General features: G+C 58.4%; 123 protein-coding genes, 1 tRNA gene and 1 pseudogene (2 of these 125 only partly in view). 57 read left to right on the top strand and 68 right to left on the bottom strand.

Annotated features, from left to right (window positions below; all coding sequences use genetic code 11):
* From K3754_RS13970 to K3754_RS13900, 15 genes are all read right to left on the bottom strand, one after another.
* Window positions 1-135 carry the beginning of a ligase-associated DNA damage response DEXH box helicase gene (locus K3754_RS13970; RefSeq protein ID WP_259938085.1) on the bottom strand. 2,319 nt of this gene lie to the left of the window's left edge, so 135 of the gene's 2,454 nt are visible here — the first part of the coding sequence; it begins with the start codon at window positions 133-135; the stop codon falls past the left edge of the window.
* 61 nt (window positions 136-196) lie between these two features.
* Window positions 197-982: an NAD(P)-dependent oxidoreductase gene (locus tag K3754_RS13965; protein ID WP_259938083.1), complete on the bottom strand. Its 786-nt coding sequence runs from the start codon at window positions 980-982 to the stop codon at window positions 197-199.
* Window positions 979-2,286 carry an ATPase gene (locus tag K3754_RS13960; RefSeq protein WP_259938081.1) on the bottom strand — a complete coding sequence of 436 codons (1,308 nt, stop codon included), beginning with the start codon at window positions 2,284-2,286 and terminating at the stop codon, window positions 979-981. The genes K3754_RS13965 and K3754_RS13960 overlap by 4 nt, the downstream gene beginning before the upstream one ends.
* Before the next feature lie 69 nt (window positions 2,287-2,355).
* Complete coding sequence (locus tag K3754_RS13955; protein WP_259938079.1) at window positions 2,356-2,850, bottom strand: prepilin peptidase; 495 nt, start codon at window positions 2,848-2,850, stop codon at window positions 2,356-2,358.
* A 4-nt stretch (window positions 2,851-2,854) separates the two neighbouring features.
* The gene (locus tag K3754_RS13950) at window positions 2,855-3,706 is read right to left on the bottom strand and encodes a lipopolysaccharide assembly protein LapB (RefSeq protein ID WP_203210519.1); all 852 of its coding nucleotides are present in this window, start codon (window positions 3,704-3,706) and stop codon (window positions 2,855-2,857) included.
* A 42-nt stretch (window positions 3,707-3,748) separates the two neighbouring features.
* Entirely contained in the window at window positions 3,749-4,327 is a 579-nt protein-coding gene (locus K3754_RS13945) for a tetratricopeptide repeat protein (protein WP_259938078.1), read from the bottom strand.
* Window positions 4,327-5,301: a type II secretion system F family protein gene (locus K3754_RS13940; RefSeq protein WP_259938077.1), complete on the bottom strand. Its 975-nt coding sequence runs from the start codon at window positions 5,299-5,301 to the stop codon at window positions 4,327-4,329. Before K3754_RS13940 ends, K3754_RS13945 begins: the two co-directional genes overlap by 1 nt.
* Window positions 5,302-5,312: 11 nt before the next feature.
* Window positions 5,313-6,275 carry a type II secretion system F family protein gene (locus K3754_RS13935; protein ID WP_259938076.1) on the bottom strand — a complete coding sequence of 321 codons (963 nt, stop codon included), beginning with the start codon at window positions 6,273-6,275 and terminating at the stop codon, window positions 5,313-5,315.
* Window positions 6,276-6,286: 11 nt separating this feature from the next.
* Window positions 6,287-7,732, bottom strand: a complete 1,446-nt coding sequence (locus K3754_RS13930) for a CpaF family protein (RefSeq protein WP_259938075.1) — start codon at window positions 7,730-7,732, stop codon at window positions 6,287-6,289.
* A gap of 22 nt (window positions 7,733-7,754) precedes the next feature.
* On the bottom strand, window positions 7,755-8,993 hold the full coding sequence (locus K3754_RS13925; RefSeq protein WP_203210524.1) for an AAA family ATPase: 1,239 nt from the start codon (window positions 8,991-8,993) through the stop codon (window positions 7,755-7,757).
* 280 nt (window positions 8,994-9,273) lie between these two features.
* Entirely contained in the window at window positions 9,274-9,969 is a 696-nt protein-coding gene (locus K3754_RS13920; RefSeq protein ID WP_259938074.1) for an OmpA family protein, read from the bottom strand.
* Complete coding sequence (locus tag K3754_RS13915) at window positions 9,956-11,392, bottom strand: type II and III secretion system protein family protein (RefSeq protein ID WP_259938073.1); 1,437 nt, start codon at window positions 11,390-11,392, stop codon at window positions 9,956-9,958. Before K3754_RS13915 ends, K3754_RS13920 begins: the two co-directional genes overlap by 14 nt.
* Window positions 11,393-11,598: 206 nt before the next feature.
* Window positions 11,599-12,456: a Flp pilus assembly protein CpaB gene (cpaB, locus tag K3754_RS13910; protein WP_259938066.1), complete on the bottom strand. Its 858-nt coding sequence runs from the start codon at window positions 12,454-12,456 to the stop codon at window positions 11,599-11,601.
* Between the two features lie 195 nt (window positions 12,457-12,651).
* Window positions 12,652-12,837 carry a hypothetical protein gene (locus K3754_RS13905; RefSeq protein ID WP_203210528.1) on the bottom strand — a complete coding sequence of 62 codons (186 nt, stop codon included), beginning with the start codon at window positions 12,835-12,837 and terminating at the stop codon, window positions 12,652-12,654.
* Between the two features lie 114 nt (window positions 12,838-12,951).
* Window positions 12,952-13,137: a hypothetical protein gene (locus K3754_RS13900; RefSeq protein ID WP_203210529.1), complete on the bottom strand. Its 186-nt coding sequence runs from the start codon at window positions 13,135-13,137 to the stop codon at window positions 12,952-12,954.
* Window positions 13,138-13,505: 368 nt separating this feature from the next.
* Between K3754_RS13900 and K3754_RS13895 the strand changes: the two genes are divergently transcribed.
* On the top strand, window positions 13,506-14,309 hold the full coding sequence (locus tag K3754_RS13895) for a lytic transglycosylase domain-containing protein (RefSeq protein ID WP_259938065.1): 804 nt from the start codon (window positions 13,506-13,508) through the stop codon (window positions 14,307-14,309).
* Between the two features lie 143 nt (window positions 14,310-14,452).
* On the opposite strand, the gene K3754_RS13890 is transcribed toward K3754_RS13895, so the two are convergent.
* From K3754_RS13890 to tldD, 6 genes are all read right to left on the bottom strand, one after another.
* Window positions 14,453-15,076 (bottom strand): 3-oxoacid CoA-transferase subunit B, encoded by a 624-nt coding sequence (locus tag K3754_RS13890; RefSeq protein WP_203210531.1) that lies wholly within the window; start codon window positions 15,074-15,076, stop codon window positions 14,453-14,455.
* A 3-nt stretch (window positions 15,077-15,079) separates the two neighbouring features.
* The gene (locus tag K3754_RS13885) at window positions 15,080-15,775 is read right to left on the bottom strand and encodes a CoA transferase subunit A (RefSeq protein WP_037910123.1); all 696 of its coding nucleotides are present in this window, start codon (window positions 15,773-15,775) and stop codon (window positions 15,080-15,082) included.
* Window positions 15,776-15,873: 98 nt separating this feature from the next.
* Window positions 15,874-16,437, bottom strand: coding sequence for a L,D-transpeptidase (locus tag K3754_RS13880; protein WP_203210532.1), 564 nt, complete (start codon window positions 16,435-16,437; stop codon window positions 15,874-15,876).
* Between the two features lie 117 nt (window positions 16,438-16,554).
* A complete protein-coding gene (topA, locus tag K3754_RS13875; protein WP_259938062.1) occupies window positions 16,555-19,176 on the bottom strand; it encodes a type I DNA topoisomerase in 2,622 nt (873 codons plus the stop codon).
* Between the two features lie 228 nt (window positions 19,177-19,404).
* Complete coding sequence (gene dprA / locus K3754_RS13870) at window positions 19,405-20,589, bottom strand: DNA-processing protein DprA (protein WP_259938060.1); 1,185 nt, start codon at window positions 20,587-20,589, stop codon at window positions 19,405-19,407.
* Window positions 20,590-20,693: 104 nt separating this feature from the next.
* On the bottom strand, window positions 20,694-22,115 hold the full coding sequence (gene tldD / locus K3754_RS13865) for a metalloprotease TldD (RefSeq protein ID WP_259938058.1): 1,422 nt from the start codon (window positions 22,113-22,115) through the stop codon (window positions 20,694-20,696).
* Between the two features lie 179 nt (window positions 22,116-22,294).
* Here tldD and coxB point away from each other — a divergent pair, with 179 nt between their 5' ends.
* The 10 genes from coxB to K3754_RS13815 all read left to right on the top strand — a co-directional run bounded on the left by coxB (window position 22,295) and on the right by K3754_RS13815 (window position 31,388).
* A complete protein-coding gene (coxB, locus tag K3754_RS13860; protein WP_259938057.1) occupies window positions 22,295-23,218 on the top strand; it encodes a cytochrome c oxidase subunit II in 924 nt (307 codons plus the stop codon).
* 134 nt (window positions 23,219-23,352) lie between these two features.
* Complete coding sequence (gene cyoE, locus K3754_RS13855; RefSeq protein ID WP_203210537.1) at window positions 23,353-24,288, top strand: heme o synthase; 936 nt, start codon at window positions 23,353-23,355, stop codon at window positions 24,286-24,288.
* Window positions 24,288-24,467 (top strand): cytochrome C oxidase assembly protein, encoded by a 180-nt coding sequence (locus K3754_RS13850; RefSeq protein WP_259938055.1) that lies wholly within the window; start codon window positions 24,288-24,290, stop codon window positions 24,465-24,467. Before cyoE ends, K3754_RS13850 begins: the two co-directional genes overlap by 1 nt.
* On the top strand, window positions 24,467-25,042 hold the full coding sequence (locus K3754_RS13845; protein WP_259938054.1) for a cytochrome c oxidase assembly protein: 576 nt from the start codon (window positions 24,467-24,469) through the stop codon (window positions 25,040-25,042). The genes K3754_RS13850 and K3754_RS13845 overlap by 1 nt, the downstream gene beginning before the upstream one ends.
* Window positions 25,043-25,067: 25 nt before the next feature.
* Window positions 25,068-25,877 (top strand): cytochrome c oxidase subunit 3, encoded by an 810-nt coding sequence (locus K3754_RS13840; RefSeq protein ID WP_203210539.1) that lies wholly within the window; start codon window positions 25,068-25,070, stop codon window positions 25,875-25,877.
* A 102-nt stretch (window positions 25,878-25,979) separates the two neighbouring features.
* Window positions 25,980-26,657, top strand: coding sequence for an SURF1 family protein (locus tag K3754_RS13835; protein ID WP_203210540.1), 678 nt, complete (start codon window positions 25,980-25,982; stop codon window positions 26,655-26,657).
* A gap of 3 nt (window positions 26,658-26,660) precedes the next feature.
* The gene (gene thrC, locus K3754_RS13830; RefSeq protein ID WP_259938051.1) at window positions 26,661-28,049 is read left to right on the top strand and encodes a threonine synthase; all 1,389 of its coding nucleotides are present in this window, start codon (window positions 26,661-26,663) and stop codon (window positions 28,047-28,049) included.
* A complete protein-coding gene (locus K3754_RS13825) occupies window positions 28,046-29,308 on the top strand; it encodes a pitrilysin family protein (protein WP_259938050.1) in 1,263 nt (420 codons plus the stop codon). The genes thrC and K3754_RS13825 overlap by 4 nt, the downstream gene beginning before the upstream one ends.
* Window positions 29,308-29,892 carry a GNAT family N-acetyltransferase gene (locus K3754_RS13820; protein WP_203210543.1) on the top strand — a complete coding sequence of 195 codons (585 nt, stop codon included), beginning with the start codon at window positions 29,308-29,310 and terminating at the stop codon, window positions 29,890-29,892. Before K3754_RS13825 ends, K3754_RS13820 begins: the two co-directional genes overlap by 1 nt.
* A 68-nt stretch (window positions 29,893-29,960) precedes the next feature.
* Window positions 29,961-31,388 carry an FAD-binding oxidoreductase gene (locus K3754_RS13815; RefSeq protein ID WP_259938049.1) on the top strand — a complete coding sequence of 476 codons (1,428 nt, stop codon included), beginning with the start codon at window positions 29,961-29,963 and terminating at the stop codon, window positions 31,386-31,388.
* Here K3754_RS13815 and K3754_RS13810 read toward each other — a convergent pair whose 3' ends face one another.
* From K3754_RS13810 to K3754_RS13800, 3 genes are read right to left on the bottom strand one after another with little or no spacing between them, the layout of a single operon-like run.
* Window positions 31,389-31,919, bottom strand: a complete 531-nt coding sequence (locus K3754_RS13810; RefSeq protein WP_203210545.1) for an adenine phosphoribosyltransferase — start codon at window positions 31,917-31,919, stop codon at window positions 31,389-31,391.
* Window positions 31,916-32,545, bottom strand: coding sequence for a LysE family translocator (locus K3754_RS13805; protein ID WP_259938048.1), 630 nt, complete (start codon window positions 32,543-32,545; stop codon window positions 31,916-31,918). Before K3754_RS13805 ends, K3754_RS13810 begins: the two co-directional genes overlap by 4 nt.
* 42 nt (window positions 32,546-32,587) lie before the next feature.
* Complete coding sequence (locus K3754_RS13800) at window positions 32,588-33,460, bottom strand: S-methyl-5'-thioadenosine phosphorylase (RefSeq protein WP_203210547.1); 873 nt, start codon at window positions 33,458-33,460, stop codon at window positions 32,588-32,590.
* Window positions 33,461-33,713: 253 nt separating this feature from the next.
* On the opposite strand from K3754_RS13800, the gene K3754_RS13795 reads away from it, so the two are divergent.
* Window positions 33,714-35,384 (top strand): SulP family inorganic anion transporter, encoded by a 1,671-nt coding sequence (locus tag K3754_RS13795; RefSeq protein WP_259938046.1) that lies wholly within the window; start codon window positions 33,714-33,716, stop codon window positions 35,382-35,384.
* Window positions 35,385-35,418: 34 nt separating this feature from the next.
* On the opposite strand, the gene K3754_RS13790 is transcribed toward K3754_RS13795, so the two are convergent.
* A complete protein-coding gene (locus K3754_RS13790) occupies window positions 35,419-36,024 on the bottom strand; it encodes a flavin reductase family protein (protein ID WP_203210549.1) in 606 nt (201 codons plus the stop codon).
* Window positions 36,025-36,109: 85 nt separating this feature from the next.
* On the opposite strand from K3754_RS13790, the gene K3754_RS13785 reads away from it, so the two are divergent.
* Together K3754_RS13785 and K3754_RS13780 are read left to right on the top strand one after the other, a co-directional pair.
* Window positions 36,110-36,598 (top strand): GNAT family N-acetyltransferase, encoded by a 489-nt coding sequence (locus tag K3754_RS13785; protein WP_231024099.1) that lies wholly within the window; start codon window positions 36,110-36,112, stop codon window positions 36,596-36,598.
* 48 nt (window positions 36,599-36,646) lie between these two features.
* A complete protein-coding gene (locus K3754_RS13780; protein ID WP_259938045.1) occupies window positions 36,647-37,414 on the top strand; it encodes an EcsC family protein in 768 nt (255 codons plus the stop codon).
* Between the two features lie 193 nt (window positions 37,415-37,607).
* Here the strand turns inward: K3754_RS13780 and modC are convergent, their stop codons facing one another.
* From modC to modA, 3 genes are read right to left on the bottom strand one after another with little or no spacing between them, the layout of a single operon-like run.
* Window positions 37,608-38,696 (bottom strand): molybdenum ABC transporter ATP-binding protein, encoded by a 1,089-nt coding sequence (gene modC, locus K3754_RS13775; protein WP_259938044.1) that lies wholly within the window; start codon window positions 38,694-38,696, stop codon window positions 37,608-37,610.
* On the bottom strand, window positions 38,693-39,382 hold the full coding sequence (modB, locus tag K3754_RS13770) for a molybdate ABC transporter permease subunit (protein ID WP_259938043.1): 690 nt from the start codon (window positions 39,380-39,382) through the stop codon (window positions 38,693-38,695). The genes modC and modB overlap by 4 nt, the downstream gene beginning before the upstream one ends.
* Entirely contained in the window at window positions 39,379-40,110 is a 732-nt protein-coding gene (gene modA, locus K3754_RS13765; RefSeq protein ID WP_259938042.1) for a molybdate ABC transporter substrate-binding protein, read from the bottom strand. The genes modB and modA overlap by 4 nt, the downstream gene beginning before the upstream one ends.
* Before the next feature lie 118 nt (window positions 40,111-40,228).
* Between modA and K3754_RS13760 the strand changes: the two genes are divergently transcribed.
* From K3754_RS13760 to ptsP, 5 genes are all read left to right on the top strand, one after another.
* Window positions 40,229-40,699: an NUDIX hydrolase gene (locus K3754_RS13760; protein ID WP_203210555.1), complete on the top strand. Its 471-nt coding sequence runs from the start codon at window positions 40,229-40,231 to the stop codon at window positions 40,697-40,699.
* Between the two features lie 59 nt (window positions 40,700-40,758).
* Entirely contained in the window at window positions 40,759-41,205 is a 447-nt protein-coding gene (locus K3754_RS13755; protein WP_203210556.1) for a DUF1178 family protein, read from the top strand.
* Between the two features lie 19 nt (window positions 41,206-41,224).
* A complete protein-coding gene (locus K3754_RS13750) occupies window positions 41,225-41,869 on the top strand; it encodes an SDR family NAD(P)-dependent oxidoreductase (RefSeq protein ID WP_259938041.1) in 645 nt (214 codons plus the stop codon).
* A 191-nt stretch (window positions 41,870-42,060) separates the two neighbouring features.
* A complete protein-coding gene (locus K3754_RS13745) occupies window positions 42,061-43,299 on the top strand; it encodes an aspartate kinase (protein WP_203210558.1) in 1,239 nt (412 codons plus the stop codon).
* A 227-nt stretch (window positions 43,300-43,526) separates the two neighbouring features.
* A complete protein-coding gene (ptsP, locus tag K3754_RS13740; RefSeq protein ID WP_259938040.1) occupies window positions 43,527-45,773 on the top strand; it encodes a phosphoenolpyruvate--protein phosphotransferase in 2,247 nt (748 codons plus the stop codon).
* Here the strand turns inward: ptsP and K3754_RS13735 are convergent, their stop codons facing one another.
* Together K3754_RS13735 and K3754_RS13730 are read right to left on the bottom strand one after the other, a co-directional pair.
* Complete coding sequence (locus tag K3754_RS13735) at window positions 45,774-46,418, bottom strand: GntR family transcriptional regulator (RefSeq protein ID WP_203210560.1); 645 nt, start codon at window positions 46,416-46,418, stop codon at window positions 45,774-45,776.
* On the bottom strand, window positions 46,415-47,764 hold the full coding sequence (locus tag K3754_RS13730; RefSeq protein ID WP_259938039.1) for a formimidoylglutamate deiminase: 1,350 nt from the start codon (window positions 47,762-47,764) through the stop codon (window positions 46,415-46,417). Before K3754_RS13730 ends, K3754_RS13735 begins: the two co-directional genes overlap by 4 nt.
* A 91-nt stretch (window positions 47,765-47,855) precedes the next feature.
* On the opposite strand from K3754_RS13730, the gene hutI reads away from it, so the two are divergent.
* From hutI to K3754_RS13705, 5 genes are all read left to right on the top strand, one after another.
* Window positions 47,856-49,043 (top strand): imidazolonepropionase, encoded by a 1,188-nt coding sequence (gene hutI, locus K3754_RS13725; RefSeq protein ID WP_259943359.1) that lies wholly within the window; start codon window positions 47,856-47,858, stop codon window positions 49,041-49,043.
* Window positions 49,040-50,545 carry a histidine ammonia-lyase gene (gene hutH, locus K3754_RS13720; protein ID WP_203210562.1) on the top strand — a complete coding sequence of 502 codons (1,506 nt, stop codon included), beginning with the start codon at window positions 49,040-49,042 and terminating at the stop codon, window positions 50,543-50,545. The genes hutI and hutH overlap by 4 nt, the downstream gene beginning before the upstream one ends.
* Window positions 50,542-51,336, top strand: a complete 795-nt coding sequence (gene hutG, locus K3754_RS13715; protein WP_203210563.1) for an N-formylglutamate deformylase — start codon at window positions 50,542-50,544, stop codon at window positions 51,334-51,336. The genes hutH and hutG overlap by 4 nt, the downstream gene beginning before the upstream one ends.
* Window positions 51,333-53,003, top strand: coding sequence for a urocanate hydratase (gene hutU / locus K3754_RS13710; RefSeq protein ID WP_259938037.1), 1,671 nt, complete (start codon window positions 51,333-51,335; stop codon window positions 53,001-53,003). Before hutG ends, hutU begins: the two co-directional genes overlap by 4 nt.
* Window positions 53,004-53,194: 191 nt before the next feature.
* Window positions 53,195-54,232, top strand: coding sequence for an aromatic ring-hydroxylating dioxygenase subunit alpha (locus tag K3754_RS13705; protein ID WP_259938035.1), 1,038 nt, complete (start codon window positions 53,195-53,197; stop codon window positions 54,230-54,232).
* A gap of 3 nt (window positions 54,233-54,235) precedes the next feature.
* Here K3754_RS13705 and K3754_RS13700 read toward each other — a convergent pair whose 3' ends face one another.
* Window positions 54,236-54,817 (bottom strand): hypothetical protein, encoded by a 582-nt coding sequence (locus K3754_RS13700; RefSeq protein WP_259938033.1) that lies wholly within the window; start codon window positions 54,815-54,817, stop codon window positions 54,236-54,238.
* A gap of 450 nt (window positions 54,818-55,267) precedes the next feature.
* Here K3754_RS13700 and K3754_RS13695 point away from each other — a divergent pair, with 450 nt between their 5' ends.
* Genes K3754_RS13695 through K3754_RS13680 form a run of 4 tightly spaced genes read left to right on the top strand, consistent with a single transcriptional unit; the run spans window position 55,268 to window position 57,355 of the window.
* Window positions 55,268-56,131 carry a hypothetical protein gene (locus K3754_RS13695; RefSeq protein ID WP_259938032.1) on the top strand — a complete coding sequence of 288 codons (864 nt, stop codon included), beginning with the start codon at window positions 55,268-55,270 and terminating at the stop codon, window positions 56,129-56,131.
* Window positions 56,128-56,304, top strand: coding sequence for a hypothetical protein (locus K3754_RS13690; protein ID WP_259938031.1), 177 nt, complete (start codon window positions 56,128-56,130; stop codon window positions 56,302-56,304). The genes K3754_RS13695 and K3754_RS13690 overlap by 4 nt, the downstream gene beginning before the upstream one ends.
* 14 nt (window positions 56,305-56,318) lie before the next feature.
* Window positions 56,319-56,783, top strand: a complete 465-nt coding sequence (locus K3754_RS13685) for a helix-turn-helix domain-containing protein (RefSeq protein ID WP_231024101.1) — start codon at window positions 56,319-56,321, stop codon at window positions 56,781-56,783.
* Window positions 56,780-57,355 (top strand): PIN domain-containing protein, encoded by a 576-nt coding sequence (locus tag K3754_RS13680; RefSeq protein WP_259938030.1) that lies wholly within the window; start codon window positions 56,780-56,782, stop codon window positions 57,353-57,355. Before K3754_RS13685 ends, K3754_RS13680 begins: the two co-directional genes overlap by 4 nt.
* Window positions 57,356-57,409: 54 nt before the next feature.
* Here the strand turns inward: K3754_RS13680 and K3754_RS13675 are convergent, their stop codons facing one another.
* Complete coding sequence (locus K3754_RS13675) at window positions 57,410-58,006, bottom strand: DUF6088 family protein (protein ID WP_259938029.1); 597 nt, start codon at window positions 58,004-58,006, stop codon at window positions 57,410-57,412.
* Window positions 58,007-58,752: 746 nt separating this feature from the next.
* Between K3754_RS13675 and K3754_RS13670 the strand changes: the two genes are divergently transcribed.
* The 8 genes and pseudogenes from K3754_RS13670 to K3754_RS13635 all read left to right on the top strand — a co-directional run bounded on the left by K3754_RS13670 (window position 58,753) and on the right by K3754_RS13635 (window position 65,694).
* On the top strand, window positions 58,753-59,631 hold the full coding sequence (locus tag K3754_RS13670; protein WP_259938027.1) for an ArdC family protein: 879 nt from the start codon (window positions 58,753-58,755) through the stop codon (window positions 59,629-59,631).
* Between the two features lie 623 nt (window positions 59,632-60,254).
* Window positions 60,255-60,563: a hypothetical protein gene (locus K3754_RS13665; protein ID WP_259938025.1), complete on the top strand. Its 309-nt coding sequence runs from the start codon at window positions 60,255-60,257 to the stop codon at window positions 60,561-60,563.
* On the top strand, window positions 60,560-60,763 hold the full coding sequence (locus tag K3754_RS13660; RefSeq protein ID WP_259938023.1) for a hypothetical protein: 204 nt from the start codon (window positions 60,560-60,562) through the stop codon (window positions 60,761-60,763). The genes K3754_RS13665 and K3754_RS13660 overlap by 4 nt, the downstream gene beginning before the upstream one ends.
* Window positions 60,760-60,963 (top strand): annotated as a pseudogene (locus tag K3754_RS13655) (hypothetical protein); the annotation flags it as partial. The gene K3754_RS13660 and the pseudogene K3754_RS13655, both read left to right, overlap by 4 nt.
* Before the next feature lie 7 nt (window positions 60,964-60,970).
* On the top strand, window positions 60,971-61,252 hold the full coding sequence (locus tag K3754_RS13650) for a hypothetical protein (protein WP_259938021.1): 282 nt from the start codon (window positions 60,971-60,973) through the stop codon (window positions 61,250-61,252).
* Between the two features lie 174 nt (window positions 61,253-61,426).
* Window positions 61,427-62,017 carry a hypothetical protein gene (locus K3754_RS13645; protein WP_259938019.1) on the top strand — a complete coding sequence of 197 codons (591 nt, stop codon included), beginning with the start codon at window positions 61,427-61,429 and terminating at the stop codon, window positions 62,015-62,017.
* Complete coding sequence (locus K3754_RS13640) at window positions 62,004-63,812, top strand: relaxase/mobilization nuclease domain-containing protein (protein ID WP_259938017.1); 1,809 nt, start codon at window positions 62,004-62,006, stop codon at window positions 63,810-63,812. The genes K3754_RS13645 and K3754_RS13640 overlap by 14 nt, the downstream gene beginning before the upstream one ends.
* On the top strand, window positions 63,805-65,694 hold the full coding sequence (locus K3754_RS13635) for a type IV secretory system conjugative DNA transfer family protein (RefSeq protein WP_259938015.1): 1,890 nt from the start codon (window positions 63,805-63,807) through the stop codon (window positions 65,692-65,694). The genes K3754_RS13640 and K3754_RS13635 overlap by 8 nt, the downstream gene beginning before the upstream one ends.
* 123 nt (window positions 65,695-65,817) lie before the next feature.
* Here K3754_RS13635 and K3754_RS13630 read toward each other — a convergent pair whose 3' ends face one another.
* Both K3754_RS13630 and K3754_RS13625 read right to left on the bottom strand, forming a co-directional pair.
* Window positions 65,818-66,705: an ImmA/IrrE family metallo-endopeptidase gene (locus K3754_RS13630; protein WP_259938014.1), complete on the bottom strand. Its 888-nt coding sequence runs from the start codon at window positions 66,703-66,705 to the stop codon at window positions 65,818-65,820.
* The gene (locus K3754_RS13625; RefSeq protein WP_259938013.1) at window positions 66,702-67,037 is read right to left on the bottom strand and encodes a helix-turn-helix domain-containing protein; all 336 of its coding nucleotides are present in this window, start codon (window positions 67,035-67,037) and stop codon (window positions 66,702-66,704) included. Before K3754_RS13625 ends, K3754_RS13630 begins: the two co-directional genes overlap by 4 nt.
* 145 nt (window positions 67,038-67,182) lie before the next feature.
* On the opposite strand from K3754_RS13625, the gene K3754_RS13620 reads away from it, so the two are divergent.
* Genes K3754_RS13620 through K3754_RS13610 form a run of 3 tightly spaced genes read left to right on the top strand, consistent with a single transcriptional unit; the run spans window position 67,183 to window position 70,052 of the window.
* Entirely contained in the window at window positions 67,183-68,514 is a 1,332-nt protein-coding gene (locus K3754_RS13620) for a nucleotidyltransferase (protein WP_259938012.1), read from the top strand.
* Complete coding sequence (locus tag K3754_RS13615; RefSeq protein WP_259938011.1) at window positions 68,498-69,043, top strand: hypothetical protein; 546 nt, start codon at window positions 68,498-68,500, stop codon at window positions 69,041-69,043. The genes K3754_RS13620 and K3754_RS13615 overlap by 17 nt, the downstream gene beginning before the upstream one ends.
* Window positions 68,991-70,052 (top strand): CBASS cGAMP-activated phospholipase, encoded by a 1,062-nt coding sequence (locus K3754_RS13610; RefSeq protein WP_259938010.1) that lies wholly within the window; start codon window positions 68,991-68,993, stop codon window positions 70,050-70,052. Before K3754_RS13615 ends, K3754_RS13610 begins: the two co-directional genes overlap by 53 nt.
* 114 nt (window positions 70,053-70,166) lie before the next feature.
* On the opposite strand, the gene K3754_RS13605 is transcribed toward K3754_RS13610, so the two are convergent.
* From K3754_RS13605 to K3754_RS13535, 15 genes are all read right to left on the bottom strand, one after another.
* Window positions 70,167-71,165: a type IV secretion system protein gene (locus K3754_RS13605; RefSeq protein WP_259938009.1), complete on the bottom strand. Its 999-nt coding sequence runs from the start codon at window positions 71,163-71,165 to the stop codon at window positions 70,167-70,169.
* A 21-nt stretch (window positions 71,166-71,186) separates the two neighbouring features.
* The gene (locus K3754_RS13600; protein WP_259938008.1) at window positions 71,187-71,363 is read right to left on the bottom strand and encodes a DUF4177 domain-containing protein; all 177 of its coding nucleotides are present in this window, start codon (window positions 71,361-71,363) and stop codon (window positions 71,187-71,189) included.
* The gene (locus tag K3754_RS13595; protein WP_259938007.1) at window positions 71,356-72,351 is read right to left on the bottom strand and encodes an ATPase, T2SS/T4P/T4SS family; all 996 of its coding nucleotides are present in this window, start codon (window positions 72,349-72,351) and stop codon (window positions 71,356-71,358) included. The genes K3754_RS13600 and K3754_RS13595 overlap by 8 nt, the downstream gene beginning before the upstream one ends.
* Before the next feature lie 2 nt (window positions 72,352-72,353).
* Entirely contained in the window at window positions 72,354-73,667 is a 1,314-nt protein-coding gene (locus tag K3754_RS13590) for a TrbI/VirB10 family protein (RefSeq protein WP_259938004.1), read from the bottom strand.
* Window positions 73,660-74,355 carry a TrbG/VirB9 family P-type conjugative transfer protein gene (locus K3754_RS13585; protein ID WP_259938002.1) on the bottom strand — a complete coding sequence of 232 codons (696 nt, stop codon included), beginning with the start codon at window positions 74,353-74,355 and terminating at the stop codon, window positions 73,660-73,662. Before K3754_RS13585 ends, K3754_RS13590 begins: the two co-directional genes overlap by 8 nt.
* Window positions 74,356-74,358: 3 nt before the next feature.
* Window positions 74,359-75,009, bottom strand: coding sequence for a virB8 family protein (locus K3754_RS13580; protein ID WP_259938000.1), 651 nt, complete (start codon window positions 75,007-75,009; stop codon window positions 74,359-74,361).
* Between the two features lie 4 nt (window positions 75,010-75,013).
* Window positions 75,014-75,793 carry a type IV secretion system protein gene (locus K3754_RS13575; protein ID WP_259937998.1) on the bottom strand — a complete coding sequence of 260 codons (780 nt, stop codon included), beginning with the start codon at window positions 75,791-75,793 and terminating at the stop codon, window positions 75,014-75,016.
* Complete coding sequence (locus tag K3754_RS13570; RefSeq protein ID WP_259937997.1) at window positions 75,790-76,938, bottom strand: lytic transglycosylase domain-containing protein; 1,149 nt, start codon at window positions 76,936-76,938, stop codon at window positions 75,790-75,792. Before K3754_RS13570 ends, K3754_RS13575 begins: the two co-directional genes overlap by 4 nt.
* Window positions 76,931-77,089 (bottom strand): hypothetical protein, encoded by a 159-nt coding sequence (locus tag K3754_RS13565; protein WP_165821375.1) that lies wholly within the window; start codon window positions 77,087-77,089, stop codon window positions 76,931-76,933. Before K3754_RS13565 ends, K3754_RS13570 begins: the two co-directional genes overlap by 8 nt.
* Window positions 77,082-79,448, bottom strand: a complete 2,367-nt coding sequence (locus tag K3754_RS13560) for a type IV secretion system protein B4 (protein ID WP_259937996.1) — start codon at window positions 79,446-79,448, stop codon at window positions 77,082-77,084. Before K3754_RS13560 ends, K3754_RS13565 begins: the two co-directional genes overlap by 8 nt.
* Complete coding sequence (locus tag K3754_RS13555) at window positions 79,438-79,716, bottom strand: type IV secretion system protein VirB3 (protein WP_024096577.1); 279 nt, start codon at window positions 79,714-79,716, stop codon at window positions 79,438-79,440. The genes K3754_RS13560 and K3754_RS13555 overlap by 11 nt, the downstream gene beginning before the upstream one ends.
* A 7-nt stretch (window positions 79,717-79,723) precedes the next feature.
* Window positions 79,724-80,014 carry a TrbC/VirB2 family protein gene (locus K3754_RS13550; protein ID WP_025060020.1) on the bottom strand — a complete coding sequence of 97 codons (291 nt, stop codon included), beginning with the start codon at window positions 80,012-80,014 and terminating at the stop codon, window positions 79,724-79,726.
* On the bottom strand, window positions 80,014-80,592 hold the full coding sequence (locus K3754_RS13545) for a lytic transglycosylase domain-containing protein (RefSeq protein ID WP_259937995.1): 579 nt from the start codon (window positions 80,590-80,592) through the stop codon (window positions 80,014-80,016). Before K3754_RS13545 ends, K3754_RS13550 begins: the two co-directional genes overlap by 1 nt.
* 64 nt (window positions 80,593-80,656) lie before the next feature.
* On the bottom strand, window positions 80,657-80,983 hold the full coding sequence (locus K3754_RS13540; RefSeq protein WP_050673810.1) for a hypothetical protein: 327 nt from the start codon (window positions 80,981-80,983) through the stop codon (window positions 80,657-80,659).
* 489 nt (window positions 80,984-81,472) lie between these two features.
* Window positions 81,473-82,000 (bottom strand): hypothetical protein, encoded by a 528-nt coding sequence (locus K3754_RS13535; protein WP_259937994.1) that lies wholly within the window; start codon window positions 81,998-82,000, stop codon window positions 81,473-81,475.
* A 98-nt stretch (window positions 82,001-82,098) separates the two neighbouring features.
* On the opposite strand from K3754_RS13535, the gene K3754_RS13530 reads away from it, so the two are divergent.
* A complete protein-coding gene (locus K3754_RS13530; protein ID WP_259937993.1) occupies window positions 82,099-82,647 on the top strand; it encodes a Crp/Fnr family transcriptional regulator in 549 nt (182 codons plus the stop codon).
* 30 nt (window positions 82,648-82,677) lie between these two features.
* Here the strand turns inward: K3754_RS13530 and K3754_RS13525 are convergent, their stop codons facing one another.
* From K3754_RS13525 to K3754_RS13495, 7 genes are all read right to left on the bottom strand, one after another.
* Entirely contained in the window at window positions 82,678-83,133 is a 456-nt protein-coding gene (locus tag K3754_RS13525) for a YHS domain-containing (seleno)protein (RefSeq protein WP_259937992.1), read from the bottom strand.
* A gap of 102 nt (window positions 83,134-83,235) precedes the next feature.
* Entirely contained in the window at window positions 83,236-83,667 is a 432-nt protein-coding gene (locus K3754_RS13520; RefSeq protein WP_259937990.1) for a c-type cytochrome, read from the bottom strand.
* Entirely contained in the window at window positions 83,664-84,959 is a 1,296-nt protein-coding gene (locus K3754_RS13515) for a multicopper oxidase family protein (protein ID WP_259937989.1), read from the bottom strand. Before K3754_RS13515 ends, K3754_RS13520 begins: the two co-directional genes overlap by 4 nt.
* Window positions 84,960-84,967: 8 nt before the next feature.
* Complete coding sequence (locus K3754_RS13510) at window positions 84,968-85,846, bottom strand: copper resistance D family protein (protein ID WP_259943357.1); 879 nt, start codon at window positions 85,844-85,846, stop codon at window positions 84,968-84,970.
* Window positions 85,847-85,848: 2 nt separating this feature from the next.
* A complete protein-coding gene (locus K3754_RS13505; protein ID WP_259937987.1) occupies window positions 85,849-86,190 on the bottom strand; it encodes a copper resistance CopC family protein in 342 nt (113 codons plus the stop codon).
* Window positions 86,191-86,201: 11 nt separating this feature from the next.
* Window positions 86,202-86,669: a cytochrome c gene (locus K3754_RS13500; protein WP_259937985.1), complete on the bottom strand. Its 468-nt coding sequence runs from the start codon at window positions 86,667-86,669 to the stop codon at window positions 86,202-86,204.
* A gap of 495 nt (window positions 86,670-87,164) precedes the next feature.
* Window positions 87,165-87,914, bottom strand: coding sequence for a MauE/DoxX family redox-associated membrane protein (locus tag K3754_RS13495; RefSeq protein WP_259937983.1), 750 nt, complete (start codon window positions 87,912-87,914; stop codon window positions 87,165-87,167).
* Between the two features lie 96 nt (window positions 87,915-88,010).
* Here K3754_RS13495 and cueR point away from each other — a divergent pair, with 96 nt between their 5' ends.
* Complete coding sequence (gene cueR, locus K3754_RS13490) at window positions 88,011-88,394, top strand: Cu(I)-responsive transcriptional regulator (protein ID WP_259937981.1); 384 nt, start codon at window positions 88,011-88,013, stop codon at window positions 88,392-88,394.
* Between the two features lie 86 nt (window positions 88,395-88,480).
* On the opposite strand, the gene K3754_RS13485 is transcribed toward cueR, so the two are convergent.
* On the bottom strand, window positions 88,481-88,912 hold the full coding sequence (locus tag K3754_RS13485) for a helix-turn-helix domain-containing protein (protein ID WP_259937980.1): 432 nt from the start codon (window positions 88,910-88,912) through the stop codon (window positions 88,481-88,483).
* A 72-nt stretch (window positions 88,913-88,984) separates the two neighbouring features.
* Here K3754_RS13485 and K3754_RS13480 point away from each other — a divergent pair, with 72 nt between their 5' ends.
* Genes K3754_RS13480 through K3754_RS13470 form a run of 3 tightly spaced genes read left to right on the top strand, consistent with a single transcriptional unit; the run spans window position 88,985 to window position 90,938 of the window.
* The gene (locus K3754_RS13480) at window positions 88,985-89,755 is read left to right on the top strand and encodes a transglutaminase family protein (RefSeq protein ID WP_259937978.1); all 771 of its coding nucleotides are present in this window, start codon (window positions 88,985-88,987) and stop codon (window positions 89,753-89,755) included.
* Window positions 89,755-90,390 (top strand): cation transporter, encoded by a 636-nt coding sequence (locus K3754_RS13475; protein ID WP_259937976.1) that lies wholly within the window; start codon window positions 89,755-89,757, stop codon window positions 90,388-90,390. Before K3754_RS13480 ends, K3754_RS13475 begins: the two co-directional genes overlap by 1 nt.
* Window positions 90,387-90,938: an isoprenylcysteine carboxylmethyltransferase family protein gene (locus tag K3754_RS13470; protein WP_259937975.1), complete on the top strand. Its 552-nt coding sequence runs from the start codon at window positions 90,387-90,389 to the stop codon at window positions 90,936-90,938. The genes K3754_RS13475 and K3754_RS13470 overlap by 4 nt, the downstream gene beginning before the upstream one ends.
* A gap of 56 nt (window positions 90,939-90,994) precedes the next feature.
* Here the strand turns inward: K3754_RS13470 and K3754_RS13465 are convergent, their stop codons facing one another.
* Complete coding sequence (locus K3754_RS13465) at window positions 90,995-91,195, bottom strand: hypothetical protein (RefSeq protein WP_259937974.1); 201 nt, start codon at window positions 91,193-91,195, stop codon at window positions 90,995-90,997.
* 2 nt (window positions 91,196-91,197) lie between these two features.
* Window positions 91,198-91,410: a helix-turn-helix domain-containing protein gene (locus tag K3754_RS13460; protein ID WP_259937972.1), complete on the bottom strand. Its 213-nt coding sequence runs from the start codon at window positions 91,408-91,410 to the stop codon at window positions 91,198-91,200.
* Window positions 91,411-91,567: 157 nt separating this feature from the next.
* Here K3754_RS13460 and K3754_RS13455 point away from each other — a divergent pair, with 157 nt between their 5' ends.
* Window positions 91,568-92,209 carry a hypothetical protein gene (locus tag K3754_RS13455; RefSeq protein ID WP_259937970.1) on the top strand — a complete coding sequence of 214 codons (642 nt, stop codon included), beginning with the start codon at window positions 91,568-91,570 and terminating at the stop codon, window positions 92,207-92,209.
* A gap of 2 nt (window positions 92,210-92,211) precedes the next feature.
* On the opposite strand, the gene K3754_RS13450 is transcribed toward K3754_RS13455, so the two are convergent.
* Entirely contained in the window at window positions 92,212-92,526 is a 315-nt protein-coding gene (locus K3754_RS13450; protein ID WP_259937969.1) for an Arc family DNA-binding protein, read from the bottom strand.
* A gap of 84 nt (window positions 92,527-92,610) precedes the next feature.
* On the opposite strand from K3754_RS13450, the gene K3754_RS19885 reads away from it, so the two are divergent.
* From K3754_RS19885 to xerC, 3 genes are read left to right on the top strand one after another with little or no spacing between them, the layout of a single operon-like run.
* The gene (locus K3754_RS19885) at window positions 92,611-92,805 is read left to right on the top strand and encodes an Arc family DNA-binding protein (protein ID WP_409202356.1); all 195 of its coding nucleotides are present in this window, start codon (window positions 92,611-92,613) and stop codon (window positions 92,803-92,805) included.
* A 23-nt stretch (window positions 92,806-92,828) separates the two neighbouring features.
* Window positions 92,829-93,020 (top strand): hypothetical protein, encoded by a 192-nt coding sequence (locus K3754_RS13445; RefSeq protein ID WP_259937967.1) that lies wholly within the window; start codon window positions 92,829-92,831, stop codon window positions 93,018-93,020.
* On the top strand, window positions 93,017-94,048 hold the full coding sequence (gene xerC / locus K3754_RS13440; protein ID WP_259937965.1) for a tyrosine recombinase XerC: 1,032 nt from the start codon (window positions 93,017-93,019) through the stop codon (window positions 94,046-94,048). Before K3754_RS13445 ends, xerC begins: the two co-directional genes overlap by 4 nt.
* Before the next feature lie 68 nt (window positions 94,049-94,116).
* Here xerC and K3754_RS13435 read toward each other — a convergent pair.
* A tRNA-Cys gene (locus K3754_RS13435) sits at window positions 94,117-94,190 on the bottom strand.
* A gap of 141 nt (window positions 94,191-94,331) precedes the next feature.
* Between K3754_RS13435 and K3754_RS13430 the strand changes: the two genes are divergently transcribed.
* From K3754_RS13430 to K3754_RS13420, 3 genes are all read left to right on the top strand, one after another.
* The gene (locus K3754_RS13430; protein ID WP_203210604.1) at window positions 94,332-94,985 is read left to right on the top strand and encodes a protein-L-isoaspartate O-methyltransferase; all 654 of its coding nucleotides are present in this window, start codon (window positions 94,332-94,334) and stop codon (window positions 94,983-94,985) included.
* Window positions 94,986-95,039: 54 nt separating this feature from the next.
* Entirely contained in the window at window positions 95,040-96,464 is a 1,425-nt protein-coding gene (locus K3754_RS13425) for a TolC family outer membrane protein (protein WP_259937958.1), read from the top strand.
* 73 nt (window positions 96,465-96,537) lie between these two features.
* The gene (locus tag K3754_RS13420; RefSeq protein WP_259937956.1) at window positions 96,538-97,632 is read left to right on the top strand and encodes a hypothetical protein; all 1,095 of its coding nucleotides are present in this window, start codon (window positions 96,538-96,540) and stop codon (window positions 97,630-97,632) included.
* Between the two features lie 6 nt (window positions 97,633-97,638).
* On the opposite strand, the gene K3754_RS13415 is transcribed toward K3754_RS13420, so the two are convergent.
* Window positions 97,639-99,102 (bottom strand): cobyric acid synthase, encoded by a 1,464-nt coding sequence (locus tag K3754_RS13415; RefSeq protein ID WP_259937954.1) that lies wholly within the window; start codon window positions 99,100-99,102, stop codon window positions 97,639-97,641.
* A 28-nt stretch (window positions 99,103-99,130) separates the two neighbouring features.
* On the opposite strand from K3754_RS13415, the gene K3754_RS13410 reads away from it, so the two are divergent.
* The gene (locus K3754_RS13410) at window positions 99,131-99,274 is read left to right on the top strand and encodes a hypothetical protein (protein WP_203210608.1); all 144 of its coding nucleotides are present in this window, start codon (window positions 99,131-99,133) and stop codon (window positions 99,272-99,274) included.
* Here the strand turns inward: K3754_RS13410 and K3754_RS13405 are convergent.
* A complete protein-coding gene (locus K3754_RS13405) occupies window positions 99,271-99,591 on the bottom strand; it encodes a DUF6280 family protein (RefSeq protein WP_011567985.1) in 321 nt (106 codons plus the stop codon). The genes K3754_RS13410 and K3754_RS13405 overlap by 4 nt on opposite strands.
* 219 nt (window positions 99,592-99,810) lie before the next feature.
* Here K3754_RS13405 and efp point away from each other — a divergent pair, with 219 nt between their 5' ends.
* Window positions 99,811-100,374, top strand: a complete 564-nt coding sequence (gene efp / locus K3754_RS13400) for an elongation factor P (RefSeq protein WP_025046677.1) — start codon at window positions 99,811-99,813, stop codon at window positions 100,372-100,374.
* A 74-nt stretch (window positions 100,375-100,448) separates the two neighbouring features.
* On the opposite strand, the gene K3754_RS13395 is transcribed toward efp, so the two are convergent.
* The gene (locus K3754_RS13395; protein WP_259937945.1) at window positions 100,449-101,198 is read right to left on the bottom strand and encodes a folate-binding protein YgfZ; all 750 of its coding nucleotides are present in this window, start codon (window positions 101,196-101,198) and stop codon (window positions 100,449-100,451) included.
* A 64-nt stretch (window positions 101,199-101,262) separates the two neighbouring features.
* Between K3754_RS13395 and K3754_RS13390 the strand changes: the two genes are divergently transcribed.
* Entirely contained in the window at window positions 101,263-101,940 is a 678-nt protein-coding gene (locus K3754_RS13390; RefSeq protein WP_259937944.1) for a TIGR04283 family arsenosugar biosynthesis glycosyltransferase, read from the top strand.
* Between the two features lie 4 nt (window positions 101,941-101,944).
* On the opposite strand, the gene K3754_RS13385 is transcribed toward K3754_RS13390, so the two are convergent.
* Entirely contained in the window at window positions 101,945-103,807 is a 1,863-nt protein-coding gene (locus tag K3754_RS13385) for an ABC transporter ATP-binding protein (RefSeq protein ID WP_259937943.1), read from the bottom strand.
* A gap of 134 nt (window positions 103,808-103,941) precedes the next feature.
* Here K3754_RS13385 and K3754_RS13380 point away from each other — a divergent pair, with 134 nt between their 5' ends.
* Window positions 103,942-105,153, top strand: coding sequence for an alanine--glyoxylate aminotransferase family protein (locus K3754_RS13380; protein WP_259937942.1), 1,212 nt, complete (start codon window positions 103,942-103,944; stop codon window positions 105,151-105,153).
* Between the two features lie 12 nt (window positions 105,154-105,165).
* Here K3754_RS13380 and K3754_RS13375 read toward each other — a convergent pair whose 3' ends face one another.
* Window positions 105,166-105,348 carry a hypothetical protein gene (locus tag K3754_RS13375; protein ID WP_259937941.1) on the bottom strand — a complete coding sequence of 61 codons (183 nt, stop codon included), beginning with the start codon at window positions 105,346-105,348 and terminating at the stop codon, window positions 105,166-105,168.
* A gap of 51 nt (window positions 105,349-105,399) precedes the next feature.
* The gene (locus tag K3754_RS13370; protein WP_259937940.1) at window positions 105,400-106,503 is read right to left on the bottom strand and encodes a pyridoxal phosphate-dependent aminotransferase; all 1,104 of its coding nucleotides are present in this window, start codon (window positions 106,501-106,503) and stop codon (window positions 105,400-105,402) included.
* Window positions 106,504-106,595: 92 nt separating this feature from the next.
* Between K3754_RS13370 and K3754_RS13365 the strand changes: the two genes are divergently transcribed.
* Entirely contained in the window at window positions 106,596-106,760 is a 165-nt protein-coding gene (locus tag K3754_RS13365; RefSeq protein WP_259937939.1) for a Tat pathway signal protein, read from the top strand.
* Window positions 106,761-106,840: 80 nt separating this feature from the next.
* A complete protein-coding gene (locus tag K3754_RS13360) occupies window positions 106,841-107,629 on the top strand; it encodes a crotonase/enoyl-CoA hydratase family protein (protein ID WP_259937938.1) in 789 nt (262 codons plus the stop codon).
* A 239-nt stretch (window positions 107,630-107,868) separates the two neighbouring features.
* On the opposite strand, the gene K3754_RS13355 is transcribed toward K3754_RS13360, so the two are convergent.
* Window positions 107,869-109,711: the 3' portion of a valine--tRNA ligase gene (locus tag K3754_RS13355; RefSeq protein ID WP_259937937.1), read on the bottom strand. 1,235 nt of this gene lie beyond the right edge of the window; the window shows 1,843 of its 3,078 coding nt (coding positions 1,236-3,078); the start codon falls outside the window, past its right edge; the stop codon is at window positions 107,869-107,871.

Below are 109,711 nucleotides of genomic sequence, written 5' to 3'. Positions count from 1 at the left end.
TTTCCCGCCCCCGGTGGGTGCAATCAACAACAGCGCGGGTGCATCGGCGCGGTCCAGCATCTGTTGTTGATGCGGGTGGATCGACCAGCCTTTGCTGGCGAACCATTGGTCAAATTTGGGGGGCAGGGCGTTCATGCCGGTTAAGGTAGCACCGCTGGCATGGTGGACCAGCGAGATCGGCGCAAGGCTGTGATTTTCACTTGCGCGGCGTCAGTTGCCCGATCTGGGTTTGCACCATTTGTGGCAATGACAGATCAGCACCTTCCGGCGCGGCGTCGAGCGCACTTTGCACGTCCTTGACCAGAATGCCGATGGTGTTGTCCGCCGCCAGGCCGTCGCGGGCAAATTCGATACTGTCAAAGTCGGAGGCAAACCAGTTTTGCCCTGATGATGTGTGAATGAGATTCAAAAGCTTGCGTTCGTCGAGGCCCGCAGCATCCGCCCAATCCAAGACCAGACGGGTCATCGCGGTGTTGGAAGCGGCCAAAAGGTTGTTCAGCACTTTGGCCTGCATCCCGCTGCCAAAATTCCCCATCCTGTGGAAATGCGCACCCATCGCATCAAACAGCGGTTGCGCGGCATCCAGATCGGCTTTCGCCCCGCCCAACATAAAGCTGAGACGCGCCTCCTGCGCGGCGATCTGTGCGCCGGACATGGGTGCGTCAATCAACGTGATGTGAGGCGGCACCCTGTCCCGCAAGGCCCGCACATAGCGCGGTGACAATGTGGAGCTGATGATGATCGTCTTGAGGCACGGGGCGGAGGTAAAGCACTGATCGTCAAATAGAACAGCATCGGTTTCCGTGATGTCACGCACAACTGTGATCAGAATTTCCGTTTCATCGTAAAGGCTTGCCAGATCATCTGTCACGCCTGCCTGATCCACCGGGCGCACATCAAACCCGTTGGCATCAAACCCAGCAACGCGCAGCGCAGCGAGCATTGGCCCGCCCATGCGCCCGCAACCCGCAACCGTGATCATTTGACGATATGCTCGTCCTTGACGAACATATTGGCCCATGCGCGATCAATCAGGTCGGGGGACATCTGATAGGGGATGCCCTCAAACTCGCAGATCGAAATCATCTGATCGATCAGGAAAATTGGCTGATAGTTGGCATAGACATTGTCGATGGTCGGGTATTTGACCTTCAGCAAATGCACCAAAGTCGCCTCGTCCAGCGGCATACCGCGTTTCTTGGCGACCATGGCAAAAATCTTGAGAAAGTTCTGCTGGTTCGGTCCGTCAATCTTGATCTTGAAAAAGATCCGGCGCAGGGCCGCTTGGTCAAAGATCTCATTCGGGTGGAAGTTGGTGGAGAAGATCACCAGCGTGTCAAAGGGCACCTCGAACTTTTCGCCCGATTGCAGCGCCAGAATGTCCTTGCTTTCTTCCAGCGGAACAATCCAGCGGTTGACGATGCTTTGCGGTGGCTCTTTCTGGCGGCCAAGGTCATCCACGATAAAGATACCGCCGGTCGATTTGAGTTGCAGCGGCGCCTGGTAGGTCCGCGCGGTGGGGTTATAGACCAGATCCAGCATGTCGAGCGACAGTTCACCGCCCGTGATCACCGTGGGCCGTTCACAGCAGACATAGCGCGTGTCGAACCGTGTCACCCGGCGCAGCGAGGTCGGATCTTGCACGTCCGCTTCGGCTTGGGAATGCACGATTGGGTCATAGACCGTGATCACCTGACCTGCATATTCGATGGCATAGGGCACATAAACCTTGTCGCCCAATGCATCCCGTATCCCGTTGGAAATGGAGGATTTACCGTTGCCCGGAGGGCCATACATCAAGATAGAGCGCCCGGCCGAGACCGCAGGCCCAAGGTGGTCAAGCAAGCTGTCGGGCAGGACAAGATGCCCCATCGCGCCGGTCAATTGTTCGCGGGTGATCTGCAGATTGCGCACTGATTGGCGTTTGACCTGTTCACGATAAACATCTAGCGGCACCGGCATCGGGCCGAAATATTCGGATTGGGCCAGAGCATCCAGCGCACGCGCCTTGCCCGCATCGGTCAGCTGATAACCCATCTCATTGCCATTGTTGGCATTCAATGTGCCGGTTGCCTCGATCAGGCGTTGATCGCGCCCCATGTCGATCAGTTCTTGCGTCACCGGTATCGGTAGGCAAACCGCTTTTGCCAGTTCACTGACCATATCGATGCTCTTGCGGAACATCGTTTTCAGCAGGATATCCCGCATCATCGTGGTGGGCAGCAGCATTTCCTCAATCCGCTTGGGCGGAGGAGGGGCCATAACATTGGTGGCTTGCATGTTCATGACATGGTTCCTTGCGTGATCAGACCGGTCTTTCTCACCATGCAGGCTAAGACCTGAATATGGCGTTTATCAGGCACCGTAGATGGCCCCGAGAATGAGATAGATGGCCAAAGCCGGGCCAAGCGCGAGGCCCATGGGGAATTTCTTGTTCTGGGTCCAGCTTTCCCAATGGGGGGCCAGCCGGCGTAAAGGTGTGTACTTGGCGCTGCGATGGGTCACTGCCGCCGCCAGAAGGGTGGTCATAAAGATCATCGTCAACATACCGAGATCACCCAAGGCTACGTAAGGTGCTGCGGCGGCTGCAAATTTTGCGTCGCCCGCCCCCAAGGCACCTGCGGCGTTCAGCACCATGCCAACCACCAGAACGATGCCCAATGCCGCGAGCCGCCAGAGGTAGGCGTCAAAGGGCATCAGGAAAAAACCGAGCACCACAAAAACCAGCGCCAAAACCAGCACGGATGGGTTGGTGATGCGCATTTCGGCCATATCCGTAAATGCCACATAAAGGCAGATCGGCAGAACAAACGGTAAGAACCACCAGGCATGTGCGGCGACGATGGCCATCCGCTTAGCCGTTTTCTAGGGCACGCAAGGACCGCACAGCCGCTTCGAAGTGCTGTGGATGTGTGTCAATCGCTTCGCGTAGCAGGTTCTTGCCAATTTCGACGTCGCCGCGTTTGATCGCCGAAAGAGCCATCGTATGCAGCAGTTGCGCACGTTCTGTCTGGTCCATCGGAATAACGGGCAGGGTGTAATCGCGCTGCGCCGCACGGGCAATCACGAGGTTGTTCTTGGCGGTGAACAGCGTGTCATCCTGACGAATTGCATCCGAGAACAGGCGCTCAGCCTTGGCATATTCGCCGCGGGTCAGCTTGGAATAGCCCCAATTGTTCATGACGGACGCAGGGGTGGTGGTCAGGCCCACAGCAATTTCATAGAAGCTGTCGGCTTTTTTCCATTCTTTCTGGCTGTCTGCCACCAAGGCCTCAAGCCGGTACCGCTTGAAGGTTTCATGGGTGGGCGGCACGTCGTCCAGCACCTTTTCCGCTTTGGTCCAGTTGCCGGCGCGGATCAAGGCATCGGCCAGGTTCACGCCGTCTTCGGATGTGGCCCCTTCCATCTTGGTGACTTTCTCCCATGCGATCACACCTTCGGTGATGCGCTTGGCCCGGACCAAGGATGAGGCAAGCCCGCGCTGGTGGTCAATGCGGGTGGGGTCTTCTTTGATGGAGCGGGCAAAGTAATTTACGGCCTCATTCGGGTCCGCAACTGTCAGCATCACATCGGAAAGGTTGCTTTCATCGACAACGTTCACGTCCTTAAAGGCCCGTTCAACGGTGGCGTTCGCGTCTTTTTCACCGCAGCCTGCAACAGCGGTAACGCCTGCAAGGCAGGCGGCCAAAACGATAGGGTGGCGCATTTTGTGCGTCCTTTTACTGCTCAATTCAGACGTTTGGCGTCATCACAGCGAAGAACTGATCAAGTAGTCCCCTCCGCCCCGACGCACCAACTTATAATTATTGTCGTCAAGCTCAGATATACCAGAATTTTCGGATTTTGCGAGTGCTAAGCGCAGATTGTCACGGATTGCGTCACTTTCGCCATTGTCGAGCGCATAGGCCTTGCGAAAGATCTGTTCCGCCTCGGTGGTTTTGCCCCGTTCCATCAACACAACGCCGAGATTGTTCCATGCCTCAGGCAATGCATCGGAGCGTTTGACCGCCCGTCGCAGCAGGGTTTCGGCCTGTCCCAAACGCCCCAATCCAAGGTTCGCCGTGCCCAGACCAGAAAGGATTTCACTATCAACCCCCTGTTCCAATGCGGCGCGGTTGAATGATTTGATCGCCAGTTCGTATTGTCCGGCGGCAATCAAGCGGTGGCCAACTTCGATGCCGTCCACAGCATCGGCGCGTTTGTCCACGCCGGGGGCAAAGGGGCTGTCGCCCTGCGCAGAAAAGCCGCCCGTTGAACAGGCGGCCAATCCGAATGAAGCTGTAAGAAGCAGGGCGTGGAGAGATCCGCGCCGAAATGCTTTTGTCATTATTGCCCAGGTCCGCTGATCTTGCCCAATTCAGTGATGCCATGGACCGAAGGACCAACCAGAATGATCAGCAACGGCGGCACCGTCAGCATCATTGTGGCAAGGGTCATCTTTGTTGGCAACTTGTTTGCGGCCTCTTCGGCGCGCATCACCCGTTTATCTCGCATCTCGCCAGCATAAACCCGCAGGGCGTCTGCGATGGACGTACCGAACGCGGCAGATTGAACCAGAACCGTTACGAAAGACGACACGTCCTGCACACCGCAGCGTTCGCCCATGTCGTTCAGCACGGTGATCTTGTCTTTACCGGCCTTCATCTCATAGGCCACCACTTCAAACTCTTCGGACAAGGCCTGATAGGATGCCCGCAATTCCTTGGCCACACGAACGATACATTGATCCAGCGATTGACCAGCCTCAACACAGACAAGCATCATATCAAGCGCATCTGGAAAACCACGGGTGATTTCCTCTTTGCGGGCCTCGACCCGGCGGGTGACCCAGTATTTCGGCAGGTAATACCCGATCGCACCGGGGCCGATGGTCCACATCATGGTCTTTTGCGTGCTCAGCCCTTCGCCGCCACCCAGAAAGTTTGTGTAAACCACGCCGCCAAGCAGGCCGATGAGACCAAGCGCCATCTGTGCAAAATAGAACATCCGCACCGCATCACGCGACTGGTAGCCAGCCTGACGCAGCATCAATTGTTTGGCGCTCAGTTCGGCCACATCTTCAGGCTCAAGAAACTTGGCAAACTTCTGCAATTGCTCATTGCCCTCGGACTGACGCAGGCGTTTGCCCTTGTCCTGTCCTGAGGGGCTTGCCGAGGTCCGCTTGAGCTTGTTCAGTGGATCTTCGGGTTGCCGCAAGATCATGACCACCATGGTCACGATCATCAGGAACCCGATCACACCGGCGCCAATCACAAGGCCAAGTCCGCCCAGTTGCGCATCTAATTCTTGAAGAAATTCCATCTCAAGGGTCCTTAAACTTTAATGTCGGTCAGCACGCGCATCACGAACAGATTGACCGAAAGGAAAATGCCAACGAGGAAACATGCGGGAATAAACATCGCGTGGTCCTTCACATCGTCATAATAATGCGGGTCGCTTACGTTGATGACGATCAGTGCCACAATCGGGAAGGCAGACAGGAATTTGCCAGACCATTTGGCCTCCGCCGTGATCGCCTTGACCCGGCGGAACAGACGGAAACGGGCGCGGATCACTTTGGCCAGACCGGCCAGGATCTCGGCGAGGTTACCACCCGACTGCTGCTGGATGGTCACGGCGACGGCAAGGAACCGCAAATCCTGCATGTCCAGACGTTCTGCCATGTCTTTGAGCGCCTCGCCCACGTCACGGCCATAGGCGCTTTCGTCTGCGATCACGCCAAATTCAGAGGCCAAGGGATCTTGGATTTCTTTGGATACGATGGAGATTGCGTTGGAGAACGGATGGCCCACCCGCAAGGATCGCACCATAAGTTCGATGGCGTCAGGCAGCTGTTCCTCGATCATCCCCATGCGTTTGCCAGCCTTGGACGACACCCAGAAGTAGATTGCACCGATGCCAATGCCGACAGAGATCAGCGCACGCACAGGCGGTTCTGTTTCGGTGCCGACCGTCAGGCCGAGAAATGCGAGCACGGCAACGCCGCCCATCAGCATGATCAGCTGCTTGGGGGTAAAGGCGATCGCGGCCTTTTGCGCCTTTTCCGACAACAATGAATACAGCGGAATGGTCTTGCTATCCATGTGCTGCTGCATTTCCTTGCGCAGCTGGTCCAGCACCTCTTCACGGCGCGACCCTTTCTCCAGCATCTCAAGGCGGCGGTTCACGCGGCTGTTGAGACTGATGGATTTACCAAAAGCCACCAGATAAATGCCTTCGACCAGCACCAGCACGCCGATGAAGATCAGGCCATAGATAATTGGTTCGGCACTCATGACATCAATCCTTACTGAGCTGCGACAGGTTCGTAGATGGAAGACGGCAGATCATAACCCCACATGCGGAAGCGTTCAGCAAAGTGGCTGCGCACGCCGGTGGCCGTGAAATGGCCGATAATCTTGTTGTCCGGTGTCAGGCCAACCCGCTGATAGCGGAAGATTTCCTGCATCGAGATCACGTCCCCTTCCATCCCGGTAATTTCGGTGATGGAGGTCATGCGGCGCGAGCCATCTTGCAGGCGCGAGGCCTGCACGATCAGGTTCACAGCCGAGGAAATTTGGCTCCGCACCGCTTTGAGCGGCATTTCGATACCGGCCATCGCGATCATATTTTCCAAACGGGACACGCCATCACGGGCAGAGTTGGCGTGGATCGTGGTCATGGAACCGTCGTGGCCGGTGTTCATGGCCTGCAACATGTCGATAACCTCTTCGCCGCGGGTCTCGCCCACGATGATCCGGTCCGGACGCATACGCAGGGCGTTTTTCAGACAATCGCGCGGGGACACTTCACCTTTGCCTTCAACGTTCGGCGGGCGGCTTTCCATCCGGCCAACGTGGGTCTGCTGAAGCTGAAGTTCCGCGGTATCCTCAATCGTCAGGATACGTTCGGCGTTGTCGATAAAGGATGACAAGGCGTTCAAGGTTGTTGTCTTACCGGAACCTGTACCGCCAGAGACGATCACATTGAGGCGCGTGGCAACAGCAGCCTGCAAATAAGCAGCCATCTCTTCGGTAAAGGCACCAAAGTTCACCAGGTCATCAATGCCCAGTTTGTCCTTTTTAAACTTACGAATGGAAACAAGACTGCCATCAACAGCAACCGGTGGCACCATTGCGTTGAAACGCGATCCGTCTTTCAAACGGGCATCCACATATGGGTTGCTCTCGTCCACACGGCGGCCCACGGCGGAAACGATCTTGTCGATAATCCGCAGCAGGTGACGTTCGTCTTTGAATGTAACGTCGGTCAGTTCCAGTTTGCCGGCGCGTTCTACAAAAATCTGTTGCGGGCCGTTCACCAGAATATCGTTGACCGTTTCATCCTTGAGCAGGGTCTCAAGCGGGCCAAGGCCCGTGACCTCATCAAAGAGCTCCGAATTGAGCGTCATTCGGTCCTCGCGGTTCAGAACGATGCTTTTCTCAGCGAGAATCTCGGAGGAAATCGCGTTGATTTCCTGGCGAAGCTCTTGCTCGGTCGCGTGTTCAAGAGCGGCGAGATTGAGGTTGTCCAGCAATGATCGGTGCAGCTCCAGCTTGATGTCACTCATCCGTTGCTTGCGCTTAACGTCCCGATCAACAGGGGCCGCAGCGGCGGGCTGGGCCGCTTTGCGCGTCACTGTCGCGATTGGAGCTGGCGCCTTTGCGGCGTCCTTGATCGGTGTGACGTTGGCCGGAGCCTTTGCCTTTTCCGGTGCGGAGGCCGCGGATGGTTTTTTATACTTCGAAAACATCGGAGTGCCTTTCGGTCAGGGTTCAGGCGGCTTGGGCCTGATCGCCCTTGAGGTCATGAATGGAATTCGCCAGCTTTGCGATTTCGCGGCGCAGCGGGCTTTTGGGTGCGGAATTGGCCAGTGGCAAACCGTGGTCATTGGCTTGGGTCACCGGCTTGCCGCCATCAGGCATTTGCAAATCAATGGAAATATCCAGCGATTCTGCCATCCGTTTGACCCGGCTCTTGGCGTTCAGATCCGTAAACTTGGGCGCGCGGTTCAGAACATAGCGCAACTTTTCCACGGGCAGCTCTTCGGATTGAAGGGCCCGTTTAAAGCGCAGTGCGTTCTGTGCGCAGCGCATATCCAGTTCGATCATCGTAAAGTACACATGGGCGTTGGACAGCACAGTTTCCGACCATTGCACCAGCGTCGAAGGCATATCGACCACAACATAGTCAAACTGGTTGCGGGCCATGTCCAGAATACGACCCACGTCTTCGGAAGTGATCAGATCCAGCGGCAGCATCTCAGCCGGGGCTGTCAGAACTTGAAGCCGATCCTCGAATGTAACCAGGGATTGGCCAAAGATCTCCTCGTCCATGTTCTCGGTATCGGACAGCATCTCGTAAACGGCCTCACGGCGCGGCAGATCCAGGAAAGTCGCAACCGAGCCATACTGTAGATCGAGATCCAGCAGACAGACCGATGGTGGATTTTTCTTGTCGACGTTGGCCAGCTCCCATGCGAGGTTCACCGCCATCGTGGTAGATCCGGTGCCGCCAGCCAAACCGTGGACAACCAACAAGGCGCCGTCCTTTTTTGTACCGGCCTTAAGTTGCGGTGCAGCGGGTTCGGGCTCTGCCTCGACGGTTTCACCTGCGCGAACCCGTGATATGGCCTGGATCAACTCCCCTTCGGGAAGCGGGTAGGGGACAAACTCATCCGCGCCTTGACGCAAAAGCGAATGTAAGGCGGCAGGGGTCACATCCTCAGCGATCAGGATCACCTTGATGTCCCGCGCTTTGGCTTGCGTAATAATCTCTGTCATCAGAACGAGGTTCTCCTCATCTGATTCGTCCAAGGCCAACGCGATGAACTCCATCGCTTCGGCCTCCGGTTGGCTAAAGAAGGCAAGGGCCTCGGCAAATCCGAGATCCCCCCAGCTTTCACCAAGCGCATCTTCCATATCCTCGATCAACAGATCGAAGTTCTGCACGTCGCGGCTGACGGTGCAGGCGACGATAGCTGCTGTTTCGGGTTGCGGCATACTGCTGCTCATAGCCATATTCCTTTACTCGCAAGGGCTGGGCAAAGGGTTAAGCTGCGCCAATTAGGCTTGCCTGTCTTTGCACTGACCCATGTCTGGCATTTTGCGCAGACACATTTGTTCTCACACAGTGGTATCGCAGCCAAGTTGGGCGAGATTGGGGCCAAAAAACCTCCATTGTTGGGTATGTTGAAACGATCACCCGTCAAAGTGGTGATTGATCAAAAGCAAAAAGCCGGCGAAAGCGCCGGCTCTTATTGTTGAAATCAATCCAACTATCTGATTTTTATCGCTATTCTGCGACATTCCCAAGCGCGGTTCCGGTCAATTCAGTCGGAGGCACGGCGCTGGCGATGTAATCGCGGTAAATGATCTGTGCATACTTTCCATCCAGCACGGTTGGGTGCCGTTTCACAAAGCCGCTGACCTCGGTCACGGTGCGCCGGTTCTTGCGTTCGCGGCCCTGTGTGACGATCAATGGCTGTGTCTCGCCAAAGGAGGCAACCGCTTCGAGTCTGCGGCGGCTGATGCCTTGCGCTGTCAAATAAGCCACGGCCGCATTTGCACGGCGCAGGCCCAAGCTACGGTTGTAGCGGTTGGACCCGACCGCATCGGTATGTCCATAGACACGGAAGCGGATCTCAGGGAACTGCCGGATCCAGCTGGCCTGCTGGCGCAGGATGGCCTGTGCCTGTGCGTCCAATTTCGATGAATTGAATGCAAAATTCACCGTCGAATCGACTTCGGCGGCAAAACGGTTGGCCAAATCGATGGTATATTGCCGTTCACCCGTCATCACCAAGCGGTTGTTGAGGTTCGCGTCACCAAAAGAACCCGTGTCGGCAAGGGCACCTGCCTCACGGTAGAACTGCGTGTAAACCGGATCGGAGCTAGGCGCACAGCCCAGCAAGGCCGCGGCACTTACGGCCAGACCTGTTATCTTGAGTCGTTTGGTCATCACGCTTTTCATCGGTTCAATCCAATACATAGCCGTATGAGCCGCCAAAATCCTGCTTGGCAACTTCGCCTGCGGCACCTTTCTTGGGTGCGCGGGTGCCATCAGCAGTACGGCCATAAAGGAACAGGTCTTTCTCGGTTGGCGGTCTGATCCGGTCTGTCGGCAGGGCCAAAGCTTCGCCGCGTGTCGGCGTGACCAGATGAGCGGTAACAATAATCACCAGTTCCGTTTGATTCCGCTGGTAGTCCGCAGATCGGAAGAGGGCGCCCAGAACCGGAACATCACCCAGCCACGGCAATTGCGTTGCATTGTCCGTGAAATCATCTTTCAGCAGACCGGCGATAGCAAAGCTTTCACCATCGCGCAGTTCAACAGTGGTGGAGGTCTCGCGCCGGGTAAATGCGGCGATCTCGATGCCGTTGCCCAATTGCAAGCTGGTTGTTGGGTCAATTGCCGAAACCGCAGCCTTAAGCTCAAGGTTCACGAGGTCTTTGTCGACCACGCGCGGGATGAAGGACAATTCTACACCGAAGGGTTTGAATTCAACGGAAATCCGGTTCTCAGACTGGGCTACCGGGACAGGATATTCGCCGCCAGCAAGGAATTTTGCCTCCTGACCGGAGAGCGCAACAAGGTTTGGCTCGGCCAAGAAGCGAACAACGCCCTTTTGCTCAAGCGCCTCAAGCAGAATGCCAACCTGTGTGGAACCGGCATTAAACCCGAACAGCACTGCACCAGCGTTCTGATTGAGGTTGGGGATATTGCCGCCCAATGAGGTGGCGACGCTGCTGGAAGTATTGGTTGTTCCGGTGCCGCCATTGAGGCCCGTGCCACCAATCGCCCCGTTCAATGACAAGGATGCGCCCAGCGATTTGGACACGTTGCGCTGCATCTCGGCAAAGCGCACTTTCAGCATGACCTGCTGAATGCCGCCCACGCTCATGAGATTTGAGACACGTTCCGGCGCATAGCGTTCCGCAAGATCAAGGGCACGTTGCAAACGCTGGGTCGAAGAGACCACGCCTGACAGGACAATCCCGTCATTGGCGGTGCGCACTTCGATCTTTTCACCCGGAAGGATCTGCCGAAGACGTTCTTTGAACTCCGAAACCTCTGCCGCGACGCGGACATCAACGTTTGTGATCAACTGCCCGCTTGCATCAAGCAGGGTCAACGTTGTCAGACCAGGTGATTTGCCCAGAACGTAAATTGTACGGTCAGACAGCGAAGAAATATCCGCAATGTTCGGGTTGGCGATGCTCAGCTCCGCAAAGGGGATGTCACTTTCGACAACCACCGCGCGGTTCATGGGAACGTTGAGCTTGGTGTTCACGCCCTTTTTGACAACACGCAAAGTATCCGCCATCGCCGGAGAGGGCGCGGACAAAGCCAATGGCATTGCGCCAATCGTCAGCCCAACGAGGGCTGCTCTTAGAAATCTATCGATTTTCATGTGACCTGCCTTTTTGATCACGCCTCAATGATGGGTCTTTTCGCCCGTCGTTGGCGTTACTGTGCGTCAGATTATGTTTCATTGCAAGAATCATTGACTGGATAGCGTTGCCCCATGTGGGCAATTGGCAACATAGTTCAAATGCAAACAACGCCGCACAGGGATGCGGCGCTGTTCAGGATATGGGGTAAACTTGCGGATTTGGTTCAGTTTGTGCAGGGGATCGGCAGTTCGACCACCTCTGCGCCGCGGCGTGTGCGGATGGTGCAAACCTTTTCCTTTTCCACTTCGACCGCAGCTTCCTGCGCTTCAAAACCCAGCAAGGATCGCTGATCGACATTGATCGCCTCGGCGATTGTGTCGTCTTCAGCACCCACAAGCGACAGGCTCAGCTTGCCGGTTGATTGAGCCTGGGCCAAGGCTGCCACCTGTTGTGGGCTGATGGCGACCGTCACAGTGCGGGCAATGGTTGCCTCGTTCACTTCGCCACCGGCGCTTTGGTCAATCGCAATCAGCTTCACGCCTGCTTCGATCAGCTTGGTGATCTCGCCTTTGGAGTCGTTGCGACCAAAATCGGCGCGACCGGTCCAGTAAACATCCACGCGATCGCCGGGGCGCAAAAAACCGGAAACACCGCTGGAAACGTCTACTTTGATCGTAAAGGCGCGTTTGCCGCGCTCAAGACGGGAGGTCAGACCGGTGTCTTCACCCGGTTCGGTGACTTTCACAGCCATGATCGCTTCGTCTTTTTCGATGGCACGCAGAACCACGCGCAATTCGTCTGTATTTTCAGGGAACAAAACGGTTTCTTCGACAAACGCGCCTTCCGGGATGGCATTTTCGGGCCAATCAACGGCGCGCACATCCTCTTTGGTCAGTCGTTGACCATATTTCAGGGCATCCTGGGCCACATAGACTGTGACTGTCGGAACAACTTTGGCCAAGGCTTCCTGAGCGCGCGCGTTCGCTACTTGATATTGCGCGATCCGATCCTTGGCGAGATATACAGCCCCACCGGCAAGCGCGATGCCCACCAAAAGGACCAGTCCAAATACCATCCGCATTTCATTCACCTCATGTTTGTCGCAGCCAGGTTGATCCCGGTGCAATCGTCTCTGCTCTGATCTTTAGCGCATGAATGTGGCGATACTTTGGTCTGTCCAAGGTGCGAAAAGGACTATTACTTTGCTTGATCAGGGGTCATGCGCCCGATCTGAATGTTCAAAAGGGCCGCCAAAGCAGCCCTGATAGGTCTTTTATCAGAAGTTGCCAGCGTCTCTGCTGGACATGTAGTCTCCGGTGCCTTCGCCCAGGTTGTCCGAACTGCCCTGAATGGAAAGCATCGCAGCTCCCGCAAGGGCAACAACCGCGGCAGTGAGTACCACCCAGTCAACTGTGACGGCACCGTCATCAGATTTGAAAAATTTCTTGATCGCATTAACCATAGCTTCACCTGTGGATCGCTGGGAGCGGCTTCTGCCTGCTTATTCAAAAAATGGGGCCGCGTCCTGTCATGCAGAACGCGACCCCCTTGATTTGTCTAGGTCGTCGTGTCCAACTTAAGGAGTGTTAGGGTTACGACCGTCCAGGTATGTAGATGTGTTACCGGTCAGTGTGGTTGCACCGGTGGAGATGGATGTGTAGGCGGCAACGGCCAGGCCAACAACGGCGGCGGTCAGCACAACCCAGTCAACAGTCACAGCACCGTTTTCGTCTTTGCGGAAGTTTTTGATAAAGTTCATCATGGTATGTCCCTCCAAGGATCATCTGGTTTAAAGTTGTAACCCTGCCGTCCGTCTGTGGCGCCGTTTCTCTCAGTTGGCTGCCTGTCCGACTTGGTATGACGCTATATAGCCGGGTGAATGGGGCATGAATTTGGCGGCAAATGTGACTTTTTCATTTACTGGTTAAGAAATTTGAGGAAATTCTTTAACCGACTGTTTCTGATGGATAAATTAACCCAAAAAATTTGAAAGTTGAGTTTGGGAGCCGCAAAGCAGCGGCAAATGGGGCAAAATCGCCACGTTCTTCGCCACGATTGGCTGGTTTGAAAGGGCATTTCATGGGATATTTCCGCCCAATCGAGCCCATAAGCACAAAAAAGCAGGCAGGCATGTACCGATTTTTTGGATATTCGCTCCTTTTGGCGAGTCTGGCAGCCCCCGTGGCCTATGCAGACGGGCCGAAACCCTTCCCCCAGTTCGAATCCAAACGGATCAAAGCCCCCAAGGCTGGTAAAACCGGGCGCATCACCGTTCAGATCGAAGATACGCCCGCTGCGGTCGTCACACCCGAGGCCGTGGCAACCCCATCTGGCGCCATCGCGGCCAAGGCACCAGGCCGCTATGACTGGTTCTGGGACAAGATATCGCCTGATGCGGCCAGATCCGGCCCCGGACGTTTGCAGCCCGCGTTGGATACATTGGCCGGGGGTAAGGTGCCCGCGCCACGGTTGCAGCAGATGCAAGACATTGCCAGGATCAACGGAATCGACATCCTGCGGGCCACGATCGGGACACAGGTGTCTCCGGCATTGGTTTTGGCGGTGATCACTGTCGAATCCGCGGGCAAGGCAGACGCGATCAGCGGGGCGGGGGCCGAGGGCCTGATGCAGCTCATGCCGGATACAGCCGCGCGGTTCGGGGTCTCTAACAGCTTTGATGCCGATCAGAACATTCAAGGTGGCGTGAAATACCTCGATTGGCTGATGGGAGAGTTTGAACACGACCCGATATTGGTTCTGGCCGGATATAATGCCGGTGAAGGATCAGTGCGCAAACATGCCGGCGTGCCGCCCTTTGCCGAGACCCGTGACTATGTACCCAAAGTGCTGGCTGCCTTTCAGGTGGCGCGGGGCCTATGCAAAAGCCCGCCGGAGCTGATCAGCGATGGCTGTGTGTTCGCGGCGATGAAGTAAACGCATCAACGACAGGGCGCGTTTGCATCTGCGGATGTTCTTGAGTTTTTCTTGCCAAATGAAGAGGGGCCGCGGCCGAGCCCCACAAAAAAAGCACCGCCCGAGGCAGGCGGTGCTTTCCATTCCAGGAATGAATAACACGCTTAGACGATTGTCGCCTGTGTGGCGGCGCGCAACTCGTCTTCGGTGACGCCATCGGCGGTTTCAACAATACGCAACCCGCCTTCAACCACATCCAGCACACCCAGATTGGTGATGATCCGGTCTACGACCTTTTGACCGGTCAGCGGCAGGGTGCATTCTTTCAGCACCTTGCTGTCGCCGTGCTTGTTGGTGTGATCCATCACAACCACCACACGGCCCACACCGGCAACCAGATCCATCGCGCCGCCCATGCCTTTGACCAGCTTGCCGGGAATCATCCAGTTTGCCAGATCGCCGTTCTCGGCCACTTCCATTGCGCCGAGAATCGCCATGGCGATCTTGCCACCGCGGATCATGCCAAAAGACTGTGCGCTGTCGAAATAGGCGGTCTGAGGCAGTTCGGTGATGGTTTGCTTGCCCGCGTTGATCAGATCTGCGTCGATCTCATCTTCGGTCGGGAAAGGGCCCATGCCCAGCATTCCGTTCTCCGATTGCAGCGTCACTTCGATCCCTTCGGGGATATAGTTGGACACCAATGTCGGAATGCCGATCCCAAGGTTCACATACCAGCCATCTTGCAGCTCTTGTGCGGCGCGTGCCGCCATTTGATCACGATCCCACATGGTTTAACCCTTCCGCACTGTACGTTGTTCAATCCGCTTTTCGTGTTCGCCCTGCACGATGCGATGCACGTAGATGCCCGGCAGATGGATCGTATCGGGGTCAAGAGACCCTGTTGGCACGATCTCTTCGACCTCGGCGATACAAACCTTGCCGCACATCGCGGCGGGCGGGTTGAAATTGCGCGCGGTCTTGCGGAACACAAGGTTGCCTGTCGCATCCGCTTTCCACGCCTTGACGATGGACAGATCGGCAAAGATGCCTTCTTCCATGATGTAGGTCTCACCGTTGAAGTCTTTGTGATCCTTACCCTCGGCGATCACGGTGCCAACACCTGTCTTGGTGTAGAACCCCGGAATGCCGCAGCCACCGGCGCGCATCCGTTCGGCCAAGGTGCCCTGCGGGTTGAATTCAAGCTCCAACTCACCGCTGAGGTACTGGCGCATGAATTCCGCGTTTTCACCCACGTAAGAGCTGATCATCTTTTTGACCTGCTTGGTCTGCAACAGGATGCCGATGCCAAAATCATCCACGCCCGCGTTGTTGGACGCAAAGGTAAGGTTCTTGGTGCCGGCCTCTTTGATGGCCTGCAACAAAAGCTCGGGAATGCCGCAAAGCCCGAAACCGCCCGAGGCGATCAGCATGCCGTCCGACAGCACACCCTCCAATGCTTCGGCCGCTGAGCCGTAGACTTTCTTCATGGCAAACACTCCCCTTTGGCTGTCCAGAATACTCTGGCATACCTTTTGACGCCGCAGCGCGGCGAAGTCAAATTATTCAGCCGGAAAAGGCGTGCCGGTCAGATGATCCGCACCTGTGTGCCGACGGGCGCAATCTGGTATAGCGCCTCGATCATGTGATTATAAAGCCCGATACAGCCGTCCGAAGACTGTCGCCCGATCTTGCGGGTGTCATGGGTGCCGTGGATCAAATAGGCGGGCCAGCTTAGATACATCGCATGGGTGCCCAGCGGATTGTCCGGGCCGGGCGGCATGTATTTCAGTTCCGGATTGCGCTCCATCATTGACGGGGTCGGGGTCCAGTCGGGGCCGACACGCTTGCGCACAATCTTGGTATATCCGCGCTTGGTCAGCTCATCACTGCGCGGCACCGAGGTAGGATAGACAATGTAGGTCTCGCCATCGCCGCTCCAGAAATGCAGGGCGCGGGAGGTCGTATCGGCGACAATCGCCGCCTTGCCAAGAGTGTCGAAGTGGTCCTGCCATTGCTGCATCGTGAAACTGGTGGCGTTGCGGCGCACCGGGGGCAGGGCGCTGGGCTCTGCCCGCAACAGGGCAGGCGTGAACAGTGCCGCGCCGCTGGCCGCGATCATTCCGCGGCGGGTAAGAATTTTGCCTGACATGTCTTTGCCTCTCTTGGGGTCTGTTTCCCCGGTGATCGGAAAACAGCCGTGGAAAGGCAAATCACATATTCATGATCTGCGATCTGTGGTCGCAGAAGTGGCGGCAAACCGCAGCGGTCAGTCCTTTGTTGCGGGCTTCTTCGCGGGCGCTTTTTTCTTGGCGGCTGGCTTTTTCGCTGCGGTTTTCTTGGCCGGAGCTTTCTTTTTGGTTGCCGCTTTGCGTTTGGCCGGGGATTTGGCGAGCTTCTCCTCGATCAACTCTACCGCGCGTTCCATGGTCAGATCTGCCGGTTCGATCTCTTTGGGGATCGTCGCGTTGACCTTTTCCCACTTCACGTAAGGCCCGTATTTGCCTTCCATGACATTGACGTCACCGCCCAGATCAGGGTGCTCGCCCATCTCGCGGATCGGTTTGGCTGCTTTGCCGCGACCACCGCGGCTGGCGACTTTCTCTGCCAGCAATTGCACCGCGCGGTTCATGCCAACGGTAAAGACCTCATCAAGGCTTTCCAGGTTGGCATTGGTGCCGCCGCGATCCGATGTGCTTTCGGCATGTTTCAAATAGGGGCCGTAGCGCCCAATGTTGGACCAAACCATGATCCCGTCTTCGGGGTGCGGTCCGATCTGGCGCGGCAGCGACAGCAGCATCAAGGCGCGGTCCAATTCCAACTCTTCGGCGGGCCAGTCTTTTGGCACCGATTGCCGTGGCGGTTTTTTGTTTTCTTCGGTCACCGGACCGCGCTGCACATAGGGTCCGAAGCGGCCTTTGAACACCCGGATCTCGTCGCCATTGTCGGTGCCAAGCAGCTTGCCATCAGGCGGGATCGCCGATTTTTCTGCCTCTGGGTCTGGCGGGCCAAAGGGACGTGTGTATCGGCATTCGGGATAGTTCGAGCACCCGATGAACGCGCCGCCCGACCGGGCCGTGCGCATGCTGAGCCGGCCTGCGCCGCAATGCGGGCAGAGGCGCGGATCGCTGCCATCTTCGGTGGGCGGGAAGAGATGCGGCTCAAGAACCTCGTTGATCTTTTCCAGGACCTCGGTGATGCGCAGCTCGGATGTTTCGGCAATCGCAGCCGAGAAATCGCGCCAGAACCGGTGCAACACTTCTTTATAGTCGGCGTCGGCTGCGCTGACCTGATCGAGCTGGTTTTCCAGATCGGCGGTGAAATCATAACCGATGTAGCGCCGGAAATAATTCTCAAGGAAGGCCGTCACCAACCGGCCCTTATCCTCGGGGATCAGACGATTGCCGTCCTTGCGGACATATTCGCGATCCTGAATTGTGGTGACGATGCTGGCGTATGTGGACGGGCGCCCAATGCCGAGCTCCTCCATACGTTTGACCAGTGTCGCCTCGGTGTAACGAGGGGGCGGTTGGGTGAAATGCTGTTCGGGCGTGACGGCGCGTTTGTCCATCTTGTCGCCTTCGGAGATTTGCGGCAGGCGCTTGTCATCCTCATCGACGACATCATCGCGGCCCTCTTCATAGACCCGCAGGAACCCGTCAAACAGAACCACCTGCCCATTGGCCCGCAGGCCGACCTGTTCATCCTTGCTGCCGATCTCAACCGTGGTGCGTTCCATCCGGGCCGAGGCCATCTGGCACGCCAGGGTCCGTTTCCAGATCAGATCATAGAGCTTGCGTTGGTCCGCTTCGAGGTTGAGCGATCCGGCGTCTTTGGTCATATCCGTCGGGCGGATACATTCGTGTGCCTCTTGGGCGTTCTTGGCCTTGTTCTTGTAAATGCGCGGCTCGCCCGGCACATAATCCGCACCATAGCGATCCTTGATCGCGTCACGGGCCATCGTCACCGCCTCGGGTGCCATGTCGATACCGTCGGTCCGCATATAGGTAATATGGCCCGCTTCATACAGACGCTGCGCCGTGCTCATTGTCTGGCGCGCGCCCATGCCGAACTTGCGGCTGGCCTCCTGCTGCAGGGTGGAGGTCATGAAGGGGGCAGAGGGGTTGCGGCTGGCGGGCTTGGCCTCGACCGAGATCACGCTCAGATCGCGGCTGGTGATCGCCTGGACGGCCATTTCGGCCTGGGTCGCATCGCCAAGATCAAACTTGTCCAGCTTCTTGCCCGCCAGGGTGGTCAGGCGCGCTTCAAACTCCTGACCGCGCGGGGTGGCCAGCAAGGCTTTGACGCTCCAGTATTCGCGGGCGCGGAAGGCCTCGATCTCCATCTCGCGTTCCACGATCAGGCGCAGTGTTACCGATTGCACGCGTCCTGCCGATTTTGCGCCGGGCAGTTTGCGCCACAAGACAGGCGACAGGTTGAAGCCCACCAGATAGTCCAGCGCCCGGCGGGCCAGATAAGCCTCGACCAAGGGCATATCGACCTGGCGGGGGTTCTGCATTGCCTCGGTCACGGCCTTTTTGGTGATCTGGTTGAACACCACGCGGCTGACAGGCGTGTCTTTCTTGATGGATTTGCGTTTTGTGAGCGCCTCTTGCAAATGCCAGCTGATCGCCTCGCCCTCGCGGTCGGGGTCAGTCGCGAGGATCAATGCGTTGTCATCTTTGAGGGCGTCGGCAATCGCTTTGACGTGTTTCTTGCTGTCGCTGGCCACTTCCCACTTCATCTCGAAGTCGGCGTCGGTGTCGACAGAGCCATCCTTTGGCGGAAGATCGCGGACGTGACCGTAGGAGGCCAGAACGGTGTAATTATCGCCCAGATATTTGTTGATCGTTTTGGCCTTGGCAGGAGATTCGACAACAACTACGGGCATAAAATAAGGCACCTTACATCAATTTTGGGTGGGCGGTTGCGCTGTCTCATGTGGGATGGGAGGGGGGATTGTCAATGCAGTGTTGCGCCAGCGCTCACGATTTTCTTGCAGGTGTGCAAGGCGGCTTTGGCATAATGGCGCCGCTCAGGAACGCCTTCTAGCGGCGTTAAGAGTTCTCGCTATGGTGGAGGAATTGACCCGGTCGCGGCGCCGCTTCGTTCTGGTCCTTCACACCGCTTTGGCCACCAATCCGCCGGGGCGTCTGGTGATCTGTCCATCCATCTCAAGATCGACCAACGCGGGGCCGACCTGGCCTGCGGGCGCCTTCAGATCCCGGATCAATTGATCTTCGGCCACGGGGGAGGGGCCAAGCCGCGATAGGATTTGCAGATGCAGGGATGCAGTTTCGCGCAAGCTGCGTTTGGCCTTGCCGGGTTGTGGGGTCGGGGCTGTTTTGCTTTGGGCGGCAGCTGCGTCAGGTGCGGGCAACGGCAGCTCCGGCGCGGCGGCCAGTGTCGGCGCCAAGGCCTCAAGCACATCGGCGGCAGAGCGGACCAGCACCGCACCATCGCGGATCAACATGTTGCAACCCGATGCACGTGCGTCAAAGGGATGGCCCGGCACCGCCAGCACCTCGCGGCCCTGATCCAATGCATCGCGGGCGGTGATCAGGCTGCCGGACTTTCCCGCCGCCTCGACCACAACAGTGGCCCGCGATAGGCCAGAGATGATCCGGTTGCGGGCGGGAAAATGCCGCGCCATCGGTTGCAGGCCCATGGGTTGTTCGGACAGGCGCAGGCCGTTTTGCGGGATCAATCCGGCCAATTCGGTGTTTTCTGCCGGATACATTACATCAATACCGCCGGCCTGAACGGCAATCGTGCCGGTTTCCAGCGCGGCGTGGTGCGCAGCAGCATCAATGCCCCGGGCCAGACCTGAGACAACGACATATCCTGCCTTCGCCAGATCCTTTGCCAGCGCCTTGGCCATGCGCGTGCCCAGCGAGGAGGCATTGCGCGCCCCGACCAGCGAGATCATCGGGCGGCTCAGAACACCCGTTTGACCGATCATCCAGAGGAAAGGCGGCGCATCGTCCAGTTCCGCCAGTGCCGCAGGGTAGGGAGAAGACCCGAGGATCAGCAACCGTGCCCCAGCCGCGCGGCCCGCCCGCAATTCGGCGCGCACCACATCTTCGGGGCAGATCTCGTATCCTGAAACGCCCGCGGCACGCGCCACCTCAGGCAGCGCGGCCAACGCGTTCTGCGCCGTGCCGTGTTCAGCCAGCAGACGTTTATACGTCGAAATGCCGACCCGGCGCGAGCGCAACAGACGAAGTCGGGCAAACTGTTCGTCTTCCGGGGTGGGTGGGAGTGGGGGGTGAGTGGAAGAAGGATGTAGGTCCTTGTCAGTCATCCCGTTGTCTCCGTCCGTTGCAGAATCAGGTATAGGTTCGCACGGTTAACAACGGATGAATCAAGTAGGGCCGATTAGCGCTAAACCGGCCCCTTGAATTTAAGCTATGCCGCAGACCCGCCAACGGTCAGGCCACCGATCATCAAGGTTGGCTGGCCCACGCCCACCGGCACCCATTGGCCCTGCTTGCCGCAGTTGCCCATACCCGGATCAAGCGCGGGATCATTGCCGATGGCGCGAATCTGTTGCAGCGCGGTTGCACCGTCCCCGATCAGCGTCGCGCCTTTCACGGGTGCGCCCACTTTGCCATTTTCCACGCGGTAGGCTTCGGTGCAGGAAAAGACGAACTTGCCATTGGTGATATCCACCTGACCGCCGCCAAAGCCAACGGCATAGATGCCATCCTTGAGATCCGATACGATATCGCCCGGCGCAGTGTCTCCGCCCAACATATAGGTGTTGGTCATGCGCGGCATCGGGATATGGGCATAGGATTGCCGCCGCCCGTTCCCGGTAGACTGAACGCCCATCAAACGCGCGTTCTGGCGATCCTGCATATAGCCGACCAGCTTGCCATCCTCGATCAGAACATTCTTGGCCGACGGCGTGCCCTCATCATCGACAGAGATCGATCCGCGCCGGTCCGGGATCGTGCCATCATCCAGAACCGTGACCCCTTTTGCCGCAATCTGTTGACCCATCAACCCGGCAAAGGCGCTAGACCCTTTGCGGTTAAAATCCCCCTCGAGGCCGTGGCCGATTGCCTCGTGCAGCAAGATACCCGGCCAGCCGGGGCCAAGTACGACATCCATCACACCCGCAGGTGCAGGCACTGCATCAAGGTTGACCACAGCAATGCGCAAGGCCTCGCGGGTTTTCGCCTGCCAGTCGGCAGGATCGAGCAAACCGTCAAGGCCAACGCGCCCGCCGCCGCCCGCGCTGCCGCTTTCGCGGCGGCCCTCTTGTTCGACAATCACCGATACATTGACCCGCGTCATCGGGCGAATATCCCGGACCGATGTGCCTTCGGGGCGCAAAATCTCGATCTCCTGAATGCTGGCGGCAATTGTTGCGCTGACTTGCACCACCCTTGCATCGAGATCGCGGGCAAAGGCATCAATTTCGCGCAAAGTCTCAACCTTGACAGGAAAAGCCGCCCCGGCAATCGGATCATCATCTGTATACAGCTTCTTGTTGGTCCCCTCGGGCGCATCCGCCCAGGTGCCGCCGCCCTCACCAACCGCAAGCCGCGCAGTTTCGCTGGCGCGGCGCAGGGCCGCTTCGCTGATTTCGGTGGAATGGGCGTATCCGGCCACCTCTCCGCGCACCGCGCGCAGGCCGAATCCCTCGGACGCATCATAGCTCGCGGTCTTGAGCCGCCCGTCATCAAACACCAATGCCTCCGACCGCCGACGTTCCAGAAACAGCTCCCCGTCATCTGCGCCTGCGACGGCACTGCGCAGGATGGAAAGGGCGGTATCGCGGTCTAAATCAGCTTCAAAAGGAAGAAAGGCACTGCTGCTCATGGAGATATATCCTGTATTCCAGCCACAAAAACGAATTTAGCGTCTGTTTGACGCAATCGAATGGCTTTATCTTGAGCTTAGAATATGATTGTAAGCATCAAGATTACAACGGGCGGCTGTCAAACGGGCTCCGCTTGGTTGAACCCGTAGAACAAATGGTCACAAGATCAGGACGACTTATGAAAAAACTTCTCTCTGCAAGCGCGCTTCTGGCCAGCTTCTCCGCCCTTCCAGCATTGGCACAGGACAATCTGCGCATCGACGGTCTGGAAGTGATCGGTACACCGGTTGATGGTGAAATGGGGTTCCAGCCCGCCGTGACCCGTCTGGCCCGTGACATTCACGATCTGGACTATCTGATTCTGGTGATCATCACCTTGATCACTGTCTTTGTGACCGCGCTGATCCTTTGGGTGATCATCCGCTACAACAAAAAGCGCAATCCGGAGCCTGCGTCGTTCACCCACCACACCCCGGTTGAAGTGGCATGGACCATCGGGCCTATACTGATTCTGGTGCTGATCGGCGCATATTCCTTGCCGATCTTGTTCCGCCAGCAGGAAATCCCTGAGGCCGACGTGACCATCAAGGCCATCGGCAACCAGTGGTATTGGTCTTACGAATACGTCGATGATGGCTTTGGCTTTGACAGCTACATGATCGGTGCGCCGGCGACTCTGACCTCCGAAGAAGAGGCCGCGGGCGTCATCGCCAACCGTCTGGACGACGTGATGATCGCCAAGCTTGAAGCGGCAGGCTATTCACGCGATGAATGGCTGCTGGCCACGGACACTGCTGTTGTGGTGCCTGTCGGCAAGACCATCGTGATGCAGGTGACGGCATCCGACGTGATCCACGCATGGACCATCCCGGCCTTTGGCGTAAAGCAGGACGGCGTTCCGGGGCGTTTGGCTGAACTGTGGTTCAACGCCGAGAAAGAAGGCGTTTATTTTGGTCAGTGTTCAGAACTCTGCGGTCAGGCGCACGCCTATATGCCGATCACGGTCAAGGTTGTCTCCGAAGCCGCCTATCAGGAGTGGCTGGGCCGCGCGAAAGAGGAATACGCAGGTATCCCTCAGCCGCTGACTGTTGCGTCCAACTGAATCGAAACCAGGGTGCGGCGAAACCGCACCCTGTTGGTACTGAGACTTGAAAAGGGTGGGCTGCGGTCCACCCTTCCGATCATCAGCAATCTGGCAGATCCCCCGCAGGGATCTCTTTTCGGCAAAGGCATGGGATGACTGACATCACCAACACTCCTGCAGCGGAACACGAGGCACAGCTGGGCGATTATTTTGCCCTCTTCAAACCCCGCGTCATGCAACTTGTCGTGTTCACCGCATTGGTGGGCATGCTGGCGGCACCTGTGTCTGTTCATCCCGTTGTCGGCTTTGCCGCGATCTTGTTTGTTGCCATCGGGGCAGGCGCCTCTGGCGCGCTGAACATGTGGTGGGACGCTGACATTGACCGGATCATGCGCCGCACCCAAAGCCGCCCGATCCCGGCTGGCAAGGTGCAACCGGGCGAGGCTTTGGCGCTGGGCGTGGCCCTGTCGGGCATGTCGGTGATGATGCTGGGGCTGGCGGCCAATCTGCTGGCGGCAGGAATGCTGCTGTTTACAATCCTGTTCTACGCAGTCTTCTACACCATGTGGCTCAAGCGCCGCACGCCGCAGAACATCGTGATCGGTGGCGCGGCGGGGGCTTTCCCGCCGGTGATCGGCTGGATCATCGCCACGGGCAGCTTTTCCATCGAGGCATGGCTGATGTTCGCGCTTATCTTCATGTGGACGCCGCCGCATTTCTGGGCCTTGGCGCTGTTCATGCGCTCTGACTATGACGATGCCGATGTGCCAATGCTGACGGTGACCCACGGCCGCCCGGCAACACGCCGTCACATTCTGGCCTATACTGTTGTTCTGGCGGTTCTGGCTGTCGGCACCGGCTTCACCGCGATCGGCGGCTGGATCTACCTGAGCTTTTCGCTGGTGCTGAACGCGCTGTTCCTGCTGGGCGCCTACCGGATCTGGCAGCGCGACGAAGACGCATCCGAGGCCGACAACTACAAGGTGGAACGCAAATTCTTCCGCCTGTCGCTGTTTTACCTCTTCCTGCACTTTGGTGCGATACTGGTCGAAGCGACGCTGCGGCCATGGGGCCTTGGGGGCTGGTGATGAACATGCGGACCGAACATGAAATCCACAACCGCCGCCGCGGGCGCAATGTGGGTGTGGGCCTGATGCTGGGCGCTTTTGTCATATTGGTGATGGTTCTGACTTTCGTCAAAATCACCCAAACCGATTTCACCAAGGCGATGGGCGCACCTGCGGCCCAAACTCAGGAGAGCAATTGATGGCGATGACCGGACCACAAAAAACCGTTGCACAAACAGTGTCGCTGGTCGTGGTCATGGGCGCATTGGCCTGGGCATCCGTGCCGTTTTACGACTGGTTCTGCCGGGTCACCGGCTTTGGCGGGGTGCCGGGGCAGGTAGAAACGGCATCCGACGAGATTCTCGACCAGACAATCAAGGTTCGCTTTGACGCTTCACTCAACAGCGGCATGGCGTGGGAGTTCACGCCGGTCGTACGCGAGATGGAGATTCGCATCGGCGAGACCGGTTTGGCCTTTTATGAGGCCTATAATCCCACATCGCAGCCCATCGCAGGGCAGGCGAGTTACAACGTGACTCCCTACACTGCAGGTGCGTTTTTTGAAAAAATCGACTGTTTCTGCTTTGAAGAACAGGTTTTGGCCCCCGGTGAACGGGTGCAAATGCCGGTCAGCTTCTTTGTGGACCCGGAAATCGTCAAAGACCGCGATGGGAAGTTTGTACATACCATCACTCTGTCTTATACATTCTATGAAATTGACCTGCCCGAAGGCTATGCCGCCTTGGACCAGGACAGCACAACAGACCTGAACTAAAGAAAAGCTGAGGGACGCCCGCGATATGGCACATGCTAAGAACCACGATTACCACATCCTAAGCCCGTCAAGCTGGCCCCTTCTGGGCGCTCTTGCTGGATTTGTGATGCTTTTTGGCGCTGTGCTTTGGATGCACGATGTCACACCGTTTCTGTTCCTCGGTGGCTTTGTCGCCGTGCTATACGTGATGTTCGGCTGGTGGCGTGAAGTCGTCATCGAAAGCCATGTGGGCGATCACACCGGTGTTGTCCGCCTTGGCCTGCGCTATGGCTTTATCCTGTTCATCATGTCCGAAGTGATGTTCTTTGTGGCGTGGTTCTGGACCTTCTTCAAACAGGCCATGTACCCGATGAACGAATATGTCGGGTCCGAATATGTGCCGCCGGTGTTTGATCCGGTAAACGCCTTCCACCTGCCGCTGATCAACACGTTGATCCTGCTGCTTTCGGGCTGTGCCGTGACTTGGGCGCACCACGCGATTGTGCATGAAAACAACCGCAAAGACCTGATCAACGGTCTGGCAATCTCGGTCATTCTGGGCGTCGCGTTCACCGCGCTTCAGGCTTACGAATATGCCGAACTGATCCTGCACCACGACTGGGTGTTCGGCGGCGACGCGTTCTTTTCCGCGTTCTTCATGGCCACAGGCTTTCACGGGTTTCACGTTGTGATCGGCACGATCTTCCTGCTGGTCTGCTTGATCCGGGCGATGCGCGGCGACTTCACCCCCGAACAACACGTCGGGTTTGAGGCGGCCGCATGGTACTGGCACTTTGTTGATGTGGTCTGGCTGTTCCTGTTCTTCGCCGTCTACATCTGGGGCGTTCCTGCGTAAGAACGTGCAGACGGGGTTGCATCTGCGGCCTCGATCCCCGAAAACCCAAGGCGCGCGAAGGGGACTTCGCGCGCCTTGTCTTTGACGCAGAGAATGTCGCCCATGAGCCGCGTGCTTTTTCTTATTATTGTTGGACTAGGCGGCGCCGCGATCCTGCTGTCGCTGGGCGTTTGGCAGTTGCAGCGCCTCGCGTGGAAAGAGGCGCTGATTGCGGATATCAACGCCCGCATCCTTGCCGATCCCGTAACCTTGCCTGCACAGCCTGATCCGCAGACCGATGCCTTTTTGCCGGTCACGGTCACAGGCACATTTGAAGGGGACACCCTGCGTGTTCTGGTTTCCCAAAAGGAAGTGGGGGCGGGGTACCGTCTGATCACGGCACTGGAAACCGTCAATGACCGCATCCTCGTGGACCGCGGCTTTGTCTCGGTGGACGACAAGTCCGTGCCGACGCCCGAAGGATTGGTCACTGTCACCGGAAACCTGCACTGGCCGCAGGAGACCGATCGTTTCACCCCCGAGGCGGATTTTGACCTGAATATCTGGTTTGCCCGTGATGTGGATGATCTCGCAGCGGCCTTGGCAGCGGAACCAATCCTTGTGGTGGCCCGGGATCTGTCGGTGCCAGACAGCGTCGTGACGCCATTGCCCGTAGACACCAGCCGGATTCCCAACGATCACCTGAATTACGCCATTACATGGTTTTCGCTGGCTGCCATCTGGTTGGCCATGTCCATTCTATTTATGCGCCGTCGTCGCGGCGCCAAACTCGAAAGCTGACCCATGCGCTATATTTCCACCCGTGGCACGGCCCCTGTTCTGAGCTTCGAAGAAGCCATGCTGACCGGACTGGCCCGCGATGGCGGACTATATGTTCCCGAATCCATACCGACGCTGACCAAAGATCAGATCGCCGCGATGGCAGGGCAGTCCTATGAAGAGGTCGCCTTTACCGTGATGCGCCCCTTCATCGGTGACACCTTTACCGACGACGAATTCCGCGAGCTGATCGCCAAGGCCTATGGCAGTTTTGGCCATGTCGCCCGTGCGCCGATGGTGCAGCTTGCGCCAAATCATTTCCTGCTTGAGCTGTTTCACGGCCCGACTTTGGCGTTCAAAGATTTTGCGATGCAGCTGATTGGCCAGATGTTCCAAAAGGCTTTGGGCCGCAAGGGCAAGCGTGTGACGATTGTTGGCGCGACCTCGGGCGACACAGGCTCTGCCGCGATCGAGGCCTTCCGCGGCCTCGACAATGTCGATGTGTTTATCCTTTATCCACATGGCCGCGTTTCCGAAGTGCAGCGCCGCCAGATGACCACGCCAACGGAATCCAACGTGCATGCCCTGGCGGTGGATGGTGACTTTGACGATTGTCAGGCCCGCCTGAAGGATATGTTCAACGACTTTGACTTCCGCGACAGCGTGAAACTGGCCGGTGTCAATTCGATCAACTGGGGCCGGGTACTGGCGCAGGTGGTTTACTACTTCTCCTCCGCCGTGTCCCTGGGCGCGCCGGACCGCAAAGTCAGCTTTACCGTGCCAACCGGCAACTTTGGCGACATCTTTGCCGGCTATATTGCCCGCCAGATGGGCCTGCCCATCGAAGATCTGGTCGTTGCCACCAACCAGAACGATATTCTGGACCGGTGCCTCAAGGGCCAAGGCTATCACAAGGGCGGCGTACATGCCTCCATCAGCCCGTCGATGGATATTCAGGTCTCGTCCAACTTTGAGCGGGCGCTTTTTGATGCCTATGGCCGCGACGGCGCGGCGATCAAACAATTGATGGATGAACTGGGGCAGGGCGGTTTTGATGTGTCACAAGGCGCATTGCAGGCCTTGCAAGAGATCTACCGCTCCGGCCGCGCCTCCGAAGAAGAAACATCGGCCACAATCGCAGACACGCTGAAAACCTCGGCTGAGCTGCTGTGCCCGCATTCCGCCATTGGTGTGAAAGTGGCCAATGAAAAGCGCGATCCGGCAATCCCGATGATCACACTGGCCACCGCGCATCCGGCCAAGTTCCCCGATGCGGTTGAGGCGGCTACAGGTGTGCGTCCCGGCCTGCCGCCGCGCATGGCGGATCTGTTTGACCGCGACGAACGCCTGACCCGTGTGGACAATGATCTTGACGCGTTGAAGACGCTCATCAAAGGGAAACTCAACGCGTGAGCCTGAACCAGCACCGCCTGCCAAACGGATTCCGCATCGTCACCGAAAATATGCCGGGGCTTGCCTCGGCCTCAATCGGGATCTGGGTGTCGGCAGGCGGGCGCCATGAGACACCAAATCAGAACGGCATCGCCCATTTCCTTGAGCATATGGCGTTCAAGGGCACCGAACGGCGCACGTCTTTGCAGATCGCCGAGGCGATTGAGGATGTGGGCGGTTATATCAACGCCTACACCTCGCGCGAAGTGACCGCCTATTACGTGCGGGTGCTGGAAAACGATGTGGCGCTGGGGCTGGATGTGATTGCCGATATCCTGCGCAATCCTGTACTCGACCCCAAAGAGATCGAGGTGGAGCGCGGGGTGATCCTGCAAGAGATCGGTCAGGCGCTGGACACCCCCGATGACGTGATCTTTGACTGGCTGCAAGAAGAGGCCTATCCAGATCAGCCGCTTGGCCGCACGATCCTTGGCCCGGCGGAACGGGTGTCGGCCTTTGGGCAGGCAGATTTGCGATCCTTCATTGACGATCACTATGGCCCCGAACAGATGATCCTTGCCGCCGCTGGTGCGGTGGACCACGACGAGATTGTCAAACTGGCCGAGACGTTGTTTGGCGATATGCCGACCAAGCCGCTGTTCCAGACGGTGCCAGCGCAGTTCAAAGGGGGCGAGACCCGCCAGCTCAAACCGCTGGAACAGGCACATTTTGCCCTAGGATTTGAATCACCCGGCTACCGCGCTGACGATATCTATGTGGCGCAGATCTATGCCTCTGCGCTGGGGGGCGGCATGTCATCGCGTTTGTTCCAGGAGATTCGAGAGAACCGCGGCCTATGCTATAGTATCTTTGCCCAAGCCGGGGCCTATGCCGATACCGGCATGATGACGGTCTATGCAGGCACCTCTGCCGAACAACTGCCGGAACTGGCAGGCATCACCATCGATGAGATGAAACGCGCCGCTGCGGATATGTCTCCCGCCGAGGTGGCCCGCGCCCGTGCGCAGATGAAGGCAGGATTGCTGATGGGGCTGGAAAGCCCGTCGAACCGCGCCGAACGTCTGGCGCGGCTGATCCAGATCTGGGACCGCATTCCGCCGCTTGAGGAAACCATCGAAAAGATCGATGCCGTGACCACCGGCGATGTGCGCGACATGGCAGAGCGGATCGCGGCGCAGGCACCCGCCGCGCTTGCGCTTTACGGTCCGGTTGATGACGCGCCAACTTTGCAGCAGCTAGAGGAGCGCCGCGCGGCCTGATGTTGCTGATCAAACGCAAGCTGAAGATCGAAACAGAGCGTTTGACGCTGCGCACCCCCGTGCATGCAGATTTCCGGCCATGGACAGCGCTGCGGGTCAAAAGCGAAAGCTACCTCAAACAATGGGAACCGGCCTGGGCTGATGATCACCTGACCCGGAAGGCTTTTTCCAATCGGGTCTATTGGGCCTCAAGATCAATCAGCTCTGGCACGGCGATGCCGCTGTTCCTGATCCGGCGCGAGGATCAAACCCTGATCGGTGCCATCACCCTCGACAATATCCGCCGCGGTCCTGCACAGGCAGGCACGCTGGGCTATTGGACAGGCGCCCCTTTTGCACGCCAAGGCTATATGCGTGAGGCGATTGAGGCGGTGGTGCATCAGGCCTTCACCCGACTGGACCTCAGCCGGATCGAGGCGGCCTGTTTGCCGGAAAACAAACCCTCGCGTGGTTTGTTGGAAAAGTCGGGCTTCAAATATGAAGGTGTCGCGCAAAGCTATCTTCAGATTGCCGGACGCTGGCGGACCCATGTGCTTTATGCGTGCCTGCGCGGCGACCGGCGCGGGCGCACCGAGGTGGGATAGGCCTGCATCCCGCCGGCGCGGTGCAATACCCTCTTGCATCCTCATTCGCCAATGCCGATTGATGGGGCATGACGTCAAAACCGCTCAACCCCGCCGATGCTTCTTTTCTGTCCTCGCTTGAGGCAGCCTTGCCCGCAGGCACCCTGCGTCCGGCAGATGCCCGATACCTCGAAGAGCCGCGCGGCATTTACGCCGGTCAGCCCACCGCCGTGGCCCTGCCGCGCAGCGCCAAGGAGGTGGCGACGCTGATCCGTCACGCCAATGCGGCCCGCGTCGGCGTGGTGCCCTATGGCGGAGGCACAGGTCTGGTAGGCGGGCAGGTGGCACAGGACGGCGCAGTGCCATTGCTCCTGTCCATGGAACGGTTGAATCAGATCCGCGCGGTTCATGCCGACGAAAACGTTCTGGTCGCTGATGGCGGCGCGATTTTGGTCGATATTCAGATCGCGGCAGATGCGCAGGACCGTGTGTTCCCGCTGTCGCTGGCCTCCGAAGGATCGGCGCGGATCGGCGGCAATCTGGCCACGAATGCGGGCGGCACCGGCGTGCTGCGCTATGGCAATGCCCGCGATCTATGTCTGGGGCTAGAGGCCGTGCTGCCGGATGGTCAGATCTGGAACGGTCTGACCCGCCTGCGCAAAAACAACACCGGCTATGACCTGCGGCACCTGTTGATCGGGGCCGAGGGGACATTGGGGGTGATCACGGGCGCGGCGCTGAAACTGTTTCCAAAGCCTGCACAAACCGGCAGCGCGATGTTGGTCGTGCCAAGCCCCGCATCCGCGCTGAAACTGCTGTCACTGGCCCGCGACCACTTGGGCGAGATGGTCAGCGCCTTTGAACTGATCCACGGGCAGGGCATGCACTTTCTGGCCGAAGCCGACCTTGATGTGCGCCTGCCCTTTGATGACGTGCCGGAATGGACCGTGCTGATCGATGTCGGCCTCAGCGGTGGGTTGATCCCCGCCGATGCACTTGAGGCACTTTTTGTCGGTGCCTATGAGGCGGGGCTGGTATCGGACGGTGTGATTGCACAGAATCAGCAACAATCAGATGATTTCTGGCGGATCCGCGAAATGATCCCGGAGGCGAATCGCAGGATCGGCTCTGTCTCCAGCCACGATATCTCTGTTCCGCTCAGCGCGATCGCTGACTTCATCGCCCAAGGCACCGCGAAAATCGCCGAAATTGGCGCGTTTCGGATCAATTGCTTTGGCCATGTGGGCGATGGAAATCTGCATTTCAACGTTTTTCCCATGCCGGGCAAATCTCGCGCCGATCACCAGAACCAGCGCGAAGAGATAAAATGCCTGATCCATGATCTTGTGGATCAGATGGGCGGATCGGTCAGCGCCGAACACGGCATCGGGCGGCTCAAGGTCGGCGATCTGGAACGTTATGGCGATCCGGCCAAACTGTCGGCGATGCGTGCCATCAAGGCGGCGCTGGACCCAAACGGGATCATGAATCCCGGTGCGGTGCTGCGTCAGACCTGATCAGAGACCGTCAAATGCGCAGAGGGCATGCACATCCATGCCCATATTCTCAAGCTTTTTGCGGCCGCCCAGCTCGGGCAGATCAATGATAAAGGCGCATGAGACAATTTCGCCGCCCAGACGGTGGATCAGTTTGATCCCCGCCTCGGCGGTGCCGCCGGTGGCCAGCAGATCATCCACCACCAGAACCTTTTCGCCCTCTTTGATGGCGTCATCGTGGACCTCTACAATTGCCTCGCCATACTCCAGCTTGTAGTCTTGGCTGATGGTGGTGCCGGGCAGCTTGCCTTTCTTGCGGATCGGGACAAACCCAACGCTCAGCTGATGTGCGATCGCGCCGCCAAGGATAAAGCCGCGTGCCTCTAGCCCCACAACCTTGTCGATGTTGATGCCCGCATAGGGGTGCAGCATCTGGTCAATCGCCATGCGAAAGCCGCGCGGATCGGCAAACAAAGTGGTCACATCGCGGAACATGATCCCCTCGTGTGGGAAATCGACGATGGTGCGGATATAATCCTGTACGTTCTTCATGGCATGCTCCGGCGCAATGTGGCGGTCAATACACCCATGGTGATCAACGCGGCACCGCCCGCCCGTGTGATCCAGGTAATGATGGATGGTCGCGCAATGATCTGGCGCAACCGGTCTGCCAAAAGCGCATACGCCAAAGCGTTGAGCGCCGCCAGTGTCACGAAGGTCGCAATGAGGATTGCAAACTGCGGCAACAAAGGCGCGGCAGGGGTCAGGAACTGCGGCACAAAGGCGATGAAAAAGGCGATGGACTTGGGGTTCAGCGCCGTCACCGCTGCGGTGTGGCCAAACACCCGGCTCGCTGTGATGTTGTCTGCTGTGGGTACCGAGAGCCCCTCACTTGGTGCGGAGCGGATCAATTTGAACCCCAGCCAGACCAGATAGGCCGCGCCCACCCATTTCAGCGCCGTGAACAGCGTGGCAGAGGCCAGAACCAGCGCGCCCAATCCCGCCAGCGAGGCGCTCATCGCGACGAGATCACCCAAGGCCACCCCAGCCGCCGAGGCCACCGCAACAGAGCGACCTTTGCTGAGTGCATAGCTCAGCACCAACAGGACCGTCGGGCCGGGGATCAACAGCAGGGCAAAGGATGCTGCCACGAAGGTCAGCCAGATTTCGAATGTCATTATGTGTTTTCCTGTCCTCAGCCCACAGGGGCCGTTGCATCATCAAATCACGCGGCCTGCCACTGCGTCCAGCTTGGCCATCACTTCGGGGTCGCGTGCCTCTGGCTGTGTCAGAATCGCGAATTCCAAAGCCCGATCACACCCATGCGGGCAGGGCGCCCGGTCAGCGCCCAGCAGTTGCGGCAAACGGGCCACCAAGGCGCGGCCTTTGTCGGCGTTGCCCATCAGCGTGGCAATGATCGCAGTCACATCCACCTCGCCATGGTCAGGGTGCCAGCTGTCATAATCGGTGATCATCGCGACAGAGGCATAACAAAGCTCCGCCTCGCGGGCGAGTTTGGCCTCGGGCATATTGGTCATCCCGATCACGTCCGCGCCCCAGCTTTCGCGGTACATCTTGGATTCCGCCAGTGTCGAAAACTGCGGGCCTTCCATGGCCAGATAAGTGCCGCCGCGATGCACATTGATGCCGGCGTCTCTGGCCGCGGTCTCGCAAGCGTCCCCAAGGCGCGGGCAGGTTGGATGCGCCACGCTGACATGGGCCACACAGCCGGAGCCAAAGAACGATTTGGGCCGCGCAAAGGTGCGGTCAATGAATTGATCTACAATGACAAAATCGCCCGGTGCCATTTCCTCGCGGAAGGAGCCGCAGGCCGACACAGAGATCACATCGGTGCAGCCAAGCCGCTTGAGCGCGTCAATGTTGGCACGATAAGGCACATCACTGGGCGCATGCACATGGCCGCGCCCATGGCGGGGCAGAAACACCATCTCGACACCGTCCAGACTGCCGGTCAGAAGCTGGTCGGACGGATCGCCCCAGGGGGTTTCCACCTGCACCCAATCGGCGTTCTGAAGGCCGTCAATCTCGTAAATGCCTGATCCGCCGATCACGGCAATCTTGGTCTGTGTCATAGCGGCCCCTTCTCGCATCTTTGCCTCTGCAATGTGCAGGAAGGCAGAGCGCCGGGCTGATTTCAACCCCGGAAAGGGGCGATGAGGATGACAGATGGGTGAGCATTTGGCGGCACTGAGCGGCGCTATGGCCATGGGGGGCAGCCCTGCAAGGCCGAAAGGGTTTTCATTTGGGTGGTTCTGGTCTAGGCAGCGGCCAACGCCTTGCGACGCAACAAGGCTCCCTCCGATCCCTCTCGACAAAGGATGCCCCATGGCGCGCGCCTCACTTCTGCATAGTTTTACGAAAAATCTGGAAGTCACCGACCTGCGCTGGATGCCCGAAGACGGGTTTTCCATTGGCCGGTTGCGTATCGAACTGCTGTCGGGTTTGACGGTCGCGCTGGCGCTGGTGCCCGAAGCGGTGGCCTTTGCCTTTGTTGCCGGTGTGCACCCGCTGGTCGGGCTTTATGCGGCGTTTCTGGTCGGCCTGATCACCGCATTGATCGGCGGTCGCCCCGGCATGATCTCCGGCGCGACAGGTGCCTTGGCGGTTGTAATGGTGGCGCTGGTTGCGCAGCACGGGGTTGAATATCTCTTTGCCACTGTGGTGTTGATGGGATTGATCCAGATCTTCGCCGGCGTGATGCAATGGGGCAAGTTTATCCGTCTGGTCCCGCATCCGGTGATGCTTGGCTTCGTGAACGGGTTGGCGATTGTGATTTTCCTCGCCCAGATGAGCCAGTTCAAGGTGCCCGGCACCATGGTGGACACCGGGCATGGCATGGGCGGCGGTGAATGGCTCTCGGGCACGCCGCTTTATCTGATGCTGGCGCTTGTGGGGGCCACGATGGCGATCATCTGGGTCATGCCGCGCATCACCAAGTTTATCCCCGCACCGCTGGCTGGCATTGGCATTGTTGCAGCCGTGGTGATCTTTACCGGAATGGACGTGCCGCGCGTGGGCGATCTGGCCTCTATCGAAGGAGGGTTGCCGATGCTGCACATCCCCTTTGGTGAAGGCATTGGCCTTTATGGCACTGCCCTGGCGCCCTTCACCCTCGAAACCCTTTATATCATTGCGCCCTACGCGGTGATCCTCGCGGCGATCGGCCTGATTGAATCGCTGCTGACCCTTAATCTGGTCAGTGACATGACCGGCACCCGCGGCGGTGCGAGCCAGGAGTGTATTGCCCAGGGCGTCGCCAATACCGTGACCGGCTTTTTCGCGGGTATGGGCGGTTGCGCGATGATTGGTCAGTCGATGATCAACGTCAAATCCGGCGGCCGCACCCGCGTGGCCGGGATCGCAGCGGCGGTGTTTTTGCTGCTCTTCATCCTTGTCGGCTCTCCGCTGATTGAACAGATCCCGCTGGCCGCGCTGGTCGGTGTGATGTTCATGGTGGTGATCGGCACCTTTGCGTGGAATTCCCTTACGATCCTGCGCAAGGTGCCGCTGACAGACGCCTTTGTGATCCTGCTGGTGACGGGTGTGACGGTCTATAAAGATCTGGCGGTTGCAGTCGTGGTTGGTGTGATCGTCTCGGCGCTGGCCTATGCCTGGAACAACGCCCGGCGCATCCACGCGACGACGCGCGAATCCCATTCCGAAGAAGGCGCCAAGGTCTATGAAATCCACGGACCGTTGTTCTTTGGTTCCTCCGATGGTTTTGCGGAGCTGTTCGACGTGCCCGGCGATCCGGACCGCGTGATCATTGATTTTGCCGACAGCCGCGTTGTGGACCAATCCGCCCTGCAGGCGATCGAGGCGATTGCGGGGAAATACGAGGCCGCGGGCAAACATGTAGCCCTGCGCCACCTCAGCCGCGATTGCCACAAACTGCTGACCAAAGCGGGCCACCTGATGATCGACAGTGACGATGATCCTGATTACGAGCTGGCGGTCGACTATTCCGTGCGCACAGGGGTCCTGGGCGGTCACTGAATGGCGTTTTGGCAGATTTTCATCCGCCCCGTGATCAGTCGTCGGGGCGGATAATCTCAAACACTTCGCGCACGCGGGTATAATCGCGATAGCCCAGCCGCGACAGCGGCTCGTACCGGGTCACGTCAAAACGGCCATCGACCACACAATCATCGCGCAGATGCACGCCAACAACCTCGCCAAACACCACAAAGTTGGCGTCGCCCTCGATTCTGACAATCTGGGTCATGCGGCATTCAAGGCTCGCCGGGGCATTGGCCACGCGGGCGCAATCAATCACATCACAAGCGGCCTTTTCAACCTGTGCATGGGCAAACTCATCGGCGTCATGGGGCAGGGTGGCAGAGCTGAGGTTCATGGCCTCCCGCGCGGCATATTCCACGATGTTCACACAAAAGACGCCGGTTTCACGGATATTGGCAACCGAATCCTTGGTGCCGTCCACATCGTCTTTCACTCCGGTCGAGGCAAACATCACCTGCGGCGGCACATAGGCCACGCCGTTGAAAAACGAATAGGGCGCAAGATTGTCGCGCCCGTCCGCGTCACGGCTGGAAATCCAGCCGATGGGGCGGGGGGTGACAATGGCGTTGAACGGGTTATGCGGCAGGCCGTGGCCATTTTCCGGACGATAGAACATTGTGGCGCTCTCCTTGGTCAATTGCACCTATGGCTAACGTCATGTTAGGGGCATGGCCACCGCAATTCGGGGCAGGAACCGCACCTTGTACCAGCTCATCCCAGAAACCCCTGATGATTATTGGGAGGTCGAGGCGCTTTATGACACCTGCTTTGCGCCGGGGCGCAAGGCGCTTTCGTCATACCGCCTGCGCGACGGGGTGCCTTCGGTGGCGGGCCTCAGCCATGTGGCGCGGGACGCAGATGGCATTCTGGCAGGGGCAATCCGTTATTGGCCGGTGCATATTGGTGCGCATGACGCGCTGCTGCTGGGGCCAGTGGCGGTGCACCCAACCCGCCAGGGCGAGGGACTGGGCCGCGCACTGATCGAGGAAAGCCTGAATGCGGCCAAGCCCTTTGGCTGGCACCGGGTGATGCTGGTTGGGGATGCGCCCTATTACAACCGCTTTGGCTTTGACCGGCTGGAGGATGTGATCATGCCGCCACCCACAAATCCCGAACGGGTGCTGGGCCGCGCCCTGTCAAAAGACGCCTGGCACGGGGTCAAAGGACATGTGCGGCGCTGGAACGATTGAAATCCGGCCGGTTCCGCCCCACATCAGAGGGCAAAGAGAAGGACCAACATGGACATTTCCAGCAATCTGCCCGCCCCGATCGACGTTGACGCAAGGCTTGATGAAATCGCACTGCGTTACAAGCAGGCGGGCGGATTGGGGATCAATGTCCTGAACCTCATTGGCGGCAGCGCGGAAAACCTGCTCGACCGGTTGCCCGCAGGCGTGCGCAGCAACCTCGAAGCGGCCACCATCAAGGCGCTGAACCACGCGATGAAGGCCGCTCACAGCAGCCGGTCGGTTGTGCCGGATCAGAAAAGTTGGCTCAACCAGACCGTGACCGCCGCCATGGGCGCGGCAGGCGGAGCGGGCGGTCTGCCCACGGCGCTGGCCGAATTGCCAGTGACAACCACCCTGCTGCTGCGGGTGATCCAGGGGGTTGCCGTGGAACACGGGTTCGATCCGGAGGCGGAGAACGTCCAATTTGACTGCGTCCATGTTTTTGCTGCCGCTGGCCCCCTGTCGGGAGATGACGGCGCGGATCTGGGCTTTCTGTCGGCGCGGATGGCATTGACGGGCCGTGCGATGCAGGCCGTGATTGCCAGGATCGCGCCGAAACTGGCCGTGGTCATGGGACAGAAACTCGCGGCGCAAGCAGTGCCGGTGCTGGGCGCTGTGGCGGGGGCGGCGACAAATTACGCTTATACCAGCTACTACGAAGATATGGCCCATGTGCACTTTGGCCTGCGCAAGCTGGCGATCGACGGCGATGTGCCGCATGACGAACTGGTCGCATCGCTGGCCCAAAGGATGGGGAAAATCCCTGCAAAGGTATAGTTTGACGCAGACACCCGGGGCTTTGCCCCGGACCCCAGAGGTTTAAGGGCCAAATGAAGAAGTGTGCCCTTCTTTTCTTTTGGCCGGAAAAAACTCCCTGGGAATCGCCGCGCAGCGGCGGTGGGGGCTGGGCCCCTTGGCGGTGAAGATGGCTCAAGCGGTTTGGCCTGAGGTGTTTGGAAGATAGGCTGCGTCAGCGCCCGATGCTTCCCGGTGCCACGGTGGTGGCTTTGAGAATGGCGTAACAGTCGAGCCCCGGCGCAAGCTGCAGCTCGGCAACCGCCCGCGCTGTGACCCGCGCCAGCACCCGGTCTTTGCCGGCCCGCAGTCCAATCGCCGCGCCGGGCCCACCGCCGGGATGTACGGTTTCGACCCGAACCGGCAAAACATTCACCGAAGAAAGGCCCTCAGGGCGCGAAAGGGACAAGATTACGTCCTGCGCCAGAACCCGCAGGCGGACGCGAGCGCCCACATCGGCTTGCACGCCCGGCAATTCAAGTGTTCCGGCACTGATGCGCAGCGTCGACAATCCGTCGTCCGCATGGGCGATAACCTCCGCCTCGAGCACCGCGCCCGCCTCGCGCACGCCAAGCAGCGGCACGGCGGCTGGGTCCGCCATCACATCATAGAGCGGTCCCTGCGCCTGAACCATGCCGTCTTGTAACAGAACCAGCTGATCCGCCAGTCGCGCCACCTCATCCACCGCGTGGCTGACATAAAGGATCGGCAGGTTCAGTGGTCCGTCGCGCAGCCGTTCCAGATAGGGCAGGATTTCTTGTTTGCGCGGGGCGTCGAGACTGGCCAGCGGTTCATCCATCAGAAGCATCCGCGGGTGGCTGAGCAGGGCGCGGCCAATGGCGACCCGCTGCTTCTCCCCGCCCGAAAGGGTGCCGGGCCGCCGCACCATAAGCGGCGCAAGGCCCAGAAGGGCCACCACATCGTCAAGACTGGCACCGGGCGCATCTGCCGGAGCATAGCGTGCGCCAAAGGTCAGGTTTTCCTTCACCGTGAGATGCGGAAACAGCCGCGCGTCCTGAAACACATAGCCCAGTCTGCGTTTGGCGGGCGGCACGAACCGGCGCGAAGCTGTATCCACAAACACATGCGCGCCAAGGCTGACCCGCCCTACATCGGGGCGCAGCAGTCCCGCAACGGCGTTGATCACGGTGGTTTTGCCGGTGCCGGAACGGCCGAAAATTGCGGTGATCCCGCCCGCCGCCTCAAACCCCACATCAAGGGACAGCCCACCAAGGCGGTGCTGAATGTCCACTTGCAATGTCATTTGGCCGCAATCCGTGCCGAGACCCGCCGCGCCAGAACCTCGGACAGAAGCACGGCGGCCACAGCAACAATGCTGGCCATCATGACCATCATGACCGCTTGCCCCTCACCGCCGGGGATCTGCAACGCGGCCCAGATCGCGCCGGGCAGGGTTTGGGTCTGGCCGGGAATATTGGCGACAAAGGTGATCGTCGCGCCAAATTCGCCCATGGCCTTGGCGAATCCCATGACAGCCCCGGCCAGAATGCCCGGCCCGATCAGGGGCAACGTTACGCGGGCAAAGACTGAAATACGGCCCGCGCCAAGGGTCTCGGCGGCTTCTTCCAGCTTGGGATCGACCGCCTCGATGGCCAGCCGCATGGCCCGCACCATCAAGGGAAAGCCCATCACGATGGCGGCCAGCACCGCGCCGGTCCAGTGAAACGCCAGCTGCAGACCCATCGCGCTGAGCATCCGGCCCAGCGGCGCATTGGGGCTGAAACTGATCAGCAGCAGGTATCCCGTGACCACGGGCGGCAGAACCAGAGGCAGATGCACAGCGGCATTCAGCAGGGATTTCCCCCAAAAGGATTTCCGCGCCAGAATCCAAGCCACCCAAAGCGCCAGCGGGACAGCCAGCGCCGTGGCCCAGCAAGCCACCCATAGCGACAGGCGCAGGGCCTCCCAGGCGGCGCTGTCGGCGGTCATTCGGGCACCTCGTCAAAGCCATGTGCCGTGAAAATGCCACGGGCTGTTGGACTGGCCAGAAACGCAAGAAATGCCTGCCCACCTGTGCTGAGCGCGGCGGCAGGATAGAGGATTGGATCATGGTGGCTTGCGGGCACGTCATAGACCTTATGCACACGCGTCTCGGCCATCGCATCGGTGGCATAAACGATGCCAAAGGGCGCGGCGCCGCGTGCGACAAGGGCGAGAGCGGCCCGCACGTTGTCGGTCTCGGCCAGCTGCGGCTCCAGCGTGTTCCACAGATCTATCGATTGCAGCCATTGCCGCGCATAGGCGCCGGCGGGCACCGCATCGCGGTGGCCCATGGCCAGCCGGCCCGCAGCAAGTTTTTCGGGTAAGGCACTGATATCATCCAAGGGATTTCCCGCCTGGTGGCTGATCACGACAAGACGGTTGCTTGCAATCGACCGGATCGGTGCGGCAAAGGATATCTCTTGATCTGCCAGCCAATCCATCCATGCAGGGTTGGCCAGAACCACCAGATCAGCCGGGGCACCTGCGGCCACTTGCCGTGCAAGGGTGCCTGATCCGGCATAGGACACTGTGACCTGCCCGCCGTATTGTCCAGCAATCTCATCCAAGGCGCCGCGCAGGCTGGCAGCCGCAAAGACCGTCACCGGCGGCATTTGCGCAGCGGCCAAAATCGGCAGGACCAAAAGCCAGATCAAAAGGGCAAGGACGCGTTTCATCAGCCGCACTATCCGCGATGCACAAAGACGGCACAAGCGCATTGCTGATCGCTGGTCATTGCAGGCAAGAGCTTTTATATTTCGGCCAAAACGGGCAGGCGCTGAGTATGGGACATTTATGATCAAACAACTTCCCATTTCGCTGCATGGGGCGCGCAAAGGTGATGTGCGCAGCCAATTTGCCGCGCTTTGCTACCGGATCAAACGGGGCAAGGTGCAGGTGCTGTTGGTCACATCACGCAGGTCCAAGCGGTGGATCGTGCCCAAGGGCTGGCCCATGGAGGGCAAAACCCCTGCGGCCTCGGCCAAGCAGGAGGCCTGGGAAGAGGCGGGCGTCTATGGACGGTCGGTCGGCAGTTGTCTGGGCGTCTATTCCTACGCCAAGGACGTCGGGGAGCCGGATGATTTGCCTTGTCTTGCGCTGCTTTATCCCGTGGCGGTCAAGTCCTTGGCCAAGAAGTTTCCCGAACGCGGCCAACGCCGCCGCCGCTGGGTGTCGCGCAAAAAGGCGGCGCGGCTGGTGTCGGAACCGGAGCTGGCCCGGATGATACTGGATTTTGATCCCCGTCGCGGCATGGCAAAAGCTTGACCAACGCTGGATTGCGCCCCATCTGTGAAGGGTAAGATTTAAAAGGACGTCATAGCTGAATGATTCATTATGCGCTCAAATGCGAGGCCGGCCACCAGTTTGAAAGCTGGTTCCAATCGGCGTCTGCCTTTGATGCCCTGTCCAAGGCCGGGCATTTGAGTTGTTCAATCTGCGGATCGCCCGAGGTGAGCAAGGCGATCATGGCACCGCGTGTGGCAACCAAGGCCAAGCCAGAGCAGCCGGGCGCGGAAGCTGCCAGTGTTCCGGCGCTGCACAATCCGCCCTCCGAAGTTGAAAAGGCGCTGCAGGAGTTGCGCCGCAAGGTCGAGGAAAACTCCGATTATGTGGGCGAGAATTTCGCTTCGGAGGCCCGCGCCATGCATCTGGGCGACGCGCCGGAGCGGGCAATCTATGGCGAGGCGCGGCTGGATCAGGCCAAAGAGTTGATCGAGGATGGCGTGCCTTTGATGCCGCTGCCGTTCCGGCCCAAGCAAAAACTCACCTGATCTTCAGAAGGAATACCTTATGACCGTAGTGATTACAGGTGCAAGCCGCGGCATTGGCGCGGGGCTGGCGGCGCATTATCAAGCCACAGGGCAAGAGGTGTTTGGCACGGGCCGGTCCGCCGCCGCGCAATTGCAGCTGGACGTGAACCAACCCGCAAGCCACCGCGCAATGGCTCAGGCGCTGGGCGATCGGGCTGTGGATCTGTTGGTGTGCAATGCCGGGGTCTATCTGGACAAGGGGCATGAACTGGACAGCGGCTATGGCGCGGATCTTTGGGCGCAAAGCTTTGCCACCAATGTGACAGGCGTTTTTCTGAGTATTCAGGCGCTTATGCCGCATCTGCGCCGCGCCAAGGCCGGTAAGATCGCAATCATTTCCTCTCAGATGGCCTCGGACAACCGTGCGCCGGGTGGCAGTTATATTTACCGGTCCTCCAAGGCGGCGGCGCTGAATCTGGGGTTGAACCTTGCAAAGGATCTGAAGCCCGAAGGCATTGCCGTTGGGATTTACCATCCCGGTTGGGTACAGACCGATATGGGCGGGGAAGCCGCAGATATCACCACGGATGAGGCGGTGAACGGTCTGGCGGCGCGGTTTGACGCGCTGAGCCTAGAGACAACGGGGTGTTTCGAGACATGGGATGGCCGCACGCATCCCTTTTGAAGAGGCGGCGGCGGGCAGGCCCGCCATGCGATGCTGGCAATTGGGCCAGCCCAATTGCGTGAATGGGGGCTTTGCCCCCAAACCCCCAGAGTATTTATTGCCAAAAAGGGAGCAAAAAGGGACAGCATGCCTCCTTGCGCATGGGCGGACATGGGGCTAGACCGCGTGCGTGTTGAACGGCGGGAGGTCTGATGCCTGTTCTTGTGATGAAATTTGGTGGCACGTCGGTGGCCACGCTGGACCGGATCCGCCGCGCGGCGAAACGTGTGGGCGTTGAGGTTGCCAAGGGCTATGACGTGATTGTCATTGTCTCGGCCATGTCCGGAAAAACCAATGAACTGGTGGGCTGGGTTGGGGAAACCTCGCCGATGTATGATGCCCGTGAATATGACGCGGTGGTGTCCAGCGGCGAGAATGTCACGGCCGGGTTGATGGCCCTGACCTTGCAAGAAATGGACGTGCCCGCGCGATCCTGGCAGGGTTGGCAAGTGCCAGTGCAGACGACCTCGGCACATTCGGCCGCGCGGATTGAAGATATTCCACCCGCCAACATTCGCGCCAAATTTGCCGAAGGTATGAAGGTGGCGGTTGTGGCCGGTTTCCAGGGGGTCAGCCCGGAGGGCCGGATCACCACCTTGGGCCGGGGTGGGTCGGACACAACGGCGGTGGCCTTTGCCGCGGCCTTTGAGGCGGAGCGGTGCGACATCTACACGGATGTGGACGGTGTATACACCACTGATCCGCGGGTCAGTGCCAAGGCCCGCAAACTCGACAAGATCGCATTCGAAGAGATGTTGGAGCTGGCGTCTCTGGGCGCCAAGGTTTTGCAGACGCGGTCCGTCGAACTGGCCATGCGCTACAAGGTCAAACTGCGCGTGCTCTCAAGTTTTGAAGAACAATCGGACGATGCCGGAACGCTCGTTTGTGATGAGGAGGAAATCATGGAAAGCAATGTTGTTGCAGGTGTGGCGTTCAGCCGTGATGAAGCCAAGATGACGCTGGTGTCGGTTGCGGACCGTCCGGGCATTGCCGCCACGATCTTTACCGCGCTCAGCGATGCGGGCGTCAACGTTGACATGATTGTTCAGAACATTTCTGAAGAGGGGCGCACGGATATGACGTGGTCCTGCCCTGTGGATCAGGTCAAACGCGCCGAAAAGGCAATGCAAGATGCCAAGGACGGCGGAATCATCAACTATCACGAGCTGATCGCGGATGTTGATGTGGCCAAGGTCTCCGTCGTTGGCATCGGCATGCGCAGCCACACCGGCGTGGCCGCCAAGATGTTTCAGGTGCTGTCCGCAGAGGGCATCAACATCAAGGTGATCACCACCTCCGAGATCAAGATCTCGGTTCTGATTGATCGCAAGTATATGGAATTGGCGGTTCAGGCGCTGCATGACGCCTTTGAACTGGACAAGGCGGCCTGATCTCAAACCATCGCTTTCAGGGCCCGGCAGATGCACGTCTGGGCCGGGCCGGTCGTGGCCTGGCCAAGGCGTAGCAGTCGCGGAACGATCCTTCCTGGCACCGGGCCTGAATGCCCATAATGCAGGCAACTGTGGCAAAATGGCCTGACGTCAGGGAATTCAGCCATTTCGCTTTGGTGCGGCCTGTGGTCTAAGCTGGAAACGGTCAAACCGGGGGACGCGCCAGTATGGCAGAGCGTTTTGAAACAGAGAGCCGCAAATTGCTGGGCCGTTTGCGTGATGCATTGGCAAGCGATGACGCCGCACAGGCGCGGCTCAACAAGATCACGCATCTGATTGCCAATTCTATGGGCTGTGAGGTCTGTTCGATCTATCTCTTCCGCGATGAGGAGACGCTCGAGCTTTGTGCGACAGAAGGTCTGAACGCGGATGCGGTTCACCAAACGCGGATGCGTCTGGGCGAGGGGCTTGTCGGGAGGGTGGCCAAGAAACGCCATGTGATCAACACGCCGGATGCGCCGCAAGCGCCGGGCTTTAGGTTTATGCCGGAAACCGGCGAAGAGATCTATTCCAGCTTTCTGGGTGTGCCGGTGCAACGTTTGGGCGAAACTCTGGGCGTTTTGGTGGTGCAGTCGAAATCCGCCCGCGAATTCTCTGCCGATGAGATCTACGCGCTTGAAGTTGTGGCGATGGTTCTGGCGGAAATGACGGAGCTGGGCGCGTTTGTCGGTGAAGGCGCGGCAATGTCCGCCCGCCACAGCCAGCCGGTCATGATGCGCGGGATTGTCGGACAGGAAGGTGTGGCCGAGGGCCATGTCTGGCTGCATGAGCCGCGGGTCGTGGTATCCAACCCGATTGCCGATGATCCTCAGCGCGAAGAGGAACGTCTGACCGAAGCAGTTGAACAGCTGCGCATCAGCGTCGATCAGATGATGACCATGGCGGTGGGCGACAAGGACCAGCAGCAGGTGCTTGAGGCCTACCGGATGTTCGCCAATTCCAAAGGCTGGATGCGGCGGATGCTCGAAGACATTGCCAGCGGCCTGTCGGCAGAGGCGGCGGTGGAAAAGGAACAATCGCTGGCGCGTGCGCGGATGGGACAATCTACCGATGCCTACCTGCGCGAACGGCTGAGCGATCTGGACGATCTGAGCAACCGTCTGTTGCGCATTTTGACCGGGCAGGGGGCCGATACCGGCGCCGAGATGCCCGATGACCCGATCCTGGTCGCCCGCAATATTGGGCCGGCCGAACTGCTGGACTACGGGCGCAAGCTGCGCGGGATAGTGCTTGATAACGGCTCCGTCGGATCGCACGCAGCGATTATTGCGCGGGCGCTTGCAATCCCGTTGGTGGTGCGGGCAGGCCGCGTAACCGAAGACGCGCTAAACGGCGATCACATCATGGTGGACGGCGAACAGGGTATCGTGCATCTGCGCCCTGATGACACCGTTGCCACGGCCTTCCGCGACAAAATCGCCATGCAGGCAGAGGCGCAGGAACGCTATGCTTCGATCCGTGATTTACCGGCGCAGACCAAATGCGGGTCAGTTGTGGCGTTGCATATGAACGCCGGATTGATGGCCGATTTGCCCTCGCTCGATGGCTCTGGTGCAGAAGGGGTTGGCCTGTTCCGGACCGAACTGCAATTTCTGGTGCGCAACCAGATGCCCAAACGCTCAGAGCTTTCGGCGCTATATGCGCGGGTTCTGGATGCGGCACATGGCAAGCGCGTGGTATTTCGGACACTTGATATCGGGTCCGACAAGGTGCTGCCTTACATGAAACCCAACGACGAGCCGAACCCGGCGTTGGGCTGGCGTGCGATCCGCGTGGGTCTCGACAAACCGGGTATCATGCGGATGCAGCTTCAGGCGCTTATTCGTGCGGCAGCGGGGCGGCCCTTGACGGTCATGTTCCCCTTTGTTGCCCAGTTTGAAGAATTTCGCGCGGCCCGCGCCGAGGTCGACAAAACCTTGGCAAGAGAAGAGCGTTTGGGCCACGTCCTGCCTGAAACAGTCGAAGTGGGCGCAATGTTGGAGACACCCAGCCTTGCCTTTGCCCCGCAGAAGTTCTTTGAGGAGGTTGAATTTCTGTCGATCGGCGGCAACGATCTCAAGCAGTTCTTTTTTGCGGCAGACCGTGAGAACGAACGGGTGCGGCGGCGCTATGACACGTTGAACGTCAGCTTTCTGACGTTTCTCGAAGGTATCGTCGAAAGGTGCAGGCAAACCAATACGGATCTGTCTTTCTGCGGCGAGGATGCGGGCCGCCCGGTGGAGGCGCTGTGTTTTGCGGCCATCGGATTTCGCAGCCTGTCTATGCGCCCCGCCTCTATTGGGCCGGTCAAAAGTCTGTTGCGGCGGTGCAATCTGGAAGAGGTGCGCCAGGTCATCTATGAGGCCCGCGACAGCGGCGAGATGTCAGTGCGCGCCGCCGTGATGGAATATGTGCGCGCCCAGCATCAGGGTTGATCAGATCACCAATCGCACGGCGTGCCCGGGGGCATAAGCCATGCGCACAGCCGTCACCATCGCCGTTTCGCTAAAGGTTTCGCGGCGCAGCACCATCAGGGGGGCGCCGCGGGGGCATTTAAGGTGTTTGACATCAAAGGCGCTGGCTGGTTCGGCGGCATATTCCAAGGTGCCCCGGTCAAACGGTGCGTTTTGAACCAGCCATTCATTGGCGCTGATCCGATCCAGATCGACATCGGCGATCTGCGGCACTTCGGACAGGTTGACCTGCCGTTGTTCGGCGGCAAAAGGCGCCTTGTCGGCAAAATGCAGCCCCTCAAGATGCAGCAGGTCGGCTTCGATCTTGCGGCTGATGATCCGGTGGGAATAGACCTTGCCCATCCCTTCGACCTCTTGGCGGAGCACCGGCACAGACATCTGCGCCCGCCGTTGCGGTGACAGGGCCACACGGGTGCCTGCGCGGCGGCGTCGTTCCAGCCAGCCATCCTCGGCCAATGCCCGCAGGGCGCGGTTGACCGTGGCACGGGCGCAGCCCAATTCGCGGGCCAGTTCAGCCTCATTCGGGATCAACCCGCCGGGCGGCCATTCACGGCTTTGGATGCGCCGCAGTGCCTCAGCCTGGATATCCAGCCAGCCACGTTTCACATCACGTCCTTGAGCCGGTGAAGGGTCTCGCGGTAGGCGTTGGTGATCTCTGTGCGGGCGATGTGCATACCATCTTGTACCATATGCCGGCCCGCGGCCCAAACGTCGCTGACGCGGGTGTCGGTCCCCGCAAAGATCCAGGTATCCAGTACATTGTCCCCCTCCCGGCCAATCAGATCGGTCGCACTGCCGTCCAGCGCCATCAAATCGGCCCAAGCTCCCACTTCGATTGCGCCTGCGTTCCGTCCAGCGGCCTGCGCGCCGCCCTGGCAGACGCCGTCAAACAACACCCGCCCGGTTGAGCGATCTTCGGTCGCCATCACGGCCCGGTTCAGGGTGCTGAGACGTTGTGAATATTCCAGCGTCCGCAGTTCTTGTGCCAATGAAATCAGGATGTTGCTGTCTGATCCGATCCCCCAGACCCCTTTTGCATCCGCCCATGTGACCCCGTTGAAAATACCATCTCCAAGCGAGCTTTCGGTCAGGGGGCACAGCCCCGCAACCGCGCCCGTGGCGGCCAACCCGCGTGTCTCTGCCTCGGTCATCTGGGTGCAATGGATCATGCACCACCGTGGATCTACCTCGACATTGGCCAGTGTCCATTCAACAGGGCGGGCGCCATATGCGGCCTCGATCTCTTCGACTTCCGCGACCTGTTCTGCCAAATGCATATGGATCGGACCGTCAAATGATTGCAGCGCGGTGATCTGCTCTGGCGTTACGGCCCGCAGGGAATGCGGAGCCACGCCGATGTTCGCATCCGCCGGCAGGCTTTTCACAGCGGCTTGCGCCCCGTCCCAAAGAGTTTGGTAGCCGTCCAGATCATTGCCGAACCGGATCTGGCCGGGGCCAAGGGCGCGACCGTCCACGCCGCCCTGGGCATAGAGCACCGGCAATAGCGTGAGGCCAACGCCGGTCTGTTCTGCCGCCGCAACGATCCGTGTGGCCAGTTCGGCGCGGTTATCATAGGCATGACCACCCGGTTGATGATGCAGGTAATGAAACTCAACGCTGGCGGCATATCCGGCCTCCAGCATCTCCATCTGAACCTGTGCGGTGATGGCCTGAATATCCTCTGGCGTCAGTTGATCCAGAAACCGGAACATCAACTGCCGCCATGTCCAGAAACTGTCCGTGGGTTCTGCCCCGCGCCGTTCTGTCAGCCCGCCCATCGCCCGCTGAAACGCATGGCTGTGCAGGTTCGTGGGCGCGGGCAACAAGATATCAACCTGCATGTCTGCAGGGCCATCACCGATGGCGGCGATACGGCCGTCCTTGAGGGTCAGGGTGACGTCACTGGCCCAACCATGGGGCAGCAGCGCGGTTTTGGCGTGTATTTTTGTCATGTCTTGCCTCTTGACGACTCAGGGTGCGATCTGAATATGTCTATACATAATTCCAAATCAGCCGCGAGATAAAGGGAAATTCATGCATCAAATGCTCTGTAATGCGCGATTGGCGACAATGGTCGGGGCCAATTATGGCCTGATCGACGCTGGCTGTGTGGTCCTGAACGGTGACTTGATCTCATGGGCAGGGCCGGAAGCGGAATTGCCCGCAGAATTCGCCCAGGCGGAGCGGCATGACATGGGCGGGCGTCTGATCACCCCGGGTCTGGTGGATTGTCACACCCATCTGGTGCATGGCGGCAACCGCGCCCGCGAGTTTGAGATGCGCCTGCAAGGGGCCAGCTATGAAGAGGTTGCGCGGGCAGGAGGCGGGATCGTCTCGACCGTTGGGGCGACCCGTGATGCGGATCTCGACAGTCTGATCGCCAGCGCCCTGCCGCGCCTTGATGCGATGATCGCCGAAGGGGTTTGCACCGTCGAGATAAAATCCGGATATGGGCTGGACTTGGAGACAGAGCTGAGGATGCTGCGGGCAGCCAGGGCATTGGCCGACTTGCGCCCGGTGCATGTCGTGACCAGTTTTCTCGGCGCACATGCGGTTCCTAAAGATTATGCAGGCCGCGCAGACACTTATATCGATGAGGTCTGTATTCCCGCCCTTCGCGCCGCCCATGCCGAAGGGCTGGTGGATGCGGTGGACGGGTTCTGTGAAGGCATTGCCTTTGACACCGCACAGATCGCGCGGCTCTTTGACGTCGCGCAGGAATTGGGACTGCCAATCAAACTACACGCCGAACAGCTTTCGCATATTGGTGGCACCAAGCTGGCCGCTGATTATGGGGCGATCTCGGCGGATCACGTGGAATATGCCAATGCCGCCGACGCCAAAGCGCTGGCCGGCGCAGGCACGGTTGCGGTCTTGTTGCCTGGCGCGTTTTATACAGTACATGAAACTCAAGCACCGCCAGTCGCGGCCTTTCGCACCGAGGGCACGAAGATGGCCTTGGCCACAGATTGCAATCCCGGCTCCTCGCCGCTCACCTCTTTGCTGCTGACGATGAATATGGGCTGCACCCTGTTCCGCCTGACACCTGAAGAAGCGCTGCGCGGTGTAACCCTGAACGGCGCCAAGGCGCTGGGCATGACAGATCGCGGAGAGATCGCCACCGGACAACGGGCGGATCTTTGCGTTTGGAACATCGAACATCCGGCCGAACTGGCCTACCGCATCGGGTTTAACCCGCTGCATTCACGCATTTTTGGAGGACAGCTATGATCCTGACACCGGGGGCTGTAGAGCTCAAGACTTTGGAAGCGATCTGGCGGGATGGCGGGCAAATCGCGCTCGATCCGGCGTGCCAGCCCGGCGTTGAAGCGGCTGCGGCTCTGGTGGCCAAGGCGGCGGCAGGGCAGGAAGCGGTTTACGGGGTAAACACCGGCTTTGGGAAACTGGCCAGCCGGAAAATCGCGCCCGAAGACACCCAAACCCTGCAACGCAATCTGATCCTGTCCCATTGCTGCGGCGTGGGCGAGGCGTTGAGCCTTCCGCTAACCCGGTTGATGATGTCGCTCAAGCTGATGTCGCTGGGGCGCGGCGCCTCTGGCGTGCGTTGGGAGGTCTGCGCCCTGATCGAGGGAATGGTGAACGCCGATGTCATGCCGGTGATCCCAGCCCAAGGATCCGTTGGCGCATCAGGTGATCTGGCCCCGCTGGCGCATATGGCCGCGGCGATGATCGGCGAAGGCCGGGCGGTCTATCAGGGCGAAGAAATGTCCGGCAGTGAGGCCCTGAGCCGCGCGGGATTGACCCCTGTGGTGCTTGGTCCCAAGGAAGGGCTGGCCCTGATCAATGGCACCCAGTTTTCGACCGCCTGCGCCCTTGCAGGGCTGTTTGAGGCCCAAAACGCGGTGCGCAATGCGATGGTGATTGCCGCGCTCAGCACCGATGCGATCATGGGCTCCACCGCGCCTTTGGTTGCGGATATTCACAGCCTGCGTGGCCATGCCGGACAGATCGACGTGGCCGAGGCCATGCGCGATTTGATGGAAGGCTCGGAAATTCGCGAAAGCCACCGCGAGGACGACACCCGCGTACAAGACCCGTATTGTATCCGCTGCCAGCCGCAGGTTCTGGGCGCGGCATGGGACGTGATCCGTCAGGCGGCGCATACGCTTGAGGTTGAGGCCAACGCTGTCACCGACAATCCGCTGGTTCTGGTGGGCGAAGGGCACATCGTGTCAGGTGGGAACTTCCACGCCGAACCTGTAGGCTTTGCTGCCGATATGATCGCGCTGGCCATCGCCGAGATTGGCGCGATTGGTCAGCGCCGCGTGGCGCTGATGGTGGACCCGACGCTCAGCCATGATCTGCCGCCGTTCCTGACCCCTGATCCGGGGCTGAACTCCGGCTTTATGATTGCCGAAGTGACCACCGCCGCATTGATGAGCGAGAACAAACATCTGGCCAACCCTTGCGTGACCGACAGCACGCCCACATCCGCCAACCAAGAGGACCACGTGAGCATGGCCGCGCATGGCGCTTACCGTCTGGCGCGGATGAATCGGAACCTGTCTGCGATCCAGGCGGTCGAGGCAATGTGCGCCGCCCAAGGGATCGAGGCGCGGGCGCCGCTTGCGACCTCTGCGCGATTACAGCGGGTGATCGACCGCTTGCGACAGGAGGTTCCGACTCTTGGCAAGGACCGCTATCTCGCGCCCGACATTGAAACCACCACAGCGTTGGTTCGCAGCGGTGCATTGGTGGAGGCGGCGCAATGATCGAGGTCACCCAAGGAGGCAGCCCGATTGTTCTGGGCATGCCGCACACCGGCACGGAGGTGCCGCCCGACATATGGGACAAACTCAACGAACGTGGTCAGGCGCTGGCCGATACCGATTGGCATATTGATCGCCTTTACAAAGGCTTGGGACTGGACGTTACAGTGGTGCGCACACCTGTTCATCGCTATGTCATCGACCCCAATCGCGGTCCCGATGACGCCAGCCTTTATCCGGGGCAAAACACAACAGGTCTGTGCCCGTTAACGGATTTTGAAGGATTTCCAATTTACCATGAAGGGCAAGAACCGGACGCAGATGAGATTTCGCGCCGCCGTGCACAGTATCACGCGCCTTATCATGAGGCTTTATCCACAGAACTGGCGCGGGTGAAGGCAAAACATGGCATTGCTTTGCTGTACGATTGCCACTCAATCCGGTCGGTTATCCCCTATCTTTTTGACGATACCCTGCCTGATCTGAACATCGGCACCAATTCCTCCACAAGCTGCGGAATGTTTGTGGAGCGGGCTGTGGAAACCCGCTGCCGCGCCGCGCAGGACTATACCAGTGTCCTCAATGGCCGTTTCAAGGGTGGCTGGACCACGCGACACTATGGGCAACCTGCGGAAAACATTCACGCAATCCAGATGGAGCTGGCCCAATCCACCTATATGGACGAGACGCCGCCATGGCAGTGGCGTGCCGACAAGGCAGAACGGCTCAGACCGGTTCTTTATCGTATTCTCAATGACTTGACCGAGCTTCTTTATGAAAGGCAGCAACGATGACAAATCCCCGTCACAACACCCGAGACATCTTTCCTGCCACCGGCACCGAGCTGACAGCCAAAAGCTGGATGACCGAAGCGCCGATGCGCATGCTCATGAACAACCTGCACCCGGATGTGGCTGAAAACCCACATGAATTGGTGGTTTATGGTGGTATTGGACGCGCCGCCCGCACATGGGAAGATTTTGACCGCATCGTCGCCGCTCTGACCGATCTGGAGGGCGATGAAACGCTGCTTGTGCAATCGGGCAAGCCTGTGGGCGTATTCAAAACCCACGAAAATGCCCCCAGAGTGTTGATTGCAAACAGCAATCTGGTGCCGCACTGGGCCAATTGGGATCACTTCAACGAACTCGATAAACGCGGGCTGGCGATGTACGGCCAGATGACTGCAGGTTCGTGGATTTACATTGGAACTCAAGGGATTGTGCAAGGAACTTACGAGACTTTTGTCGAGGCGGGCCGCCAGCATTACGATGGCAATCTGACCGGCAAATGGATCCTGACCGGCGGTCTGGGCGGCATGGGCGGCGCACAACCCTTGGCTGCAGTTATGGCGGGCGCGTGCTGTCTCGCGGTGGAGTGCAACCCCGACAGCATCGACTTCCGCCTGCGCACGAGATACCTCGACGAAAAGGCCGAGACACTGGACGAAGCGCTTGAGATGATCGACCGCTGGACCAAGGCGGGCGAGGCCAAATCCGTGGGGCTGCTTGGCAATGCTGCCGACGTGTTTCCCGAACTGGTCAAACGCGGCGTGCGCCCTGACATCGTGACCGACCAGACCAGCGCCCACGACCCGCTTAATGGCTATCTGCCGCAGGGCTGGACCATGGGCGAATGGCGCGCCAAACGCGAGAGCGATCCCAAAGCCGTCGAAAAAGCTGCCCGCGCCAGCATGAAGGTGCACGTGGCCGCGATGGTGGATTTCTGGAACGCCGGTGTGCCGACGCTGGATTACGGCAACAACATCCGGCAGGTCGCCTTGGAAGAGGGGCTGGTGAACGCCTTTGCCTTCCCCGGATTTGTGCCAGCCTACATTCGCCCGCTGTTCTGCCGCGGCGTTGGCCCGTTCCGCTGGGCGGCGCTGTCGGGGGATCCCGAGGATATCTACAAGACCGATCAGAAGGTCAAAGAGCTGATCCCCGACGATCCGCATCTGCACAAATGGCTGGATATGGCGCGGGAACGCATCTCGTTTCAGGGTCTGCCGGCGCGGATTTGCTGGGTGGGATTGGGGCTGCGAGACAAGCTGGGCCTGGCGTTCAACGAGATGGTGCGCAATGGTGAGTTGAAAGCACCGATTGTGATTGGCCGCGATCATCTGGACAGTGGATCCGTGGCCAGCCCGAACCGTGAGACCGAGGCCATGAAAGACGGCTCCGACGCGGTCAGCGATTGGCCATTGTTGAACGCGCTGCTCAACACCGCTTCCGGCGCAACCTGGGTGTCGTTGCACCACGGCGGCGGCGTTGGCATGGGCTTTAGCCAGCATTCGGGCATGGTGATCTGTTGCGATGGCACCGAAGAGGCCGATGCGCGGATCGCACGGGTGCTGTGGAACGATCCGGCCACCGGGGTCATGCGTCATGCCGATGCGGGCTATGATATTGCGCTGGACTGTGCCCGCGAGAAAGGGCTGAACCTGCCCGGTATTCTGGGGTAAACGCCTGCCTCTGAGGGCGGATTGAGGGGCCAGCCCCTCAAACTCCCCGGAGGTATTTGGGGCCAAAAAGGGGGAGGGGCGCCGGATCGATCGGCAGCCCCTTTTCTATTGGGCGGTTTGGGATTGCAGTTGGCCCATCAATTGGGGAGTTTGACGCATAAGTCATTTGTCGCACCAAGGGAGGATCAGAGATGTTTTTGAACAACGCGTGGTATGTGGCGGCGTGGGATCATGAGATCACCCGTGATCTGGCGCGGATTACGGTGCTTGAGCGGCATATCTGTGTGTTTCGGACCCAAAAAGGTGCGGTTGTGGCCCTTGATGATGCCTGCCCGCATCGCAAACTGCCTTTGTCGATGGGCCGGATAAAGGGTGATACTGTTGAATGCGGCTACCATGGGCTGACCTTTGATTGTGTCGGGCAATGCACTTGGGCGCCGGGGGGGCGCATCCCGTCCGAGGCGCGGGTGCATGCCTATCCGACCCATGAGAAATATGGGTTGGTCTGGATTTGGATGGGCAATCCCGTGCTGGCAGATCCAGAAGATATTTTCGAGATTGAAAACTGGGGTGATCCAAGTTGGGGGATCAACCGCGGTGCGGCGATGGAGCTGAACTGCAATTATTTATTGATGTGTGACAATTTGTTGGATCCGACACATGTGGCCTGGGTCCATGGTGGCAGCTTTGGTCAGGCTGCGACGCGGGACACGCCGCTGCGGGTAAAAAAGACCGAAGATGGGGTGATTGTGCATCGCTGGATGATGGATGTGGAGCCGGCGCCGTTTTACAAGAAGGTCATCGGCTTTGAGGGCAATTGCGACCGGTTGCAGCATTACGAGGTCCGCTATCCCAGCCATGCCTTGATCCGCGCGGTGTTCACGCCGTCGGGCACGGGTGGGCCGGAAGGGCCGCTGGATCGGGATACATTTATCATGGACAGCTATAATTTCATGACTCCAACCACGGCCGGGCAGACCCGCTATTACTGGTTCCAGCTGCGCAATATTCGCCCCGATGATGCAGAGTTGAGTGCTATGATGAGCGAGGATGTGCGCCAGGCCTTTGAAGAGGACCGCGCCGTTCTGGATGCGGTTCAGAAGGGGATGGCCGACAAGACCAGCCCACATATCGACCTGCCCATCGATGGAGGGCAGCTGCGGTTTCGCAGGCAATTGGAAGCGATGATTGCGCAGGAAGCTATGGTAGATGCGAAGATGCAGTCATAGAGGCTAGTTGCCTGCCCTCTGCATCATCATTTCGTGCACCGCATGCATGCCCCTGTCGGCCATCGCCGAAACCTCGGCCGCGTGAAGATGCAGCGCAGCTACGATTTCGGGGTTTTCCGAAGTTTGCACCACGATGACCCCCTCTGCCGTGACATCAACCTTGGATGACATCTGATCCGGGTGCTCAAAAAAGATATCCAGAGTTGGACTTTGGATCATGATTTTCGGGTCATCTCCGCGTTCTACCCTGTCGATCATCCCGACGACATGCGAAACCAGAACATCCATGACCTCGGGCTGACTGGAATGGGTCACTGTGCGGATACCATCTGGCAAAATCTCAACGGTGCGGTCAATCAGGTGGAAGTTCTGGAACATGACGGCCAATTCGGCACTCTCCTGCGCTGTGGCATTGGCCCCGCGCAGGCCCGGCATGCGGGCCATGTCATGTCCATGCCCCTGGGCGCCGTGGCCGGCAGTCTGCGCGCGGCCATCGCTGGTGTTTGTAAGGATCGTGGCCAGCAGAACAAATAGCAGTGCGCGTATGGAAGGTCGGTTGGGTGGACAGGCATTTGGGCGCATCATCGTAATTCTCCGCTTACTCGGATGGTCGGATGATCACAAAGTAGCAGGAGTTGGCAGATAATCCTAAGAAAACGGCTGCTATGGTTGGTTCTGAGTGCAGTTGATCATCAGCTAGGCTTTTGTGCCTGGGCCGGTCTTGTCGGGGGAGAAAGGTGGAGGCGAGTACCGGAATCGAACCGGTGTACACGGATTTGCAATCCAGAAAGAGCGCAAGCGAAAACAACGACTTAAGGGTGCAAAACACCCCCTGACAAAAAGTGAACAAAAAGCGAAAGTTTCAAAGCCAATTTCGCCGGTTCAAAATGAAAAAGGCCCCGTCACAGCGGCAACTGTGAACCGGGGCCAAATAGAAAAAGCCTGTCAGCTTTCGGAAGACATTAGCACGGGCCAATGCCTTACCGCAAACGCTCAGTCAGCTTTTACGCGGCCTCTAACCGGTGAGGTGGTCCAATGAGCTGGCGCATCGCAAACGAATGCGCTGAGCGCCGCTTTGGCAGCGCCGCGCGCAAGCAGATCATCATGTTCCTGGCCGACAAGGCGAGCGATGACGGCTCGGGCATCTGGTGTTCCAAGGGGACGATCCAGCGCCACACAGAGCTCAGCGAGAGCACGGTGAAACGCACCATCATCGACTTCCTGCGCGAAGGCATTTTGATCGAGACAGGGAGGCGGCACTGCAAGAACGGCTACACTGTCATTTACCGCATCGTTCTGGAGCGCGTGGCCGCGCTCGAACCCACGGCCGAGCCCGACATTGAGACGGGGGTCACTGTGAACCCCGTCCAGCCTGAACCCGGTACGGGGTCCACGGTGAACGGGGTACGGGGTTCACGGTGGACCCCAAACCATCCTAAAACCATCCATAAACCACCTACGCGCAGGCGCGAGGCGGCGGAGGAGGTTGAAAATCCTGAAGCTGAGAAGATCTTGGCGGCATATCCCGAAGACAGGATCCGAGACCGGGGAACCAGTCTGCGCCTGATCGCAGCGGCTGTGAAAGCCGGTGTGGAGCCCGATGATCTGAGGCAGGCGGTCAAAGCCTACGCCAAGGAAAGCGAGGGCTACACGCGCAGTAAGGTCTGCTTCTCAGACAACTGGTTCAAGATGCGGCGTTGGGAGAAGGGGCTTGCCCAGGTACAGGCGGACCGAGAGAAGGCGCGAGCGGCCGAAGCCAAGGGCCGTGCGAGCCTCGCCGAGTGGATCCACGAGCGCCATCCCTTGTGCCGCCACATCACCAACCGGCAGATCGAGGATTTGATCGCTTCAAAGCTGGTGACGCCTGAACAGGTTCGAGCTGCGGGGCTGCAGGCGTGAGCGAAGCGGTGATCGGAGGCGATGCGGCTTGGCTCGGAAGTAAAGCTCTTCCGCTGGCAAGAGGGTTAACCAACCTCGGAAGTTCTTCATTTGTGAACGAAGCGTTGCTTGCATTTACGTTTATTTCGTTTATTTTGATTATTGCGAATGGGGCGCAAGATCCCGTCGCGTGAAAAGGAGAGAAACGATGATGATGCAAGCAAAAGAAGCGTTCGCAGAACGTTTGCCGGATCAGGTTGAAATTGAAAATGCTGACAGTCTTCGCCGAATCCTTGCCTCGCAAGTGAACGGTGATGAGGCAGTTGAGCTGAGCCTGGCACTTGGTAAGAAACAGATCGAACCGGTTACGTTGGCCCCAGCCCTCGCTGCATCCTTGATGGAGTTGTTGCGGTTGGTGTCAAGCGGCAGAGGGTTCCGGATGATCCCTGTGGATGCAGAGTTGACCACTCAGCAAGCGGCCGATTTATTGAATGTGTCGCGCCCACACCTCGTGAAGCTTCTAGAAGAGGGGGAAATCGCCTTCTTCAAAACAGGTCGGCATCGCCGTGTGAAAGCAGCCGATCTATTTGAATACAAAAAGAAACGCGACTCTGATCGCTCTGACGCACTGTCTGACCTTGCCGCGATGGACATGGAGAACGATCTTTTATGAGTGACTATGCCGACCGTTTCACGGCACTGATTGACGCTAATGTTCTGGCGTGCGCGATGCGCAGAAACATAATCTTGTCGCTGGCCGAGGCCGGATTTTTTCGGCCCCGGTGGAGCGATAGGATTATGGATGAGACTGCCGGTGCAATAGCCAAGATTACGAAGGGCGGGGCTGACACTAACAAGCAGCGTTCCGCTATGGAGCGCGCTTTCCCCGAAGCGTGCGTTACTGGGTATACTGGCCTTGAAGCCGGTCTGCAGTTGCCGGATCCTGATGACCGCCATGTTCTTGCTGCAGCGATCACAACATCCGCTCAGGTAATTGTGACAGAAAACCTTAAGGATTTCCCAAGCGAAGCACTCGTCCCTTTTGACATCGATGCAATCTCGGCCGACGAGTTTATTTCTGATGCAATCGAACTCGACTCACTCGCAGCTGTAGTTGCCCTGCGTAAAATGCGTGAGCGGTTCAAAAACCCTGATATGGACGCCGAAGCATTATTGCAGCGGATCAAGGCTCGAGAGCTATTTCAAACCGCTGAAATTTTGCACGAATACGTAGAGCTACTTTAGCGTTATGTGGCGGTAGATCGCACTGGCGACGGTCTCCAGCGAACACGTTGATATCTATCTACGCTCTACAATCTGTCGCACGATAGGATGCATCCAAGCAGGGACGTGCCTGCTTTGCTTTGCCAAGAGCTTCCGATCATTGTCGTCCAGTGCGTGTGCAAGGCGGTCGACGATTTGACTGTCCACACGGTCCTTGCCGACATAACGCAACGCCTGGAAGACAACCCCAGTCTTATATCCTGCGCCGACCAATGTTTTGGGAGATGCTTTGCGGAATTGTATGACTTGCCGTCCAACCTTCTTGGTGCGGGTTGGGCCGTCGGTCATATAGGTCGGCTTGGATGGTACCTGAGTGGAAAGGCCCAACTGATTGGCAGCCATCGAAGGAGAAGGTTGTAAGATTTGACCGTCCTTTCGAGCAACAGCTTTTGCGATGTCATCGGCGGAAGGCGACAGAAATCCGAAGCTCGGGCTCTTCTTCGGGTAGTCATACAGCCCCCGCGTCAGTCGGCGGATCACACCCTGATCAGCAAGGCGTGACAGGGCCTGATCTACGCTTGCGCGGGATCCGATGTCGAGAAAATCGGTCGGCGCAAAGATTGCGCCGCGACCTTTTCCGATGATGCGTTGCTTGATGTTTGACGTAATCATGTTCGAACTCCTTGTCAGAAAATATGGTATGATTTTCTGAAAGTCGACGGGCCATGGAATAACCCCTCGGTAGGTGCAACTGGCATAGGGCAAAGAGGAGAACTGGTGCGAAATTTACGCTACAGCGCAAAATTCGAAAAATTACGCTGCAGCGTAAGTTGTCGTGGGCTAGACTGCTGCGTCTATGAACTCTAGATCATACAGAGGATTTATGATCTAGGCATCATAGGCGGCGTCGGAGGCTGACTTGCAGAACTTCGTTCGAATTCCTCGACATCTTGGACATGCGATCCGTCAGGCTCGTCGCGCAAGGCTGATGTTCGTCTTGTTTTGAGCCCACGCTTGAGCGCGCGGGCAACATCTCCCAATAGACTGTACCGGGGCTCAACGGGCCGTTGGCCCGCTCACCCCGATCCAGACATCATCAATTTTGTTTGGTCCGCCCAACATCCCCGACCGTGGCGGTCAACCTTAGTCCATCCCCAAAATCAGCCACCAATTTCCCCTGTCTCGCGGGCGAGCCATTCCTCGCGGGGCAAATTGGCGTCTGATTTCGGCGCAGACATTTTCTTCGCAAATGTGGCCGATTGACAGCCCCGTTCAGGGCCGTGGGTCGGGCTTTGCCCTCTCCCACTCTGTTCCGCCGAATACATGCGTATTCGGTCAGATCAGGTGGCCGAGGCGCAGCCCATCGGCGGAAGGGGCGCGAAGCCTCACCCGCGTTACTTTGATTGAGGAGGCCACAAATGGCACCGAAGTTTGATGTTTATGCCCATGTCACCGACACCATTATTGCGGAAATCGAGGCAGGCACGCCGCCTTGGCGCAAACCGTGGACAGGGAGCGCGTCGGGCATTGCCCTGCCGACACGGCACAACGGCGAGGAGTATCGCGGGATTAACATCCTGATGCTCTGGGTCATGGCGGCCAAGCAAGGCCATGTGTCCAGCCGCTGGATGACCTACAAACAGGCGCAGGAGCTGGGCGGTCAGGTCCGCAAAGGTGAGACGTCGTCCACCGTGGTCAAATACGGGACGTTCACCCGTGAAAACGAATTGGGTATCGAGGAAGAGCTGCCCTATGCGCGCGCCTACCGCGTCTTCAATGCGGATCAGATCGAAGGTTTGCCGGAGGATTACTACATCCGGCCCGATGCCCCGCGCGATCTTGGCACAGAGGAGGATCCGGAGCTCAAGGCGTTTTTCAGCCGAACTGGGGCAGAGATCCTCACCAGCGATGACCCACGAGCCTATTACAGCCCCGCCAAAGATCACATCCACATGCCGCCGATTGCTACCTTTCACAATGCGGCAGGCTATTATGGGACGTTAGCTCATGAGGTGATCCATTGGACCGGCAGCGAAAAGCGGCTTGAGCGGATCAAGAAGTTTGCCAACCGCGAGGTCTATGCCTTTGAAGAGCTGGTGGCGGAAATCGGCGCTTGTTTCCTTGGTGCCCAGATTGGTGTCGTGCCGGAATTCGACCAAAGCGCCGCCTATGTGGAAGGTTGGTTGAAAGCGCTCAAAGAGGACAAACGGGCGATTTTTCGTGCGGCGTCCGAGGCGCAGAAAGCCGCCGATTTTGTCCTAGCAGCCGCAGGTCAATCGAAAGCGGCCGCAGCATGAGCGGCCCCGCAATCTTACCCCCGATGACGTGCCGCAAATGCGGCGCGTCAAATCCGGTGATCTTTCTTGCGCCGGTCATCGTGAAAGGCAGTTGCTCCTGTATTTGCTTGGATTGCGCCGAGGCCCGTTCGTTGCTCGATCCGGTCGGCAACTTGAAGTCTGGTGTTGAGCTTTGAGCACCTGCGCCCCGCCTCATGTGGCGGGGCGCAGGTATTTTGAACGGGATGAGAGATTGTGGCCAGTGCTGCTGCGCACTGTCCGCTCTTAGAAACGGACTGTGCGGAGGATCGACCGGCTTTCAGCCCGCTCACCTCCTTCAGGCTTCTTTCAATTTGATTGGTCCGCCCAACATCCCTGTCACGTCCCGTCAATGGGCAAGCGCCGCGTGGGCGCGTCGTCAAAGCCTGCAACCCGTGTCCTCGCGCAAGGCGCGCTGCGGGCCGCACCAGTTGCTGGCTTCGACCCATTGACTGGCCGCTCCAGGGCCGTGGGTCGGGCTGTGCCCCCACCCACTCTGTTCCGCCGAATACATGCGTATTCGGTCAGATCAGATTGGCCGGTGTGCAGCCCATCGGCGGAAGGGGAGCCAAGCCCCAACCGCAGCACCCAAGAGGAGGCCACAAATGGCTCACAAATATCAGCCCCCGAAATTCTGGACCTGCGACTGTGATCGGACGACCGGCGGTCACATCATCGACGGGCTCTATAGCACCTGCGTCTATTGCTGGAAACATCGGCACGAGCTGAAGGAGATCGTTGTTCCGTCAGGTTTGGGCGGCGTGTTCTGTGTCGAGATCCTCAGCGTTGAGGATCATTGCGCCAAGGTGAAGGTGGTCAAAAGCTCGAACGGCTTTGACGCGCTGCCGCCCTTCACGGTGCCGTTCAAAGACATCGCTCCGCGTTGGAAGCACAAGGCAGGAGAAATCCAATGATCCCTGACTATCACAGTGATGATTTTGCGACGGCACGTCTGGAAGACACCGTCAGCTTGCGAAGCGCCGCCCGCGAGGCCCGCGCCACGCTCTACGCGGTGTTGAACCGGCTGGATCTGAACGATCTGGAGGGCGAGGAGCAGCCCTATATCGACGATTGTCTTGGGGCTCTCGCAATCCTTGAGGAGGCGTTGCGATGACCTTGGAAGAGATCAAAGCAGCAGTGGACGCGGGCAACCGCGTTCACTGGGTCAACAGCGGTTATGTGGTGACGCGTGATGACCTCGGGCAATACCTCATCACCTTCACACGGAACGGGTCGGCTATCGGCTTGACCAGTCGGGATGGCACCCGCCTGAACGGCGAGCCTGACGAATTTTTCATTAAGGAAAGTGCAGAGGTTCAACATGAAGTATTCTGACATCAAGCAGGCGGCCCGAGAGGGCCGCGCCAGCGTGCATCTTCACGGGTTCTGCAATCTGCCCGATGGCGGGCAGGAGTATTGTGATGATCCTGAACTGATTGATGGCTGGGCAATCTATGTCCGAGTTGAGACCCCGGACGACCCGCAACAGCCCTTTGATCTGCACGAGCTGCCCGACCATCAAACCTATGTCAGCGCCGAAGGCGCGGCCCGCACAATAGCGCTGCAATTGCTTGGCGATGCTGAGGCGTGGAACCACGATTAGTGGTGCCATGCCTTGCGCATGGCGTCGGGCTTTGCCCGGCGGTCGCAGCCTAGGGCTGCTCCAAACGGAATACAGGCAGTTGATGCAATGTTATAATATTGAATCAATTATGGCGAGATGCCATAACAGGGCTGCCTGTATGATGCTGGCAAGAAATAGGGGTGATTACTTCACATGGGCCGACCGCGCGCACCACGGCACAAGCGACTGACGCAGAACCAGCGTTTTGCCATCGTGCGCAAGCGTGCCGAAGGGGTGGCGATCGAGGATCTGGCCCGAGAATTCGGCGTTACGACCCGCAGTATCTTCTACACGTTGAAGGGCGATCAAAACCGCAAGCTAGATGCACGCGTGCGTTCAGAACTGGTGAATGTCCGGCTGACGCCTAAGGAGCTTGCGGGCTTCGATGCGGTGTTGACGCGGCATGATATCAACAGCCGGGCGGAGGGGTTGAGGCGGCTGATCCATGCTTCGAACGATCTCTTCGTTCCCGACGATGAACTGGCCAACCAGATGCAGGGGTTATCGGCTTCGCTCAATCGCACCGGCAACAACATCAACCAAATTGCGCAGCGCCTGAACGAGGCAAAGCGTCAGGGCAAGACGCCGCCCTATGGCAACTCTGCCCATAGCCAGGTGCGCGCCTTGGCCGGGCTGATCTTCGATATCGCTGACCAAGTCCAAGACATGGCGCAGCGTCGTCGAAGTGCATTGTCCGGCGAGATTGCCCGCGTTCTGGGAGGCTTTGCCGATGGCCCGGAATAGTGCCGTTGTCGCCGCGCAGGAGGCCTTCTTCGATCGTGACTGGAGCCGCATTCGGGGGAGTGTGCCGCGCGCCCGTGCCAAACAGATGGCGCGCGCAGCCATGGGTCATTCCCCCGCGATCTTCAAAGCCATTCGCGACGGCGGCACACACAACAAAACGCAACTCCGCAACCAGCTGGAATACCTGACCACCAAGTCGAGCTATATCATCGACAGCCGTGGCACCTATGACGGCCAAAGCGTTCTGTCAGCCAAAGAGATCGAGCAGGTCACACGCCGGTTTTCAGCGCAGTGGAATGAGGGGTTTCATCCAAAGCTCGGGCACACTTCTCATCTGTTGATGGCCTTCCCGATCGGCACGCGCGGCGAGGATGTCGCCGAGATCACGCGCGAGATTTGCGAGCGTTTCTTTCAGGGCGAAGGCAGCCATTTTGAATACATCGCCGCCGTGCATGAGGACCGGGACCACCCACACGCCCATATCGTCCTGAACCGGCGCAGCAAGGACGGGGAGTTCTTCTTTCTGAAAGAAGGGCACCACTTCAACTACGACAGTTTTCGGGAGGCGATGGTGGAGGTGTCGGACCGCTATGGGCTGCGGCTTGAGGCGACCCGAAAGCTCGAACGTGGGATCACGACGAAGAGGCCGAGCGATGTAGAACAGCGCCGCGCGGAAACCACTGGCCAGAAGCTCACCGAACGTGAGCGCGTCGGTCCAGAGCTTGACCGTGCCTTGGCGGAAGTGGCGCAGAACGCGCGGCTTTATCGCGGCCTGGCGGCCGAGGCCTCGCGCGAGAACCAGCATGACATTGCAACAGCCTTGGATAAGGCAGCGACGCTTTTGAAGCAGGGCAAACCGATTGAAGCAGATGGAAAGGTATATGGCATGGTCGAAGAACAGCATTCGTTTGATGAGGTCGTGGATGCCTTTCACGACAAGATCAACCAAGCTGAACGCATTGTGGCGGACGCCCCGGTGGAGCGGCGTGCCGCGCTGGAGCATGAGCTGAACGACATCTATCGCTCTTTGTCGCATCTGAGCCCCATGGGAACGCAGTCCCACACATTGCTTGAGGATGCGTCCAAGAGTGGGATTTATTCGGCCGCAAACATTCAGGCCGAGGTCCAACACGTTTTGCAGGATTCAACTCTTACTGACCGGCTTGAGCAGGCTTTGAAAGGCACTGGTATTGATGCGCAGGATGTGACGCGACGCGTTGAAATCGGCGCGGGCAATGCTGCGTTGGAACGGCAGTGGTTAGGACAAGATCTGAAGGCCATTGCCGACAAAGAAGGCTTTGACCTGTCTCGCGCCGATGAACTGGAGAAGGCGATCGACCGCCTTGACCAGGTGCACAGTGATCTTGGCCATGTGTTGGCAGATGCTGAGGTTCTTAAAGACAGTGGGGCGGTGGAGGTCGACCGACAGGAAGCCATCATCGACCGGCTGCCGCCGACCACGGCTGATATCCTGAGCCGTGTGCGGGACGACCCGACCGCAGATCCTTTCCGCAGCGATCTGGAGCGCGAGACCTTGCGAGCTGAGATGGAGGAGCTGGTCGGTGAAGAGGGCACCCCGGACTTGGCGATCGGCGATGAGGCCACGCTGGAGGAACATATCGAAGACCGCCTGGACCGGCTTTATGCGGCCAAAGCCTACCTGCAGAGCGATGCTGCTCTGGCGAACAGTGTGGCGATGGAGCATGTCCTCGACGAGATCGCCAATGAGGAAATAGACCTCCAACGCGAGCGGCATGTCGATGCCGACGGCGAAAAGGGCGTGACGCATGGGTAAGGCGCGGATCGCACTCGGCGTCATTAGCTTTGCTCTTCTCGGCGCGGTGCTGGGATATGTTCTGGCGTCGGCCTTTCTGTCGTTCCGCTGGTTCGGGGTCGGGGCGAATATCGATTTCCTGATGTTGACACGCAGCTATGGGGTTCTTCGAACAACCCACCCGGGCGATATGCAGATTGTTCACTTGATCGTGGGGATCAGCACTGGTGCCGGTGTTTTGCTCAGTGCGGTCTTGATGAACGATGCGCTGACCAAATTTGGGGAAACCCACTGGCAGCAGATGTCGGAGATGAAGCGGAACGGCTTTTTCGGCAAGCCCGGCCACGGCTTTGTCCTAGGCAAAATGGGCAAGCCTAAGAGCCGAAAGCCCTTTGTCATGTCCAAGGTTTTTCCCCATGCTTTGATCGTCGCCCCGACCGGACGCGGCAAGACGACGGGGTTCGTCATCCCGAACCTTCTGACCTATCAAGGCAGTACAGTGGTGCTCGACGTAAAAGGTGAAAATTTCGAGACGACGGCGCGCCACAGGGCAGCGCAGGGCGACAAGGTTTTCCGGTTCGCGCCCACAGACTGGAAGTATGGCCGCTCGCACCGGTACAATCCTTTGCTGCGAATATCGGCGCTGGAAAACGTCGACCGCCAACAGATGGAGCTGCAACTCCTGGCCTCGCTGTTTCTGCAAGCAGATAACGACCGCGTCCAAGGGCTCCTCGATGGCGGTATCGATCTATTCGTGGCGGCAGGGCTTTTAGCATTCGAGCGAAATCGGCCGACCCTGGGCGAGATTTATCGCATCGCCGCATCAGGCGGAGACAAGCAGAAAGAGTACCGCCGCCGTGCAGACGAGGTGGTCAATCCAGCCGCCAAGCTGATTTTCATGCGCATGGCCTCGACCAACAACGACACGCTGACGTCTTATCTGTCGCTCTTGATGACATCTGGTCTCAAGCAGTGGTCGAACCCTGCCATCGATCGCGCAACAGCAACTTCAGACTTCGATTTCCGCGACATCCGAAAATCGCCGTTTTCGGTTTATCTCGTGGTCGAACCGCTGATGGTAAAACCGCTCGCGCCGTTGATCCGCTTGTTCTTCTCGGATTTGCTGGCATCGCTTCAGGATCATGAACCTGGCAAGGACGAACCCTGGCCGGTGATGATCATGCTCGATGAGTTCAACCGCCTCGGCAAAATGCCCATCGTTCTGGACAGCATCGAAACTCTGCGCTCTTACCGCGCCAATCTCGCGATCGTCACCCAGACCATCCCTGCGCTCGATGAAATCTATGGCGAAAACGCCCGCCGCGCCTTGCAGGGTAACGCAGGCATCAAGCTCTATCTGACCCCCTCAGATGAAAAGACCATCGAAGAGCTCAGCAAAGCCGTTGGCAAAACCACCAAGCGCGTTGTGACCCGCTCGCGTTCTGTCGGCCGAAACCCTTTCGCTGGTCGCAGCATGTCTGAACGGACTGAAGAAACCGCGCTCCTACCTGAGGATGAGGCGCGGCGCATGGACCTTGATGACATCGTTCTGGTGGTCGATGCGCAAATGCCCGTACGCGCCAAGCGGATCAAATACTATGATGATCGGTTTTTCAAGCTGATCTCCGACAAGCAGACCGGCGATCTGCCATATCCCTCGGCGGGGGATCAAATGCGCGGCCTGCAAGGGCAGATCAAGGCGCTGGAAGCGAAGATTGGAGCGCTTGAGATGCCGAGGGCGGTTTCACGTGGCTCTGAAGGCGGTGGGAAACGGCGAGAAGAGATCGATAATTTGGTCAGCGAAAAGCGGGGTGAGCCGAACGAGGACAAGCCTAGTTTGGGCGAATATCAGGCTGGTTCAGATCGGGTGGAGAAATTTATGGCGGCGGCAGCCCAGGGATGAGAGCAGAAAGCATACTTTGTTGCCTGCCGATGAAAGACTCATTGCAGAAGAAACGAATACATTCCTAAACTGACTAGGAGACAAGAATTCCTGACCCGTATTTGAAAGATTGACTTTCGAATTCTAACGCCCACGTGCGAACCGTGGTGTCCAGCTCTCAATCAATGCTTCTTCTTCCGCTAAATCTTCATCATCTGGATCTTTGGCCAGCACGTCGCTCGATAACACAGTCAGAGTGAAACCATAACTGCCTAGCCCAACGACCTCTTCGTCTAAGGGCAAGCTACGAGTACAAGAGAACCAGTCTGCAAGCGTGGTTTGCCCGCACAGGGTTCGACCCGAAGCAACGTTGCCGGGCTTCCGATTGAATTCGCGTGTAAGACTTTCTGGCAAAGGTGCGCCCTTGCGAAGAAAGGTAAGCTTGTCGAGTTTTTTGAAGCTATCGGACAGGAATGCGTAGGCGACTTTGTCACCGGAACTGACAATGACCGCCATCGGATAGTCACAACACTCTGCGGCTCTGATTGCCGAGGCCGTCAGCGAGCACTCGGCGCGGTCGCCCAAAGTGATGATTGCATCAAGGCCGACGCGGCTTGTACCGATGACGTTTGAAACCAGCCTCGACGGCATCAACAGACCAGACGCGAAGTGATCGGCTTCGAGCTCAATGGAGTTTGATCCTTGCGAGAATCCCGCTTTCGAGATGTGGATCGGAGCTGACCTAAGGATCTCCTCCGGATGCCCTTCTAGAAAGTAATGCCCAAGCTCGTGGGACACCGTAAATCTGCGGAAACCCTCGCTGACAATATCTGTCGCATAGAAGATTCCGACACGGTCGTCGAAGAAGATAATTCCTCCGCTGACGCCTGGGCGATCAGGCGGCTTTGGCTCAACTATGATGTCTTCGGCCTCTGCGATCGCAAATGGGTCAACCGGGAAGCTGTCAAACCCCATCTCTTTGGCCTTTAGCTCGCCCTGACGTCGCGCCATAGTGAGGCGGAACTTGCTCATTTCTCCGCTTTCTTTTGGTTCATCAGGTCAATCATCATCTGAATGTGCTCTCTGTCCCCGTCAGATAGGTTCTCTTCCCCTCGGAACGCTGTTGTTGCCTGGCCCATCTCCGAGGTGCGCCCGAGGAGGTAGTCTGAAGTCACATTCAATGCCTTTGCCAGGGATCGGATATTGGCGAAAGATGGCTTTCGTCGTTCCTTCTCGAAATGTCCGATGGCGGATGGTTGCAGGCCGGCCTTTGCGGCCAATTCGGTTTGATTAAGTTCTCTGTTTTCTCTGGCTCGGCGTAACCTTTCGCCGAATCCTCCCGTTTCGTCTGTTGAGTTTGACATGACGCCCTTGGTTGTGTTACTATGACGAGATCGTAGGATATCCGCCGCTTGCTCGCGGCTTTTTCTTTCACGAAACGCCCTACGAAAACGTCAATAACTGTAAGACAGATCGTAGAATCCGTCAAGCCTGAGGGGGCAGAAGGAAATGAATGTAAGAACAAACTTTGAAGATTACGCGCGCAGCCTGGATATCGATCCTGTTGAAGCTGCGCTCATGGATGTGGCCCGTGCCATCCAGATCACCGTGACAATGCACCGCGAGGCGGAAGCTCACTATCGTGGATTGGCCAGCCATGTGGATCGGCCGGGAAGCCCATTTGAAGACCTTGTCCACGAGATCTACGCGTCCGGCAGCTTTGCCATTCACGCACCGACGCGATCGCGCCTGAAGCGAGATCAACATGATGTCGACGCTGTCATTGAACTGAGCGTGCTGCCGGGAAGCGACCCTGAATGGGTCCTGACCACGCTCTACAAGGCAATCAAAGGCGATCCGGGCAGCAAGTATCACGACTATCTGATTGAAAAGAACAGCCGTTGTGTGACGGTAACATATCCGGATGGCGTGACGGTGGATCTCATGCCCGTTGTTCGCTTGGTTGGCACCCCGGAGCGTGTCGCGACCCTGTTTCACCACAAGCCGGAAACGGGCACGCTCTACCACAAGGAGGTGAACCCAAAGGGGTTCGCCGACCACTTTAATGGCCAGATCGAAACAAGCGCGGTCTTCCAGGATCGTTTTGACGCGCGGCGTTTCCTCGTAGACGGCGAAACCTACGAGACCATGGCAAAACGCATGGCGTCTGATGGCAGCATGATCAAGGCTGATACCCAACCGATGCCTGTCCATGTCCCGCTCGACCAAAAATCTCCGCGTGTTGTTGCTCTGCAATTGATCAAGCGGTTTCGCGACAAGCGCTTCCGCAAACATGATGATCACCGTGGAAAACGGAAACCTCCCTCGATCATCATGGCGGCGATCGCGCTGGAAGCAGGCTCGGTTCAGGACAACCTGGTTGACGAGGTCATTGCTTTGGCCACACGTATGCGCCGCCGCATCCAAGAAGCCGAAAGCAGTCTTCGGTTGTTGGAAGTACGCAATCCGGCTCATACGCCCGATGTCTTCACCGATCGGTGGCCTGAACAGCGGAGCGACCAACAACTTTGGGCCCGCGATCTCCAGACACTGATTGATCGTCTGAAGACCCTGCAGCGCGTGGGTTTTGACCCAGCCGTTATCCAGTCAACCTTCGACGATCTCTTCGGCGAAAAAGCCGGTGAAGCGGCCTTGCGCGCATATCATCAGGCGCGGATCGCACAGCTTGAACACGGGGCGCTTGGAATGAAACCTGGTGGAGAGTTTAAACTCGCAGCCCCGGCTCTGGGTGCCGGTGTTACGGCTGCAAGTGGCCTCATCACACCTGCCCGGGCCAATACCAACATGGGGGGTGTGGTACCCGATGATAACTGTTGGTGATCAAATCGCTGATATGCACGCCGTTTTTCCGACCTGGTCATGCGAGCAGCCGAACAAGCGGACTGCCGTTTGGCATGGCACGCTCACGCCCCACAAAACGGCTTATCGGCTGCGCATAGAATATACCGAACCTCTGTTGCCCGAAGGGCGTTCAAACCTCTATCTTCAACCTCTGGTCGAGGTGCTGGGTCCCCCGCTGACACGACGGTTCGGAAATGCCGAAGGCTCTCTCCCTCATGTTTACATCGCACATCCGCGAACTCAGCGGACCGGCCCATTCCTTTGCCTTTTTGATGATGAAGCCAACGAATGGACACCAGATGACCGCATTAGCGATACCACCATCCCTTGGGCTTCAAACTGGCTCAGTTGCTACGAGTGCTGGTTGTTGACGGGCAAATGGTTCGGCACGGGCAAGCACATCAGGCCAGAAACGGATAGCCGCAACCCAGTCGCGGCAGCATTGGAGCGTTACCATGGAACAACCTCAGTCGCGGCGGTCACACGGCACGATTTTTCATCGACGTGAACAGCTCGAATGGACGACCGATACCTTCCGCATCCTCTCGATCGATGGTGGCGGTATCAAAGGAATATTGCCTGCCGCCGTGTTGGCCGAATGCGAGCGGCGATTTCTGAAAGGAGGGTCAGCAGCGGCCTATTTCGATTTGCTGGCAGGAACATCAACTGGCGGCATAATCGCGCTTGGTCTGAGCGCGGGCATGCGCGCGGCGGAGGTTCTCGACATTTACCTTACCCACGGCGGGAAAATCTTTCCAAAAGGCTGGACCCCGCCATTTGCTTTGGGTCGGGCGGCAAAATCCGCTTACGGGTTTGCGCGCAACATGGCCGTCTATCGCTATGACCGAGAGCCCTTGGAACGCGCCCTTCGGGACTGTTTCGGCAACAGAACTCTTGGGTCTGTGGATCGGCGGTTGAACATTCCAACCTTTGACGGTTTCAACGAGGTCACTGTTCTGAAGACCCCACATCATCCTGACTTTCGCCTGGACTGGCGGGAGGAGATCGTGACGGCCGCCCTTGCGACCTCGGCGGCACCAACCTTCTTTTCGACATACCGAAATGGCACGCGGCACTTTGCCGATGGAGGTGTTTGGGCGAACAATCCAGCCATGGTCGCACTGGTTGATGCTCTTTCGTGTTTCGATCTCGACCGGCATACCGTCGACATTCTGTCTCTCGGCTGTGGCGAGCAGGATCTGCGATTGTCGGACTCGCAAATCAAGTGGGGAGGGATGTTTCACTGGCGCACCATCATTGAGACGGCCATGCATCTACAAAGCCAAAACGCACTGGGTCAGGCCGGTCTGCTGATTGGGCGCGACAGATTACTGCGGGTAACAACTGCACCTTCATTAGCTCCGATTGCGATGGACGACTTTGAAAGAGCTCGTGACGAGCTTCCCACTCAGGCCCGGCGACTCGTTGAAGAGAATTCCGGGCGCTTGGAAAGGTTCTTCGATGCGGAAAGGGCACCAGTAACCCTCTACCATGGAGAGCAGGCTGCCGACCTTTGATTGCAGCAAGTTAGATCGCTTGACCGGCGCACCTAAGATATTTGTCAGCGTCTACTTTGGAGTGACTGCGCCGCAGCAAAGACCAGTCCGACCAACGGCAGGAAGGTGCCGATTTCACTTCAAGCGCTTGGCCCGTTCAGCGACCTTCTGAACCATAGAAACAGTAGCTCCACCTGCCTGCCTTATCCCAGCTCCGGCGATCTCAGCATTCGATCTCGTGCCAAACCGTGCCCGCGCCCGTGACCCTTTGGTGCCAATCAAGCCCTTTGCGAACCCGCCGGGACCGGGAATGCTCGGCGGTCCGGCCATCATAAAATTGCCCGAGATGGAGCGGACGATCAGCGGGGTAGCGATGATCATGCCGCCTGCGAGGAACATCATCATGAAGAAGGGCACCAGCGCGCCGATGTTACTTGCACCGGATGGATCTCCGAGTTCGGTCATCAGCGAGCGCGACATGCCGACGACGGTGGAAAACACGCCTGCGATCACGAGGGGGTAGAGCGCGTAGGATACCGTGCTGGACAGCCAACGGTGGAAGTAGTCCTTGCTGGAGTCGAACAGCGAAAGCGCGATCATGATGGGGGCGATGCCAATCATGAACGCCAGCATGATCTTGGCGAAGATCAGGACAAGGCCGCAGAGCGCGCCGATCACGCCGAGGAGGAAAGCGCCGATCGCGCCGATCAGGGCTCCGGCCATCCAATGCATGTTGTCACCGGCCGCATTCAGGTAATCGCCAAATTCTTCGATGAGATCGTCGAAGGCCTCTGCGAAGTAGGATGCTCCTGCGCCGCCGCCACCAAGCCCGGCCACCATGCCGCCCGCAAGCTGATCGAGACCGTTGATGAGGGCGCTGGCCACAGCGTTGAATTGGACCCAGTTCATCGCAAAGAGGGAGATCAGCATGAGCTTGAGGGCGAACCAGAACGCGGTCCGCCCATCCATGGATTTGTACTGAAACACCATGTTGAGGAAGACGCCGATCACGGCGAGCGTCGAGGCCACGGCAATGACGCCGCCAAGCTGACTGGCGACGTTACCAAAAGTGGTTTGGGCCGCGTCATCCAGAAAGTTGTCGGTGGTCTCTACCATCCAGGTGACGACGCCCATCGGATCCTCCTCGGTTTTGCTCTAGACGCTCGCGCCCGTGCGCCGCTTCAGAAAGGCCTTCAGAATATGTTCGCCGTCAAAATCCGGCACGACCGAGACCAACTCCCAGCCGTCTTGGCCAAGAGCCGTCAGCTGCGCTTCGATCTTCGGTGGCTTTGTCTTGGCAGTGTTGATCTGTTCAATCTTGTATTCAAACATGGGCTGTTTCCTTTGAATGGGCCGGATCAACCGGCAGGTAGAATTCAGTGATGCCGCGCGCGCCCTCATGGCGTCCGGCCTGGATAATCACATCGATCGAGCGAGTGATGTAGTCGTTCATGTCCTGGTAGGTCATGGGCACATCGGTTTTCAGGGCGGCGATGGCGAGGCGCTGCACGGCCAGCTGAGGGGTTTCAGCGTGCAGCGTGGTGAGTGAGCCACCATGACCGGTGTTGATCGCCTCAAGGAAGGTCATGGCCTCCTTGCCGCGTACTTCGCCTAAAACAATCCGGTCCGGCCGCATGCGCAGGGTGCAGGTCAGCAGGACATCAGCGCTGCGCGTGGCGTCATCGCGATCAGACATCAGCGTGACGACATTGGGTTGCGTCGGACGCAACTCGGCCGCCTCTTCTATCGTGATGATGCGCTCCTCGGCGGGCACGAAAGAGAGGATCTTGCGCGCCGTGACGGTCTTGCCGGTCGAGGTGCCACCGGACACGATCATGTTGAGCTTGTGCGTGACGCAGAACTTGATCGCGGCATCGATGTCGCCGGTGGCCACGACATCGCGCAGTTCGGCATTGCGCTTGCGTCGTGCGCCCTCGTTGCTGCGTTCTTTACCAAAGAGATAGGAGAGCTTGATCTGTTCCAAAGGTAGGTCGGCGAAGAACCGCAGGGAGATCGCATAGCCGCCATCGACAGCCGGTGGCTGGATGACTTGCGCGCGGATGGGGCGGTCACGGTAGGTGATGCTGACCGACACAATCGGCTTGGTCCGGCTGAGCGTGGTGTTCGCGGCGGACGCGATCTGATTGCCCAAGTCCTTGATCTCGTTTTGCGAGAGCTGTCGATTGACGCGCTGCATAAAGTGATCCCCCTGAAACTCCGCCCACAGCGTGCCGTCGGGGTTGATGCAAAGCTCGATCAGCTTGGGGTCACGCGCCTCGGAGATCTTGTCCATCGAGCTTTGCAGATAGCTGGCCGCCATGATCAGAAAATCTCCAGATCGCGGTCGACCATCACGGTGACGCGGGCACCCTGATCCACATAGATCACGGGCGAGACGGAGAGATATTCGCCAATCACGCTTTGCGCGCTGTCTTGCAGGTCTTCTCCAATGCCTTCCAGAACATCAGAGGTGATCTCATCTTCGGTGTTTTGAGCTGCAAGTGCAGGCAAGGCTCCGATCAGAGATATCAGGGCGGCGGACCCGAACCGCGTGCCAAAGCGGCTGTCGACAAAACCGGTCGTGCCGGAGCGTCCCAGTTCGTCGCCACCAAAAGCGCTGATTTCAACGGTCTGATTGCTGGGCAGAATGATCCGGTCCCAGGCGACCGTCACGCGTTGCTGGGCGATATCGAGACCGGATTGATACCGCCCGATCAGACGCGCGCCGCGTGGGATCAGGATCCGCGAGCCGTCATATGCGTGGACATCTTCCGATACCATCGCGCGGACCTGACCAGCGAGCGAGCTGTCGATTGCGGTCTCAAGTACGGCCTGGATCATCGTGCCCTGAACAACCGTGTTTGACGGGTTCACGATCACTTGGGCCTGTGTCACCTCAGCAGGTTCAGCGCCGTTGCGAACAAAGTCTGTATCGCCATCAAGTCGACGCTGCTCGGCGGCGGTATCATTGTTGCCGCTTCCAGTGCCGCCAAAAGCGATAATTGGGCTGGCAATACGCGCTTGCAGTTCCTCAAGCTCGGCTTGCCGCCGCCGCTCGAGCTCTTGCATACGCAGTTCCTCGGCCGTGGGGCCGGTTGGTGCGGGCGTGCGCGGGGTTTCCAGGCGCGCAAGCTCCAGATCGTTCTGCAGTCGCTGTATCTGACGTGCGCGTTCTTCCAACTCTTCGCGCAAGGCGGCTTGCGTAGCAGCGGCTTCACTGCGCAGGGCATCGATCTCTGCACCCAAGGTCTCCAATGCTTCAGTGTTGACGGCTGGGACTTCAGGTGCGGGTGCGTTGCGCAGGGCTTCGAGCTCGGCGCGCATGGCGTCCATTTGCGCGCGCAGCTCTTCTGTGTCGCTGGCCGGTTCCGGCTCCGGCGGCGGGGCTGTGTCAATCGGTGCAGGGGTGGGCTCGAGCGCACCAAAGCCTGGTCCCGCCGCTTGGAACTCATCCGGGGAGGCGGTTTCGAGGCTGTCGGGTTCAGAGCGGCCAGAGAACAACAGCAAGAGACCCCCAAGGGCGGCGATTGCCACAATGCCCAAGGCAATAGTGACAACAGACGGGCGCGCCTTCGCGCTTTGTGGTTTTCCTTCAAGCGCTTCGAGGCGCTTCTTAAGCTCAGCTGTTTCACTCATCGGGATTTGCCTCGCTCATCTCTTGGACGCAGATCTCGTCCTCGCCGAGTCGGAGAACCCATCGATCGCTGACACCTGACACACGGATCACGCCATCAGGTCGGGCCAGAGCATTCACGCTGCGCTCATTGCCGTTTGACCAACGAAAGATCGCAGGCAGCGGCGCGTTCGCGGCAAAGCGGAAATAAGTGAAGGTGCCGTCGTCCCAAATCTCGCGCGGAGTGATTTCGGACCGCGCGCTGACGCCGTAAGCGTGGTTTGCAGGTTGGTTTGTTGCCACACGCGATTGCCGAGGGGCCGCGTCGGGATAGGTGAATCGAATGACATAGAAGGTCGGCGAGTTCGCCTCGGTCACATTGAAATAGTAACTGCGCCGGTTGGTGTAGACGGTGATGTTGGTATGCGCGCCGCGCGAGACGGGCTTGATCGCAAAAGCTTGGCCACCGGGCACACCGTCCAAAAGGAAGCCCTCGGTATCGCCTGCGATAATCGAGCGGATCGTTTCGCCTTGGCCAAACTCGATGCTGGTCACATGGGTCAGGCTGGTGCTGATGCGGTAGACCTGTCCATCCTGATAGGTGGCCAGTCGGACGCGGGCATCATAGGGGCCTTGGCGCGGCTGCGTTTCGGCATATGCGGTGCCCGCAAGCTGAACGAGGAAGGCGAGGATCAGGAACAGGCGACGCATGGGTTACTCCAAACGATCCGAGCGGATCGCGTATTCGGTGACGGTAAAGCCGAAAGGGTTCTGCCAGACATCATCGATCGACCGGCTATTCTCGGGACGAAACTCAAACATCAGCGTTGCGGTGAAGAGCCCGTTTTGACTGCCACGCGGCGAGTTCAGCCGCTTGCGCAGGCGTACCTGAGCGCGGTTGGCGCTGATATGGGTGATCGACAGAACCTCGACATCAAGACGGGCATCTGTGCCGTAGCTGTCCGGCGGGTAGGCCTCATGGCCGCTGGTCCAAAGCGCGCGCAGTCCTGCGGCGGCTGCGCCGTCCGACTGCTCCAGGACCCGCCGCACACGCACATCATTGTCGAGCTGGTTGTATGTCTCTCGATCAATGACATAGCGGTAGACCTGTGCCTCGATGATAGCGGGGCGTTCCGTGAGTGAGACCGCTTCAACCATGGCATTGGGGAGGGCCATGCCGGTTTCGCTATCAAAGGGCACGATCATGGGCGGCGGGTCCGCGTCGAGCAGGGCCACGAGGGCGGCGGCGAGGCAACCTGCCATTCCAAAGCCCATGCCTGTCAGCCCCAGCTTCTGCCACATGAGCTCGCGTCGTCTTGCGCCGTAGACGAGCTCTTCTTCGATGATTTCTGCCTCGCTGTTCATGGAGTCAGTCCGCGCGCAAGTCTGGCAGGGTGAAGTCCATGTAGCGGCGTTCTTCGGCCAGCGTGGCGGCATCCACCACGCCGGACTGGCCCGCGCCGACGGTTTGAATGGCTTCGAGCTCCCACATGCGCGTCATGGCAATGGCCAGCTCGGCCGTGACGCGAGTGTTGTGATCGACGGCTTCTTTGAGCGTCTCCATATCCGGGATCAGCGAGACCAGCTGTTCGACCCGTTCGAGAGACTGCGCGGCCTCGTCATAGCTGTTCTCGGCCGCCGCTGACATAACGGCCCCAGTGCCCGCCTGGCTGGCAATGCGTTCCGCGCCCGGATTGCCGCTGCTGGCCATGTCAGACAGGCTGTCTTGGTCAAAACCTGCGTCCTCCAAGGCTTGCGTCATGCGGCCTTCCATCTGTGGGGCCGCATTGCCGATCAGGCTACTGAAGTCACCGCTTTGGATTTGCCGGATGGTGCCAAGGAGATCGCCGAATTCCTGATCGAGCAGGCCGTCAAGGTCGCCGCCCATGGCCATTTCAATGATATCCGTCGCGCCGGTCAGCGCGGCGTAGGTCTCGTTGAGCGTGTCGAGTTGCTGCTGCACGAGATCGAGCTGTTCGAGAAGCGTGTCGAGCTGGTCAGTTTGGATTCCGAAATCCTCCAGCATCTGCTGCAGTTGTCGAATTTCCTGCGCGATGTTGCGGGTGTCGACCGTTGGCACGCCTTGGGCAGATGCAGGGGACGCAACCAACAATGCGCAGATGGCTACGGCAGAAAGAAAGCGGATCATCGTAGTGCCTCCAGATCGAATTGCATGAAGTCTTGTTCGCGCGCCTGCGCGGCCGCCATGGCCAGCTCTGCGGCGCTGAGCGGGCGGGTGTGGGCGGCCTTGAGGCGCGTGCGGATGGCGATCAAGCGGGCGAGTTCGGCCCGCGCATAGGTGTTGAGCGACATGGCAGCGTGAATGTCATCTGTCTCACCAATGCGGGTGATGATGTCCTGCACGCGCTGCGCGGCCGCTTGCACCGAGACCATGGAATAATCGCCATAGACCCCTGCGCCGAAGGAGGTGAGGCTCATGGTCGAGTTTGCGAGCAGAACCGGATCAATCGTGCCGAGTGCATCAACACCGCCGACGCGGGCAAGGTAAAGGTTGTAGCGCTCCGGGATCACCTGAACGTAATGCTGGGTCTCAGCAAAGGGCGGCACGCCGCCGTAGCGCTGCACATTGCCCGGACCGGCATTGTAGGCCGCCAGGCTGTGAATGATGTTGCCATCAAACATGGCCAGCATCTGCGCCAGATAGCGCGCGCCGCCCGTGACCTGGACATAGGGGTTCTCATAGTAGGCCGGGTAGATCCCCAGATCCTGCGCCGTGCCGGGCATGATCTGGGTCAGGCCAAACGCACCAACCGGTGAACGCGCGCCGATGGTAAAGCGGCTTTCTTGCCAGATCAGCGCCTGTAACAGACAGCGCCATTGCTTGGGCGAAAGACCCGCTGCGCGCACGCCAGACATGTGGTGCGTTTCCTGAGCCGCGCGAATGATCAGCTCTTCAATCGATCCTGAGGCATCGCCGAACATCTGGGCTGCGCCGGGGTTCGGATCGACCGAACCATAGAGCGTGCCTGCGGCGCTCTCAGGCGATGAACCAGCTTCCAAGCGCGCGACCAGTGTGCCTGAGTTCCCGCTGGCCAACGTCGTGGCATCAAGGATGTCTTCCAGCGCCTGGAGTTGTTCCTGCTCGAGCGCTTCAAGCTCTTCTTCTTTGGTCAAACGATCCCGCTGCAGTGCCAGATCTTGTTCGCCCTGCTGCAACACGCGCTCGCGCTGCAAGAACATGCCTGCATCAAAGGTGGGCACACCTTGGGCAAAGGCCATTGGCGCGGCAAACCACACCAGACTCGCAAGGATATGCGAGCGGAGCCTATTCATGCAGCGAACCAATCGGTCCGAGCAGCTCGAAATTGCAGTTGCTGCGGCTGACCTCGGCAAAAGAGTTAAAGCATTCTGCCTCTGAAGGCCGGTATTCCGCGCAGGCTGTCAGGGTCAAAAGGGTGAGGGTCAGCACGCAAAGTCTACGCATCAATCTGTCTCCAAAAATCGGGGTTTTGGCGGTAATCCGCGCCGACCAGCGCCTCGCCTTTTTCCATACCGCCAAGGATCGTGAGGTATGGGCCAAGGGCGCTCAGATCGGCATCGATCACGACCGAGCCTTGATCGTCACGCACCAGCGCCAAACGGGAGTTGCTGCCGGTGCTGAGCAAAACACTGAGCTCTTTCTCCGAAAGGCCCAGCATGGTGTAATCGCTTGCCGAGGCACGAATGTTGGGGAGCAGGAGCTGCGTCGGCACAGCCTCGACAATCGTCTTGCCGGTGCGGGTTTTCTCAAGCTGGCTTGCGTATTGGGTCATCATGACAACGACGGCGTTCTGTTTGCGCGCCGTGACCAGCCAGTTACTGAGCCGATCCGCGAAATACGGGTTATCCAGCGCCTTCCAGGCCTCATCGATGATGATCAGCGTCGGTTTGCGGTCCTCGATCACGCGCTCCACCCGCCGAAACAGGTATGACAGGACAGCCATGCGTTCCTTCTCGCTTTCGCTGTCGAGAATGCCGGTCAGGTCGAACCCCACGACCACACCATCGAGCGAAAATGTGTCGTCAGCGCTTTGCCCGAAGATCCAGCCGTAGCGGCCATCAGCTGTCCATTCCTGTATCCGTTCGAACAGATCCCCTTCATCTGCCCCCGCCACAAAGAGGGAGGCCAAATCCTGCCAGTTGCGCAGGGCGGCATCGCTCGCTCCGGCGTTCTGGCGTACCACTTCCTGAATGCGGTTGATCTGGACCGGGCTCAGGGGCTTGTCGGCGCGATGCAGCAGCGTGGCCAGCCAATCGGAAAGCCAGGCTTGCCCGCGCCCGTCGATTTCCGTGCGGAGCGGGTTGAGACCTGTGGCTTCACCCGCCTTGATGGCGCTGTAACGCCCGCCATTGGCCCGCACGGCCATTTCCATGCCAGCGCGATAGTCAAAGACAAAGACGCGTGCGTCGCAGCGACGGGCTTGGGTCATGAGAAAGGCTGACAAGACCGACTTGCCGGAACCAGGACGACCGAGGATCAAGGTATGCCCGCCGGTCGGTTCTTTGTCTGGCTGACCCGTCTCGTGGTAATTGAACAGGAAACCCGAGCGTTCAGGCGTTGGAAACAGGGTGATCGGTTTGCCCCAAGGCACTTTGTGGCCAGGTTTGCCCAGTTGACCGCGATGCAGTGCTGCGAGGTCGGCAAAGTTCGTGTTCGTGATGGCGGCCTTGCGGCTGCGCATTTGCCCATTGCCCGGATGCTGCGCGAAATAATGTGTGCGCGCCGCGAAGCTTTCGTTCACCAGATTGACGCCTTCACTGGCAGCTATATTGCGGACCTCGGCGGCGATTGCTTCCAGCTTTTCCTCGGTCTCGGCGAAAACCGTGACCGTCATATGATGATCACCAAAGCTGAGCCGCTTGGATTCCAGATCGTCGAGCGCGTCGACCAGTTCTTCTGCGAGAGAAATCGCGCCATCATCGCTGGCCTTCATAAGGCGTTGCTGACGCTTGATCCGACTGGCCATGATGTTGCTGTTAATCGGCGTGAAGGAATGCGTGACCACCATGTCGACGGGAAGGTTCAGCTCATCGAACATGGTGCAGCTGGTTCTGGCTGGGTAAGTCTTGATCGCAAAACTGGTGCCAAACCGCTTGCCCGCCGTCCCATCGTCGAGCGTAAAGCCGCGTCCCCGAAACGTGACGCGGGTGTTGGCCACATCTTCGGCAATGACGCCAAATCGCGATTTTGCGAACAGCGGGCGCTCTTGGCCGATGTTGAGCGCCCCGAGGAAACCCAGCAGTTCGCCGTTTTCGACTCCAAGAAGGCGCGGGTTCATCTCGGCAAAGGACGACAGCAGAAACCCAACGACCTCCTCGAGCTTGCGCAACAGCTTGGCTGTCTGGTCTTTCAACTGTGCGATCGAATCTGAGCGCTTCAGGCGCAGCCGCGCGCCGAGGGGAGGACGTTTCAGCACCGTGAGCGTGAGCGTCTTGTCCCGCAGGCCTGCCCGCGCCATCGCCGTTTGCCAGCGGGTATCCAGCGCTTGTGCAAACCCTTCATTTGGCACCGGTGGTAAGGCGGTTCCGATCGCTTTTGAGACCTTGTGAACGTAGAAACTGTACTCCGGCCCGATCTGCGCGATGATCGCTGCAAAGAGCTCGCGGGTCTTCTCCAAATGCACGTCATCGCTGGTCATGCTGTTGACGCCATCGAGGCGGATGCATTGGAACAGCGCATTGCCGCGTGTGCGGATCGTCACATCATTCACCAGACTGACATAGGGCAGCATGCTGGCCATCGGGCGCTCTTTGCGCGCCCAGTCTGGCAGCGTTGCAAGATCATCCGACGGATCACGGAGCATAACTGTCCCCCGAATGGATCTTGCGGTTCGGGGTCGGTGGCGTTTCTTGCAGGGCGGTGACCATCACCTCAAGAAAGGCCGGATCCCAATCCGCCGCTTTCCACAGCGCGGGATAGGCCAGGGCGGCGATTATGATCACCGGCCAGCTCTGGACCCAGAGAAACAGCAACACAAACCCGAAGAGCCAAACCATGGCGTACATGATCGGCAAGCCGATGAGCTTTGGCGGCCGGATCAGACCGAGGAAGAGGCGGGTTTGCGTTGCCATGCCTAATTTACGCACCCCAGATCGCGGTCACGATGGTCGGCGCAGCCGCGATCCCTGCAATGGCAACTAGCACCCAGAGGGCTTGGCGGAAATCCAGAATGCCAAAGAGCCAAGAGAGGAACACACCGATCAGGGCCAAGGTGCCGATGACTATGCCCAGGGGGCCGGTGATCGTATCGACGATGCCCTGCAAAAGGTTCTGCACCGGCGAAAGGTCAATGCTCTGCGCAAAGGCCGGGTTGGCAATCATCAAGCTGGCCAGAGCCAGCGACAGGATCGTGCGGAATTGAATGTGCATCAGGAGGCTCCAGTCAGTCGATCACGCACGGCAATGACGCGGTGCACGTGATTTTGGGTTTCTTGGTAGGGAGGGATGCCGCCAAAACGCGCGACCGCGTCGGGCCCTGCGTTGTAGGCGGCAAGCGCGAGTTCGGGCGTGCCAAACTGCGCCAACATCATCAGGAGGTAACGAGCAGAGCCATCGAGGTTGGCCTGCCAGTCATGCGGGTCAACGCCGAGCTGCGCGGCCGTCGCGGGCATCAACTGTCCCAGGCCGATCGCGCCTGCGGAACTGAGCGCATTCGGGCGGTAGGCACTTTCGATCTCAATATTGGCTTGGAAGAGGGCCTGCCATTCTGTCACCGACAGACCGGCGCGGCGCAACGCCGGGTGCCCGCCATAGCGATGCGCAGTGCTTTCAAGCGCTGCGAGGATTTCTGGGCGGGGAACTGCGCGGTCGGGTGCAGGAGGCGGACCTTCAGGCTCAGGCGCTGTAAAAACGATCAGCTCTGGCGGGTTGGCACCAATCCCGTCGACGTAGCTTTGTGCAAAACCTGATTGGGGGGCTTTAGATTCTAGCTGGCCATCGGCTCGCATGGAAAGAACGAAGCCTTCAGAATAGGCGGGTGCAGCAATGCATACTGCCAGGACGGCAAGTGTCTTAGCCCGCGTCGTCCAGCTTGTGAGAGGCGATTTTGCCTTCGAGCATAGGGATCGAGACGATCGAAACGCCAAGCCCGGCGAGGAAGCTGGATAAACCGTTAATTGTCTTGAATTCCCGAGCTGCCATGTTGTTTCGAGCAGTGACGAGCAGGCGGCGCGTCTCGCCATCTGGCGAGACGCAATGCACGGTCCAAACTCCGGACCACTGAGCACCTGTACGTTTGGGCGTAACCCGACACACAACATCCGCCGAATGACCCTCGGCAAGCAGCGTGCGCAGCCCGTCTTCACTGACAACATTGGGGGCGTCTTGCATCAAATTCATAGGATCGAGCCTTGCAGAATTATGCATTAGCCCGGCAGTCCCTCATGGACTACCGAACCGATACAATATTATAATTTTGCAATCAATAGGTGCATTTTGAGTTATTGCACCTTTCATGCGTTGAAATAAATTTACTGCAACGGAGTGACTGAGCCAAGATAATATGGCGCTTTTGAAACAAATATGGGCGGTTATGGTCGTTCTGAGCTGGGGTTCTGCCGCGATCGCGGGCAGTTGTGGGCCACCTACGCCGCCTTGGATACCAACGGAGCCCGCCTTAGCGGAGCGGTATGTAGAAATCCTGAAACGGGATGCGGAGGCGTATTTCTCATCTGTTGAATATTACTTCAGATGCATTGATGATCAGCGGCGTCAAGTTTTTGAAGAGGCCCGTAAGATCAACGCGAAGTTTGTCCTTGTGCTTAGCGCCAGTTACGGCGCGCAGTAGCGTCTGGTTGACTGCGAGCCCAGTGCAGATTGGAACAAAAGTCAGTGGTGAGGGTCTTGCCCAACGGCGATCTGCAAATGATGCGCCTGATGGTGTGCACCAATGGCCATCACGCCAAAGAAGCCAAGCCCAATTACCCTTGCCAGATCGGTCTCGGTGCTAACAGTGATACGCATAACCGCACTGGACGTGGTGGGTTCGACATCTATGTCCCACGTTGTTTCAGCCGCGAGCATCGGTGCATGCGCCACAGTCATGCGTTGAATAGCACCCAGCGTCTCGCCTTCGCCTGACACAGTGAAGGTCACAGTCATTCCGTTCGTTTCCGTGGTGGTCTTGGCTCTGGTCGTCACAAGGTCCATGTCCACCAGGTGGCTTTGCAATGCGTCGATATTGACCTTGTTCCAATCTGTCTTTGGATCATCGTCCAAGATCTGCACGATTTCGGAGATGGCGGCGAAGGCTGATTGTCCGACCTCTGTTGGGCCATTTGATCCGTGATGCATATGTTGAGCAAATACTGGAGAGGTTGCGAATGTGACAAAGGCGCAAAGCATTGTTCTGAACATGGAAAGACCGTTTTTTTGTTGAGGTTCAGTCTTTGATAGATTGATCCCGCAAAATCAAATATGATTGAAATCATATGTTACCAGAGCCATTTGATCTTTTGAATGATGATGCACGCAAGAGTATGACCTTGGCAAAAGCCGATCACGTCTTTCATCAGGGTGATCAGACGCGTGGTCTGTTTTTTGTTGCTTCAGGGGCAATTTGTCTGACCAGACTGACCGAAGCAGGGGCGCTGGTGACCCTTCACAATGCCGTTGCTGGCAGCATGTTTGCGGAGGCGTCGCTTTACTCCGATCACTACCATTGTGATGCAATAGCAGTCGCACCTTCCAAGGTTATTCGCCTGTCCAAGAGCGCTATATTACTGCGGCAGCGTGAGGACGCCTTCTTCTCAGAAGGGATCACAAGGCTTTTGGCCTCACAGGTGCAGGATTATCGTCAGCTCTTGACGCTCCATGCCGTGAAATCCGCGAATGAGCGGGTATTTCAGGCTGTCGCCAGTGGACGATTGAGGGGGTCAGTTACCCAGCTCGCGAGTCAAATAGGCCTCACCAAAGAGGCCTGCTATCGAGCGCTGAAGGAGCTGACGGATCAGGGCTTGCTGAGCAAAACCGGGCGCGGTGAATACGTTCTGCGCCAGCCATAGTTAGCACAGGCAATCCTGCGCGGACGGGTGTTAGCCCAGGATCCCCGGCCAATTACCGAGGCCTGCGGCAATGTTGCCAGAAATGTCTTGCCGCCATAGCTCTTGCGCCCGTAGGCTCGCATTCAGGTAGAGCTTGCCTTCATAGATCGTCCAGGCTTCAGGTATGGTCGGCGCAAGATATCCTCGCGATGCCGCAAAGGCGCAGTAGCCTCCGAACCCAGGAGCATAAGCTTCTGGGTTTGCCGCGAATTTGTCGGCGTTGCGCCGATTGGCAAAATGCCATTCAGCGCCGTTCCAGAGTTGTGCGTGCGCCGCTGCACCAGATACGGGCTTTTCCTGATCGAAGTAGCCAACTGGATCGACCGCATTTATCGCAATCGGATTTTGAAAGACCTCCGGTTCGCGCGCAAAGGCGACGGAAGGAAACAGTCCGAAGGCGGCGGGTGTTGCGGTGAGTAGACCGAGTGTCTTGCGGCGTGTCAGCATGGTGGATGATCCTTGTCGTTGCATCGTTTATACATTGGCAATCCGCGCGTTTCAGGGTGCATGACCTGATTGTGAACCCGCCGTGAACAGGCACAACACGGGTTAGTCATGAGGTGGATTCCGCGCGGCTTGGATGTCCTGAACACGTTTCGGCCAGGTCGAGCGGATGTAGGCGAGAATGTCCCAAATCTCCTCATCCGTTAGTGTTTCACCGAAGCCCGGCATGCCGCTGGCAAACCCCGTAACACCGCGTGCCTCAAGCGCAGCTGCCCCGCCGAGCTTTGAGTACTCAAACAAAAGTTTATTGTCGTGGTGCCAAGTATGCCCAGTTTGATCGTGCGGCGGTGCAGGCAATACGCCATTTTCATCCGGCGATCGCCACTCGGGCTGCCCCTCGAGGTTTGCCCCGTGGCATGCGGCGCATTGCTCTGCATAAAGGGCCTGCCCGTTTGCCAAATCACGGTTGTCCAACTCATGATCCGCGAAAGCTCCAGTTGCGGCAAAGCAGGAAATGGAGATCAGAAAATTCTTCATAGCACCTCCACCCATGTCTTCATGCCACCGGCCTGATGGCTTAGCATATGGCAGTGCAGCATCCATTTGCCGGGATTGTCGAACACGCAGAGGATATCTTGCGTCTCACCGGCCTGTACCAGGCTCGTGTCTCGCAAATCCCCAAGGCTGCCGTCCCTTTGGATCTCGTAAAAATGATGCCCGTGCAGGTGAATGCCATGCGGGAAGCTCGTGTCATTCACCAATCGGATCCGCACGGTCTCGCCGCGCTGGAAGCGGCCAAAAGGGGCGGATTGCAGGTCAGAGAGGTCGTTGAAGGCCCAGATATTGTCACCGCCATGTCTGCCCCCCATAGCGCCACCCTGCATGGCCAAAGTCAGCTCTTGCGTGACCTCGCCGGGGCGCGGAACATCGTTTGATGGCAGCGCGGGAATCTCGCTGCTGCGGGGCTCAACCTCGCCTTCTGTCGCCAACTGCCCGAGTGAATAACTCCCGCTTCGGGTCGCCATGAAAATCTCCATCGCGCCTTCGACATCAGCGATGATGTCAATGCGCTGCGCCGGTGCCAATTCGATGGTCTCAAATTCCCTTGGCTGTGCGAGAGGCATGCCGTCAAAGGTGACAATCCTGCCCTTAAGCCCTGTCAAAGTGAGCGGGAAAACTCTGTCGGTGGCGGCGTTGATCATCCGAAGGCGGATGCGCGCGCCTTTCTTCAAAAGCAGGTCAGGCAAAAACGCACGCGCGAAATTCCCCATTCGCCCTGCATGAGCGACGTCATGCATCGTGGCGAAATCGTCAGTCAGTTGGCCGGTTTCGTCCAGTCGCCAATCTGCCAGAATGGCTGTGATGTCATGATCCACGTCCGGCGGGTTGGCCTCTTCTACGATCAACGGCCCCATGAGGCCGCGTGCAACCTGTTCGTGCGACAGGTAGTGCGAGTGATACCAGAATGTGCCTGCGTCGGGGGGCGTGAATTGATAGGTATGTGTGCTGCCCGGATTAACAATGTCCTGTGTTAGGATCGGCACACCGTCCATTGCGTTTTGCAAGCGTATGCCGTGCCAATGCACCGCCGTGCCTTCATCAAGCTTATTGTGCAAAAGCACGTTTAGGCGCTGGCCTTGCTGCACCCTGATTTCCGGCCCCGGCAATCCGCCATTAAAGCCGAAAGAGCGCGTCGCAGAATATTCTCCGGCGGGCAGTATCTGCGCCTCCACCGCTTCTGCAGTAAGGTCAAACTGGCCCATTGCGCGCGAAACATTGGGGAGGAGCGTTGCCGCACTCGCGGTCAAAAGAAAGTCTCGTCTGTTCATAACGTGTCTCAGTTCCGCAGTGTCAATACGCTGGTCAGTGCTGCTGTCGTCGCAAGCACCGCCAAGATAACTGCTGTTTCTATTTGAATGGATCGAGCCAGATGGCGCGCCGCAGCTGTATTTCCAGCTTGCATCGCGGGCACGAAGCGAAGTTTGTTTACCGCAGCGAGCGTCAGGACCACAGCGACGAAAGCGAATTTTGCAAGGAGAGCCTGACCATACCCCGAGCCGAACAAGGCCGACGGGGTGCCAGTCAACACCCAGCCCATGATAAGCCCTGCGATGATGAGAGCAGGCACAATGATCGTCGCTGCTATGCCAAATTGATGCCCGAGCTGTGCCGCTTGGTTCAACCGATCGTCCCTGCGTGACAGATGATGCAAAGGTGGCAAGACACCGATCCAGAAGGCAACGCCAGCAAGGTGCAGCGACAGAAGAAGACGCAGGCCCAATTGTCCTTTATCCGGTATGTGACCGATCTGGGCAAACGACCAAAGCAGCAATAAGGCACCGACAAGCGCGAGCCATTGCCCAAGGCGGAGCCCCGCGCGCGACATCAATACCCCGACAATGATCATGGCGGACCCTGACACACGATACAAAAGCGCGTCGCCAACTGGGGTCTGCCACAATAGGCCCAAGATTTCGGGGTCTGTCATGCCATCTGAGCCTCCAGTCAGCGCGGCACCGCGTAGCATGAAACCCAGAAGAGAGGCCGCCAGCGCAAGCACCGCGAGAGCAATCGTCTGGTTGCGTATCCGCTTGGTCAGAGAGTCCGTCGTACTGGCAAATGCCAGCTGAGCGATCACCAATCCGGCCGCGCCCAAGGCTCCAATGTATAACAGCAGTTTCGCCAGAATTGCGGCCTGACCCCAAACATCCGGCATGCTCACTCCACCGTGAACGAGAATTCGCTCTGCATCGCATGACCGTCGATCCCAAGCCCGCGCCATTCGATGCGATAGATGCCAGCCCCCATGCCTTCCAGAGGAAGCGTAAAGGTGCGATCAAAGCTCTTCTGGTCACCGAGATCGAGTTGCACCGACGGGTGATCCGCATGGGTCATCTTCACCCGCGTCAGGCGAATGTCATTGGCGAAATTAAAACTGATATCGGCGGGGACGTCCGCAATCACAGCGCCATTTTCAGGCGTGGTCGTATCGACACGGGAGTGGGCAAACGCACCGGACGCAAGAGATGCGAGCCAAACAAAAAGGGCAAGGTGTTTCATGGTCGTATTCCTTAGTTAATCCCGTTGGCGCGTTGGATGGCGCGAATGTAATCGATCACCATGGCGACGTCGCCACGCGTGAGGCCTTCGACCGGCGGCATATCTCCAAACCGCCAATGGTGGGCGCGAACGCCATTGGCAACAGCGCGTTGAAAGCTTTCGTCGCCATGATGACTGGGTTCATAGATTTTGTGAATGAGCGGTGGTCCGGCCTCTGCGTTGCCAACACCCTGCGTGCCATGACAGGCCGCACAGATGCTTTCAAAGATGTTCTGGCCGATCGCCGCATTGCCGCTGATCTGAGGCATGGTGATCGCCACCATAGCCGTATCGGTAGCCGTATCTGCGGCCGTGACTGTTGCAGTTTGGGTGGCTGGATCGTCTTGAGTGATGTCCTGCGATGGTTCTGAGCGAAGGAAGCCAAAGACGGCGATTGCGGCAGCGGCGCTTACGCCAAGGAATAGGTATTTCGTGTTCACGTAGGTGTCCTAACATGCTGATAGAGGTGCCGATCGCCCCAGAGGACGCGGCAGGTCACGCTTTGCCCGAATGCTTTGGGCAAAACTCGATAGGCGTGATCAGCTGTTAGGTGGTCGTTCGGGAGTTCGTGGCCTGTTCACAGCAGCAAACTGGCCGATCTGTCCCCATGAGGCCGAGCGAAGTCCGATCGGATGATCCAGTGTCGGGAAATCGGACAAAGTTATCGCTTGGCAAAATATCTGGTCGCAACATTCGTGTGCCACCTGATCGTTTTCAGAGACGTCATGTGAGTGGCTCGCGATACTGGCAACGTCGCTTGGCGCATGTTCGTGGCAATGCTCACCAATGCAATCAGGGGTTCCCGCATGCGCAGCGCTCTCGATCATGTTCCCGATCAAGAGCATGCCAATCAAAGCGATTGCGATTATGCCACGAATAATTTTCACCTCAAAAGCCTAGCCCAAGGGGTTGAATGTTACAACTGCGACAGGTGTTCACAGTTTTGCCAACATCCAAACGGCCATTCCAACCATCATCAGGTTTTCAGTGAGAGAGATGAACCCAAGCGGCACCTTGCTGTCACCTCCAACACAGGCGCATTTAAGCTCGCGTTTGTCGATATAAACGGCCTTGAAGACACTGACTGCGCCGATGCCCGCGACAATCAGGGCCGCCGGGGCCGACACCCATGTCAGAACGCCCGCCGTCATCAAAAGCCCCGCACCTGTTTCGACAAAGGGGTAGATATATCCGTAGCGCACCCAGCGTTGCGCAAGCAGATCGTAATTCAAAAACATCGTCGCAAAGCGCTCAACATCCTGCAATTTTTGCAGCCCGAGAAGGACCATGGAGATCGAGATGAAGAGCTCGATCGTTCGGCCTGCGAAGGCGGTTCCAAGGCTCAGCCAGGTAACGACGATGGCCAGCAGGGCAGCGATGGAAAACAATGCAATGACAGGTTGGTAGGTCGTGCCGTCTTTCGCTTTGGCAGGTTTTCCAAGATGTGTGCTGAGATCATCGAACCCGCCGATACGTTCGTCGCCAATAAAAATCTGCGGTGTCGTCTTTATTCCGTGTTGCGCCTTAAAGGCATCGACGTCTTCACGGCTCTTGAGGTGTCGGTCATCGACGACAAAGCCGTTGCGCTCCAGAAGGTCTTTTGCCTTCAGTCCGTAGGGGCACATGTGGTCGGACATCACCATTCGGTAGAGCGTTGCATGTTTTTGCAAGGTGTCTTTAGGCATTGGCTGCATCCTCGAGAATTCCGCGAAAGGCGGTCTTGTAATTGCGTCAATGCAAATCTAATCTTTCCAGTTACTGGAAGGTCAAGGAGAGTCGTGATGAATATTTCATCTGCCGCAGAGGCCGCAGGATTGCCTGTGAAAACAGTGCGTTATTATGCCGACATTGGCTTGGTTGATGCGCCTTCACGGTCTGAAGCGGGTTACAGAACCTATGACGATGCCTCGGTGCGAAAACTGGGCTTTGTTCGAAGGTCTCGGGAATTTGGCTTTAGCATTGAGGAGTGCCGCGAACTCTTGAGCCTCTACCAAGACAGAGATCGCACGAGCGCTGAGGTGAAACGAATTGCTTCAAAAAAGCTTCAGGACATTGAAGAGAAACAGAGGGAGCTCCAATCACTCCATGAAGAGCTAGAGCACCTTGTAAAGTCATGTCGAGGCGATCAGAGGCCGGATTGCCCAATCATTGACTATTTGGGTTAAGGTCGAGATTTTTTCGTAATCACAAACCTAATCTCAGTATTCGCATGGATCGCAGTTTATTGGCGTCATTTTCGAGCTATGCTGCTTCAATCTGACCTCAGAGAATGATCCTGCTCGCACAGATCGTGATTGGCCAAGGACGCCAGTACATAGCAGTCCTCTGTGACCCCTTCACCGTCGCACCCCTTTGAAATTCGCGTAAGCTCCTTCTCGAGAGCCCGGAGACGTTTGATCTTAGCTCTGACATCTGAAAGTTGCGAGGTGGCGATGTCATTTGCCGCCTGACACGATCGATCCGGGTGGCCCTGAAGCTCGATCAGTTCAGATATGGCTTCAATTGTGAAACCAAGATCGCGCGCGTGTTTTATGAAGCTCAAGCGCTCTAAGCCTTTAGCGTCATATCTGCGTTGATTGCCTTCCGTCCGTTCCGGAGCGTTCAAGAGCCCTTGCTCCTCGTAATAACGGATCGTCGGAACCTTGACCTTGGTACGTTTTGAAAGCTCTCCGATAGAAAACATGAAATTACCTCTTGAACCTCTAGTCACTAGAGATTGTATATGAGGTGGGACGAAGAAACTAGAGTGCATTCCATGTCCCAGAAATACCTCGCAGTAACCGCCATCCTCGATTTTCGATCCGGTAGCATTCAAGCCTTGATTGCTGAAAGGGGCTGGTCTTCCCTCGAACCCAAGGCGCGAATTGGCGCGGCCTACGATTTCGTGCGCAACGAAATCCTGTTCGGCTATAACAGTGACGATGCGCTGCCAGCCTCTCACGTGCTGGCTGACGGATACGGCCAATGCAACACCAAGGGAACGCTCCTGATGGCGCTGCTGCGCGCTTTGGATATTCCCTGCCGTTTCCACGGTTTCACCATCGACAAGGGATTGCAGCGCGGTGTTGTGCCGGAGCTGGTTTATCCGCTTGCGCCAAGTAACATCATCCATTCCTGGGTCGAGATCTTGATTGATGGCACCTGGATCAATCTTGAAGGCTTCATCCTCGATCGAGATGTTCTGAGCGCGCTTCAAAAAACTTTTCCGGGGCGAACGTCGCTATGCGCCTATGGCGCGGGAACGGACTGTCTGCAAGCACCCCCTGTAGAGTGGGTTGGCACAAGCACCTACATCCAGAAGACAGGTATCAATCACGACTTCGGTGTGTTCGACAGCCCTGATGACTTTTTTGCGAAACATCGCCAGCTTTCGGGATTGCGTGGACTCCTTTATCGCCTGATCGTCCGGCATTGGATGAACCGGCGCGTTGCGCGGATCAGGCAAGGCCATGTGCCTGACATCCCCGTTGGCGAAAGCAGTCTTGTTCCCGCCCAAGAGCTTATCGAATTGAAGGAGGGTGTGTGATGTCAGGATGTTGCGGACATGACGTCAAGTTCGAAGGCGTCTCAGACGACTACAAGCGGCGGCTTTGGATTGTCATTGCGCTGAATGCGACCATGTTCGGTGTCGAGATGACTGCCGGTCACGTCGCAAAGTCCCAGGCGCTTCAGGCCGATGCTCTAGATTTTTTAGGGGACGCGTTGACCTACGGTATCTCTCTTGCCGTGATCGGTGCTTCGATCCGAGCACGCACCAATGCAGCGCTGGCAAAGGGGTTGAGTTTACTTCTGATGGGGCTGTGGGTGTTCGGGGCGACCGTCTACCGCGTTTTTTATGTCGGTGTCCCTGAAGCGGAAATCATGGGGCTTGTCGGGTTCTTTGCATTGCTCACCAATCTCGCAAGCGTCCTGCTGCTTGTGAGGTACAAGGATGGAGACGCCAATGTGCGCTCTGTTTGGCTCTGCTCCCGCAATGACGCCATCGGCAACGTGGCCGTCATGTTCGCGGCTTTGTGGGTTTGGGGCACGGCGACCGGCTGGCCAGACCTGATCGTCGCAACCATCATGGCTGGCCTGTTTTTGTCGTCTTCATTTCAAATTGTGCGACAGGCTTTGGCGGAGCGCCGCGAAGTCGACAGGCTCGGGCACGCAGAAACATGATCGAGACCGCTTTGACCATCGTGGGATTGGGGATCTCGGCCGCAACGCTCGCTGCGATCCTGTGGTCCATCGCGCGGCCCACGCAGCGGCTATGGCCTCCCGCCAGATATTCGTCCTTAACCCCGATTTTGGTATGGGTGCCGACTTTTTCGCTCTTTGGCGCATTGTTGGCTCTGGGGATTTTGGCATGGGGCGACCTCGCGCTGCCGCAATGGCTCCGGTATGGCGTAGGCATACCGCTGATCGTCATTGGGAACGTCGTGGTCTGGAGTGCCGTAGCAGGCTTTGGCATTCACAAGACTGGCGGTGCGACCGGCGGTTTGCAAACGAGCGGTTTGTACCGTTTCTCGCGCAACCCTCAGTATGTTGCTGACATTGGAATGATACTTGGCTGGATGATGCTTTCAGCCGCGCCGCTGGCTTTTCTCGTGGGTGTTTCGGCCATCATTGTTCTAGTTGCTGCTCCTTTTTCCGAAGAGCCATGGCTGCGCGCGCACTACGGCAGTGACTTCGATAGATACGCCAATCGCGTGCGTCGCTTTTTGTGAAGAAGCCGACCTTAGCCAACCCTCAGCACATGCTAGATCTGTACTCCGTCCGTCCGTTAGCTGCGTTCTACGCCAAGGTCTGGTTCAGCGGGATGATCTGAGCGATGTGGTGTTTTAGGATGGCAGTCATCGTACAACGCTGCCTGCGTCTCGCCGTTATCCCACTGATATAGAACGCCGATTTCTTCACCTGTTTTGATGCACGAAATGCGGCCGATGGCTTCGGCCGTTGTGCGAACATTTTCAAGTTTGGGCAAACCTAGCCCCTTTTACTAAGTAACTCTTGTGGATCGACGTCAAATGCGACCGCAATTTTTTCAAGAATATCCACCGATGCCGCAGAGTGAGCGAGTTCAAGCTCGCTGATGTAGCTGCGGTCAATACCTGCCGTATGCGCCAAGTCTTCTTGGCTCATTCTTTTGGAACTTCTTAGATTCCGGATGTTTAGCCCTATGCGTTCCCTCAAATTCATGGCCTGTCTTCGGCCAAACAACGAGGCTCACTCTACGGAATATATTCCACAAAACGCGCGAGAGCTGTCCTCGGCGGTTGCCCGCATATGGTGTGAAAGCTGAAAATGATAGAATGTTGCAATACTATCCTTATGCTGACAAAAGGAGTTGTGGGGCATGTTCCATAAGTTGTTGAAAAGCTGGTGCTGTGGATTGACCGTGGCTGTCTTAGCAAGCTGGGTTCCGCAGACCGCGAAAGCCTATCAGGTTGACTGCGCCATTCTGCTTTGCCTGGCTGGTGGGTGGCCCGCGTCAGCAGAATGTGCCCATGCCCGCGCCGTATTCATCCGTCGGATCACGCCTTGGCCGATTGAGCCGCCGTTACAAATCTGGCGTTGCCCGATGGGTATTTCTGAACGTGCGCCCCTGCAAAGCAGGGCCCCAAAAATCTGGGAGGCCAGCAACCAAATCGGCCAGACTCTTGGTCACGTCATTCTGGCGCAGGTGGTCGAAGGCGGTGCTGATATCGACATTAGCGGTTTGGAATTCGATTTTGTGCGCTCGATCCGTGTTTGGGATGTTCGGCACTACAGCCATCGCGAACGTGGTCGCGACGATGATTGTTCTGAGAGTTACAACATGCGCCTCGGGACCTACGGCACGCAGGGCGAATTCGGCTGGCAACGCACAACACCAGCGGCCGCTCCGCAATGGGTCCTGCCGTCACGGCGCTGCTCATCATCGAATTGGCGGCGCGGGGTGGGTGTTGAATGGGAAGATCACGAGGGTAACCACGGATATGAGTGGGTTGCCTACTAAGGCTATTCGCCGATGTCCTTCATACGTTCCGCGATATCACCCGCAATGCGCTCATACAGGGCGGCTTGTTTGTCCCTTGGCGTCCCAGGCTTTGGGTTTCTTCGACGGATGCGTTTGGCGAGCCAGAAGAGCAACCTCGCGGCGGGGTCATCCAGTTTTTCCGGTACAGGAACTGGATAGTTTTCTTCGAGGAGGGCAACGACCTCAGCATTCATGCTGCGATGGTTGGCCTCGGCCGCGAGGCGTATTCGATCGCGCAGGCCGTCGGGTAGCCGCACGATGAATTTATCCTGATTCTGAGAGCTTTGTTCCGGCATGGTGGCACTGTGCCATAAAAAGCGATTGACGCAATAGTGGCTAAGTGCCACTAACGGGATGTGGTTTCAACCTGGAGGCGTTTCATGAACAGTCGTAAACCAATGCAACTTCGGCTTCCGCAAGAGCTCAAAGAGTGGATCAAGGCGGAGTCCGATCGCAATGGAAATTCCCAAAATTCGGAAGTGATCCGCGCCATTCGCGCGGCGAAAGACAGGCGGTCCAAGTTCGGATCAGTTGGAAATATCACTATAGATCAGAGTGATAGCGCGCGTTGTTAACAAGTAAGAGAGGTGCCGATACGATGACTAAAGCAAGTATGCAGACAAAAGCGAAACAGGCAGCCTCCGCCTTCATCCGCGAGGCGCGGGAGGCAGGTTGGCAGCGCGCAAAATTTGAGATCAAGCCTGATGGCAGTGTCATCGTCGATGCCAACATGGTCGCGCCAGAGGCGGCAGACGACTTTCTCAACAGTGACCTGAGAATGGGCGAATGACTCGCAAAAGCTTGCCCAAATACGTCTACAATGACCGGGGGTATCTCCGGTTTATCCGGCGTTCACGCGGTATCTCGGTCATGATGCACGAGGAAGCGGGCACCCCGGAATTTTGGGAACACTACAATCGCCTGCTGAAGGGAAAACCAGCGCCAGCGCCGGTGAAGCGAAATTTTGAGGCGTTGATTCTTAGCTACTACGAGAGCGACGCCTATAAGAAACTGAAGCCTCGGACGAGATCCGATTATCGGCGGTACATCAGCCACATTCGTGAAATATGGGCCGACAAAGACCCGGCCAGGATCGAAACCCATCACATCTATGAATTGCACCGCGCAAATGCGGATCATTGGCGGCAAGCCAACTATCTCGTTCAGGTCATGGTCGTATTGATGAACCACGCACGATTGATTGGCTTCATCAAGAAGGAGCACGGCAATCCGGCGAAAGGCATACCGCTATTCAAGCAGCAGAGCGACGGCTGGGAGCCGTGGCCAGATGATGTTCGGGCCGAGTTCGAAGCGCTTGCTTCAAAGAGGGCGCGGCTGGTTTACGAGCTTTGCGTTGGTACAGGCCAACGAATTGGCGATGTCGTGAAGATGAAATGGGAGCACTTTTCCGATGAAGGATTCGATTTTACGCAGGGCAAAACCGACAAGCCGCTTTGGATCCCGCTCACCGACCGCCTGAAAGCCCATCTCGACGGGCTCGCACGAACGGGCGGCACTGTTGTGACCGACGCCAAGGGTCAATCAGTGAGCTACCGGATCGTTGCGGAGGAAATGCGCACCATCAAAAAGAAGATGAAGCACGAGAAGGCGAGCTACTACAAAACGCACGGGCTGAGGAAAAATGCGACGATCGAGCTGTATCTGGCTGGTTGTGATGACGAAATGGTCAAGGCGGTCACCGGCCATTCAGGCGTCGAGATGCTGAAAAAATACGGTGGGCCGATCCGGCAAAGGGAGCTCGCCAAGCGCGCTCAAGAGGCAAGAAATCAAATGGAACGAAGCAAGACCGAAACGTGAAAGTTTCAACGGTTGTTTCAAAAATGGCAGTGAAGGAGAGTGAGGATGACGCAAGTCATTGATTTTATTGGAGGCGAGTACCGGAATCGAACCGGTGTACACGGATTTGCAATCCGCTGCGTAACCACTCCGCCAACTCGCCGCCTGTGGTCGTGGCACTGCTAACGGATCATTTAAGCGGCTGCAAGATGCGACTTGCGGGAAAGTGCATGCTAGCCGTTGCTGACAGCCCCGCGATGTGGCACATCTGTTTGAGAAGAATCTGAACGTATGAGTTTAGCTGATGAGTGATTTCACTGCCCGCCGCACAATGATGGTCGATACACAGGTCCGTCCATCCGATGTGACCAAATTTCCAATCATTGACGCCATGTTGACGGTACCGCGCGAGGACTTTGTGCCAGCGGCCCGGCGCGAGGCGGCTTACCTGGGCGAGAACCTGGATTTGGGGCAGGGGCGGGTTCTGTTGGAGCCGCGCACTTTGGCGAAAATGCTGGATGCCCTGGCGATCGGGAACAGGGAAATGGTGCTCGATCTGGGGTGCGGCATGGGATACTCGGCCGCCGTTATCGCCCACATGGCCGAGGCCGTTGTCGCCGTCGAGGAAGATGAATCCATGGCTGCCGAGGCGCAGGAAGCCCTGACCGCAGCAGGTGCGGACAATGTGATTATGCATGTCGGCCCGATTGCCGAAGGTGTGGCGCAGCATGGGCCATATGATGTGATTGTGGTCGAAGGCGGCGTCGCCACCTTGCCTGATGCGATTTTGGACCAACTCAAGGATGGTGGCCGCATTGCCTGTCTATTTATGGAAGGGCAATTGGGCGAGGTTCGGATTGGCTACAAGCGCGGCGATCAGGTGAGCTGGCGCATGGCGTTCAACGCGGCAGCCCCTGTGTTGCCTGGGTTTGAAAAAACGGCTGAATTCCAGCTTTGAATTTCGGGCACCTGTCAGGTGCCGATTGTATTGAAATAGTAAGAGGCGTTCGAAATGCGGTCTGCAAAAACATCGTTCAAATCGCGATTGCTGGGCGGGGTTCTGGCGGTTGCTGCCGGATTTGCAGTGCCGCAGGCGGTCACGGCAGAAACGCTCGCGGATGCGCTTGTCGGAGCCTACAAACACTCCGGCTTGCTGGAGCAGAACCGTGCCCTGCTGCGGGCCGCTGACGAGGATGTCGCCATCGCCGGATCGGCGCTCAAGCCGGTTGTCCGTTGGACTGCCGCCGCCACGCAGAGCTTTGGCCAGGTGCGCACTGCCGCCACGGGCGGCGCTGTTGCGAATGACGATTTGACCGCGTCGCTGAACCTGATTGCAGAATTGCTGATCTACGACGGTGGTGCACGGAAATTCCGCGTTGAGGCCACCAAGGAAACGGTTCTGGCGACCCGCGATGCGCTGGTGAATGTAGAGCAGCAGGTGCTTTTGCGGGCCATCGCCGCCTATATGGGCGTGCTGGAAGCTTCTGAATTTGTAGCTCTTCGCACCAATAACGTCCGACTGCTGACCCAGGAATTGCGCGCCGCCCGCGACCGGTTTGAAGTGGGCGAAGTGACCCGCACCGATGTTGCCCTTGCCGAAGCACAGCTTGCTCAGGCCCGCAGCGGTCTGGCGGGTGCGCAGGGCGACCGGCTTCGCGCGATCGAAGAATATCGCAATGCCGTCGGCCGCAAGCCCGGCCAGTTGCGGGCCGCGCCGCCATTGCCGTCCATCAGCGAAAGCGTTGATGCAGCCAAAGCCTTGGCCGTGCGTGTGCATCCCCTGCTTTTGTCCGCACAGCATCAGGTGGCTGCCGCTGATTTGCTGACCCGCGCTGCCGAAGCGGATATGTCGCCGCAGGTGAGCCTGAACGGGCGGCTTGGCTTGAGCGAAAACCTAAGTTCCAGCGACTTCAACCACAGTGGGTCTGTCGGGATCGAACTGGGACAGACGATCTATCAAGGTGGCCGTCTGTCCGCGGGCGTACGGCAGAACAAAGCCCGCAGCGATGCGCAGCGGGCGAACCTGCATACTGTTCGTCATGATGTGCAACAATCGGTTGGCAACGCCTATGCCAACCTCGCATCGGCCCGCGCACAATTGTCCGCCTCCGAACGCCAGATTCGCGCCGCGCGCATTGCCTTCCGTGGCATCCGCGAAGAGGCCGCCTTGGGCGCACGGACCACGCTGGATGTTCTGGACGCCGAACAATCCTTGCTGGACGCGCAGTCCCTGCAGGTCTCGGCCCGCGCCAACCTTTATGTGGCGGCCTATACATTGCTGTCCGCCACCGGTCGTTTGACGGTCAAGGATCTTAAACTGCCTGTGCAGACCTATGATCCTGCGGCCTATTATAATTTGGTCAAAGACAGCCCGGCCAAACGCTCCAAACAGGGCAAACAGTTGGATAAGGCGCTCAAAGGTATCCTTAAAAACTGACCAATTGTAACCAACCATTGTGAGAATCCGGTGTTCGCGTTAAACTGGCGAGCGAGGAAAGAGTGGTAATGATATGTCCGACCCCGTCACAAATGCCGAGGTAGAAGATGTTTTGTCTTCGATCCGGCGTCTGGTTTCAGAAGACAAACGCCCGATGCAGGCCTTCAAAGAGCCCGAGTCAAAAGAGGCAGAACCAAGCGACCGCTTGGTGCTGACGCCCGCCTTGCGGGTGGCGGATTCCCCGGCTGAGAAAGAAGCTGAACAGAGCGCCGAAGCGCCGCAGTCGGCAGATGAATTTGCGCGAAACCTCCAGCAGATAACTGCCGCAGCAGAGACCGCCCAGGCAGGGACCGAAAGCGCCGGGAAAAACCATGACAGCGCGTCAACGGATGCGGACCTGCACAAATTGTTCGATGACGCGCCATCACACGAAGACAACACTGCGCCGGATCAGGATTACTCAGATGATCCTTACGGTTTTGCAGATGATGCAGATGATGCAGATGATGCAGGCGCTGATGGTGTCGATGATGAACAATCCTGGCTGCGCCGCATGCCGGAAGACGACGAGGCTTCCGAGGGTGATGCTTCCGATGGTAATGACGCGCCCGTGGGCACCGCGTCCCTGACCGCAAAAATCGAGGCGCTGGAAACCGCAATTGGCAATATTTCCGACACCTGGGAACCTGACAGCCCGGGCGAGGATGAATATTCCGGCACCGATGCCCCCGGAATGGCGTGGGAAGACGAGGCGGGCGATCAACCTCAGACCGCCCAGCAGCCAGAGCCATCTCGGGACACTCAAAGTGATCTAACCGCTGTGATGGAAGAAGCTTCGGACGACGAAGAAGACGCATCCCCTGGTATTTTTGCCTCAACACGCCATCACGCGGCGGATGCGCCCGATCGGCCCGAAGCTTCCATGCGTAGTCCAGACGTTCTGCTGACCCCGCCGCCGGTGGAGCAGACCGCCACTGCGGCGGTTGAGGACGATTTTGAATACGGTGCAGACGATCAGGTGATCGACGAAGAGGCACTGCGCGATCTGGTGTCTGAGATTGTCCGTTCAGAATTGCAGGGCGCTTTGGGTGAGCGGATCACCCGCAATGTCCGCAAATTGGTGCGCCGTGAAATTCACCGTGCCTTGACCGCACAGGAAATGGAATAGCGCAGCTTAACGCGCTATTTCGCCAGCCACCGATAGCATCAGATCGACGTCCATGTAACGTTCGACGTGATCGGCCAGCGCATCAAGTGCGGCTTCGACGCCGGCTTCGAACACCACAGATGACGTGCCGCCCAGCTCCTCCAAGAAAGCGGCCCGGAAGGCATCCGAGCTGAAGATCCCATGCATATAGCAGCCCCGCACGCGTCCATCGACACTGGCAGCGCCCTCGGGGCGGCCAGCGAAATCAAGCCACGCACGGCCCGTGTCCGGCCCAGATGTTTCGCCGATGTGGATCTCGTAGCCGTCAAGGGAAGCGCCGCTTTGTGGATGGGTGCCGGACTTCAGCGACAAATGTTTGACCGGCGCCATCACCGTTTCTATGTCCAGATGCCCAAGGCCCGCAACCTCTGACGGGTCGCCCTCAATCCCGTGCGGATCGGCAATGCGCTGGCCCAACATCTGATAGCCGCCGCAGAGGCCAAGAACATGCCCGCCGCGCCGGATATGTGCGGCAAGATCAATATCCCAGCCCTCGGCGCGGAAGGCGGACAGATCGGCGATGGTTGCCTTGCTGCCCACCATCAACACCAGATCTGCATCGGCGGGCAGGGGGCTGCCCGGCATGATCATCCGAAGATCGACGCCCGGCTCTGCGGCCAGCGGATCAAGATCGTCAAAGTTTGAGATGCGCGGCAGACGCGGCACCGCGATCACGATCCCGTCGCCGTGTGATCGGGCCCGCGCGGGCAAGTCCATCACATCCTCGGCGGGCAGGCGGTGCGCCTGATCAAACCACGGGATCACACCCAGCGAGGGCCAGCCGGTGCGCCGGGCGATGTCGTCGCGCCCCGCATCAAACAAGCTGCGGTCACCACGAAACTTATTGACGGCAAAGCCCCGCACCAATGCGTTGTCCTCCGCGTCCAGCACGGCCTGCGTACCGACGATCTGCGCGATCACGCCGCCCCGGTCGATATCGCCCATCAAGATCACCGGGACATGCGCCGCGCGGGCAAAGCCCATGTTGGCAATGTCACCCGCCCTCAGATTGGTCTCGGCGGGGCTTCCGGCCCCTTCGACGATGATCAAATCGCACCCCTCGGCCAGACGATGGAAGGACTGCAACACCGCGGGCATCAGAGCGTTCTTGTTCTTGCCAAAGGCGGCGGCCTCTTGATGTCCGGCAATCTGCCCCTGCACGATCACCTGTGCCCCCGTAGCGGTCTGCGGCTTGAGCAGGATCGGGTTCATATCCGTGTGAGGCGCGACGCCCGCCGCACGGGCCTGCAAGGCCTGCGCCCGGCCAATCTCGCCGCCATCCTCGGTCACGGCGGCGTTGTTGGACATGTTCTGTGGCTTGAAGGGGCGCACAGCCATGCCGCGCCGGGTGCAGGCGCGGACCAGCCCTGCAACAATCATGGATTTGCCGACATTGCTGCCGGTGCCTTGGATCATGATGGCTTTGGTCATGGGGGGCCTTTGTCCGTTTGACCGCAAAATGGCGCAATTCGAACTGGGGCGAAAGAGCGTTGGCGACCAACAAACCGGAAAGAACGGCGCAAAGGCAAAAGGCGGCGCACAAAAACAAAAGACGCAGCCCGAAGGCTACGTCTTTTTGTCAGTCTTATGCGTGGATACCTAGGCCGCTTCGGCCTGCTGTGCGGCATTGCGACGCTCGGATTCTTCGCGCGACAGCGCAACAGAGGTCCGGACACCCTTGCCAACAAAATCCATCAGACCTTCCACAACACGTTCGTTGGGGTCGATACCTGCACAGCTCAATACTTCACGGCCGTCGCGCGAACGCGCCCAGCGTGCAATCTGCTCGGGACCATTGCCATATTTCTTGTCGTCAGCAATAGCGTCGTCCAGCGCAGCCAGTACCACAGCTGCGAAAAGTTTACGGGCACGGTTGCCTTGTTCGTTATTGAAAGCGGTGCCATCAACGAAATCTTTCATCTCGTCGTCCTTTCCATTATTCTTGCTCTTGTCATTTCGGCGTGAAGCCCCTTATGACGGATATCGCGCGATTCGGATACCAATTTTTTGCATAACTCCTATGCATTTGACGCATGCCTGTCCGATTGAGCTACGAGATATCGTTGCCTTGCAGGGGGCGCACCTCCCAGATATAGAGCTGATCATCATTCTATCAACCTTTTGCCTTGGTTTGGACACATGCCTAAAATTAACGGAAATGAGATTCGCCCCGGTAACGTGCTGGAGCATAACGGCGGCCTTTGGGCGGCTGTGAAAGTCGATCACGTCAAGCCCGGCAAGGGCGGCGCGTTTGCCCAGGTCGAGATGCGCAACCTGCGCAACGGCTCAAAACTCAACGAACGTTTCCGGTCTGCGGACAAGGTTGAGAAAGTGCGCCTTGAGCAGAAAGATCAGCAATTTCTCTATGAAGACAGTGGGATGCTGGTTCTGATGGACACCAACACCTATGAGCAAGTGCAGCTTCCTGCCGAGCTTTTGGGTGATCGCCGCCCCTTCCTTCAGGACGGGATGATGGTGGTTGTGGAGTATCACGAGGACGAGGCGTTGAACGCGTCCTTGCCGCAAAAGGTCGTGTGCAAGATCGTCGAGACAGAGCCTGTCGTCAAAGGCCAGACCGCCGCCAATTCATTTAAACCGGCGACATTGGACAACGGCGTGCGCGTCAGCGTGCCGCCGTTCGTGGGTCAGGACGAAGATATCGTCGTGAACACCGAAACGATGGAATACGTTGAACGCGCCTGATTTCACGCTGCGATGACGTGGCGTCATAGCTCGGTCAAAATGGAAAGCCCCGGCATTGCCGGGGCTTTTTCGTATCAATCTTCTGGGTTCTGGTCCCATTGGACCATCGCGTCCCCGGCCTGCATCGGTCCCTTGGCCCGATCAAAGCGCAGATAGGCGATGCCGCGTCCCCCCGACTGGGTAAAGAGTGTGCCGGCAGGCTTGTCTCCCGCCAGGATTTCACTGCCCACCGGCGCCGCACCTTCAACGGCCACTGTGGCCAAGCCCTTGCGCAGCTCGGTTTTGTGCTTCATGCGCGCCGTGACCTCTTGGCCCACGTAGCACCCTTTGCGGAAATCCACGCCATTCAACCGCTCAAACCCAGCCTCAAGGATAAATGTGTCCGGCGTCAGCTCCACCCCGGTTTCCGGCACCAGATGCGCAACGCGCAGCGCCTCCCAGTCAATGCCGCTCTCCGGCTGCGGCGCATCGCGGTAAGCCCGCCAGCCAAGGGCAGGGTGGCGCGGGTCTGCATAACCGTCCGCAGGCACATCGCCCACACCGCGATGTAGATGCAGATCGGTCTGTTCAATTGCGACCTTGGCTCGCAATTTATACATGCCCAACCGCTGCACCAGCATATCGCCAAGCGGTTCTGCCACGTCGAGAAGCACAGCATCGCCATCCCGTACCAAAAAGAAATCGGCCATGTATTTGCCCTGCGGCGTCAGCAATGCGGCGTAAACACCTCCGCCCTTTAACTTGGCAATGTCATTGGTGATCAGCCCCTGCAGAAAATCAGTCGTGTCATCGCCTGTCAGGCGCAGAATACGGCGCGTTGTCATAGGTGTGTCCTTTGGCATTTTGCCATGACATATAGTCTGCAACGCCCCATCAAAAGAGCCAATGATGCCCGCCCCCATTTCCGTGATCATCCCGACCCTGAACGCCGAAGCGGTTTTGCCCCGCTGTCTGGAAAGCCTGATGGAGGGTTTGGAGGCCGGGTTGATCCGTGAATTGGTGATCAGTGATGGCGGGTCCAGCGATGCGACAGGCGCCCTGGCACAGGCTTGGGGCGCCGAAGTGGTGCAGGGGGTCGCGTCACGCGGCGGGCAGTTGCGCCGTGGCTGCGCAGCCGCCAAGGGCGATTGGTTGCTGGTGCTGCACGCCGACAGCCGCCTGTCATCCGGATGGGCCGACGCGGCCGCAAATGCGCTTGGCGCTGCGGATCAGGCCCATTGGTTTCAATTGCGGTTCGACCACGGCGGGTTGCCCGCACGGATCGTCGCCGGATGGGCAAATCTGCGCAGCCGCATGGGGTTGCCCTACGGGGATCAAGGGTTGCTGATCTCCAAGACGCTTTATGATGCGCACGGCGGCTATCAGGACATTCCATTGATGGAAGACGTGGCGCTGGCACGGGCCTTGAAAGGGCGGCTTGCTGGATTGGAGGTGCAGGTCACGACGAGTGCCGAAAAATACCGCCGTCAAGGATGGTTGCGCCGGGGCGGGCGCAATCTGTGGACCTTGCTGCGTTACTTTTCCGGGGCAGACCCCGAAACGCTCGCCGCTGCCTATCGCAGATAGCGGCCTACCCGCTGCCGAACAGGCGTTGCCCCAATCGTTGAATGAACCCCTGTTTGCTGGGCTTGGTGGCGCGGTCCTTGGCGCTGAGCGCGCGCAACCCTTTAACATCGCTGACGGTTTTGCCATCCTGAAATTGCAGGCGATAGAGATCGGCATAGATCCCGCCGCGCGACAACAGCTCATCATGGGTACCTTCGTCCGTCACGCGGCCCCGGTCCATCACGACAATCTTGTCAGCGCTGCGGATCGTGGCAAGGCGGTGGGCGATTACAATGGTGGTGCGCCCCTTCGACAACCGGTCCAGTGCGTCCTGCACAACCTGTTCTGATTGCGCATCCAACGCCGAGGTTGCCTCATCCAGCAACAGCACAGGTGTATCGCGCAGCAAGGCACGTGCGATCACTACCCGCTGACGTTGACCGCCCGACAGGGCCGATCCGCGCGGGCCGACCAAGGTCTCGAGGCCTTTTTCAAGCTTGGGCAGAAAATCCGCGACATGAGCAGCTTTCAAGACCTCCTGCAGCCGCGTTTCGGTGACATCGGTGCGGCCCAGCACGATATTCTCGCGCAGGGTTTCATCAAACAACAGCGCCTCTTGTGTCACCACGGAAAACAGCCCGCGCAGGTCGGTCATCTTCATCTGGTCCACCGCAACGCCGCCAATGCTGACACTGCCGTTTTGTGGGTCGATGAGCCGGGTCAATACGTTGAAAATGGTCGATTTCCCTGCGCCGGAGGCGCCGACCAAAGCCGTGGTCTGCCCGGCCTTTGCGGTCAGGGTCAGACGATCGAGCACCTTGGCCTCACCGTAAGACAGATCCACATCCTTCAGAACGATATCGGTGTTCGTGGTCGGCGCAGCGACAGGGCTGGCCGGATCTTTCAACCGCAGGGGCGCTTCGAGCAACTCGCGAATGCGTTCCAGTGCCGCTGCTGCAACCTGCCACAAGCCGCTGATCCCGCCCAGACGGCGCAGGGGACTAAAGGTGAACCCCATGGCGGTGAAAAAGGTCATAAACTGGCCGATGGTCTTGTCCCCCGAGATGATCTCGGAACCGCCATAAAGGATCACCGCCATGAAGCCGACACCGGACATGATGTCGATCATTCCCGGAATGGCCGAATTGCCAAAGGCGGCGCGGACTTCTGTGCCGATGAATTTGTCAGTCAAATCGCGGTATTGCCGCGCCTGATAGGACTCCAGCGCGTTCAGTTTGACCTGAACAATCCCGTGGAACACCTCATCCAGACGGGTTGCCAGATTGGCACCCAGATCCTTTGCTTCGCGGGACCGGCGGCGCACAAACCGCTGCGCTGCGGCGGCCGGCAGCACCATCACCGGAATGCCGACACAGGCCAGCAGGGCCCAGACCGGATCAATCGATATCGCAACACCCAGAAGCACCATCAACCCGATGAAATCACGCCCCGCGCCGGTGATCACCGCCCGCCAGACATCCCCGACAGAGTTCACATCCGACTGCACCCGCTGGATCAGGAAACCGGGCGGATGCGATTGATGGAACGCGCCGTCCTGTTTCATCATTCGGTCCAGCAGATCGATGCGCATGTCCGCCGCCGTGCGCTGCGCCACGCGGGTCAACAAGACCTTTTGTGACACCCCGGCCACGGCCCGCAGAATGAAAATGCCGATCAAGACCAGCCCGACCCAAAGCAGGGCGTCCTTTTCTCCGGCGACAAAGACCTGATCGAACATCGGCTCCATCAGCCGCGCCAAAGCGCCCAGCGTACTGCCTTCGATGATCATAAAGAACGTGGCCAGCGCCATAAGGCCAATATGCTTTTTCAGATAGTTCTTCCAAAGCCAGCGCAGCAGATCACCGGACGTATAGGTTTGGTCATTCATCCCCGGTCGATCCTTTCGAAACCCTTTGGCCGTTGTACGTAACGCGGCCGATCAGGGCAAGTGTCCGCCATCTGGTTGACGCGGCAAGCAAGCAGCCTAATGTGCGGTTGAAACTCAATAAATTCAGGGTCGCTATGGCACATTCCATCTCATTGGCGCAGGGGCGTCCTTATCTGGCCATCCCCGGCCCGTCGGTCATGCCGGACGCGGTCCTGACCGCTATGCACCGGCCCACACCCAACATCTATGCCGGTGAACTGGTCGAGATGATGCCGGGGCTGATGGAGGATCTGAAAAAGGTCGCCCGAACCAAACACCATGCTGCGATGTATATCGGCAATGGCCATGCCGGCTGGGAGGCCGCGCTGTGCAACGTTATCATGCCCGGCGACAAGGTTTTGGTGCCTGCAACCGGTCATTTTGGCATCAGCTGGGGCGAGATGGCCAAAGCCTTGGGCGCAGAGGTCGAACTGATCAGCTTTGGCCGCAAATCCCCCATGCAGATGGACCGTATTGCAAAGATACTGGAGGCAGATAAAGCGCATGAAATCAAAGCGGTGCTTGGCGTGCATGTCGATACGTCCAGCTCTGTGCGCAATGATCTGGCCGCCCTGCGCCAGGTTATGGATGCGGCGGGACACCCGGCGATCCTGATGGCCGATTGTATTGCCTCCATGGGCTGTGACCGGTTTGAAATGGACGCTTGGGGCGTGGATGTGGCCATAACCGCCAGCCAAAAGGGGTTGATGGTGCCGCCCGGTCTGGCCTTTGTGTTCTTTAATGACCGCGCAGCAGAGGCGCGGACCCGGCTGCCCCGTGTCAGCCGCTATTGGGATTGGACCCAGCGTGCAAACGGGGTGGAGCTTTTTGAATACCATTGCGGGACCGCTCCGACCCAGCATCTTTATGGTCTGCGGGCGGCGTTGGACATGATCCACGACGAAGGGATGGAACATATCTGGCAACGCCATGCCATTCTGGCACAGGCCATTTGGGCTGCTTGCGAGGCCTGGGCGCAAAAAGGCAGTTTCGCTGTCAACATCGCTGACAGGGCGCATCGCAGCCACGCAGTGACCGCGCTGTGCCTCAAGGCGCCGCTGGCCACGGAATTGCGCAATTGGTTGGAACAGAACCTTGGCCTGACGCTTGGCATCGGGCTGGGCATGGCGGCTCCCGGTGATCCGGCCAGGGACGGGTATTTCCGGCTGGGGCATATGGGCCATGTAAACGGCCACATGATCATGGGCATGCTGGGCGGGATCGAGGCGGGTATGTCCGCTCTGAAGATTGAGCGCGGGTCCGGCGCCCTTGAGGCCGCAGCAGCAGTGATAGGCGGGGCCGAATAAAGAGTTTGGAAATTAACCGCGGGCCGCATCAATGCGGCTGATCACCCGGTTGACCGCCCATCCGGTTGCTGCCGCCGCCAGCAACCCCCAAACCACCCAGATCGCCATCAAGATCCATGTCAGATTGATACCAAACATCACCACGCAGGCGGTGGTGTAATTGGGGGCGGCAGGGCGGTCATTGGAATCGCGCATAAGGGGTCCGGTGGCTGACTGCCAAGGAGTATAGACCGCATTTCCCTCACGTCAGGTGTTTTTTGCATCCTCAATCGCGCCGGGCAAGGCGGCGGCCAGCGCGTCAAGCTGCGCATCTGTGCCACAGCTGATCCTGATACAGCGGTTTTGCGGGGGGGCGAACGGCATCCGCACAAAGATCCCGCGCGCGACCAGCCCATCCAAAACCGCCTTGGCAAATACACCATCTTTGCCGCAATCCACAGCAACAAAATTCGCAGCAGAGGGCAGGGCGGTCAGCCCGTTGTCGGCAGCAATCTGGCCAATCCTGCTGCGCGATCTGGTGATCTGATCCAGCGTTCGCGCCAGCCAATCCTGATCTTGCAATGCTGCCAATGCCCCGGCCTGTGCGGCGCGGTTCATGCCAAAATGGTTGCGCACCTTGTGAAAGGCGGTGATCAGCTCCGGCGCGGCGATGGCATATCCAACCCGTGCTCCGGCAAGGCCATAAGCCTTTGAAAATGTGCGCATCCGGATCACCCTCGGGTCATCCTTGGGCAGTGGCAGCTCTGTGCCCTTCGGTGCGCATTCCACATAGGCCTCGTCCAGAACCAAAAGCGAACCCGCCGGTAAATCCTCCATCGCGCGGGCCAGAGTGGCTCCGCTGTGCCAAGTGCCCATCGGGTTGTCGGGATTGGCCAGATACACCAGCTTGGCATCCAACTCTGCCGCCTTGGCAAACAGGGCAGAAGGGTCTTCGTGATCGTCCCGGTAAGGCACCTTGTGGATTGTACCGCCGTAGCCTGCCACATGGTAGTTGAAGGTGGGATAGGCGCCATCAGAGGTCACCACCGCATCGCCCTGCCCGACGAACAGGCGCACCAGATAGCCCAGCAGTCCGTCAATGCCTTCGCCCACGATAATGTGATCCATGGTGGTGTCGTGTTGTGCGGCCAAAGCGCGGCGCAGCTCATAGCTTTCTGCATCGCCGTACATCCAGTGTTCGGTCTCTGCCATGGCCTGGACCGCCTTGGGGGAAGGGCCAAATACATTCTCATTCGCGCCAATCCGCGCGACGAACGCACGGCCAACCTGCCGTTCATGGGTGTCGGGGCCAACAAACGGCACAGTGGCAGGCAGGGATTGGGCAAGCGGGGTAAGGCGATATCGGGTCATGCAAAGGTGATAGGCCCAGCCGGGGCAGGGGGCAAGGGTTGCAAATGCACCATGGATGCTTACATGAGAATCATTCTCAACTAGGGGCATCCATGGGAAACCTCACCAGACGCGGCTTTATCGCCGCAACCTTGGCCGCCAGCACGGTCCGCAGCGTCCCGATGCTGACCACCAAACCCGTCGCGCGGCGGGTTCTGACGCTGGTCTATGACAAAAGCCTCGGCATGATGCGGGCGGTTGACCGGCTGGTCCCTTAAAATCCCCCACTGCCGCCACGTTCTGCTTTTCACCCAGAACCGGATCGGGTGTTATGCCTCTGCCCATGCAGGAGGACACCATGGCCCGCGTTACCGTTACCTATGAAAACCACATCGCCTTTGTGCGCCTGACCCGCGCCGACAAGATGAACGCCGTTGACCAAGCCATGATCGACGGGATCATCGCCGCTGGCCAGGAAATCGCCGAAAGCAAGGCGCGGGTGGCTGTCATCTCGGGCGAAGGTAAGGCCTTTTGTGCCGGGATCGACATTTCGGGCCTGTCGGGCATGATCGGCAAAGACCCCGCAGAACTCCTGATGCCGCGCACCCACGGCGATGAAACCACCAACCAATGGCAAGAAGTCGCGATGATCTGGGCGCGGCTGGACATTCCGGTGATCGCGGCGGTGCATGGGGTCTGCTTTGGCGCTGGACTGCAATTGGCGCTGGGTGCGGATATCCGTATCGCTGCGCCGGACGCCAAATTTGCCGTCATGGAAATGAAATGGGGTATCGTGCCGGATATGGGCGGGATGGTCCTGTTGCCCAAACTGGTGCGCAGCGACGTGCTGCGCCTGCTGACCTATACAGCAATGCCAGTGGATGCAGCGCAGGCACTGGCTTGGGGGCTGATCACACAAACGGCGGATGATCCGCTGGCAACGGCAACCGAACTCGCAACTGTTATCGCTGGCAAAAGCCCCTCTGCCATCCGCGCGGCCAAACGGTTGATTGCCTTGGCCGAAACCGACGACACCAATGCGGTCCTGCTGGCGGAATCCCAAGAACAAGTGGCGCTGATGGGCAAACCCGAACAAATGGAAGTCGTTGCAGCAGAGTTCGGAAAACGCCCCGCCAAGTTCGACTAATTCGCCCGCGATTCGAAGCGGGGTCAGGGATCGCACCGCGACCGCGCCATCGGCGCGGCCTGTCCTTGACGCCGCTGCGACTCGCAAACACCCTTGATCAAGGTCGTTCAGGACGCATTGCGCCCTGAACACCGTCTCAGCAAAATCAGACCCGTTAGCCTTGCCTCCAGCATCACCGTGATTGGCTCAGGCTGCGACAAGCACCGATAACAAGCACCGCGCATCGCGCGGCCTTTGAATCACTCCATCTCGGCCAGACGGTCCAATGCCGCCTGAAGCTGGTCGGCCTCTTCCTGTCGCGCATCCAGATTGGCCTGCGCCTCGGCGACAACCTCTTCGGGGGCGGAGGCAGCGAATTTGGGGTTGTTCAGACGCCCCTTCAGACCGCCAATCTCTTTGCCCAGCTTGTCCAAGGATTTCTGCAACCGCGTCTTTTCCTCGCCAATATCAATCAGCCCGGCCAAAGGCAGGCCAAAGCTGGCCCCCGGCACCGCAATCGAAACCGTCCCTTTTGGGAAATCGCCAGTTTTTTCAAGGCTTTCCACACGGGCCAAACGCTTAATCATCACCTCGTTGCGATCCCAGGCAGCCTGTCCAGCCGCATCCAAATCCGTGACCAGCATCGGCACCTTCAACCCCGCAGGCACATGCATCTGTTGGCGCGCCGACCGGATGCTTTCGATCAGGCCAATCACCCAGTTCAATTCGCGGTCCGCATCAGCATCCAGCAAATCGGTGGTGCTGTAGGTCGGCCAATCGGCATGCACCAACATCTTGGCGCGGCTGGCGGTGGTCTGCCACAGCTCTTCGGTGATGTAGGGCATGATCGGATGCATCAGGATCAGACATTGATCCAGCACCCAGCCCATGGTCTGGCGGGTCTCGGCGGCCTCAGGTGCATCGTCCTGCAACAGCGGTTTGGACAATTCCACATACCAATCGCAAACCTTGCCCCAGACAAAGGCATAAAGCGCATTGGCCGCATCGTTGAAACGGAAATTCTCCAGCGCCTGATCCACCTCTTCGCGGATCCGGGCACATTCGCCGACAATCCATTTGTTCAAAGTGGCTTCGGGCTTGGGCATCTCGGCTTGCGTGCCGGTGAACACACCATTCATCTCGGCAAAACGGTGGGCGTTCCACAGCTTGGTGCCAAAGTTGCGATAACCCGCAATCCGCGCTGTCGACAGCTTCAGATCGCGACCCATGGCAGCCATTGCCGTCACGGTAAACCGCACCGCATCCGCGCCGTATTCATCAATCAATTCAAGCGGATCAAGCACGTTGCCGAGAGACTTCGACATCTTCTTGCCCTTCTCGTCACGGACAAGAGCGTGGACATAGACGGTGTCGAAGGGCTTTTGATCCACCACGGCATATTGCATCATCATCATCCGGGCGACCCAGAAGAAAATGATGTCAAAACCGGTGATCAGCACCGAGGTGGGGAAGTATTTTTCAAGCGCTTCGGTTTGGTCGGGCCAGCCGAGGGTGCCGATGGGCCAGAGGCCCGACGAGAACCATGTGTCGAGGACATCGGGGTCGCGCCAAAGCCTGACAGGCTGGCCCGAGTCATCGTCGAACTCCAACGATGTGGAGTCGGCTGGTCCTTCACATTCCTCTGCAACAAGATGGCCAAAAGCGCCGGTATCTCCGTAATAGGCAGCAGCTTTTTCTAACGCTTCCTCAAATGTCGCAGCGCAGAAATGCACGGGCTTTTGGGGGGCCCAGATATCATATTCGCCACCATCTGCGGTTTTACCCTTGATCACAGAGGGCCCGTACCAAACCGGGATCTGATGCCCCCACCACAGCTGGCGTGAAATACACCACGGCTCGATATTCTCCAGCCAGTGGAAATACACCTTTTTGTCCTGCTCAGGCATGATCTGCACATCGCCGTTGCGCACCGCGTCAATGGCGGGGCCGACGATCTTGGCGGTGTCCACGAACCACTGATCGGTCAGCATCGGCTCAATCACCACTTTGGACCGATCGCCAAAGGGCTGCATGATCTTCTTGGCCTCGACCAAGGGTACAGGACCGGCCTCAACTTCGGCTTCGTCCTGTTTCTTCTTTTTC

It is taken from the genome of Sulfitobacter sp. M368 (genome assembly GCF_025141875.1).
Taxonomy (GTDB): Bacteria; Pseudomonadota; Alphaproteobacteria; order Rhodobacterales; family Rhodobacteraceae; genus Sulfitobacter; species Sulfitobacter mediterraneus_A.
This window is presented reverse-complemented; position numbering and strand designations above follow the sequence as displayed.

Bases quoted from the DNA above. Each gene is read 5' to 3' on its own strand.
- K3754_RS13965 (WP_259938083.1), bottom strand. From the start codon at position 982: ATGATCACGGTTGCGGGTTGCGGGCGCATGGGCGGGCCAATGCTCGCT.
- K3754_RS13960 (WP_259938081.1), bottom strand. From the start codon at position 2,286: ATGAACATGCAAGCCACCAATGTTATGGCCCCTCCTCCGCCCAAGCGG.
- K3754_RS13955 (WP_259938079.1), bottom strand. From the start codon at position 2,850: ATGGCCATCGTCGCCGCACATGCCTGGTGGTTCTTACCGTTTGTTCTG.
- K3754_RS13950 (WP_203210519.1), bottom strand. From the start codon at position 3,706: ATGCGCCACCCTATCGTTTTGGCCGCCTGCCTTGCAGGCGTTACCGCT.
- K3754_RS13945 (WP_259938078.1), bottom strand. From the start codon at position 4,327: ATGACAAAAGCATTTCGGCGCGGATCTCTCCACGCCCTGCTTCTTACA.
- K3754_RS13940 (WP_259938077.1), bottom strand. From the start codon at position 5,301: ATGGAATTTCTTCAAGAATTAGATGCGCAACTGGGCGGACTTGGCCTT.
- K3754_RS13935 (WP_259938076.1), bottom strand. From the start codon at position 6,275: ATGAGTGCCGAACCAATTATCTATGGCCTGATCTTCATCGGCGTGCTG.
- K3754_RS13930 (WP_259938075.1), bottom strand. From the start codon at position 7,732: ATGTTTTCGAAGTATAAAAAACCATCCGCGGCCTCCGCACCGGAAAAG.
- K3754_RS13925 (WP_203210524.1), bottom strand. From the start codon at position 8,993: ATGAGCAGCAGTATGCCGCAACCCGAAACAGCAGCTATCGTCGCCTGC.
- K3754_RS13920 (WP_259938074.1), bottom strand. From the start codon at position 9,969: ATGTATTGGATTGAACCGATGAAAAGCGTGATGACCAAACGACTCAAG.
- K3754_RS13915 (WP_259938073.1), bottom strand. From the start codon at position 11,392: ATGAAAATCGATAGATTTCTAAGAGCAGCCCTCGTTGGGCTGACGATT.
- cpaB (WP_259938066.1), bottom strand. From the start codon at position 12,456: ATGCGGATGGTATTTGGACTGGTCCTTTTGGTGGGCATCGCGCTTGCC.
- K3754_RS13905 (WP_203210528.1), bottom strand. From the start codon at position 12,837: ATGGTTAATGCGATCAAGAAATTTTTCAAATCTGATGACGGTGCCGTC.
- K3754_RS13900 (WP_203210529.1), bottom strand. From the start codon at position 13,137: ATGATGAACTTTATCAAAAACTTCCGCAAAGACGAAAACGGTGCTGTG.
- K3754_RS13895 (WP_259938065.1), top strand. From the start codon at position 13,506: ATGTACCGATTTTTTGGATATTCGCTCCTTTTGGCGAGTCTGGCAGCC.
- K3754_RS13890 (WP_203210531.1), bottom strand. From the start codon at position 15,076: ATGTGGGATCGTGATCAAATGGCGGCACGCGCCGCACAAGAGCTGCAA.
- K3754_RS13885 (WP_037910123.1), bottom strand. From the start codon at position 15,775: ATGAAGAAAGTCTACGGCTCAGCGGCCGAAGCATTGGAGGGTGTGCTG.
- K3754_RS13880 (WP_203210532.1), bottom strand. From the start codon at position 16,437: ATGTCAGGCAAAATTCTTACCCGCCGCGGAATGATCGCGGCCAGCGGC.
- topA (WP_259938062.1), bottom strand. From the start codon at position 19,176: ATGCCCGTAGTTGTTGTCGAATCTCCTGCCAAGGCCAAAACGATCAAC.
- dprA (WP_259938060.1), bottom strand. From the start codon at position 20,589: ATGACTGACAAGGACCTACATCCTTCTTCCACTCACCCCCCACTCCCA.
- tldD (WP_259938058.1), bottom strand. From the start codon at position 22,115: ATGAGCAGCAGTGCCTTTCTTCCTTTTGAAGCTGATTTAGACCGCGAT.
- coxB (WP_259938057.1), top strand. From the start codon at position 22,295: ATGAAAAAACTTCTCTCTGCAAGCGCGCTTCTGGCCAGCTTCTCCGCC.
- cyoE (WP_203210537.1), top strand. From the start codon at position 23,353: ATGACTGACATCACCAACACTCCTGCAGCGGAACACGAGGCACAGCTG.
- K3754_RS13850 (WP_259938055.1), top strand. From the start codon at position 24,288: ATGAACATGCGGACCGAACATGAAATCCACAACCGCCGCCGCGGGCGC.
- K3754_RS13845 (WP_259938054.1), top strand. From the start codon at position 24,467: ATGGCGATGACCGGACCACAAAAAACCGTTGCACAAACAGTGTCGCTG.
- K3754_RS13840 (WP_203210539.1), top strand. From the start codon at position 25,068: ATGGCACATGCTAAGAACCACGATTACCACATCCTAAGCCCGTCAAGC.
- K3754_RS13835 (WP_203210540.1), top strand. From the start codon at position 25,980: ATGAGCCGCGTGCTTTTTCTTATTATTGTTGGACTAGGCGGCGCCGCG.
- thrC (WP_259938051.1), top strand. From the start codon at position 26,661: ATGCGCTATATTTCCACCCGTGGCACGGCCCCTGTTCTGAGCTTCGAA.
- K3754_RS13820 (WP_203210543.1), top strand. From the start codon at position 29,308: ATGTTGCTGATCAAACGCAAGCTGAAGATCGAAACAGAGCGTTTGACG.
- K3754_RS13815 (WP_259938049.1), top strand. From the start codon at position 29,961: ATGACGTCAAAACCGCTCAACCCCGCCGATGCTTCTTTTCTGTCCTCG.
- K3754_RS13810 (WP_203210545.1), bottom strand. From the start codon at position 31,919: ATGAAGAACGTACAGGATTATATCCGCACCATCGTCGATTTCCCACAC.
- K3754_RS13805 (WP_259938048.1), bottom strand. From the start codon at position 32,545: ATGACATTCGAAATCTGGCTGACCTTCGTGGCAGCATCCTTTGCCCTG.
- K3754_RS13800 (WP_203210547.1), bottom strand. From the start codon at position 33,460: ATGACACAGACCAAGATTGCCGTGATCGGCGGATCAGGCATTTACGAG.
- K3754_RS13795 (WP_259938046.1), top strand. From the start codon at position 33,714: ATGGCGCGCGCCTCACTTCTGCATAGTTTTACGAAAAATCTGGAAGTC.
- K3754_RS13790 (WP_203210549.1), bottom strand. From the start codon at position 36,024: ATGTTCTATCGTCCGGAAAATGGCCACGGCCTGCCGCATAACCCGTTC.
- K3754_RS13780 (WP_259938045.1), top strand. From the start codon at position 36,647: ATGGACATTTCCAGCAATCTGCCCGCCCCGATCGACGTTGACGCAAGG.
- modC (WP_259938044.1), bottom strand. From the start codon at position 38,696: ATGACATTGCAAGTGGACATTCAGCACCGCCTTGGTGGGCTGTCCCTT.
- modB (WP_259938043.1), bottom strand. From the start codon at position 39,382: ATGACCGCCGACAGCGCCGCCTGGGAGGCCCTGCGCCTGTCGCTATGG.
- modA (WP_259938042.1), bottom strand. From the start codon at position 40,110: ATGAAACGCGTCCTTGCCCTTTTGATCTGGCTTTTGGTCCTGCCGATT.
- K3754_RS13760 (WP_203210555.1), top strand. From the start codon at position 40,229: ATGATCAAACAACTTCCCATTTCGCTGCATGGGGCGCGCAAAGGTGAT.
- K3754_RS13755 (WP_203210556.1), top strand. From the start codon at position 40,759: ATGATTCATTATGCGCTCAAATGCGAGGCCGGCCACCAGTTTGAAAGC.
- K3754_RS13750 (WP_259938041.1), top strand. From the start codon at position 41,225: ATGACCGTAGTGATTACAGGTGCAAGCCGCGGCATTGGCGCGGGGCTG.
- K3754_RS13745 (WP_203210558.1), top strand. From the start codon at position 42,061: ATGCCTGTTCTTGTGATGAAATTTGGTGGCACGTCGGTGGCCACGCTG.
- ptsP (WP_259938040.1), top strand. From the start codon at position 43,527: ATGGCAGAGCGTTTTGAAACAGAGAGCCGCAAATTGCTGGGCCGTTTG.
- K3754_RS13730 (WP_259938039.1), bottom strand. From the start codon at position 47,764: ATGACAAAAATACACGCCAAAACCGCGCTGCTGCCCCATGGTTGGGCC.
- hutI (WP_259943359.1), top strand. From the start codon at position 47,856: ATGCTCTGTAATGCGCGATTGGCGACAATGGTCGGGGCCAATTATGGC.
- hutH (WP_203210562.1), top strand. From the start codon at position 49,040: ATGATCCTGACACCGGGGGCTGTAGAGCTCAAGACTTTGGAAGCGATC.
- hutG (WP_203210563.1), top strand. From the start codon at position 50,542: ATGATCGAGGTCACCCAAGGAGGCAGCCCGATTGTTCTGGGCATGCCG.
- hutU (WP_259938037.1), top strand. From the start codon at position 51,333: ATGACAAATCCCCGTCACAACACCCGAGACATCTTTCCTGCCACCGGC.
- K3754_RS13705 (WP_259938035.1), top strand. From the start codon at position 53,195: ATGTTTTTGAACAACGCGTGGTATGTGGCGGCGTGGGATCATGAGATC.
- K3754_RS13700 (WP_259938033.1), bottom strand. From the start codon at position 54,817: ATGATGCGCCCAAATGCCTGTCCACCCAACCGACCTTCCATACGCGCA.
- K3754_RS13695 (WP_259938032.1), top strand. From the start codon at position 55,268: ATGAGCTGGCGCATCGCAAACGAATGCGCTGAGCGCCGCTTTGGCAGC.
- K3754_RS13685 (WP_231024101.1), top strand. From the start codon at position 56,319: ATGATGATGCAAGCAAAAGAAGCGTTCGCAGAACGTTTGCCGGATCAG.
- K3754_RS13680 (WP_259938030.1), top strand. From the start codon at position 56,780: ATGAGTGACTATGCCGACCGTTTCACGGCACTGATTGACGCTAATGTT.
- K3754_RS13675 (WP_259938029.1), bottom strand. From the start codon at position 58,006: ATGATTACGTCAAACATCAAGCAACGCATCATCGGAAAAGGTCGCGGC.
- K3754_RS13670 (WP_259938027.1), top strand. From the start codon at position 58,753: ATGGCACCGAAGTTTGATGTTTATGCCCATGTCACCGACACCATTATT.
- K3754_RS13665 (WP_259938025.1), top strand. From the start codon at position 60,255: ATGGCTCACAAATATCAGCCCCCGAAATTCTGGACCTGCGACTGTGAT.
- K3754_RS13660 (WP_259938023.1), top strand. From the start codon at position 60,560: ATGATCCCTGACTATCACAGTGATGATTTTGCGACGGCACGTCTGGAA.
- K3754_RS13650 (WP_259938021.1), top strand. From the start codon at position 60,971: ATGAAGTATTCTGACATCAAGCAGGCGGCCCGAGAGGGCCGCGCCAGC.
- K3754_RS13645 (WP_259938019.1), top strand. From the start codon at position 61,427: ATGGGCCGACCGCGCGCACCACGGCACAAGCGACTGACGCAGAACCAG.
- K3754_RS13640 (WP_259938017.1), top strand. From the start codon at position 62,004: ATGGCCCGGAATAGTGCCGTTGTCGCCGCGCAGGAGGCCTTCTTCGAT.
- K3754_RS13635 (WP_259938015.1), top strand. From the start codon at position 63,805: ATGGGTAAGGCGCGGATCGCACTCGGCGTCATTAGCTTTGCTCTTCTC.
- K3754_RS13630 (WP_259938014.1), bottom strand. From the start codon at position 66,705: ATGAGCAAGTTCCGCCTCACTATGGCGCGACGTCAGGGCGAGCTAAAG.
- K3754_RS13625 (WP_259938013.1), bottom strand. From the start codon at position 67,037: ATGTCAAACTCAACAGACGAAACGGGAGGATTCGGCGAAAGGTTACGC.
- K3754_RS13620 (WP_259938012.1), top strand. From the start codon at position 67,183: ATGAATGTAAGAACAAACTTTGAAGATTACGCGCGCAGCCTGGATATC.
- K3754_RS13615 (WP_259938011.1), top strand. From the start codon at position 68,498: ATGATAACTGTTGGTGATCAAATCGCTGATATGCACGCCGTTTTTCCG.
- K3754_RS13610 (WP_259938010.1), top strand. From the start codon at position 68,991: ATGGAACAACCTCAGTCGCGGCGGTCACACGGCACGATTTTTCATCGA.
- K3754_RS13605 (WP_259938009.1), bottom strand. From the start codon at position 71,165: ATGGGCGTCGTCACCTGGATGGTAGAGACCACCGACAACTTTCTGGAT.
- K3754_RS13600 (WP_259938008.1), bottom strand. From the start codon at position 71,363: ATGTTTGAATACAAGATTGAACAGATCAACACTGCCAAGACAAAGCCA.
- K3754_RS13595 (WP_259938007.1), bottom strand. From the start codon at position 72,351: ATGGCGGCCAGCTATCTGCAAAGCTCGATGGACAAGATCTCCGAGGCG.
- K3754_RS13590 (WP_259938004.1), bottom strand. From the start codon at position 73,667: ATGAGTGAAACAGCTGAGCTTAAGAAGCGCCTCGAAGCGCTTGAAGGA.
- K3754_RS13585 (WP_259938002.1), bottom strand. From the start codon at position 74,355: ATGCGTCGCCTGTTCCTGATCCTCGCCTTCCTCGTTCAGCTTGCGGGC.
- K3754_RS13580 (WP_259938000.1), bottom strand. From the start codon at position 75,009: ATGAACAGCGAGGCAGAAATCATCGAAGAAGAGCTCGTCTACGGCGCA.
- K3754_RS13575 (WP_259937998.1), bottom strand. From the start codon at position 75,793: ATGATCCGCTTTCTTTCTGCCGTAGCCATCTGCGCATTGTTGGTTGCG.
- K3754_RS13570 (WP_259937997.1), bottom strand. From the start codon at position 76,938: ATGAATAGGCTCCGCTCGCATATCCTTGCGAGTCTGGTGTGGTTTGCC.
- K3754_RS13565 (WP_165821375.1), bottom strand. From the start codon at position 77,089: ATGCGTAGACTTTGCGTGCTGACCCTCACCCTTTTGACCCTGACAGCC.
- K3754_RS13560 (WP_259937996.1), bottom strand. From the start codon at position 79,448: ATGCTCCGTGATCCGTCGGATGATCTTGCAACGCTGCCAGACTGGGCG.
- K3754_RS13555 (WP_024096577.1), bottom strand. From the start codon at position 79,716: ATGGCAACGCAAACCCGCCTCTTCCTCGGTCTGATCCGGCCGCCAAAG.
- K3754_RS13550 (WP_025060020.1), bottom strand. From the start codon at position 80,014: ATGCACATTCAATTCCGCACGATCCTGTCGCTGGCTCTGGCCAGCTTG.
- K3754_RS13545 (WP_259937995.1), bottom strand. From the start codon at position 80,592: ATGCGAGCCGATGGCCAGCTAGAATCTAAAGCCCCCCAATCAGGTTTT.
- K3754_RS13540 (WP_050673810.1), bottom strand. From the start codon at position 80,983: ATGAATTTGATGCAAGACGCCCCCAATGTTGTCAGTGAAGACGGGCTG.
- K3754_RS13535 (WP_259937994.1), bottom strand. From the start codon at position 82,000: ATGTTCAGAACAATGCTTTGCGCCTTTGTCACATTCGCAACCTCTCCA.
- K3754_RS13525 (WP_259937992.1), bottom strand. From the start codon at position 83,133: ATGCTGACACGCCGCAAGACACTCGGTCTACTCACCGCAACACCCGCC.
- K3754_RS13520 (WP_259937990.1), bottom strand. From the start codon at position 83,667: ATGAAGAATTTTCTGATCTCCATTTCCTGCTTTGCCGCAACTGGAGCT.
- K3754_RS13515 (WP_259937989.1), bottom strand. From the start codon at position 84,959: ATGAACAGACGAGACTTTCTTTTGACCGCGAGTGCGGCAACGCTCCTC.
- K3754_RS13510 (WP_259943357.1), bottom strand. From the start codon at position 85,846: ATGCCGGATGTTTGGGGTCAGGCCGCAATTCTGGCGAAACTGCTGTTA.
- K3754_RS13505 (WP_259937987.1), bottom strand. From the start codon at position 86,190: ATGAAACACCTTGCCCTTTTTGTTTGGCTCGCATCTCTTGCGTCCGGT.
- K3754_RS13495 (WP_259937983.1), bottom strand. From the start codon at position 87,914: ATGCCTAAAGACACCTTGCAAAAACATGCAACGCTCTACCGAATGGTG.
- cueR (WP_259937981.1), top strand. From the start codon at position 88,011: ATGAATATTTCATCTGCCGCAGAGGCCGCAGGATTGCCTGTGAAAACA.
- K3754_RS13485 (WP_259937980.1), bottom strand. From the start codon at position 88,912: ATGTTTTCTATCGGAGAGCTTTCAAAACGTACCAAGGTCAAGGTTCCG.
- K3754_RS13480 (WP_259937978.1), top strand. From the start codon at position 88,985: ATGTCCCAGAAATACCTCGCAGTAACCGCCATCCTCGATTTTCGATCC.
- K3754_RS13475 (WP_259937976.1), top strand. From the start codon at position 89,755: ATGTCAGGATGTTGCGGACATGACGTCAAGTTCGAAGGCGTCTCAGAC.
- K3754_RS13470 (WP_259937975.1), top strand. From the start codon at position 90,387: ATGATCGAGACCGCTTTGACCATCGTGGGATTGGGGATCTCGGCCGCA.
- K3754_RS13460 (WP_259937972.1), bottom strand. From the start codon at position 91,410: ATGAATTTGAGGGAACGCATAGGGCTAAACATCCGGAATCTAAGAAGT.
- K3754_RS13455 (WP_259937970.1), top strand. From the start codon at position 91,568: ATGTTCCATAAGTTGTTGAAAAGCTGGTGCTGTGGATTGACCGTGGCT.
- K3754_RS13450 (WP_259937969.1), bottom strand. From the start codon at position 92,526: ATGCCGGAACAAAGCTCTCAGAATCAGGATAAATTCATCGTGCGGCTA.
- K3754_RS19885 (WP_409202356.1), top strand. From the start codon at position 92,611: ATGAACAGTCGTAAACCAATGCAACTTCGGCTTCCGCAAGAGCTCAAA.
- K3754_RS13445 (WP_259937967.1), top strand. From the start codon at position 92,829: ATGACTAAAGCAAGTATGCAGACAAAAGCGAAACAGGCAGCCTCCGCC.
- xerC (WP_259937965.1), top strand. From the start codon at position 93,017: ATGACTCGCAAAAGCTTGCCCAAATACGTCTACAATGACCGGGGGTAT.
- K3754_RS13430 (WP_203210604.1), top strand. From the start codon at position 94,332: ATGAGTGATTTCACTGCCCGCCGCACAATGATGGTCGATACACAGGTC.
- K3754_RS13425 (WP_259937958.1), top strand. From the start codon at position 95,040: ATGCGGTCTGCAAAAACATCGTTCAAATCGCGATTGCTGGGCGGGGTT.
- K3754_RS13420 (WP_259937956.1), top strand. From the start codon at position 96,538: ATGTCCGACCCCGTCACAAATGCCGAGGTAGAAGATGTTTTGTCTTCG.
- K3754_RS13415 (WP_259937954.1), bottom strand. From the start codon at position 99,102: ATGACCAAAGCCATCATGATCCAAGGCACCGGCAGCAATGTCGGCAAA.
- K3754_RS13410 (WP_203210608.1), top strand. From the start codon at position 99,131: ATGGCGCAATTCGAACTGGGGCGAAAGAGCGTTGGCGACCAACAAACC.
- K3754_RS13405 (WP_011567985.1), bottom strand. From the start codon at position 99,591: ATGAAAGATTTCGTTGATGGCACCGCTTTCAATAACGAACAAGGCAAC.
- efp (WP_025046677.1), top strand. From the start codon at position 99,811: ATGCCTAAAATTAACGGAAATGAGATTCGCCCCGGTAACGTGCTGGAG.
- K3754_RS13395 (WP_259937945.1), bottom strand. From the start codon at position 101,198: ATGACAACGCGCCGTATTCTGCGCCTGACAGGCGATGACACGACTGAT.
- K3754_RS13390 (WP_259937944.1), top strand. From the start codon at position 101,263: ATGCCCGCCCCCATTTCCGTGATCATCCCGACCCTGAACGCCGAAGCG.
- K3754_RS13385 (WP_259937943.1), bottom strand. From the start codon at position 103,807: ATGAATGACCAAACCTATACGTCCGGTGATCTGCTGCGCTGGCTTTGG.
- K3754_RS13380 (WP_259937942.1), top strand. From the start codon at position 103,942: ATGGCACATTCCATCTCATTGGCGCAGGGGCGTCCTTATCTGGCCATC.
- K3754_RS13375 (WP_259937941.1), bottom strand. From the start codon at position 105,348: ATGCGCGATTCCAATGACCGCCCTGCCGCCCCCAATTACACCACCGCC.
- K3754_RS13370 (WP_259937940.1), bottom strand. From the start codon at position 106,503: ATGACCCGATATCGCCTTACCCCGCTTGCCCAATCCCTGCCTGCCACT.
- K3754_RS13365 (WP_259937939.1), top strand. From the start codon at position 106,596: ATGGGAAACCTCACCAGACGCGGCTTTATCGCCGCAACCTTGGCCGCC.
- K3754_RS13360 (WP_259937938.1), top strand. From the start codon at position 106,841: ATGGCCCGCGTTACCGTTACCTATGAAAACCACATCGCCTTTGTGCGC.